General features: G+C 43.9%; 90 protein-coding genes, 4 tRNA genes, 1 rRNA gene, 1 other RNA gene and 1 other annotated feature. Of the genes, 56 read left to right on the plus strand and 40 right to left on the minus strand.

From position 1 onward, the window contains the following. The 15 genes from ATL39_RS16375 to ATL39_RS16445 form a co-directional block, all read right to left on the minus strand. A 16S ribosomal RNA gene (locus ATL39_RS16375) occupies positions 1-95 on the minus strand; the annotation flags it as partial. 336 nt (positions 96-431) lie between these two features. After that, on the minus strand, positions 432-1304 hold the full coding sequence (locus ATL39_RS16380) for a metal-dependent hydrolase (protein WP_120194462.1): 873 nt from the start codon (positions 1302-1304) through the stop codon (positions 432-434). Positions 1305-1443: 139 nt separating this feature from the next. Continuing rightward, entirely contained in the window at positions 1444-1659 is a 216-nt protein-coding gene (locus ATL39_RS16385; protein ID WP_170146972.1) for a DUF2508 family protein, read from the minus strand. A gap of 54 nt (positions 1660-1713) precedes the next feature. Beyond that, complete coding sequence (recR, locus tag ATL39_RS16390; protein ID WP_120194464.1) at positions 1714-2310, minus strand: recombination mediator RecR; 597 nt, start codon at positions 2308-2310, stop codon at positions 1714-1716. Between the two features lie 12 nt (positions 2311-2322). Next, the gene (locus ATL39_RS16395; protein ID WP_120194465.1) at positions 2323-2637 is read right to left on the minus strand and encodes a YbaB/EbfC family nucleoid-associated protein; all 315 of its coding nucleotides are present in this window, start codon (positions 2635-2637) and stop codon (positions 2323-2325) included. 22 nt (positions 2638-2659) lie between these two features. Continuing rightward, positions 2660-4378, minus strand: a complete 1719-nt coding sequence (dnaX, locus tag ATL39_RS16400) for a DNA polymerase III subunit gamma/tau (protein WP_120194466.1) — start codon at positions 4376-4378, stop codon at positions 2660-2662. A 173-nt stretch (positions 4379-4551) separates the two neighbouring features. Beyond that, positions 4552-4817: signal recognition particle sRNA large type (gene ffs, locus ATL39_RS16405), an RNA gene on the minus strand. A gap of 82 nt (positions 4818-4899) precedes the next feature. Continuing rightward, positions 4900-5067 carry a YycC family protein gene (locus tag ATL39_RS16410; RefSeq protein ID WP_120194467.1) on the minus strand — a complete coding sequence of 56 codons (168 nt, stop codon included), beginning with the start codon at positions 5065-5067 and terminating at the stop codon, positions 4900-4902. A gap of 17 nt (positions 5068-5084) precedes the next feature. Then, positions 5085-5627, minus strand: coding sequence for a tRNA adenosine(34) deaminase TadA (gene tadA, locus ATL39_RS16415; RefSeq protein WP_120194468.1), 543 nt, complete (start codon positions 5625-5627; stop codon positions 5085-5087). A gap of 119 nt (positions 5628-5746) precedes the next feature. Further along, positions 5747-5839 (minus strand) — tRNA-Ser (locus ATL39_RS16420). A 109-nt stretch (positions 5840-5948) separates the two neighbouring features. Next, on the minus strand, positions 5949-6890 hold the full coding sequence (locus ATL39_RS16425) for an ABC transporter ATP-binding protein (RefSeq protein WP_120194469.1): 942 nt from the start codon (positions 6888-6890) through the stop codon (positions 5949-5951). After that, positions 6887-7933 carry an ABC transporter ATP-binding protein gene (locus ATL39_RS16430; protein ID WP_120194470.1) on the minus strand — a complete coding sequence of 349 codons (1047 nt, stop codon included), beginning with the start codon at positions 7931-7933 and terminating at the stop codon, positions 6887-6889. Before ATL39_RS16430 ends, ATL39_RS16425 begins: the two co-directional genes overlap by 4 nt. A gap of 20 nt (positions 7934-7953) precedes the next feature. Continuing rightward, positions 7954-9108 (minus strand): oligopeptide ABC transporter permease, encoded by a 1155-nt coding sequence (gene opp3C, locus ATL39_RS16435; protein WP_120194471.1) that lies wholly within the window; start codon positions 9106-9108, stop codon positions 7954-7956. Position 9109: 1 nt separating this feature from the next. Continuing rightward, positions 9110-10039, minus strand: a complete 930-nt coding sequence (opp3b, locus tag ATL39_RS16440; protein WP_120194472.1) for an oligopeptide ABC transporter permease — start codon at positions 10037-10039, stop codon at positions 9110-9112. Positions 10040-10139: 100 nt separating this feature from the next. Then, positions 10140-11816: a peptide ABC transporter substrate-binding protein gene (locus tag ATL39_RS16445; protein ID WP_120194473.1), complete on the minus strand. Its 1677-nt coding sequence runs from the start codon at positions 11814-11816 to the stop codon at positions 10140-10142. Positions 11817-11979: 163 nt separating this feature from the next. Here ATL39_RS16445 and ATL39_RS17720 point away from each other — a divergent pair, with 163 nt between their 5' ends. Next, positions 11980-12303 carry a DUF3899 domain-containing protein gene (locus ATL39_RS17720; RefSeq protein WP_425453038.1) on the plus strand — a complete coding sequence of 108 codons (324 nt, stop codon included), beginning with the start codon at positions 11980-11982 and terminating at the stop codon, positions 12301-12303. A 52-nt stretch (positions 12304-12355) separates the two neighbouring features. On the opposite strand, the gene ATL39_RS16455 is transcribed toward ATL39_RS17720, so the two are convergent. The 13 genes from ATL39_RS16455 to dnaA form a co-directional block, all read right to left on the minus strand. Further along, positions 12356-12814, minus strand: coding sequence for an Lrp/AsnC family transcriptional regulator (locus tag ATL39_RS16455; RefSeq protein ID WP_120194475.1), 459 nt, complete (start codon positions 12812-12814; stop codon positions 12356-12358). 350 nt (positions 12815-13164) lie between these two features. Then, positions 13165-14445 (minus strand): serine--tRNA ligase, encoded by a 1281-nt coding sequence (gene serS / locus ATL39_RS16460; protein WP_120194476.1) that lies wholly within the window; start codon positions 14443-14445, stop codon positions 13165-13167. Positions 14446-14508: 63 nt separating this feature from the next. Continuing rightward, positions 14509-14726, minus strand: a binding site (T-box leader). Next, on the minus strand, positions 14722-15336 hold the full coding sequence (gene pdxT / locus ATL39_RS16465; protein WP_120194477.1) for a pyridoxal 5'-phosphate synthase glutaminase subunit PdxT: 615 nt from the start codon (positions 15334-15336) through the stop codon (positions 14722-14724). (Overlaps the previous feature by 5 nt.) 36 nt (positions 15337-15372) lie before the next feature. Continuing rightward, positions 15373-16257 carry a pyridoxal 5'-phosphate synthase lyase subunit PdxS gene (pdxS, locus tag ATL39_RS16470; RefSeq protein ID WP_120194478.1) on the minus strand — a complete coding sequence of 295 codons (885 nt, stop codon included), beginning with the start codon at positions 16255-16257 and terminating at the stop codon, positions 15373-15375. Positions 16258-16464: 207 nt separating this feature from the next. Beyond that, the gene (locus ATL39_RS16475; RefSeq protein WP_120194479.1) at positions 16465-17784 is read right to left on the minus strand and encodes a D-alanyl-D-alanine carboxypeptidase family protein; all 1320 of its coding nucleotides are present in this window, start codon (positions 17782-17784) and stop codon (positions 16465-16467) included. 158 nt (positions 17785-17942) lie between these two features. Then, entirely contained in the window at positions 17943-19400 is a 1458-nt protein-coding gene (gene guaB, locus ATL39_RS16480) for an IMP dehydrogenase (RefSeq protein ID WP_120194480.1), read from the minus strand. A gap of 247 nt (positions 19401-19647) precedes the next feature. Next, the gene (gene gyrA, locus ATL39_RS16485; protein WP_245961021.1) at positions 19648-22146 is read right to left on the minus strand and encodes a DNA gyrase subunit A; all 2499 of its coding nucleotides are present in this window, start codon (positions 22144-22146) and stop codon (positions 19648-19650) included. Between the two features lie 107 nt (positions 22147-22253). Further along, positions 22254-24167, minus strand: a complete 1914-nt coding sequence (gene gyrB / locus ATL39_RS16490; protein WP_425453037.1) for a DNA topoisomerase (ATP-hydrolyzing) subunit B — start codon at positions 24165-24167, stop codon at positions 22254-22256. A gap of 50 nt (positions 24168-24217) precedes the next feature. Beyond that, positions 24218-24481, minus strand: a complete 264-nt coding sequence (remB, locus tag ATL39_RS16495) for an extracellular matrix regulator RemB (protein ID WP_120194482.1) — start codon at positions 24479-24481, stop codon at positions 24218-24220. Between the two features lie 12 nt (positions 24482-24493). Next, positions 24494-25615: a DNA replication/repair protein RecF gene (recF, locus tag ATL39_RS16500; RefSeq protein WP_120194483.1), complete on the minus strand. Its 1122-nt coding sequence runs from the start codon at positions 25613-25615 to the stop codon at positions 24494-24496. Positions 25616-25625: 10 nt separating this feature from the next. Then, the gene (gene yaaA, locus ATL39_RS16505) at positions 25626-25850 is read right to left on the minus strand and encodes a S4 domain-containing protein YaaA (protein WP_120194484.1); all 225 of its coding nucleotides are present in this window, start codon (positions 25848-25850) and stop codon (positions 25626-25628) included. 164 nt (positions 25851-26014) lie between these two features. Then, complete coding sequence (dnaN, locus tag ATL39_RS16510) at positions 26015-27157, minus strand: DNA polymerase III subunit beta (protein ID WP_120194485.1); 1143 nt, start codon at positions 27155-27157, stop codon at positions 26015-26017. 144 nt (positions 27158-27301) lie between these two features. Next, entirely contained in the window at positions 27302-28651 is a 1350-nt protein-coding gene (gene dnaA, locus ATL39_RS16515) for a chromosomal replication initiator protein DnaA (RefSeq protein ID WP_120194548.1), read from the minus strand. A gap of 787 nt (positions 28652-29438) precedes the next feature. Here dnaA and rpmH point away from each other — a divergent pair. The 10 genes from rpmH to ATL39_RS16565 all read left to right on the plus strand — a co-directional run bounded on the left by rpmH (position 29439) and on the right by ATL39_RS16565 (position 38743). Then, positions 29439-29576 carry a 50S ribosomal protein L34 gene (gene rpmH / locus ATL39_RS16520; RefSeq protein WP_120194486.1) on the plus strand — a complete coding sequence of 46 codons (138 nt, stop codon included), beginning with the start codon at positions 29439-29441 and terminating at the stop codon, positions 29574-29576. A 185-nt stretch (positions 29577-29761) separates the two neighbouring features. Next, a complete protein-coding gene (gene rnpA / locus ATL39_RS16525) occupies positions 29762-30103 on the plus strand; it encodes a ribonuclease P protein component (protein ID WP_147419365.1) in 342 nt (113 codons plus the stop codon). A gap of 262 nt (positions 30104-30365) precedes the next feature. Next, positions 30366-31172: a YidC family membrane integrase SpoIIIJ gene (gene spoIIIJ / locus ATL39_RS16530; RefSeq protein ID WP_120194487.1), complete on the plus strand. Its 807-nt coding sequence runs from the start codon at positions 30366-30368 to the stop codon at positions 31170-31172. Further along, the gene (jag, locus tag ATL39_RS16535; protein WP_120194488.1) at positions 31169-31792 is read left to right on the plus strand and encodes an RNA-binding cell elongation regulator Jag/EloR; all 624 of its coding nucleotides are present in this window, start codon (positions 31169-31171) and stop codon (positions 31790-31792) included. Before spoIIIJ ends, jag begins: the two co-directional genes overlap by 4 nt. A gap of 237 nt (positions 31793-32029) precedes the next feature. Next, positions 32030-33406, plus strand: coding sequence for a tRNA uridine-5-carboxymethylaminomethyl(34) synthesis GTPase MnmE (mnmE, locus tag ATL39_RS16540; protein WP_120194489.1), 1377 nt, complete (start codon positions 32030-32032; stop codon positions 33404-33406). 61 nt (positions 33407-33467) lie between these two features. Then, positions 33468-35357 (plus strand): tRNA uridine-5-carboxymethylaminomethyl(34) synthesis enzyme MnmG, encoded by a 1890-nt coding sequence (gene mnmG, locus ATL39_RS16545; RefSeq protein ID WP_120194490.1) that lies wholly within the window; start codon positions 33468-33470, stop codon positions 35355-35357. Between the two features lie 78 nt (positions 35358-35435). Further along, the gene (rsmG, locus tag ATL39_RS16550) at positions 35436-36155 is read left to right on the plus strand and encodes a 16S rRNA (guanine(527)-N(7))-methyltransferase RsmG (RefSeq protein WP_120194491.1); all 720 of its coding nucleotides are present in this window, start codon (positions 35436-35438) and stop codon (positions 36153-36155) included. A 221-nt stretch (positions 36156-36376) separates the two neighbouring features. Next, positions 36377-37138, plus strand: a complete 762-nt coding sequence (locus ATL39_RS16555) for a ParA family protein (RefSeq protein ID WP_120194492.1) — start codon at positions 36377-36379, stop codon at positions 37136-37138. Next, positions 37131-37982, plus strand: a complete 852-nt coding sequence (locus ATL39_RS16560) for a ParB/RepB/Spo0J family partition protein (RefSeq protein WP_120194493.1) — start codon at positions 37131-37133, stop codon at positions 37980-37982. Before ATL39_RS16555 ends, ATL39_RS16560 begins: the two co-directional genes overlap by 8 nt. Positions 37983-38038: 56 nt before the next feature. Beyond that, on the plus strand, positions 38039-38743 hold the full coding sequence (locus tag ATL39_RS16565) for a DUF554 domain-containing protein (protein ID WP_120194494.1): 705 nt from the start codon (positions 38039-38041) through the stop codon (positions 38741-38743). A 32-nt stretch (positions 38744-38775) separates the two neighbouring features. On the opposite strand, the gene yyaC is transcribed toward ATL39_RS16565, so the two are convergent. Beyond that, positions 38776-39423 (minus strand): spore protease YyaC, encoded by a 648-nt coding sequence (gene yyaC / locus ATL39_RS16570; RefSeq protein ID WP_120194495.1) that lies wholly within the window; start codon positions 39421-39423, stop codon positions 38776-38778. A 162-nt stretch (positions 39424-39585) separates the two neighbouring features. Between yyaC and ATL39_RS16575 the strand changes: the two genes are divergently transcribed. From ATL39_RS16575 to ATL39_RS16680, 22 genes are all read left to right on the plus strand, one after another. Further along, entirely contained in the window at positions 39586-39792 is a 207-nt protein-coding gene (locus tag ATL39_RS16575) for a DUF951 domain-containing protein (protein ID WP_120194550.1), read from the plus strand. A 94-nt stretch (positions 39793-39886) separates the two neighbouring features. Then, positions 39887-40987, plus strand: a complete 1101-nt coding sequence (gene ychF, locus ATL39_RS16580) for a redox-regulated ATPase YchF (RefSeq protein ID WP_120194496.1) — start codon at positions 39887-39889, stop codon at positions 40985-40987. 136 nt (positions 40988-41123) lie between these two features. Next, positions 41124-41411 (plus strand): 30S ribosomal protein S6, encoded by a 288-nt coding sequence (rpsF, locus tag ATL39_RS16585; protein WP_120194497.1) that lies wholly within the window; start codon positions 41124-41126, stop codon positions 41409-41411. A gap of 24 nt (positions 41412-41435) precedes the next feature. Continuing rightward, positions 41436-41924 (plus strand): single-stranded DNA-binding protein, encoded by a 489-nt coding sequence (gene ssb, locus ATL39_RS16590; protein ID WP_120194498.1) that lies wholly within the window; start codon positions 41436-41438, stop codon positions 41922-41924. Between the two features lie 59 nt (positions 41925-41983). After that, positions 41984-42211 carry a 30S ribosomal protein S18 gene (rpsR, locus tag ATL39_RS16595; protein ID WP_211327008.1) on the plus strand — a complete coding sequence of 76 codons (228 nt, stop codon included), beginning with the start codon at positions 41984-41986 and terminating at the stop codon, positions 42209-42211. A 252-nt stretch (positions 42212-42463) separates the two neighbouring features. Next, the gene (locus tag ATL39_RS16600; RefSeq protein WP_147419366.1) at positions 42464-43402 is read left to right on the plus strand and encodes a YybS family protein; all 939 of its coding nucleotides are present in this window, start codon (positions 42464-42466) and stop codon (positions 43400-43402) included. An 11-nt stretch (positions 43403-43413) separates the two neighbouring features. Continuing rightward, positions 43414-45384, plus strand: coding sequence for a DHH family phosphoesterase (locus ATL39_RS16605; protein ID WP_120194501.1), 1971 nt, complete (start codon positions 43414-43416; stop codon positions 45382-45384). After that, on the plus strand, positions 45381-45824 hold the full coding sequence (gene rplI / locus ATL39_RS16610; protein WP_120194502.1) for a 50S ribosomal protein L9: 444 nt from the start codon (positions 45381-45383) through the stop codon (positions 45822-45824). Before ATL39_RS16605 ends, rplI begins: the two co-directional genes overlap by 4 nt. Positions 45825-45906: 82 nt before the next feature. Beyond that, on the plus strand, positions 45907-47271 hold the full coding sequence (gene dnaB / locus ATL39_RS16615; RefSeq protein WP_120194503.1) for a replicative DNA helicase: 1365 nt from the start codon (positions 45907-45909) through the stop codon (positions 47269-47271). 169 nt (positions 47272-47440) lie between these two features. Continuing rightward, complete coding sequence (locus ATL39_RS16620) at positions 47441-48730, plus strand: adenylosuccinate synthase (protein ID WP_120194504.1); 1290 nt, start codon at positions 47441-47443, stop codon at positions 48728-48730. A 172-nt stretch (positions 48731-48902) separates the two neighbouring features. Beyond that, positions 48903-48978 (plus strand) — tRNA-Lys (locus tag ATL39_RS16625). A gap of 24 nt (positions 48979-49002) precedes the next feature. Next, positions 49003-49077 (plus strand) — tRNA-Glu (locus ATL39_RS16630). Positions 49078-49122: 45 nt separating this feature from the next. After that, positions 49123-49198 (plus strand) — tRNA-Phe (locus ATL39_RS16635). A gap of 279 nt (positions 49199-49477) precedes the next feature. Next, entirely contained in the window at positions 49478-50185 is a 708-nt protein-coding gene (yycF, locus tag ATL39_RS16640; protein WP_120194505.1) for a response regulator YycF, read from the plus strand. Positions 50186-50187: 2 nt separating this feature from the next. Further along, entirely contained in the window at positions 50188-52011 is a 1824-nt protein-coding gene (gene walK / locus ATL39_RS16645; protein WP_120194506.1) for a cell wall metabolism sensor histidine kinase WalK, read from the plus strand. Beyond that, positions 52008-53345 (plus strand): YycH family regulatory protein, encoded by a 1338-nt coding sequence (locus tag ATL39_RS16650; protein WP_170146973.1) that lies wholly within the window; start codon positions 52008-52010, stop codon positions 53343-53345. The genes walK and ATL39_RS16650 overlap by 4 nt, the downstream gene beginning before the upstream one ends. A gap of 1 nt (position 53346) precedes the next feature. Continuing rightward, entirely contained in the window at positions 53347-54282 is a 936-nt protein-coding gene (locus tag ATL39_RS16655; RefSeq protein WP_120194508.1) for a two-component system regulatory protein YycI, read from the plus strand. An 8-nt stretch (positions 54283-54290) separates the two neighbouring features. Then, positions 54291-55085 carry an MBL fold metallo-hydrolase gene (locus ATL39_RS16660; RefSeq protein ID WP_120194509.1) on the plus strand — a complete coding sequence of 265 codons (795 nt, stop codon included), beginning with the start codon at positions 54291-54293 and terminating at the stop codon, positions 55083-55085. Positions 55086-55192: 107 nt separating this feature from the next. Beyond that, on the plus strand, positions 55193-56416 hold the full coding sequence (locus ATL39_RS16665; RefSeq protein WP_120194510.1) for a S1C family serine protease: 1224 nt from the start codon (positions 55193-55195) through the stop codon (positions 56414-56416). Between the two features lie 211 nt (positions 56417-56627). Then, entirely contained in the window at positions 56628-56783 is a 156-nt protein-coding gene (locus ATL39_RS16670; protein WP_245961019.1) for a CxxH/CxxC protein, read from the plus strand. Between the two features lie 62 nt (positions 56784-56845). Further along, the gene (rlmH, locus tag ATL39_RS16675; RefSeq protein WP_120194512.1) at positions 56846-57325 is read left to right on the plus strand and encodes a 23S rRNA (pseudouridine(1915)-N(3))-methyltransferase RlmH; all 480 of its coding nucleotides are present in this window, start codon (positions 56846-56848) and stop codon (positions 57323-57325) included. A gap of 108 nt (positions 57326-57433) precedes the next feature. Further along, complete coding sequence (locus ATL39_RS16680) at positions 57434-59083, plus strand: alpha-keto acid decarboxylase family protein (protein WP_120194513.1); 1650 nt, start codon at positions 57434-57436, stop codon at positions 59081-59083. A 58-nt stretch (positions 59084-59141) separates the two neighbouring features. Here the strand turns inward: ATL39_RS16680 and ATL39_RS16685 are convergent, their stop codons facing one another. Both ATL39_RS16685 and ATL39_RS16690 read right to left on the minus strand, forming a co-directional pair. Then, positions 59142-59450, minus strand: coding sequence for a hypothetical protein (locus ATL39_RS16685; protein ID WP_120194514.1), 309 nt, complete (start codon positions 59448-59450; stop codon positions 59142-59144). A gap of 116 nt (positions 59451-59566) precedes the next feature. Next, positions 59567-60145 (minus strand): DUF4190 domain-containing protein, encoded by a 579-nt coding sequence (locus ATL39_RS16690; RefSeq protein ID WP_120194515.1) that lies wholly within the window; start codon positions 60143-60145, stop codon positions 59567-59569. 159 nt (positions 60146-60304) lie between these two features. Here ATL39_RS16690 and ATL39_RS16695 point away from each other — a divergent pair, with 159 nt between their 5' ends. The 14 genes from ATL39_RS16695 to ATL39_RS16760 all read left to right on the plus strand — a co-directional run bounded on the left by ATL39_RS16695 (position 60305) and on the right by ATL39_RS16760 (position 70476). Further along, the gene (locus tag ATL39_RS16695) at positions 60305-60982 is read left to right on the plus strand and encodes a uracil-DNA glycosylase (RefSeq protein ID WP_120194516.1); all 678 of its coding nucleotides are present in this window, start codon (positions 60305-60307) and stop codon (positions 60980-60982) included. 18 nt (positions 60983-61000) lie between these two features. Further along, complete coding sequence (locus tag ATL39_RS16700; RefSeq protein ID WP_120194517.1) at positions 61001-61831, plus strand: aldo/keto reductase; 831 nt, start codon at positions 61001-61003, stop codon at positions 61829-61831. A 240-nt stretch (positions 61832-62071) separates the two neighbouring features. Beyond that, positions 62072-63358, plus strand: a complete 1287-nt coding sequence (locus ATL39_RS16705) for an ammonium transporter (RefSeq protein ID WP_120194518.1) — start codon at positions 62072-62074, stop codon at positions 63356-63358. Between the two features lies 1 nt (position 63359). Beyond that, positions 63360-64379, plus strand: a complete 1020-nt coding sequence (locus ATL39_RS16710) for a DUF294 nucleotidyltransferase-like domain-containing protein (RefSeq protein WP_120194519.1) — start codon at positions 63360-63362, stop codon at positions 64377-64379. Continuing rightward, a complete protein-coding gene (locus ATL39_RS16715; protein ID WP_120194520.1) occupies positions 64379-65086 on the plus strand; it encodes an exonuclease domain-containing protein in 708 nt (235 codons plus the stop codon). Before ATL39_RS16710 ends, ATL39_RS16715 begins: the two co-directional genes overlap by 1 nt. 34 nt (positions 65087-65120) lie before the next feature. Then, the gene (locus ATL39_RS16720; RefSeq protein WP_120194521.1) at positions 65121-65468 is read left to right on the plus strand and encodes a MerR family transcriptional regulator; all 348 of its coding nucleotides are present in this window, start codon (positions 65121-65123) and stop codon (positions 65466-65468) included. 74 nt (positions 65469-65542) lie between these two features. Then, positions 65543-65722 (plus strand): hypothetical protein, encoded by a 180-nt coding sequence (locus ATL39_RS16725; protein ID WP_120194522.1) that lies wholly within the window; start codon positions 65543-65545, stop codon positions 65720-65722. Between the two features lie 92 nt (positions 65723-65814). Continuing rightward, the gene (locus ATL39_RS16730; protein WP_120194523.1) at positions 65815-66204 is read left to right on the plus strand and encodes a hotdog fold thioesterase; all 390 of its coding nucleotides are present in this window, start codon (positions 65815-65817) and stop codon (positions 66202-66204) included. A 202-nt stretch (positions 66205-66406) separates the two neighbouring features. Continuing rightward, positions 66407-66724 carry a DUF5327 family protein gene (locus ATL39_RS16735; RefSeq protein ID WP_120194524.1) on the plus strand — a complete coding sequence of 106 codons (318 nt, stop codon included), beginning with the start codon at positions 66407-66409 and terminating at the stop codon, positions 66722-66724. Positions 66725-66748: 24 nt separating this feature from the next. Then, positions 66749-67120 carry a DUF423 domain-containing protein gene (locus tag ATL39_RS16740; RefSeq protein WP_120194525.1) on the plus strand — a complete coding sequence of 124 codons (372 nt, stop codon included), beginning with the start codon at positions 66749-66751 and terminating at the stop codon, positions 67118-67120. A 41-nt stretch (positions 67121-67161) separates the two neighbouring features. Next, a complete protein-coding gene (gene cysQ / locus ATL39_RS16745; protein WP_120194526.1) occupies positions 67162-67962 on the plus strand; it encodes a 3'(2'),5'-bisphosphate nucleotidase CysQ in 801 nt (266 codons plus the stop codon). Positions 67963-68125: 163 nt separating this feature from the next. Next, entirely contained in the window at positions 68126-68749 is a 624-nt protein-coding gene (locus tag ATL39_RS16750; RefSeq protein ID WP_120194527.1) for a cell wall hydrolase, read from the plus strand. A gap of 145 nt (positions 68750-68894) precedes the next feature. Further along, positions 68895-69362, plus strand: coding sequence for an RDD family protein (locus ATL39_RS16755; RefSeq protein ID WP_120194528.1), 468 nt, complete (start codon positions 68895-68897; stop codon positions 69360-69362). A gap of 166 nt (positions 69363-69528) precedes the next feature. Continuing rightward, complete coding sequence (locus tag ATL39_RS16760; RefSeq protein ID WP_120194529.1) at positions 69529-70476, plus strand: DUF6612 family protein; 948 nt, start codon at positions 69529-69531, stop codon at positions 70474-70476. Between the two features lie 144 nt (positions 70477-70620). Here ATL39_RS16760 and ATL39_RS16765 read toward each other — a convergent pair whose 3' ends face one another. Further along, a complete protein-coding gene (locus ATL39_RS16765) occupies positions 70621-71502 on the minus strand; it encodes a PepSY domain-containing protein (RefSeq protein WP_120194530.1) in 882 nt (293 codons plus the stop codon). 179 nt (positions 71503-71681) lie between these two features. Between ATL39_RS16765 and ATL39_RS16770 the strand changes: the two genes are divergently transcribed. Next, positions 71682-72332 (plus strand): class D sortase, encoded by a 651-nt coding sequence (locus tag ATL39_RS16770; protein ID WP_120194531.1) that lies wholly within the window; start codon positions 71682-71684, stop codon positions 72330-72332. A gap of 92 nt (positions 72333-72424) precedes the next feature. Here ATL39_RS16770 and ATL39_RS16775 read toward each other — a convergent pair whose 3' ends face one another. Beyond that, positions 72425-73246, minus strand: coding sequence for a DUF368 domain-containing protein (locus tag ATL39_RS16775; RefSeq protein ID WP_120194532.1), 822 nt, complete (start codon positions 73244-73246; stop codon positions 72425-72427). Positions 73247-73387: 141 nt separating this feature from the next. Beyond that, complete coding sequence (locus tag ATL39_RS16780; protein WP_120194533.1) at positions 73388-73708, minus strand: DUF3817 domain-containing protein; 321 nt, start codon at positions 73706-73708, stop codon at positions 73388-73390. 250 nt (positions 73709-73958) lie between these two features. On the opposite strand from ATL39_RS16780, the gene desA reads away from it, so the two are divergent. The 3 genes from desA (at position 73959) to ATL39_RS16795 (ending at position 76911) form a co-directional block, all read left to right on the plus strand. Beyond that, positions 73959-75005: a Delta(5) desaturase DesA gene (gene desA / locus ATL39_RS16785; RefSeq protein ID WP_120194534.1), complete on the plus strand. Its 1047-nt coding sequence runs from the start codon at positions 73959-73961 to the stop codon at positions 75003-75005. Between the two features lie 173 nt (positions 75006-75178). Further along, complete coding sequence (locus ATL39_RS16790; RefSeq protein WP_120194535.1) at positions 75179-76315, plus strand: sensor histidine kinase; 1137 nt, start codon at positions 75179-75181, stop codon at positions 76313-76315. Further along, positions 76312-76911, plus strand: a complete 600-nt coding sequence (locus tag ATL39_RS16795; RefSeq protein ID WP_120194536.1) for a response regulator transcription factor — start codon at positions 76312-76314, stop codon at positions 76909-76911. Before ATL39_RS16790 ends, ATL39_RS16795 begins: the two co-directional genes overlap by 4 nt. 56 nt (positions 76912-76967) lie before the next feature. Here the strand turns inward: ATL39_RS16795 and ATL39_RS16800 are convergent, their stop codons facing one another. The 5 genes from ATL39_RS16800 to ATL39_RS16820 form a co-directional block, all read right to left on the minus strand. After that, the gene (locus tag ATL39_RS16800; RefSeq protein ID WP_120194537.1) at positions 76968-79142 is read right to left on the minus strand and encodes an ATP-dependent Clp protease ATP-binding subunit; all 2175 of its coding nucleotides are present in this window, start codon (positions 79140-79142) and stop codon (positions 76968-76970) included. 338 nt (positions 79143-79480) lie between these two features. Further along, the gene (gene hemQ, locus ATL39_RS16805; RefSeq protein WP_120194538.1) at positions 79481-80230 is read right to left on the minus strand and encodes a hydrogen peroxide-dependent heme synthase; all 750 of its coding nucleotides are present in this window, start codon (positions 80228-80230) and stop codon (positions 79481-79483) included. A gap of 83 nt (positions 80231-80313) precedes the next feature. Then, the gene (locus ATL39_RS16810; RefSeq protein ID WP_120194539.1) at positions 80314-81054 is read right to left on the minus strand and encodes an enoyl-CoA hydratase/isomerase family protein; all 741 of its coding nucleotides are present in this window, start codon (positions 81052-81054) and stop codon (positions 80314-80316) included. A 23-nt stretch (positions 81055-81077) separates the two neighbouring features. After that, positions 81078-83003, minus strand: coding sequence for an oxidoreductase (locus tag ATL39_RS16815; protein ID WP_120194540.1), 1926 nt, complete (start codon positions 83001-83003; stop codon positions 81078-81080). Between the two features lie 62 nt (positions 83004-83065). Further along, entirely contained in the window at positions 83066-83671 is a 606-nt protein-coding gene (locus ATL39_RS16820) for a TetR/AcrR family transcriptional regulator (RefSeq protein WP_120194541.1), read from the minus strand. A 357-nt stretch (positions 83672-84028) separates the two neighbouring features. Between ATL39_RS16820 and pta the strand changes: the two genes are divergently transcribed. Further along, positions 84029-85033, plus strand: coding sequence for a phosphate acetyltransferase (pta, locus tag ATL39_RS16825; protein WP_120194542.1), 1005 nt, complete (start codon positions 84029-84031; stop codon positions 85031-85033). A gap of 117 nt (positions 85034-85150) precedes the next feature. After that, complete coding sequence (locus ATL39_RS16830; protein WP_120194543.1) at positions 85151-85519, plus strand: PilZ domain-containing protein; 369 nt, start codon at positions 85151-85153, stop codon at positions 85517-85519. 22 nt (positions 85520-85541) lie between these two features. Here the strand turns inward: ATL39_RS16830 and ATL39_RS16835 are convergent, their stop codons facing one another. Then, positions 85542-86411, minus strand: coding sequence for an SMP-30/gluconolactonase/LRE family protein (locus tag ATL39_RS16835; protein ID WP_170146974.1), 870 nt, complete (start codon positions 86409-86411; stop codon positions 85542-85544). A 283-nt stretch (positions 86412-86694) separates the two neighbouring features. On the opposite strand from ATL39_RS16835, the gene ATL39_RS16840 reads away from it, so the two are divergent. The 3 genes from ATL39_RS16840 to ATL39_RS16850 form a co-directional block, all read left to right on the plus strand. Then, a complete protein-coding gene (locus ATL39_RS16840; protein WP_120194545.1) occupies positions 86695-87882 on the plus strand; it encodes an aminotransferase-like domain-containing protein in 1188 nt (395 codons plus the stop codon). A 269-nt stretch (positions 87883-88151) separates the two neighbouring features. Then, entirely contained in the window at positions 88152-88397 is a 246-nt protein-coding gene (locus ATL39_RS16845; RefSeq protein ID WP_147419367.1) for a hypothetical protein, read from the plus strand. Between the two features lie 65 nt (positions 88398-88462). Beyond that, on the plus strand, positions 88463-88761 hold a 299-nt coding region (locus ATL39_RS16850), incomplete at its 3' end, for a helix-turn-helix domain-containing protein (protein ID WP_170146975.1).

Here is an 88761-nt window from a genome sequence, read left to right on the forward strand (position 1 = left end):
CCTCCGAAGAGGTCCGCCGGGTGCATGCGCTCGACTTGCATGTATTAGGCACGCCGCCAGCGTTCGTCCTGAGCCAAGATCAAACTCTCCATGAAAGTTGATGCTTAGTTCTTGCTGGTCTTACCTTGCGCAGCAGGCCTTGCCTGCCGCGACTTGTTGTTCGCGCGTTGTTTTCATTCCATTTTCAAAGGACACGTGTTTTTAATGTCGTCTCTTAACGACTTCATAAATTATATCATTTTCGTTCAAAAAACGCAATACATAATTGTGATAAAATAATGAACGTTTTTGAGATGTTTTCTCAGCAACGTTTTCAACTATACCATCTCTATTATAAAATAACAATAAAAAAAATGCATTACTTATAAAAAAATTTTTTCCTTCTATAGTATCCTACTTTTTAAACTAAAAGCGGACTGTTATGTCCGCCTTTATTCAACAGGTATTGATTCAAAAAGCAGTTTCTCTCCATCAAAGTAAAAACGGGGATCGTACACCCCCAGCTGTGTATCATCTTTTGTCACCACTACAAAGGGCGCCCATTCAATCAGCACTTCTGCGCGCTTGTTTTTGTTGAGAAGAGGGTCCAGATCCACTTCTTCCTGGGAATAAAGCGTATCCGTCAATGATTCCCTTCCAAACGCATTATGATTTTTAATAGTTACTATTTCATCTTTTTTACCAATAACATTAAATGAGCCCGGTACAAAACCGGCGGAAAGTTCTACCTGATCAAAATCATCTTCTACTTGGTTAATAATAAAGGTTCCTTGAAGAGCCTGTATAGAAATGTGGAGGGCGGCCAACAGCAGAACGACTTTCCATACCCGGGGAGCAGGAATGCTTTTGTATTTCCATTTAACAATAAATGCCCCGGCAAACAAACTCCAAATAACCACATCAACAATAGGAAGAAACCCGAGGGCTACTCTTGTGGAACTTAATGGTTCGAACCATCCGGTTCCCCATGCGTTTAAGCCGTCAAGCGTATTATGAATTACTACATTGATAAATGCAGCAAAGAAAATCAGCCAGTGCTTTTGTCTCCAAATTACAAAAGCTGCGGCAAAAATCACCAGTGCCCATACAGGGGCCATGAAAAAAGAATGTGTCAGTCCGCGGTGCCAAAGCAGACCCATAATCTGTCCCGTCTCGGTAAGTCCTGTGAAGACATCGGCATCCGGAGCCTGGCTGGCAGCCAGACTTGCAAAAAGCACAGAGCGTTTAACTGGTTTTTCAAGGCCTTCTTTATCCATCGCACCATAAGTTGCCATTCCAAAAAGAGCATGTGTCAGCGTATCCATTTAATACCTCTTCTCTATCAGGGGTAAAGTATGTTCTTGTACTGTACCTTTTCTTTCTATAGAAGAGCAATGTTTTTGCCCCGGTTCGGCTTAGTTTTATATTCACAAAAAAACAGCCGGGCAAAAGCAGCCGGCTGTACTATTTATTCTTTTGAAACGACTGCTGATAACGCATTTCTTTTAAAAGAAACATGTACTTTGCTTTTTTTATCTTCAAGTAAGCAATCGTTTCGGCAGAAGGATCAAGACTTTTTTCGATAATTAGTTGAAAAGATTCGAATTCATGCTTTAATTCTTCGGTTTTTGCAGCAAGGCGTTGTTGACCGGCATGATAGATTCTATCTTTTTTGAACAAAGAAACGTCCTCCCTTATTGAACAATGCTCATTGAGGGGCTCTCCGCCGCTGCTTTACAGCTCCCGGCGGCCTTCTATTGCTTTAGAAAGCGTCACTTCATCTGCATATTCCAAGTCTCCTCCAACAGGGAGCCCGTGTGCAATTCTTGTTACCCTCATACCAGAAGGCTTCACAAGCCTTGAAATATACATTGCTGTAGCTTCCCCTTCAATAGTAGGGTTTGTTGCAATAATGACTTCTTTTACTTCATCATTCTGAAGTCTTTTAATCAGCTCGGGTACTTTAATATCTTCCGGACCGATGCCATCCATTGGAGAGATTGCGCCGTGAAGGACATGATACTGGCCGCTGTACTCACGCATTTTTTCCATGGCAATAACGTCCTTGGAATCCTGCACTACGCATATAATAGATTGATCCCGCTGTTTATCTTCGCAGATCCGGCACGGGTCTGTATCGGTTATAAAATGGCAGTTGGAGCAGTAAGTTAAATCACGTTTGGCATGGACCAGAGCTTTCGCAAAATCAAGCACGTCGTCTTCTTTCATATCCAATACAAAGAAAGCTAAACGGCCTGCGGTTTTCGGCCCGATACCCGGGAGTTTCATAAAGCCTTCAATTAATTTAGAAATTGGCTGTGGATACTGCACCTTTTCCTCCTTTTAGAACATTCCAGGCATATTCATTCCTTTTGTAAACTTGCCCATGTCCTGTTCGATCATTTCATCTGCTTTTTTGAGAGCTTCGTTTGTCGCGGCAAGAACAAGATCCTGCAGCATTTCAACATCTTCAGGATCTACTACGTCCTGATCAATTTCAATATCAACTATACGCTTGTCCCCAGAAGCAGTAACTTTAATAGCTCCGCCGCCTGCTGTGGCTTCGACAGTCTTATCTTTTAATTCTTCCTGAGCCTGTGCCATCTGCTTTTGCATCTTCTGCATCTGCTTCATCATATTTCCCATGTTGTTTTTCATTATTTATTCCTCCAATAGTATATTAGTCTTTTATTTCTAAAAGGTCTTCTCCAACCAGCTTAATTGCTTCATCTACGAAAGGATCCTTTTCCGGCTCACTTTCCTTTTCTTCGGAAGCAGGCTGCTGGTTCTTATATTCCTGTTTTACTTTTTCCCACTGCTGATTCAACAGTGTCACGGTCTCCAGGGACCGGCCTGTTACTTCTTGAATAGAAGATTCTATCGCGTCCCGGAATTTAGTATCAACCATACTGCGGTGCATTTCGTTTTGAAAAGCCAGGATCAGTTTTTCTCCGTTGGTCGCTACCGGCTTGGCATCGCTTATCCATGCATGGCCCGGCACACTCGTCTGCTTTACTTTCTGCATAACAGCCGCCCACTGGCCTGTCAGCTCCTGAAGCTTTTCCCGGCTGGCACCTTGAATAGTTTCACGGACTTTGCCATCGTTGCCGAGTGCCTGGCTTCCGCCGGTTCTCGGCGCTGCTTTTCGTTTCGGAGCCTGGGAAGATGGATTTTCTTCCGTTTTTTCCGATGCTGGCGCTTCTTTTACCTTGTTTAGTTTTTGTTCAAGCTGCTCTATTTTTTTCTCCAGCCGCTCGTAGGTGTCAGAAGAAACAGAGGATACCTCCCGGCCTTGTGCAGGCTCCGTTCTGCCGGAAGAAACATAGGCCGTTTGAATAAGTGCCATTTCCAGAAAAATCTTCGGATGACTGGACCATTTCATCTGCTGAAAATGGGTGTTCAACTCATTTAGTACTTTGTATATCCAGGAAAGCTCCGCCTGGCCGGTCAACTCTTTAAATGCATCATCGACCATGACTCTGTCCAGAATTTCATCGACATTAGGTGCCGTTTTGGCAACCAGCATGTCTCTTAAATAGTATATAACGTCTTCCATGAATCGAACAGGATCTTTTCCATCCTGAATCAGCCTGTCTGCAGCTCTCACTGCAGCAGAAGTATCGCCTGCCAAAATGGAACGTATCGTTTCTGCCAGAAAACGCTGGGAAACGGCTCCCGTAATCGCCAGTACATCATCCGATGTAATCGTATCTTCGGCAAAAGAAGAAGCCTGATCCAGAAGGCTCAGCGCATCTCTCATTCCACCTTCCGCTGCCCGGGCGATAAGCTGAACGGCTTCTTCTTCCGCCGCCCATTCCTGCTGGGAAATAATATAATTCATCCGATCTGTCAGAGCTTTAGTCGTTATTCGTTTAAAATCAAAACGCTGACATCTGGATACAATCGTTAAAGGAATTTTATGTGGTTCTGTAGTAGCCAGAATAAACACCGCATGCTTCGGAGGTTCCTCCAATGTTTTCAGAAGTGCATTAAAAGCGCCGGTGGAAAGCATATGAACTTCATCTATAATATATACTTTGTATGAAATATCCCGGGGTGCGGACATGACATTCTCCCGAATATAACGAATTTCATCTACTCCATTATTGGATGCAGCGTCAATTTCAATCACATCCACTACGGATCCATCTGAAATACCGCGGCAGGCCCGGCATTCGTTGCAGGGCTCTCGAACAGGGGCATGCTCACAGTTGATCGCTTTAGCGATAATCTTGGCGGCGCTTGTTTTTCCGGTTCCCCGCGGACCGCTGAATAAGTAAGCGTGTGAAAATTTTTCTTGTTCCAGCGCATTTTGCAGCGTTTTCGTAATATGTTCCTGGCCCGCCATGTCTTTTAACTGCCTCGGCCTCCATACCCTGTACAATGCCTGATAGCCCAATCCTCTGCCTCCTTTATCGTATTTCTTCTATTTTAATTATACCGATTCTATAAATACTTTTCAAAAGATGCTATCCGTTTTTCTTCATTATAATTAATCGCTTTCTTCTATTCAAAGATGAAGAAAAAAGAACCACTCTCAACAGAGTCGTTCTTTTTATCATATGTATAAAGCCGTGCACCTTCTGTCGACAATGCTTTCATGCACGTTACCTATGCAGTTAGCTCGAACCGGGCAGCTCTGCGGCACATAGAAGAGTCCGCTTACTGCTGCTTCCTTCCGGACCTGACAGGATTCACGGGTTTCCATTGCGCAGAACCCGGTTGTCAACACCACTTACATAGGGCAGGCTGCACAAAAGCATAGCCTCGAGAAGGGATTCAGCCTCGCTATAGCGGATTGCGAGTACAGGGCACCGCTACCTCCCCACTTAGCACGGCAAATTGGATAACATATTCAGGCGCTTTATTGCGCAACTTTTAGTATATATAGTTTTTCATCGGAACGCAATAGGTTCGGCTTTATTCTTCTGTAGGATTTTCATCTGTTGTTGTCTGTTCTTTTTTTTCTAATTCGGCAATCTTTGCCATAATAATATGCGGCGGCGTATGCATAATGTGCTCTAAAGGCATATTAAGTTTTTTAGCCAGCATTTGGGCCGTCTCCGCTGAAAATTGATTAGGTGCCATGGATTATCCCCCTGTTTTTATTCATCGTGTTCGTTTACTATATCATGATGAATCGTTGAATCCAACTTCTGCTGCTCTCTTCTTTTTAAGCGCTCTGCTTTTTTCTTTTGACGCAGTTCCAGAAAAAAAGAGGACAGAGCTGCGCCGCACTCTTTTTCCATTACACCGCTTTCTACAACGGCCTGATGGTTAAAACGCGGTTCGTCCAGCAGATTCATCAGCGTCCCCGCGCATCCGGCTTTCGCATCTGCCGCTCCGTAAACCACCCGGACGATACGGGATTGAACAATTGCCCCTGCACACATAGGACAGGGTTCCAATGTAACGTATAACGTACAATTTTCCAGGCGCCAGTTCCCCAGTGTCCGGCATGCCTGTTCAATCGCCGTCATCTCGGCATGAGAGCCTGCCTGCTGTTTTGTTTCCCGCTGATTGTATCCATACCCGACAATTGACTCTTCTTTTACAATCACTGCTCCTATAGGCACTTCTCCCATAACCCGTGCTTTTTCTGCCAGCTTCAATGCTTCTTTCATCCAATACGCATCTGTGTGAGCCATTTCCGTCCCCTTTATTTCCCCTTTTCTTCTATCATACCCAATTTGCGTTTTTCGTGCATCGTCTAATAAAACACAAAAAAAGCTGCCCTTTAAAAGGACAGCTTTGTCATTTGAAATAATGGCGGAGGAGGAGGGATTCGAACCCCCGCGGGCGATGAAGCCCCTGGCGGTTTTCAAGACCGCTCCCTTCAGCCAGACTTGGGTACTCCCCCGAATGGTTAAAAACTTTTTGGCTGACAAGGAATATAATAGCATATACAAAATACCGGTGCAATAGAAAATAAAAAGAAAGAGCAATTTAATTTTGCTCTTCCTTCTATTTTACGTTAATGCCGCTCCTTGATATTCAGCTAATTCTTCTTCGTTGCACAATACCCAGTGCCCCGGTTTCACTTCCTGAAAGCTTCTGTTTTCATTACTGCCATAGGCTTCAGGATCATATTGAATTCTTTTGCGTGTTCTTTCATGATCCGGATCCGGCAGCGGAATAGCTGACAATAACGATTTGGTGTAGGGATGGAGTGGATTTTTATATAACTCTTCACTATCCGCCAGTTCCACCAGATTGCCAAAATACATGACGCCGATCCGGTCGCTTATATACTTCACCATCGATAGATCGTGGGCAATAAACAAATACGTGAGATTTTTTTCTTTTTGCAGCTTTTTGAGAAGGTTCACTACCTGTGCTTGTATCGACACGTCCAAAGCCGAAATAGGTTCATCCGCTATAATAAATTCAGGATCTACCGCTAAAGCTCTCGCAATACCCAGTCTCTGCCTCTGTCCCCCGCTGAATTCATGAGGGTATCTGCTGGCATGCTGTTTGTTCAGCCCAACTGTTTCCAGCAGCTCATATACTCTGTTCTTTCGTTCTTCTTTCGAATTAACCAGGCCGTGGACATCCAGTCCTTCTGCAACAATATCCAATACTTTCATTCTTGGATTCAGGGAAGAATAAGGATCCTGAAAAATCATCTGCATCTGCCTGTTAAAATCTTTTAGATCTTTTTTATTTTTCTTTCCTTGTACGTTTTTCCCTTTAAAGAGCACTTCGCCATCTGTAGCTTCGTATAACCTGATGATGGAACGTCCCGTGGTTGATTTACCGCAGCCGGATTCCCCTACAAGACCGAATGTTTCGCCTTTATATATTTCAAATGTCAGTCCGTCAATTGCTTTCACAATAGTTTTCCGTCCTGTTTTAAAATGCTGTTTTAAATTTTTTACTTCCACTAGTTTTTCTCGCTGGTCTTCTATCATTTTAATACACCTTTCTTCGCTTTATCAGCCTGCATTCTTTTTTGAACAGAAGGAGGCGGAGAAATGGCGGGAGCTTTCGGATCCATTAACCACGTCGCCGCATAGTGGGTATCAGATACTTTGAACATAGGAGGCTGCTCTTCATAATCTATTTTTAATGCAAATTCATTCCTGGGGGCGAACGCATCTCCTTTAGGAGGATAAAGAAGGTCCGGCGGCGTTCCCGGAATCGCAAAAAGCTCTTCTTCCGAACTGTCCAGGGTAGGCATAGAACCGAGAAGTCCCCATGTATAAGGATGTTTTGGATTATAAAAAAGTTCATCCACTGTACCAATCTCTATGATTTTACCGGCATACATTACTGCTACGCGGTCTGCAATATTAGCAACAACCCCTAAATCATGCGTAATAAAAATAATGGAAGTATTGGTTTCAGCCTGGATGTCTTTCATAATATCCAATATCTGTGCCTGAATGGTTACATCCAGAGCTGTAGTCGGTTCGTCCGCAATTAATATTTTAGGATCGCAGGCAAGAGCTATTGCAATCATTACACGCTGTCTCATACCTCCGGAAAACTGGTGGGGGTACTGCTTCATTCTGATTTCCGGCTCTGGTATTTTTACCAACTTGAGTATTTCGATCGCTTTTTCTCTCGCCTGCTGTTTATTCATATTTCTGTGTCTGATAAGGCCTTCCATTACCTGGGTGCCTACTTTCATAGTAGGGTTTAATGACGTCATAGGATCCTGGAAAATCATCGCAAGGTCTTTGCCGCGCACTTTCTGCATCTGTTTTTCGTTTTTCTTTACGATATCCTCATTTTCAAACATAATTTCTCCATTTTTAATAAAACCCTGTGGTTCTGGAAGAAGCTTCATCAATGCTTTCGTAGTGACCGACTTTCCTGAACCGGATTCTCCAACTATAGCCAGTGTTTCTCCTTTATGCAGGTCAAAGGAGATGTCACGTACCGCCTGCACTTCGCCATCATGCGTGTTAAAAGAGACACTAAGATTTTTTACTTCTAATATTTTTTCCATCTTTAATATGTTCCTTCCTTTTATCTGTCTCTCATTTTTGGATCAAAGGAATCTCTAAGGCCGTCTGCCAGCACGTTAAAAGAGATCATAATGATAGAGATTATAACGGCTGGGAAAACAAGAACATGCGGAGTCGTAGTCAGTGCTTTAAATCCATCGTTTACAAGTGTACCAAGAGAAGCCTCCGGCGCCTGCAGACCGAGTCCGATAAAGCTTAAAAAGGCCTCGAAGAATATCGCACTTGGAATCGTAAACATGGTATTAATAATGATTAACCCCATGACATTCGGAATAAGATGCTTTGCAATAATTTTTCTATCCGGCACCCCGATGGTTTTAGCCGCCATAACATATTCCTGGCCTTTCAGCTTCAGGACTTCACCGCGTATAACTCTGGCCATACCGGTCCAGCCTGTTATAGCGAGGGCAATCGCAATCGAAATAATTCCGGGCTCTAATATAATGATCATTAATATAACGACCACAAGATTGGGAATTCCCATTAAAATCTCCAGGAATCTCATCATGTAGTTATCCACTCTGCCGCCGTAATAGCCGGAAATTCCTCCATAGGCTACGCCGACCACAAGATCTATAGCCGCTGCCAGAAAAGCGATATAAAGAGAAACTTTAGTCCCTTCCCAGGCTCTTGTCCATAAATCCCGTCCTAATCTATCTGTGCCGAAGTAAAAGTACTCGTCTTCCATACCTGCAGCCGCATACCGGTCATAGTCCGCTCTTACCTGGCCGGAGCTCGGGCTTCCATCGCCTTCACTTAAGACCGTGTAAGTAACAAACTCGCTGTCGTCGCCAAACCGCACTTCGGCATTTGCCTGTGCCTGCTCTGCTGTAACATGTTCGTACACAGAGCTTTCCATTCCGTTTACATTTAACCAGGAAATGTTCTCAAGCACTGGAATTTTAGGAGTTAAATTAGATCTTTCCAGCGCCTGTTCATTCGGCCCGTAAGAGCTGAAGCTCGAACCGAAAAATCCCATTAGTATTATAAGAATCAGGGAAATAAGAGCTATCATTGCCGGTACGTTTTTAAATAGGACACGTACAGCATCCTGAAAAAATGTCCGGCTCGGCCTGCTTATCTCCTGCGCTTTTTCTTCGTCTCGTTCTACACGCTCAAACCAATCTGCTGAAGGTTCTTGTTTATGTTTTTCCATACTAACGGTCTCCTCCGGAAATTCTAATCCTTGGATCAATAATTCCATATAAAATGTCGATAATTAAAACGACCAGCACAAAGAAAAAAGCAAAAAACAATGTGGTTCCCATAATTACCGGGAAATCATTAGTCATAACAGAAGAAACAAACTGTTCTCCAATACCCGGCACCGCAAAGATCTGCTCGATAACTAATGTACCGGTAAGCAGGCCGACTGCTAATGGGCCTAAAATGGTAACTAAAGGAATAAGTGCATTTCTGATGCCGTGCTTGAATACAACGGAAGTCTGGTTCGCGCCCTTCGCACGCGCTGTTGTAATATAATCCTGCCCCATGACTTCAAGCATCTCTGTGCGCATAAATCTGGCGCATGTGGCCATAGGGAAAATCATTAAAGCAATAGTAGGCAGGATCGAATATTCAAAACCGCCCCATGTGGCCACCGGGAGCCAGCCTAGCTTTACCCCTACAAAATACTGCAGTAATCCGGCAAATATAAATGATGGAATAGAGGTACCAATGACTGCAATAAATGTAGAAATTCTATCCATAAAGCCGTTATGATAAATAGCAGAAACAATTCCCAGAAGCGTTCCTAAAATGCTTCCAACAATTAACGATTGAATACCAAGCTGAAAGGAAGGGCCTATTCTTGTTTCTAAAATACTGGCCACGCTACGGTTGTCGTACTGAAAAGAAATCCCCAGGTCTCCCTGCATTAAATTCCAAATATAGTTCAGGTATTGAATAGGAACGGGATCATTTAATCCATACTTTTCTAATATAATCTGCTGCTGTACTTCTGATAATCTTTCCTGAGCACTCAAAGGCGTTCCAGGCAGAAATTTCATTAAGAAAAAAGAAATAGTGGCAATAATAAAGAGCGTAATCGCCATATATATTATTCTTTGTAAGATATATCTTGCCAATGTTTTCCCCACCTATATGTTTATTAGATAATAACAACGGAAAAGAGAGTACAAATCCATAAAATCGGATATACTCTCTTTTCCTTGCTAAATTATTATTTTATTCAGCAGCTTCCTCATCTACATAAGCCCACTTGTATTCAAAATCGTGGCCCGCAGCGTTATAGTAAACACCCTGTAGAGCCGGGTTCCATAGATATGCTGTTGATCTCTGGTATAAAGGAGCAATCGCTGCATCTTCTTCTACAAGAATTTTTTCAGCTTCGAGGAATGCATCCCATCTTGCCTGTGGATCATCTGCTGAGTCACCGGCAGCTTCTTCGATAAGTGCATCGTACTCTTCATTGGAATAACCCATCTGGTTGTATCCGCCATCTGTAACAAACATGTTCATGAATGAGTTGGCATCAACAAAGTCAGGAGACCATCCAGATACAGAAAGCTCATAATCCATCTCGTCACTCAAACGCAGACGCTCTTTGAAAGGTACCGATTTAACGTTTAGCGTAAGTCCTTCCAGATTCTCTTCTAATTGGTTTTTGAAGTAGGCGTTAATATTTTGTGCTTTGTCTGTATCATCGCCAAGCATTTCAATTTCTACCGTGTCCGTGCCTAATTCTTCCAGTGCAGCAGCCCATGCTTCCTGTGCTGCTTCTTTATCTGTTGGCAGCAGATCACCATTTGCTTCTCTAAAGCCTTCATCAGATTCCGGGCTTGTTACAAAATTCTCAGGAACAAGGCCATTTGCAGGGAATGAACCGTCATTTAAGATCGTGTCTGCCAGACCTTCTTTATCAATCGATTGGGCAATAGCCTTTCTTACGTTTTCGTTCGCAAGCGGGCCATCGTTGGATTGGTTCATTTTAAGGAAAAAGACACTTGGCTCTTCAATCGTTCTAAACGACTGCTCTGTGCTGTACTGATCTACATACTCTGCGCTGATTGATACTCTGTCTAATTCGCCGGTTTCGAATAAGTTAACTCCGGTAGAAGTTTCTTTTACCACCTGGGCATTGATCTCGCTGAGCTGAACAGTGTCAGCATCCCAGTACGTATCGTTTTTCTCAAACTTCATGCTTTCACCGTGGCTCCACTCTGTCATTTTGAAAGGTCCGTTTGACAAAGTATTCTCTGCTTCAAGAGCAAAGTTTTCTCCCTGTTCTTCTACGAAGCTTTCATTAAGAGGAAGAAACGTCGGGAATGTAGTCAGTGATTCAAAATATGGCGTTACTTTATCGAGCGTTACTTCTAACGTATAGTCATCTACCGCTTCCACACCCAGCTCTTCAACATCCATTTCTCCTTCACTTACTTCCGTTGCGTTATCGATAACGCCGGCCATCATATAAGGGCCGTATTCTGAAGCCGTGTCAGGATCAACCGCTCTCTGCCATGCATAAACGAAGTCGTTGGCTGTAACAGGATCTCCGTTCTCCCACTCAGCGTCTTCACGTAAGTTGAACGTCCAGGTTAAGCCGTCTTCACTTGTTTCATGATCCATCGCAATACCTTCTACCGGATCGCCTTCTTCACCCGTTCTGTACAAACCTTCATATGTCTCACCGGTCCACTGCATGCCGTGCTGGTCAGTGACTAGTGATGGGTCCATCGAAGGTATTTCATCGCTGATGGAAATATCAACTACTTGATCTCCACTCGCCTGTCCTTCTTCTCCTTCCGCACTTTCTCCTCCGGATTCAGAGTTTCCAGAGCAGGCAGCTAATGAAGACCCGACAGCAACAGTTGAAAGCAGTAACCACAATTTTTTACTTTTCATTAAATAATCCCCCAGTTTTCTTATAAGTTCAGCTTTATTTATACAATGATGTATAAGGCTGTAATAAACAGATATGTTATAATGTTGATTCTGTAATTCATTTGGAAAGGAAATAATAATGGCGAATGTAAAAATAAATTCAGCATTATTTGCTGTAAATCTGATGATTATTCTGGTTTTGTTTTTCGGTCTTTTTTCGAATAAAAGCTTTCTTGATTTTATCAACGGCGGCTTTTATGTGTTTTCCGTTTACTTTATTCTTTCTTTGATCTTCTTTGTTATTAAGGGGAAATTTTTTGATGGAATCATCTATAGTTTCAGAAGATTTTCCAGCAGAGTAGCTAAAGGAAATGCCAATGAAGACTATTTACAAAAACGAGACCCCTCAGAAACGCTCAGTTCACAATTTTTAAGTATATGGTATTACCAAACTATAATATTAGCCGTCTTTATATGTTTTCTGCTTCTGTTATATTATTCGCTGTAGTGCTTATTACAGCGGATAAAACAAATTTTTCTCACCCCCCTCAATGTAGTTTCTATTCTTCTGTACGAATATAGGAAAATGAATCCTTGTACTGTTTAAGCTCTACATTCACATCGGCATTTAAAATCCCGTCAATTTTTGCAAGTTCTTTGTTAACAAAATTAACCAGGTCCTCATTGCTTTTGAAATAAGCTTGTATAATAAGATCATGCTTGCCTGAAAAAGCCCCTACAAACCTTACTTCCGGATGCTTCTGCAGACATCTGGCGATTTCCTCCTGCGCGCCAAGCCTTGTTGAAAAGCCGATAATCGCCTGTACCTCCAGCCCAACCTTATTGGGATTAGTATGAATAATAAATTCAAACACACCGGCATTCAGCATTTTATTAATACGAGCCCTGATCGTCCCTTCACTGCATTCTAAATGTCTTGCTACCTCACTGTAAGATCTTTTCCCATTCTCCTGAAGGTATCCCAGAATAGCCATATCTGTGCTATCCAGCTGGCTCATTGTGCATCACATCTTCTCACTATGATATTTTCGTTGCGTTTTTCTTTTATTCTTACGAATTAATTAATATCTGGAATGAATATTGAGATAATTCGCAAGATTTATTTATTTGATTAAGGTTATTATAAGTACTACATAGAATATTTGCAATATTGTTTTTACAATTTTATTAAATTTAAATGACAGATTATCTAACATCAATCATTACGAAAATATCATTACTTCCTGTTAAATCATACATTGATAACGCTTACATTGCAATTTTTTTATGAATTCCTCTGAAAAATTCGTAGACAAAAAAACAGGAGAGTAACTTCACTCTCCTGTTAATCTTAGAAAAAACTGGTAATTTATTTAGCTTGAATATGAGTTCTGCCGCCCATGTAATTCTGCAGGACTTTTGGAATTCGTATGGAACCGTCTTCTTCCTGATGGTTCTCCATCAGAGCAGCTACCGTTCTTCCAACTGCTAATCCGGATCCATTCAGCGTGTGCACAAATTCTGTTTTGGCTTTCGGGTCACGCTTAAATCTAATATTGGCACGGCGGGCCTGAAAATCTTCAAAGTTGCTGCAGGAAGAAATTTCTTTATAATCCTCGTAGCTCGGAAGCCACACTTCAATGTCGTATTTTTTTGCAGCCGTAAATCCCAGATCTGCTGTACACATGTTCAGCACACGGTAAGGAAGCTCCAGATCCTGAAGAACCTTTTCTGCATGGCCGGTTAACAGTTCCAGCTGGCTGTAAGAGTCTTCTGGATGGACAAAGCGTACAAGCTCTACTTTATTGAACTGGTGCTGGCGGATAAGGCCTCTTGTATCCCTCCCGGCTGATCCTGCCTCTGAACGGAAGCAGGCGCTGTAGGCAGAGTAGCCGAAAGGCAGCTTCCATCCTTCGATAATTTCATCGCGGTGCATATTAGTAACAGGCACTTCGGCAGTAGGAATCAAAAAGTAGTCTTCTTCACGGATGTTAAACGCGTCTTCTTCAAATTTCGGAAGCTGACCTGTTCCTGTCATGCTTTCCCGGTTGACCATGTAAGGAGGAATAACTTCTTCGTATTCATGTTTGTCTGAATGAAGATCCATCATATAGGAAATTAAAGCCCGTTCCAGCTTAGCTCCGGCTCCTTTATAAAAAACAAAGCGGCTGCCGGTGACTTTGGAAGCACGCTCAAAATCCAGCATGCCAAGCTCTACACCGAGATCCCAATGTGCCTTTACCGGGAAGGGAAAAGAAGGAATCTCCCCCCAGGTACGAATTTCTTCGTTGTCTTCTTCACTTTCCCCAATCGGCACGCTCTCATGAGGAATATTAGGAATAGTAAGCATCAGCTGCTGCAGATCTTCTTCTACAGCTCGGAGTTCTTCATCATACTGTTTCATATTTATAGAAACGTTTTTCGTTTCATCAATCAAATCCTGGGCATCTATATTTTCGCGCTTACGCTTTGCTACCTCCTGGGAAACCTCATTGCGTCTCTTTTTTAATTCTTCGGTTTTTTGAATAAGGTTTCTCCGGCTTTCATCGAGTTCCAGAAAACGATCGAGCTCATCGATATTTTCTCCTCTTTTTTCCAGTTTTTTCTTTACTGCGTCAAAATCTTTTCTCAGTCTTTTTACATCCAGCATATTACTGCCTCCTCTTATTTAATAATCAGGTATTTCAAACAAAAAACTCCCGTCCCTTTATAGAAAAGGGACGGGAGTTTACCCGCGTTGCCACCCAGATTGCAGCATATTCTGCTGCCTCTTTGTTCATCAGACTAACGGGGATGAGCCGGGAGAAACTACTTTACGTTCACTTCTCCACTCCGGATCGGATTCCTGAATAAACGGCGCCTGCTTCCACCACTGCACAGGCTCTCTGGCTCCCAATTGTATTCAGTACTAGTATCCATCAATGCTTTATACAGGCCTCGCCGTTTCCGGCGCCGGCCTTGTTTCTTTTGCTTCTTTTACCATTTTAACAAAAAATTGATGCAGACGGGCATCATCTGTTAATTCCGGATGAAATGAGCAGGCAAGCAGGTGATTTTGTTTAGCTGCCACAATTTCTCCCTCATACTCTGCCAGAATATCAACGGCTTCTCCAGCTTCAGAAATAAGAGGGGCACGGATAAAGACGGCTTCTACGTCATCAGCCACCTGATCAATCACCAGCGTGGTTTCAAAACTTTCCCGCTGGCGTCCGAAAGCGTTTCGTTCCACCTTCATGTCCATCAATTGCAGATGGCCTTCTTCGTCCGAGCCTTCAATTTTTTCAGCCATGAGAATTAAGCCGGCACATGTACCGAAAATAGGTTTTCCCGCCTCGGCAAAATCGCGGAGAGGCTGGAAAAAACCGTATTTGTTTACTAAGCGGCGCATGGTCGTACTTTCTCCTCCAGGAAATACAAGGCCGTCCAAGTCATCTAGCTGCTCAACCCGTTTAATAATTACGACTTCTGTATTTGGAGCTTCCAGGCTTTTCACATGTTCCCGGACAGCTCCCTGTAAAGCAAGTACACCAATTTTCACCATGTTAGCATTCCTTCTTTCAAGCTTTATAATAGCGGATTACCAGCCGCGGTCCTGCATACGGTCACCGGGAGCAAGCGTGGAAATTTCCAGGCCTTTCATTGCTTCTCCGATATCTTTAGATACGCGTCCGATTAATTCATAGTCATCATAATGAGTTGTAGCTTCTACGATCGCGCGGGCAAATTTCTCCGGCTGGTTGGATTTGAAAATACCGGATCCAACAAAAACACCATCTGCGCCCAGCTGCATCATAAGCGCTGCATCTGAAGGAGTAGCAATGCCTCCTGCAGCGAAGTTTACGACCGGAAGGCCTTTGTGTTCCTGAATCTGCAGAAGAAGCTCATATGGCGCTCCAAGGTTCTTGGCTTCTGTCATTAGTTCGTCACGGGACATACCGATAACTCGCTTCACCTGCGACTGAATCATTCTCATATGGCGCACGGCTTCTACAATGTTTCCTGTACCGGGCTCGCCTTTTGTACGAAGCATGGAAGCTCCTTCACCTACACGGCGCATAGCCTCTCCAAGATCTCTTGCTCCGCAGACAAACGGCACGGTAAATCCGCTCTTATCCAAATGATATACTTCATCTGCCGGCGTTAGTACTTCACTCTCGTCAATATAGTCTGCGCCCAGCGCTTCAAGTACACGGGCTTCAACAATATGGCCGATACGTGCTTTAGCCATAACTGGAATCGATACCGCTGCCATGACTTCTTCTACAATTGTAGGATCGGCCATGCGTGCTACGCCGCCTGCTGCACGGATATCAGAAGGAACACGTTCAAGCGCCATAACAGCAACTGCTCCCGCCTCTTCTGCTATTTTAGCCTGTTCGGCATTAATAACGTCCATAATGACGCCGCCTTTTTGCATTTCAGCCATACCTCTTTTTACTCGATCAGTTCCTCTATCTGCCATTATAATAATCCCTCCGCTGTATAATACCGCTTAGCATCTAAGCGGTTTATCTCTATTTATGACAAAGCTTCTCCTTTATTGCAGACTTTCCTTTAAAAGGCAATAGGATAACTCTGTATTGCACCACTATTCCTATTGTATCACTGCTTCGTCAAGGAATAAAGACATTCGCACGGGCTTTCTATAAAAAAGAAAATGAAGAATATTTTATAAAATATTCTTCATCCAGTCTCCGGCATTATAACGAATCGTATTAAACAAACCACCTACATTATCAAGAGCAGAAGAAAACCAGGTAGCTTCCTCAATCGTTTCGTCTGCAATAAGAGGTACACGATTTGGTACTTTCATGGAATCCAGCAGGTATTCACTGCCCACACCGTCCGCCTGAAGACGAATGGTCCCGACAACTTCTCCTTTTTCAACAGGAGCTTTCAGGTTTCCTTCTTCGTCAACTTTCCCTGAATCAAGCATCGTATCGATTTGCGGATCTTTACTGCCTTCTTCTGCATATGCTGAAATGCTGTCCCCGGCTACTACGGCTGCTTCATCACCTCGGCCTCGTGATACGGGGACGGTGCTGCTTCCCTGTAGGCTTTCTCCTTCTTCCACGTACACATTTTCCGAAATAGTATCAAAACCGTAATCATATAATCTGGCAGTTTCTGAGAAGCGGGCGTCCCTGGAGTCGGTACGCATGACTACGGAAATGTACCGGCGCCCGTCTCTTTCGACTGTTCCGGCAAAAGCATTGCCCGCCAAATTGGTAGAGCCGGTTTTTAAGCCGTCCACCCCTTCGTACTCATGCTCGAAACCGGGAAGCATCCAATTCCAGTTCTCTATAACCGCTTCATCGGCGGTGCCTTCTCCGAATACCACTTCTTCCTCAGAAGCAATATCCAGAATCTCCGGGTAATCATGCAGCAGAGAATACGCTAATATGGCGGTATCCCTGGCAGACATCATGTTTTCTTCATCAGCACCTGTACCGGATGGATGCTCGCCGGCCATCGAAGCATTGTTGAGCCCGCTGGCATTCACAAATTTATAATCGCTCATACCAAGCTCTTCTGCTTTGGCGTTCATTTCATCAACAAAGGCCCGCTCGGAGCCGGCCAGGTGTTCTGCTAAAGCAACGGTAGCCCCGTTGGCCGAATCTACAGCCATTGCTTCATACAGCTCTTCGATTGTATAAGTCTGTGATTCACGCAGAGGGACATTTGCCAGTCCCGGCCTGGTTGATAATGCAGCTACTTTGCTGCTGATTTCGACTTCATCTTTCCATGCTGCAGTCTGTTCGTCTATGGCTTGATGGACTAAATATTCAGCCATCATTTTGGACATACTTGCAGGAGGCAGACTTGTATCAATATTATCCTGATACACAATCTCTCCTGTCTCAGCATCTACTAAAATCGCAGCTTCTGCCTCTAAAGCAGGAGCTTCTGCTTCCACATCCATATGCAAGCCAGCCAGCATAATAACGGCTATACATAGAGCCAGGCTGGATTTTAATAAGCTATTCATAAATGTAACGCACCTCCGGAATATACTTCCGTTAGTTTATCACAGCCGCTTGTAAATGAATAGACAACAAACTGTAACTAAACCCCAATATTAAGTTAAATTCATATAAAAAAAACACTCAAGCAGGCTTAACTTGAGTGTTTTATCAATCAGCTGTGTTACAGGCTGTAGTTTGGTGATTCTTTTGTAATCTGCACGTCATGTGGATGACTCTCGCGCAGACCGGCATTAGTAATCCGGATAAACCGTCCATTTTCCCGGAGGTCTTCCAGAGTAGCCGTACCGCAGTAACCCATGCCGGCACGAATACCGCCAATCAGCTGATGTACGGTGTCGGCGAGAGGCCCTTTATATGGTGTTCTACCTTCAATGCCTTCCGGTACAAGCTTTTGGTTGTCTTCCTGAAAGTAGCGGTCCTTGCTTCCTTTTTCCATCGCAGCCATGGAACCCATACCGCGGTATACCTTAAATTGACGCCCCTGGAAAATTTCACGTTCTCCCGGGCTCTCTGATACACCAGCCAGAAGGCTGCCGAGCATGACCGCGTGTCCTCCTGCCGCCAGTGCTTTTACAATGTCACCGGAGTATTTAATGCCCCCGTCTGCAATGATCGGAACGTTATGCTTTTCCGCTTCCGAAGCGCAGTCAAAGATTGCTGTAATCTGCGGCACGCCGACGCCTGCAACAACCCGGGTGGTGCAGATAGAGCCGGGACCGATACCGACTTTTACAACATCGGCGCCTGCTTCAATTAAATCGCGCGTTCCACCGGCCGTGGCAACGTTTCCTGCTATTAAAATAACATCCGGATACGCACTGCGGATTTCAGCTATTTTATCCAGCACACCTTTTGAGTGGCCGTGTGCCGTATCAATAACCAGTGCATCGACACCTGCATTGACGAGTACTTCCACCCGCTTTAATACATCCGCCGTGACGCCGACAGCTGCTCCGGCCAGAAGACGGCCATGCTCGTCTTTAGCTGAATGAGGAAATTCAATGAGTTTTTCAATATCTTTAATAGTAATTAATCCTTTTAATGTGCCATCCTTCTCTACGAGAGGAAGCTTTTCAATCCGGTGTTCCTGAAGGATTTTTTCTGCTTCTTTCAGTGTAGTCCCTACTGAAGCAGTAATAAGATTTGTTTTTGTCATAACGTCTTCAATTTTAATAGAATAGTCTTCAATAAAACGAAGGTCCCGGTTTGTCAAAATACCGACGAGCTTTCTATTTTCATCTACAATCGGCACGCCGGAGATGCGGAATTTCCCCATTAGATGCTCCGCATCGAATACCTGCCGGTCTGCGGTAAGATAAAAAGGATCCGTAATAACGCCGCTTTCGGAACGCTTTACACGGTCAACCATTTCCGCCTGCTCTTCCATAGACATGTTCTTATGAATAATTCCAAGTCCGCCTTCTCTTGCAATAGCAATAGCCATTCCTGCTTCTGTTACGGTGTCCATTCCCGCACTGATGATAGGAAGGTTTAACGGAAGCTTATCTGTTAGTGACGTTTTTACGGAAACGTCCCGGGGATGGATCTCTGAACGATCCGGGATTAGAAGCACGTCATCAAACGTTAACCCCTCTTTTCCAAATTTATCTTCACGCATATGATATTCATCCTTTCCGCCTGTAAAATTTTTCCGATCACTTATGATCGATAGATGCCCGTTTCTTGATGATGACTTATGATTTCTACATATCTTATCATTTTTTTCTGCCGTGTCACGACTAATATGCATATGTTTAAACATTCCGAAAACTGGTAGGGCTTACTTTTCTAATAACAGGAAAATACCCCTTTTTCAGACGGTTTATATAAAAAGCAGCCCTTCGTAAAGGGCTGCCCGTTATTTATTATTCCTCAGGCTCTTCCGGGCCGTCATTGGTTGTCGCTTCGCTTTCGTTATCTGTTTCCGTCATTTCCATGTCATCAGAAGCAAGTACCTCTTCTGTACCATCTTCGAGCAGTGCCTCTTCTTCAGGAGAGTCCACAGGAGCAACAGTAGAAACAAGCTCCCCGTCGCCGAGACGGATTAAACGGACTCCCTGGGCATAGCGTCCCATGGTGGAAATACCTTCTACGCTCATCCGGATTAATACCCCGTGAGCCGTCATGATCATAATTTCCTGCTCTTCTCCAACGCATCTCATCGCAATAAGCGTGCCGTTTCGTTCCGTCAGGTTTGTCGCCTTCAGGCCTTTACCGCCACGGTGCTGTACCTTGAATTCACTGATTGGAGTACGCTTGCCGTACCCTTTGTCTGTAACAACCAGTACATCCCGGTCTTCGCTTGCGATGTCCATGCCGACGATTTCATCGTCACCTGTTAAGCTGATCGCTTTTACGCCGGAAGCTGTACGTCCCATTGCGCGGACATCCTGTTCAAGAAAATGAATAGCCATGCCGTGCTTTGTGCCAAGGATAATGTGATCTTCTCCTTTTGTCAGCCTTACGCCGTAAAGCTCATCGTCTTCCCTGACGTTAATGGCAAACAGGCCGCCCTTACGAATATTGGAAAAAGCAGATAAAGGAGAACGCTTGGAGATTCCTTTTTTAGTCAGAAAGAAAAGATACGTATCATCGGTAAATTCTTCCACCGGCATCACCGTGCTGATATATTCGTCCTTTTCGATCTGAAGAAGGTTAATCGCCGGGATACCTTTAGCTGTCCGGGACAGTTCTGGTATCTCATAAGCCTTCAACCGATAGGCCTTTCCTTTATTCGTGAAGAAAAGAATCGTCTGATGGGAGCCTGTGGTAAATAAATGTTCCACAAAGTCTTCGTCGTTGGTTCCCATTCCCTGAACGCCGCGTCCGCCACGTTTCTGGCTGCGGTACGTACTGCTCAGCATCCGCTTTAAATAGCCATTATGGGTAATCGTGATAACTACGTTTTGTCTTGGGATTAAATCTTCATCTTCAATCTGATTTTCGCCTGCTTCAATGCTTGTACGGCGTTTGTCGTTAAATCGTTCTTTCACATCCTGCAGTTCTTCCCGGATGATTTCGAGTACTTTTTCTTCACTGGCAAGAATAGCTTTAAGCTCATTGATGCGCTCTAAAAGCTCCTGGTATTCATTTTCAATCTTATCGCGTTCCAGGCCGGTTAAACGCTGCAGCCTCATATCAAGGATAGCCTGCGCCTGTTCATAGCTGAGTCCATACTCTTCCATGAGGCCGCTTCTGGCCGCATCGGTTGTCTGGGATCCGCGGATCAACGTAATGATAGCGTCGATGTGATCAAGCGCAATGCGGAGTCCTTCCAGAATATGAGCTCTGGCTTCTGCTTTTTTCAGTTCAAAAGCTGTACGGCGTTTAATGACTACTTTTTGATGTTCAAGGTAATGGTAAAGCATTTCTTTTAAATTCAATACTTTAGGCTGGCCGTCTACGAGAGCCAGCATATTAATACCAAAGCTCGTCTGCAGGGAGGTCTGCTTATATAAATTGTTCAAAAGAACATTTGCATTGGCGTCTCTTCTGACTTCAATGACAATCCGCATGCCATTGCGGTCTGATTCATCGCGCAGGTCCGTAATGCCTTCGATTTTTTTATCGCGGGCCAATTCAGCAATCTTTTCAATCAGGCGGGCTTTGTTGACCTGATAGGGAAGCTGATCCACAATAATCGTCTGCTTGCCATTTTTCTGCTCGATAATCTCTGCTTTGGAGCGGATAATAATAGAGCCGCGTCCGGTCTGATAAGCACGTTTAATACCGAGACGCCCCATAATGGAGGCTCCTGTTGGAAAATCAGGTCCTGGAATATATTCCATGAGTTCCGGTATCGTAATGTCCGGGTTATCCGCAACAGCAAGAACACCGTCAATGACTTCGCCGAGCTGGTGGGGTGGAATATTCGTTGCCATTCCCACTGCAATCCCGGAAGCTCCGTTTACAAGAAGGTTGGGGAATCGGGCCGGCAGTACAATCGGTTCTCTTTCGTTTCCATCATAGTTTTCCTGGAAATCAATAGTGTCCTTGTTCAGGTCACGTACCATTTCCATAGAGATTTTTGCCAGACGTGCTTCCGTATAACGCATTGCAGCCGCAGCATCGCCATCGACGGAACCAAAGTTGCCGTGTCCGCTGATCAGCATATTGCGGTAACTGAAATCCTGCGCCATCCGTACCATCGTTTCGTATACGGCAGAATCACCGTGTGGATGATACTTACCTATAACTTCTCCGACAATACGTGCGGATTTCTTAAAAGGTTTATCCGGCGTCATGCCAAGTTCGTTCATTGCATACAAAATACGCCGGTGAACCGGCTTCATTCCATCTCTAACATCCGGAAGAGCACGGCTTACGATAACGCTCATCGCGTAGTCCAGGAAAGAGGTTCTCATTTCCTGGCCGATATTTATCCCCGTTACTCTTGATTCATTCTCTGCCAATGTTGTAACCTCCTGTTTCAAGCCGTTCTAATTCCTGTTTACAGCCCCGCCGGGCACTGTTAAATGTCCAGATTTTTCACGTAGTGGGCATTTGCCTGAATGAAATCACGGCGCGGCTCCACCCGCTCTCCCATTAACATTTCAAATACTTCATCTGCTTTCATTGCATCTTCAAGTTCCACCTGAAGCAGGGAACGGCCTTCGGGATCCATCGTCGTCTCCCAAAGCTGATCCGGGTTCATCTCGCCGAGACCCTTATAGCGCTGCACACCCGGTTTTGGCTGGGCTGGAAGCTCCGAAAAGATCTGGTCTCTTTCTTTTTCATCAAAAGCATAGCGGATGGTCTTACCCTGTTTCACCTGATACAAAGGCGGCTGGGCGATATAAATGTAGCCTCTCTCAATCAAAGGTCTCATGTAGCGGTAGAAGAACGTTAGGATCAACGTCCGAATATGTGCCCCGTCCACATCCGCATCGGTCATAATAATAATGCGGTGATACCTTGCTTTTTCAATATCAAATTCTTCTCCAATGCCCGTACCGAGTGCGGTAATAATTGTACGGATTTCATTGTTTCCAAGAATTTTATCCAGTCTTGCTTTTTCTACGTTAATAATTTTCCCGCGCAGCGGCAGAATCGCCTGAAAATGACGATCGCGTCCCTGCTTGGCAGAGCCGCCGGCAGAATCACCCTCTACAATATAGATCTCACTGATGGAGGCATCTTTAGAGGAGCAGTCTGCGAGCTTGCCGGGAAGGGAACTAACTTCCAAAGCACTTTTTCTTCTTGTTAACTCACGGGCTTTTTTGGCTGCATCTCTTGCTCTTGAAGCCATAAGGCCTTTTTCTACAATTTTCCGGGCCGTGTCCGGATTTTCAGCCAGGAAGCGGGAAAAATGCTCGCTGAACAAAGAATCCGTAACCGTACGGACTTCACTGTTGCCAAGCTTTGTCTTCGTCTGGCCTTCAAACTGCGGATCTGGTATTTTTACAGAAATAATAGCTGTCAGACCTTCTCTGACATCGTCTCCGACCAGATTGGGATCACTTTCTTTAAATAGATTATTTCGTCTTGCATAATCATTTATTACTCTCGTGAGTCCTGTCTTAAAGCCGGACTCGTGCGTTCCGCCTTCATGGGTATTAATGTTATTGGCAAAGGAATAAATGTTGCTTGTATAACTATCGTTATACTGTACGGCAATTTCTATTTTCGTACCGTCTCTGTCCGCTTCGATAAAAATCGGTTCTCCATGAAGCGCTTCTTTCTGGCGGTTCAAATATTCTACAAAAGAGGCAATTCCACCTTCGTAGTGATACTCTACTTCTTTTCCGTCTTCCCGTTCGTCTTTCAGGGAAATGCGGAGTCCTTTATTTAGAAAAGCGATCTCACGAAGACGAGTGGCCAGAATCTCATAATCAAATACGGTTACTTCAGTAAAAATATCTGCATCCGGTTTGAAATGAATTTTTGTACCGGTTACTTCTGTGTCCCCGACCATCTGCAGATCTTCCTGAGGTACGCCTCTGCGGTAGGTCTGCTGATAAACGTGACCTTCGCGGTGAACTTCAATTTCCAATACTTCTGACAGAGCATTTACTACAGAAGCCCCAACGCCGTGAAGGCCGCCTGATACTTTATAGCCGCCGCCGCCGAATTTACCGCCTGCATGCAGAACAGTCATAATGACTTCTACAGCCGGACGTCCCATTTTTTCGTGGTTTCCGACTGGAATACCGCGTCCGTTATCCTGAACCGTAATGCTGTTGTCTTTTTCAATGACAATGGATATTGAGTCACAGTAACCACCCATTGCTTCATCAATGCTGTTATCGACAATTTCCCACACGAGGTGGTGAAGTCCTCTGGAACTAGTTGAACCAATGTACATGCCGGGACGTTTTCTAACTGCTTCCAGGCCCTCCAGGACCTGAATCTGGCTTTCATCATATGAATTTGGATCCATTGCCAATTACATTCACCTTCTCTTCCATTACCATATTCCAAATGTATGCGTGTCTATTATTCTTCGCTGAAATCTTCTATTTCTGAAATGACCTGTGCGCGTCGTTTTAACGTTAAAGAAGAAATAGGAGATAAGTACACTTTTTCATGCGTGACAACTACTGATTTCGTATAATCCTCTGAAATTTCTACGACCTGACTGCTGTTCCGGGCGTCCATAAAACGGGCCGTGTCTTTAGAAGAGGCATGGGAAGTCTGATCGAGAATGGCGACTACATCTTTTGACCGGATGATCATGTCACCGCCCAAATGAATAAACATATGTCTTCCTCCCTACTCTGCTGGTGTCAGCAGGCCGCTGCCTGCATGAAAAGTCGAAGCTTTTTTTAATGTTTCATGTTCAATGCCATCAATACTTGTCGTTGTGACAAACGTCTGCACTTTTCCCTGTATAGCATGAAGCAGATGGGACTGCCTGAAATGATCCAATTCTGAGAGCACATCATCAAGGAGTAAAATCGGATACTCTCCAATGTTGTCGTGAATAAGCTCAATTTCTGCGAGTTTCAGAGACAGGGCTGCTGTCCGCTGCTGGCCCTGCGAACCATAGGTCTGTGCTTCCCTGCCGTTTATTTTTATAATCAGTTCGTCACGGTGGGGACCAACAAGAGAAATACCCCGCCTTATTTCGCGGTCCGAGGCTTTTTCAAAAGCCCGGTGAAGAGAAGCAGCAATGGCTTTTTCATCCATTCCTTCCTCAACCTCTGCTGAAGAACTGTATTCAATATCAAGCTTCTCCATCTGCCGGCTGATCTGCCAGTGAATGTCCTGAGCCCAGTTACGCAGCATCTTTAAAAAAGAAAAACGCCTTCCGATAACTTTAGAGGCCGTTTGGACAAGCTGATCAGTCAGCACCTGCAGCATCATATCCTGTTCTTTTGTAGCGGATGGGAAGATGTCTTTTAGCAGCTGATTTCTTTGTTTGAGTATTTTCTGATAGATACCAAGGTCATGAAGATAGACAGAGCTTATCTGGCCTATTTCCATGTCGAGAAAGCGCCTTCTCAGATTGGGACCGCCTTTTACAAGCGACAAATCTTCGGGGGCGAACATAACAACGTTGCAGGAACCGATGTACTGGCTCAGTTTTTTCTGCTCGAGTCCGTTCACTTTTGCTTTTTTGCCTTTTTCTGACAAAATCATCTGCAGGGAGGCAGGGCCGTTCTTTTTGGTTACCTCCGCGCTGATCCTGGCAAAATCCTGATCCCACTGAATCAGCTCTTTGTCTTTGGATGTCCGGTGTGACTTAGCAAAAGCCAGCACATGAATGGCTTCCATAAAATTTGTTTTACCCTGCGCATTTTCACCAAGTATAACATTTATCTCATTTTCCACCGGGAGGGTAAGCTGATTGTAATTCCGATATTGCTTTAAAGAGATTTCGTTAATATACAATCTCTTTTCCTCAGCTCGTACTGGAAGCTATTTCAAACACTCCAGCGCCCTCAATTTCGATCACATCACCGGGATACAGCTTGCGCCCTCTCCGCTGGTCCTGCTCCTCGTTTACAAAGGCTTTATATTCCAGCAGAAAAATCTTAGCCATTCCGCCGGTATCAATAACTCCCGCTTCTTTTAAAAGCTGTCCCAGCGTTATATATTCTTTGCTTATTTCAATTGTATTTGTCATATACCGGGCCTCCTATGCCAGAAATGAAATGACATACTATATCATCTTACATTTTACTAAATTTCCCCTTATAAAGCCAATATGAAATCCACGCTTACATACTTGCTGCGGCGCTCTTTCATCAGAAAAGCCCCTGGCTTTTTCAACCCAGAGGCATGTGTGTTTTAGTACGTTCTTACCGGTGAAAATAAATGCAGCATTTGATCATGATCTGTCGGCTGGACAGTAAATGGACTCATTGCCCCGGTGAAGCGGATTTTAATTGTTTCACTGTCGATTACTTTCAGGGCATCCATAATGTTCTTGCCGTTAAAAGAAATACGGAGTTCTTCTCCCTCCATTGTATCACATGAAATCTTTTCTGTTACTTTTCCTACCTCTGCTGATACAGAGCTTACTTCTATTTCGCTGTTGTTCATTGTTTTTAGGTTGATGACGTTGTTTTTAGCTTCTCTTGAAAGAAGAAGCGCCCGCTCCAGCGAAGATAAAAGCTCTTTTGTACGGAGCACAAGTTCTGTTTTGGCATGATCGGGAATCATGTTTTTCGTAACCGGGTATTTGCCATCCAGAAGCCTGGAGAAAAAGAGCAGATTTTCAAACTTAAATAACACCTGGCTTTCTGTGACAATAATATCCACCAGCTCTGTTGAATCTTCGAGTACTTTATTCAGCTCATTCAGACTCTTTCCGGGAATGACTACGTTTGATAAAGACATAGCTCCTGTTTTAGTTTCTACTGATGCTTTACGCATTGCCAGGCGGTGGCTGTCTGTTGCAGTACAGATTAATTCAGATTCCTCGCCTTCGAGGTTTACACCTGTCAACACGGGGCGTGTTTCCTGAGTGGACACGGCAAAAACGGTTTGTCGTACCATATCTTTAAGCAGATTCTGCGGCATTTGGAAATGATTATCTTCATCAAGCTGCGGAAGTCTTGGATATTCTTCCGGATCTAGTCCATTAAGGTTAAAAACAACGCTTCCGGAACGAAGTGTTGTTGCGAATTGATCCTGAACGGCGACTTCGATTTCCTCTCCAGGCAGCTTTTTTACTATTTCAGCAAAAAAACGGGCCTGCAGCACAATACTGCCCTCTTCTTTTATCGTTACGTATTCTTTTTCTCCATCACTAGCCGGTATGAACGTTTCAATCGAAATATCAGAATCGCTTCCTGTCAGTGTCACTCCATAATTGGTCGCTTCTATCTTGATTCCTGTAAGAATTGGAATAGTTGTCCTGGAAGAGACGGCCTTGTTAACGTGCTGAACACTGTGAACGAAAGCATCCCGTTGAATAGTAAAATGCATAGGTAGACTCCTTTATTATATATTTTAATAATTTATAGTCGTAGTAGTAGGGGCTGTTAATAGTGTGGATAAGTCAAGCAACCCCAATAGTGCCGTAGTTATCCACATGTGGATGGAATGTTGATAACTAAAATGTTATCCTCATCATGCCTTTAGTTGTTCCATAAGCTCTTTCAGCTGTTTTTGAAAATCGCTGTCCGAATGAACGAGTTTTGAGATTTTTTCATGGGCGTGAATAACCGTTGTATGGTCGCGCCCTCCAAACTCCTCTCCAATTTTAGGAAGAGAAAACTCTGTCATTTCCCGGGACAGATACATTGCAATCTGCCTTGGAAAAGCAATAACCTTTGTGCGTTTTTTTGCTTTCAGTTCCTGCGGCTGCAGACTGTACTGGCTGGCCACGAGCCTTTGAATATCATCAATCGTTACTTTCTTTGGCTTGCTGTTTGGAATAATATCCTTGAGGGCTTCAGCTGCCAGATCGGCATTCATGTCCTGATTGATTAAGGAAGAATAGGCGACAACTCGTATCAAAGCGCCTTCGAGCTCCCGGATGTTTGTATCTATTTGATTGGCAATATAAAGCATAACTTCGTTTGGTATATCCAGTTTTTCAGCTTTCGCTTTCTTGCGGAGGATAGCGATTCTTGTTTCCAGATCAGGAGGTGTAATATCGGTAATTAATCCCCATTCGAACCTGGAACGCAGCCGGTCCTCAAGCGTTGGTATTTCTTTTGGCGGGCGGTCACTGGAAATAACAATTTGTTTGGACTCTTCATGAAGTGCGTTAAACGTATGGAAAAACTCTTCCTGCGTCTGTTCTTTGCCGGCTAAAAATTGAATATCATCTATTAACAGCACATCAACATTCCTGTATTTGTTTCGGAAGTTCACTGTTTTATTGTCCCGGATAGAGTTAATAAATTCATTGGTGAATTTCTCGGAAGATAAATATACAACTCTGGCATTTGGATTATGGTCGATAACATAATGTCCGATCGCGTGCATCAGGTGGGTTTTGCCAAGGCCGACTCCCCCATAAATGAAGAGCGGATTGTATGCTTTTGCCGGGGCTTCGGCTACTGCAAGGGAAGCCGCATGGGCAAAACGATTTCCCGATCCGATAACAAATGTGTCAAAAGAATACTTATCGTTAAGCATGCTTTTAGGCACATTTTCGGAACTGTCGTCTTTTTCTCTTTTAGCATTCGGTGCAGCTGGAACCGTGAAATCATCCGCATGTTCAGCTTCTGGGATGATAAATTTCACATCCAGCTCTGAACCGGTGAGATCGTTTAACGTATCTGATATTAAAGAGGAATAGCGGTTTTCCAGCCAGTCGCGGGCAAATTCATTCGGCGCAGTAACAACGATAGTATCATCATATAATTCGGAAGCCCTGGTAGCCTTCAGCCACGTTTCATAACTGGGTTTGCTGACCTTTTCCTTCATAATTTCAAGCGTTTGGTTCCATAAATCATTAATATTTTCCAGCACTCTCTAACCCTCCTTTTCTATTTCTTTATTGCTTTATTTATTACATAAGCGGATAAAAAAAACTCGGTTCACCACCGAGTCTGGTGTATCCATCTATTTTTTTAACATGCCGGTCCCATAGTACACGGTAAAACTATTCATTGCTACCGATAAAAATAAAATAGCAGTTAAACCTATGTATAAGGAAAAATATTCGTATACTTTTTAAAAAGGAACTCTTGATAACAAGTGGATAACATTTAGTATAGTACATAATCGTCTTATCCACATGAGTCTTTTTTATGTGGAAAAACTATTCAGAGGCTGTGGAAAGTTATGCACAAAGTTATCAACAGGTGTGGATAAGTATTTTATTTCACAAAGTTATCCAGAGGAAAACATAACTATCATATCAAAAATAAAAAGCGAAAACAACGGACTTTTTTATAGTTATCCACATAATCAATACCTTGTGGGAAACATTTGTCCACACTACTATATTGTGTGTATATCCTGTATATAAAATGACGAAATGGGAAAAATGATGTCCGAAAGTTATCCACACTAGTATGTAATCTCGATTCTTTGTTTTATTTTTCTGCTCTGCTACGGCATCAAAAGATTGCTATTGACAGATGCCCCCCTTTCTCTATATAATTTTACGGGAATGTGCAAGAGGTTATATTTCAGTAAAGTACCCTTTCGGCTTAATCAATCAAATTGATTCTTTGAGAATATAAAGGCTGGGATATAGAAGAATTACCGCACAGTAGAACGATAAATTACTCACCAGGAGGTGCTAAGAATGGGAAAACCAACGTTTAATCCTAATAATCGCAAGCGCAAAAAGAATCATGGCTTCCGTACAAGAATGAGTACAAAAAACGGCCGTCACATCATTAGAAACCGCCGTCGTAAAGGAAGAAAAGTACTATCTGCCTAAGGCCACTGATATTGACAGTGGTCTTTTTTTACTTTTCCTCGCAGAGCGGTCTCTGCATGCAGCGGCTTAAATAAGCTGCAGGGATGCTGTGCTGCTCTGTGAGGGCTTGTTTCTAAAGCAGCAAGACAGCTTGCTGTTAATTAAGCATATGGTCTGTTGAAGGCCCTGGCGGAGGTGCCGCTGTTTTGAAAAAAATGCACAAATTAAAAAAGAATCATGAATTCAGCATGGTGTTTGACAAAGGATCCTCTTATGCAAACCGTCAGTTCGTCCTCTACGTCCTTAAAAAGCCTGCCCAGTCTGAATACCGCGTGGGCGTAACCGTCAGTCGTAAGCTTGGCAATGCGGTTACTAGAAATAGAATGAAGCGCCTTTTAAGAGAAGTATTGAAAGAACTGGATGATTTTCTTGATCCAAAAAAAGATTATGTTATTATCGCTCGTAAGCCGGCTTTAGAAATGGAATATGAAGAATTGAAGAAAAGCTTTAAACATGTTTTGCGAAAAAGCGGCAGCCGTTCTTTCTAAAACAGCAGCCAGGCTTTTCTTTCTTTATCTTTTTATATTCGCTAAAATGGTTAAGGGCTCTTTTTTTTGAAAAAAGCGAACGCTTACTTTTATATTTCAATATTTTACCATTATAATTGTATATATTTAGCAATAAGACAAACCATACATACAAACTTTTAATTTAATGGATTTTTTTGTAAATTTAATCATTCCTTTTTCTTAAATAAGCCCGATAGTTTCACACTATATGAAGATTGTTTTTATCAAGGAGGAAGCGGTTGTGCGAAAGAAGTTAGGATTAGTAGCAATGCTGGTTGCTTTAATGACCGTCATGGCGGGTTGTTTTGACGTAAATCAGCCGATTAATGCAGACAGTGAAGGTATTTGGAATTCGTATTTTGTTTATCCATTATCATGGTTAATTATTTATATTGCAGAAACACTGGGAGAAAGCTACGGCATGTCAATTATCGTTGTAACGATTATGCTCCGTATTCTGATTCTTCCTTTAATGATCAAGCAGACAAGAAGCGCCAAAGCGATGCAGGAAGTTCAGCCTGAGCTTGTGAAGCTGAGAGAAAAATATTCTGCGAAAGACCAAAAAACACAGCAGGAACTGCAGCAGGCAACAATGAAATTGTTCCAATCAAAAGGGATCAATCCACTGGCCGGTTGTCTTCCAATCTTTATTCAAATGCCTATTCTTATTGCTTTCTATCACGCGATAATGCGTACAAGAGAGATTGGAACGCATGAATTCCTATGGTTCCAGCTTGGACAGCCCGATTATATACTTCCGATCATTGCAGGGGTTACAACATTTATCCAACAAAAGATGATGATGGTCTCAGACAACCCTCAGATGAAAATGCTTATGTACATGATGCCATTTATGATTGGCGGATTTGCCTTTTTCTTCCCATCCGCACTGGCTCTTTATTGGGTGATTGGTAACCTGTTTATGATTATTCAGACTTATTTCATTACAGGTCCGGGTGCAAGAAACAGGCGTGATGCAAAAACAGCAGATGGTGTCAGCGAAGACGGCTCGAAACAACCGAAAGCTGGAGGAGTGAAGAAGAAGTGAAAACAGTAACAGTATCCGGAAAAACAATAGAAGAAGCGAAAGCTAATGCGCTATTGGAATTGAGTATAGAGGAAGACCAGCTTGAGTATGAGCTGGTGCAGGTTCCGGTAAAAGGTTTTCTCGGTCTATTCAAAGGAAAACCTGCTATTATTGAAGCTAAAGTTAAACAGGATCCGACAAAAGAGGCAGCTGCGTTTCTTACACAGGTCTTAAAGGAAATGGGTACTAAAGCTGAAATAGAGATTACAGAAAAGAAAAAAGAAGTTCTTTTTGATATTCAAGGCGAAGACCTCGGTGTTTTGATTGGAAAGCGCGGAAAAACGCTTGATTCACTTGAATATCTGGTGAATTTAGCTGCGAACCGCTATTCAGATAAGTATTCGCATATTACACTGGATGCTGAAAATTACCGGGAAAGACGTCGGGAGGCACTTCAACAGCTGGCAGCAAGACTTGCTGATAAGGCAAGGAAAACGAAACGGAAAGTAGTTTTGGAGCCCATGAGTTCCAGAGAACGAAAAATTATTCATGCAGCGCTTCAAAATGAAAAAGATATCGAAACAGCTTCTGAGGGAAAAGAACCTCACCGCTATGTAGCTATTTTCCTTTCCAAAAAATAAAACCGCTTTTCTTTATACTCAATACGGATATTATTACGACAAGCCATTCCTGATATCGGGGATGGCTTTTTTTGTGAATAAAATAGGTGGGATGAAAAAAGAAGGAAGGTTATCCACATGTGGATAATCAATGCTTTCCGAAAACTCATTCCTATGCTATTCTATTTAGTTAGGAATACAAAACCAAATGAAATAATGTAAGCAAACTATTATTCATTCTGAGGAGCGGGAGTTAGAATGGAATTTGATACAATAGCCGCAATTTCCACTCCGGTCGGCGAAGGCGCAATTGCCATCGTACGATTGAGCGGGGAGCAGGCTTTTTCTATTGCTGATACACTGTATAAAGGAAAGAAACGGGTGCAGGAGGCAGACTCCCACACTATTCAATACGGCCATATCGTAGACCCGGAAACAGCCGAAACGGTAGAAGAGGTTATGGTGTCAGTCCTTCAGGCGCCCCGGACATTTACGAGAGAAGATATTATAGAAATAAACTGCCACGGCGGTCTGGTTTCCGTTAATCGGGTTCTTGATCTCGTACTGAGCGCGGGTGCGAGGCTTGCTGAACCGGGAGAATTTACGAAACGCGCCTTTCTTAATGGCAGAATCGATCTCTCTCAGGCAGAAGGCGTAATGGATCTGATCCGTGCTAAGACGGATAAAGCCATGCATGCAGCTGTAAAACAGGTGGAAGGCAGGTTTTCGGAACGGGTCAGGCGCCTGCGCCGGGAGCTGCTCGAAACGGTAGCCCATGTAGAAGTAAATATTGATTACCCTGAGTTTGATGCGGAATCGGTTACTCTTGATAATTTAAAAAGACACACTTCCCACGTGAGGGACGAAGTAAAGCAGCTGTTGTCTACGGCCAAGCAGGGAAAAATTCTTCGTGAAGGACTGGGAACAGCTATAATCGGCCGCCCGAATGTAGGAAAATCGTCTTTAATGAACAGCCTGATTCATGAGAATAGAGCAATTGTTACAGACATTCCAGGCACGACCCGGGATGTATTGGAAGAATACGTTAATATACGTGGTGTACCACTGCGTCTCATTGATACAGCAGGTATCCGGGATACAGAAGACATCGTAGAAAAAATAGGCGTGGAACGCTCCAGAAAGGCACTGCAGGAAGCAGAACTCATTCTGCTTGTACTCAACAGCGCAGAAGCACTTTCTGTAGAAGATGAGGCATTATTTAAGGCTATACACGGGCTGAATGCGGTGATTCTGTTAAACAAAACGGATCTGGATAAAAAGATAGATGAAGACCGGGTACGGGAGCTTGCTTCCGGCCGTCCTGTTATTGCGGCATCCTTATTGAAAGATGAAGGCATTGATGAACTGGAACAGGCGGTATCGAGTCTCTTTTTTGAAGAAGGCATTGAAGGATCGGATTTAAGCTATATTTCCAACGCGAGGCACGTCGGTCTCCTGAATCAAACGAGGCAGACGCTTGAAGATGCTTTGGAAGCAGTGGAAATGGGCGTACCTGTTGACATGATTCAAATTGATATTACGAGAGCCTGGGAAATGCTAGGTGAAATCATCGGTGAAAACGTCCATGATGGACTTATTGACCAGCTGTTTTCCCAATTCTGTTTAGGGAAATAAATCTAATATATAAAATAAATTACTTTTTTACCATATTTAACCATTATAAGGAGGCACATGAATGAATTACGAAGGCGGTACGTATGACGTTATAGTCATTGGAGCCGGGCATGCAGGAGTTGAAGCCGGTCTTGCAGCAGCTCGTTCAGGCTCAAAAACACTAATGCTCACATTAAACCTTGACGCTGTGGCGTTTATGCCATGCAATCCATCAGTAGGGGGCCCCGCAAAAGGAATTGTCGTACGTGAATTAGATGCTCTCGGCGGGGAGATGGCAAAAAATATTGATAAAACCCATATCCAAATGAAGATGCTGAACACTGGTAAAGGCCCTGCCGTTCGTGCTTTAAGGGCACAGGCGGATAAATTCATGTACCAGCATGAAATGAAAAATACGATTGAAGAGCAGGAAAACCTTACCCTGCGCCAGGGACTGGTAGAAAAATTAATCGTTGAAGACGATGTATGCAAAGGGGTAGTAACGAATACCGGAGCGGAATATACGAGCAGCACAGTCGTTATTACAACCGGCACGTACCTGCGCGGGAAAATTATTTTGGGAGAACTCGCTTATGAAAGCGGGCCGAACAACATGCAGCCTTCTGTTCAGCTTTCTCATGAATTAAAGGCTCTTGGGTTTGATCTGGTCCGTTTTAAGACAGGCACGCCTCCACGCGTGAACGGCAACAGTATCGACTACAGTAAGACAGAAATTCAACCAGGAGACGATCAGCCCCGGGCTTTCTCCTATGAAACGACTAAATTTATTACAGATCAGCTTCCCTGCTGGCTGACCTACACGGGAGAAGCGACCCACCAGATTATAAACGATAATCTATCCCGCTCTCCTATGTATTCCGGTATGATCGAAGGTACCGGCCCAAGATACTGTCCATCTATTGAAGACAAAATTGTCCGTTTTAATGATAAACCGAAACATCAGATTTTCCTGGAGCCGGAAGGCAGAAATACGACAGAAGTATATGTCCAGGGACTGTCGACCAGCTTGCCGGAAGATGTGCAGTTTAAAATACTACAATCTATTCCAGGCCTTGAAAATGTTAAGATGATGCGTCCGGGCTACGCTATTGAATACGATGCAATGGTGCCTACACAACTGTGGCCTACACTGGAAACAAAAAAGGTGGAAAACTTGTTTACTGCCGGACAAATAAACGGAACATCCGGTTATGAAGAAGCCGCAGGCCAGGGGCTGATGGCTGGTATGAACGCTTCGCTTAAAGCACAGGGGAAAGAACCTGTTATTCTGGATCGTTCAGACGCCTATATTGGCGTAATGATTGACGATCTGGTTACAAAAGGAACCAATGAACCGTATCGTTTGTTAACTTCGAGAGCAGAATACCGCCTGCTTCTCCGCCACGATAATGCCGATCTTCGGCTGACAGAGATCGGCTATCAGGCAGGTATGATCGAACAGGAACGGTATGATCGTTTCCTATCGAAAAAAGAAGCAATTGAACAGGAAAAACAACGAATGAGAAAAGCAACTATTCAGCCGGGACCGGAGCTTGAAAAGATGCTTACATCAAAAAACTCTTCTCTTATTACAGAGGCAGTAACGGCTATGCATTTATTGAAGCGCCCGGAGCTTGGATATGACGATATTTTTCCGCTTACTGGCTTTACAAGCCGTGTAACACCGGATATAGCAGAACAAGTTGAAATTCAGACGAAATATGAAGGCTACATTTCCAAACAGCTGGATCAGGTAAATAAAATGAAAAAGATGGAAATGAAGAAAATACCGGAAAATCTTGATTACAGCGTAATCAGCGGTATTGCTACAGAAGCCCGCCAAAAGCTGACAGAGGTAAAACCATTGTCTGTCGGCCAGGCTTCACGGGTATCAGGGGTCAATCCCGCAGATATTTCCATCCTTCTCGTTTATCTGGAGCAGGGAAAGCTTGCCAGAGTAGGGGAAGCTTAAAAGGAAGCTGGGCGTCCGTTCCTTACGGGCGCCTTTCCTATGGATAACAGGATGAAGAACCAGCAGAGGAGGAGAACGATGAGCAAAGAGAAATTTCCCGAGTGGGCGGCGGCAGAAGGTATTGTTCTGTCCGCACATCAGCTCAAGCAGTTTGAAAGCTATTACACACTGCTTATTGAATGGAATAAAAAAATGAATTTAACCGGTATTACAGATGAAGATGAAGTTTACGAAAAGCACTTTTTTGACTCCATTTCTGCGGTGAAAGCATTTCCCACCACAGACCGTCCGCTGAAGATAATTGATATTGGAGCGGGGGCTGGCTTTCCGAGTATCCCGCTTAAAATATGTTTTCCTCATATTGAAATGACAATTGCAGACTCGCTGAAAAAGCGGATAACGTTTCTGCAGGAGGTAGCAGGAGTGCTCGGCTTAAACGATATAAGCTTTGTACATGAGCGGGCGGAACAGCTTGCCCGGAAACCGGAACACCGGGAAAGCTATGACATTGTAGTGGCAAGAGCCGTTGCGCGGATGCCGGTTTTATCCGAACTGTGTCTGCCTTTTGCTAAGATCGGCGGTACCTTTATTGCTATGAAAGGGTCTACCGGTTTAGAAGAAAAAGAAGAAGCCGAAAAGGCCTGCAGTCTGCTCGGAGGGGTGTGGAAAGAGGAATATTCATTTACGCTGCCGGTAGAAAAAAGCCAGCGCTGCATTCTTCAGGTAATAAAAGAGAAAAAAACGCCAAAGACCTATCCCCGTAAGGCCGGAACGCCATCTAAAGAACCGATTATGTAAAGAAGAGCCGGCAGCCTGAAACATTTATCAGGCTGCTTTTTTACGTTTTTTCTGAAAAAGACGAACAAAAAGAGAACTGTTGCGAATTTTTTTTAAAAACATGATAGAATAAAAAAAGAAAGAAAATCCGCTTAAATACGGTTTTAATTAATACTACTCGGATAATTCATCCAGCTTTACATATAATAAACGAAGCAGCAGGAGAGAAAGTAGGTGTAACGATGGCCAAAGTAGTAGCCATTGCCAATCAAAAAGGCGGCGTTGGCAAAACGACAACAGCAGTAAATATCAGCGCGTGTATCGCGTATCTCGGAAAAAAAGTTCTTCTTGTTGATATGGATCCGCAGGGTAACGCTACAAGCGGTGCAGGCATCGAAAAGGGAGAAGTGGATAAATGCATTTACAACCTTCTTGTAGATGATGTAGAAATTAAAGACATTATCCGTCCCGGCAGCGTTGATAACCTGAGCGTGGTGCCTGCCACTATCCAGCTTTCCGGCGCCGAGATCGAACTTGTATCTACTATTTCCAGGGAAGTTCGTTTAAAGAACGCACTTCGGGATGTTATTAAAGACTATGACTATATTATTATCGACTGTCCGCCTTCCCTCGGGCTGCTAACAATAAATGCACTTACCGCCTCTGATTCCGTTCTCATTCCCGTTCAGTGCGAGTATTATGCGTTGGAAGGCCTGAGCCAGCTGCTTAATACCGTCAGGCTGGTACAGAAGCATTTAAATCATGAACTCGCGATTGAAGGTGTTCTTTTAACGATGCTTGATGCGCGTACAAATCTTGGACTTCAGGTAATTGAGGAAGTTAAAAAATACTTCCGGGAAAAAGTGTATAAAACAATTATTCCAAGAAACGTCCGGCTGAGCGAGGCGCCAAGCCATGGCCTTCCTATTATCAGTTATGACGCCAGGTCAAAAGGGGCCGAAGTTTACTTAGATTTAGCAAAGGAAGTGGTGGCGAGTGGCTAAAGGACTAGGTAGAGGACTAAATGCTTTTTTTCCTGAAGAGAAAACGGCTAAAACAGAATCAGTACAGGATATCGAAGTAAATCAGCTCCGTCCGAACCCGTATCAGCCCCGGCAGGTTTTCGACAAAGAAGCTCTTCAGGAGCTGAGCCAGTCGATTTCAGAACAGGGGATCGTTCAGCCTCTTATTGTTAGAAAAAGTATTAAAGGCTACGATATTGTTGCGGGAGAGAGGCGTCTTAGAGCTTCTAAAATAGCAGGGCTGCAGACTGTGCCGGCCATCGTGAAACAGCTGACAGATGAACAAATGATGGAAATTGCCCTGATTGAAAATCTGCAGCGGGAAAATCTAAATGCGCTGGAAGAAGCAAAAGCGTATGAAAAACTGATGGATCATCTTTCCTTTACACAGGATGAACTGGCGAAGCGGGTTGGTAAAAGCCGTCCGCATATTACTAATTACTTAAGGCTGCTGCAGCTTCCTAAAAACGTTCAGCAGATGGTAGAGAAAAAAGAATTAACGATGGGCCATGCCAGAGCTCTTCTCAGTATAAAAGATAATAAAACCATTGATCAGCTGGCTGGAGATATAGTGAAAAATCAGTGGAACGTACGGAAAACGGAAGAAATAATAAAGGCTATGCATGAAAAAAAGGAGGATGTTTCACGTGAAACATCAAAGCCTTCACCTTCTATTTTTATCCGTTCAACGGAAAACAGCCTTAAATCTTACTTTGGTACAAAAGTGGCAATCAAGCAGGGGAAGAAAAAAGGAAAAATTGAAATTGATTTTTTCTCGGAGGAAGATTTAAAACGAATTATCGAGCTTTTGGATAAAAATGAATAACCCCCGATCCGGGGGTTTTATTTTGTTAAGATAAAGAAGAATTAGAAGGTGAGAGTATGGTGTTATTAGGTACACTGGTAAACGGGGCCGCGATTATTATTGGATCTTTGCTGGGTCTTGTGTTTCATAACATTCCGGAAAGATACAAAACCACTATTATGCAGGCGCTGGCTTTGGCAGTTATGCTTTTAGGCATACAAATGGGGCTGCAAAGTGAACAGTTTTTAATTGTAATAGGAAGCCTTGTGATCGGCGGTTGGATTGGAGAGCGCATTCAGCTGGAAGACGTATTAAACAGAGTAGGAAAGTGGATTGAAAAGCGCAGCGGTGCAAGAGGAAACGAAGGGGCAGTGGCCAAAGCGTTTGTTACAGCCACTCTAGTATACGTGGTAGGAGCAATGGCTGTTCTTGGAGCGCTTGACAGCGGTTTAAGACTTGACCATAACGTTCTTTATACGAAGTCGATGCTTGATGGTTTTACCGCTGTTTTGTTCACGGCGACGCTTGGTTTTGGAGTTGCGTTTTCCTTTATCCCGGTGGTATTGTATCAAGGCAGTATCGCGCTTCTGGCGGGTCAGATTGATCAGTTTGTGCCGGTGGAACTAAGGGAGATGTTTATTACAGAAATGACGGGAACGGGGGGAATCATGATTATGGGGATTGGCCTGAAGCTGGCGGGCATTCTCGATATTCGGGTGGCTAATCTGCTGCCGGCTATACCGGTAGTTGCGGTTATTGTAACGGGGATGTACCTGTTATAGCTTATGTAAGCCGAACTTATCGGCTTCGAATATTATGCTTCGTGTTTAACGGTTTTTTCTGTAATTGAAAAAGAACGGTCCTGATAGGCTTTTTCAATTAATTTTTTCCCCTGAAGACGTCTGTCCGCCAATACAAAGCTCTCAGAAAGGCTTTCCGCCATCTGCATGACGACATGAAGACGGGTGTTCTGAAGAACGAAAAATTCCATCATGCCTCCAACATTTACGATTCCTGTAATATGAACACTGCCGACGGGTGGCAGATTCTTTTTCATCGCAGCTCCAGGATAAACCGGTCCATCTTCAAAATGAAGGGATCCTACGTTTTTTACCCGGCCAAGACACGCGTCTACGGCGATAATATACGGAGCGGTATGACGAATCTGAATATCAGCTAATACATCTTCTAAATTAACAGCATGCACAGGAGAAGCAAGTGTACCGTATACCTGAAAATTATCAAGCTTGTGTTTTGTAAGCAGGGTGCCGGTAAGCGGTCCTAACGAATCACCCGTGGAGCGGTCGGTACCAATGCATACAATAACAATTTCTGAAGTTTCAGGGACAGTTGATAATACATCTGTTAAAGTATTAGAAAGAATTGCTGGTGTCTGCTCGGACGCGGTGTCCAAATATAAAGAAGCAGGGGGGTGGCCCGGGCGGCTTTGTTTCCTAAACATGCTGCTCTACCTCCTTGATGAAGCATTTGGTCATAAATGACATATATATCTCTATATACCCGCTTTTTTATGCTTTAATTTAAAAAAGCAGAGCGGATGAAAAAATAAACCTTTATACCCTTTTAAATGGTAAATGAAGGAAATTTAGAATGGGGGCAGAACATGACACATGAGTCGTACCATCTGCATGACGTTGTTCAAATGAAAAAAGCTCATCCCTGCGGAGAAAACAGCTGGGAAATTATCAGGCTTGGAGCAGACATCCGAATTAAATGTCAGGGGTGCGGGCATAGTGTTATGCTTCCAAGAAGAGAGTTCCAGAAAAAATTGAAAAAAGTAACCGGAAATACAAAAGAAGAATCGAAATAACGGTTCTTCCTTGTATTTCCCGAAACGCCTTTCTATACTATAGAAAGAAAATGGCTGTAAGCAGCTTAATGATTATAATGAAGGACGTGAAAAGATGGCTTTAACAACTGGTATTGTAGGTCTTCCTAACGTAGGAAAGTCTACTCTTTTTAATGCAATCACCCAGGCTGGAGCAGAAGCAGCCAACTATCCATTCTGCACGATTGACCCGAATGTCGGCATTGTAGAGGTTCCGGATGAGCGGCTGCAGAAATTAACAGCGCTCGTAAAACCGAAAAAAACCATTCCGACTGCGTTCGAGTTTACAGATATTGCAGGTATTGTAGAAGGTGCAAGTAAAGGCGAAGGGCTTGGTAATAAATTTTTGACACACATCCGCCAGGTGGATGCTATTTCTCATGTAGTGCGTTGTTTTGATGATGGTGATGTGACACATGTTTCCGGAAGCGTCGATCCAATTCGTGATATTGAGGTTATTAACCTTGAGCTGATTTTAGCTGATATGGAATCGATCGAAAAGCGGGAAGCCAAAGTCGCAAAGCTGGCTAAGTCAAGAGATAAAGATGCGGTCGCTGAGCATGCGGTGCTTAAAAAGCTGCTTGCCATTTTTGAAGAAGAAAAGCCGGCACGTGCTCTTGATTTAACAGACGAAGAACGGAAAATGGTAAATGGATTTCAGCTGCTTACCATGAAGCCTATTTTATATGTGGCCAACGTGAGTGAAGAAGATCTGGTCAGCGGCGAAGATAACGAGATGGTAAAGAAAGTAAAGGAATTTGCTGCTGGAGAGAATTCAGAAGTAATTACGGTCTGTGCCAAAATCGAAGCAGAGATTGCCGAATTGGATCCGGAGGAAAAGCAGGAATTTCTGCAGGATCTGGGTATTGAGGAGTCCGGTCTGGATCAGCTGATCCGCGCAGCCTATGTGCTTCTCGGCCTGCAGACATACTTTACAGCCGGCGAGCAGGAAGTACGCGCCTGGACGATTACCGGAGGAACAAAAGCACCGCAGGCGGCCGGCGTGATTCATACCGACTTTGAACGGGGCTTTATCCGTGCCGAAACCGTCAGCTATGAAGATCTGACGACTACAGGTTCCATGAATGCTGCCAAAGAAGCGGGCAAGGTTCGTTTGGAAGGCAAAGAGTATATTGTAAAAGACGGCGATGTTATCCATTTCCGTTTCAATGTTTAGAAAATCACCTTCACGTATTGCTATAGAGTAGTTTCTATGCTAAAATTATACATTGTGAGTAAAATCGTTTTATTAAATTTTGCTCCTTGCTCTTTTCAAAGTAAAAGAGCCTTAGACCAAAAGGAGGTGACGCAATATGCGTAGGTACGAAGTACTTTACATTATTGCTCCAAACGTAGATGAGGATGGCGTGAAGCAGACAGTTGAACGCTATAACGAAATTCTGACGAAAAACGGAGCAGAGATCGAAAAAGTAGATCAAATGGGAAAACGCCGTCTAGCTTATGAAATCAATGATTTCACTGATGGACATTATGTCGTGATTTACACGAAGGCTAATTCCGAAGCTACTAGTGAATTCGATCGTCTTGTTAAAATAGATGATAACGTGATCCGCCATCTTATCGTTAGAAATGAAGGCTAAGATCTAAAATGGGGAGGGGCACTTATGATAAATCGTGTAGTTCTAGTTGGACGATTAACTCGTGATCCTGAATTGCGATACACCCCTAATGGTGTAGCCGTAGCAAATTTCGGCATTGCAGTAAACCGCCCGTTTACGAATCAGCAGGGAGAACGCGAAGCGGACTTTCTTAATTGCGTAACGTGGAGAAAGCAGGCCGAAAATGTAGCAAACTTCCTGAAAAAAGGAAGTCTTGCCGGTGTTGACGGACGTCTGCAGAGCCGAAGCTATGACAACCAGGACGGCAAACGCGTCTATGTTGTGGAAGTACAGGCCGAAAGCGTTCAATTTCTTGAACCTAAAAATGCAGGCGGCGGTTCTCAAAGCCAGGGAAACTATGGCGGAGGCAGCAGCGGCGGCCAGCAGGGCTACGGGCAGCAGAATCAAAATAAAGGCTCATCTAATTTAAATGATGATCCATTTTCAAATGATGGCCAGCCTATCGATATTTCAGATGATGATTTACCATTTTAATCCCCTTCTCCTGAAATAATAATGCGACACACGTAAAAAAACAAAGGAGGATGAAAAACATGGGTAAACGTAGAGGTAAGCGCCGGAAAGTGTGTTACTTCACGGTGAACAAGATCGAAAAGATCGATTATAAGGATGTAAATCTTCTTAATAAGTTCATCAGTGAGCGTGGAAAGATTCTTCCACGTCGTGTAACAGGAACTTCCGCAAGATATCAGCGTATGCTGACTAGAGCGATCAAACGCTCCCGTCACGTAGCATTGATTCCGTATGTAAGAGAACAATAAAGTACCAGAATAATAAGAGCTTTTCTCCGGGGAACTTTCAGCTGGGGAAAAGCTCTTTTATACTTTTTGAAGACTTTCTTTATGCCTGAACTGCCGCAGAGAAAAGAGGAGACACCGGCTGATATTTTCAGCTTATTCCGGCCGGCTTGCGCATTTAATATTACATAAGCTACAATGAAGCAATGCCATTCTTACCGGCAGCTTTTTGGGAGCGTGTGACCAGTTTTTATACCAACAGATGGGGTGAACGTATTGCAGCGGACGAGAAGTTTGACGGAGGGCGCGATACTGAGCGGATTATTTATTATACTAATGCTGCTTACCATATTTGTCCCTCCTCTTGTTTATATTTTATTATGGTTTATGCCACTGCCTTTTCTGATTTACACTGCACGCTATGGTCTTCGAAGCGCGCTGGTTATGTTTGTGGTTTTATTTCTGCTTTCTTTATTCATCGGCGGTCTGGCCGGAGTTCCTTTCGTCTTTATGTTTGGACTGGGCGGTATTACAGTCGGTGAAATGATACGCAGAAAAAATGAACCTTTGTTTGTTTTAACGGGGGGATCGCTCGCATACATAACAAGCCTTATGGTAATCTATGCGGTAACGATTCTTGTCTTTAACATTAACCCGGTGGAAACGCTCCAAAATGCAATGAGGGATTCCTTTAACCAGGCGGAGTCCATGCTCAATTCCATCGGCCAGGACGGTACGGAGAGCATAGAGACAATGAATGACGCCATTGTACAGATTGGCTATATGATTCCAGTCATTATGGTAGGATCTGGTGCCGGATTCGCTGTTATTACCCAGGCGGTCGCCCACTATTTTTTAAAGCGGCTGTCGATCCCGTATCAGCCCTTTCCGCCTTTTCGGGAATGGAATTTTCCAAAGTCGCTGCTTTGGTACTATCTGGCAGCGATTGTACTCACACTGATTGGAGCGGAGGAAGGAACAACGCTTTATCTGCTTATATGGAATGTTTACTGGTTCCTTGGAAGCATTATGATTATTCAAGGGTGTACAGTAGTCTTTTACTACTGTTACAAGAAATCTCTGCCAAAAGCACTTCCCATTATATTCGTTATTTCCTTAGTAATTTTACCAATTATTCCACTCTTCGCGCGAATCTTGGGTATAATTGATTTAGGCTTTCGTTTGAAAGAACGACTGGAAACTGACAAGAAGTAGGGGTTGACATTATGCCTAAGTTCTTATTAAGACGCTGGCACGGTTTACACGTTGTTGCTCTATTTATCCTTGCCTCTTTCTTTATTGGAGCACTGATGATTTACCGCTGGGAATTAGGTCTGGCCGGATTTATTCTTTTAGGGGTAATGGTTTTTTATGTCGTTCAGGCTAGAGCGTCCTTTGAACGCGATCTTGAACGCTATATCGCCACTCTTTCCCACCGTGTGGACAAAGCCGGTGAAGAGGCTGTAACAGAGCTTCCGGTTGGTATTTTGTTATATGGAAAAGAATATGAAATTGCCTGGGTGAATCCTTTTGTTCTGCAGCTTCTTCCCGGTCATTTTTTAGGAAAAGGACTGGACGAAATTTCTTCAGATCTTATCCCGGCTATTAAAAAAGGGGAAGAATCAGTAAAGATCAGCTTAAACGACAATTACTATACCGTGTATATCCGTCATGAAGACAAACTTTTGTACTTTTTTGATATGACGGAAACAGTAGAAACCAACAGATTATATGAAGAAGAACAATCAGTAGTAGGTTTGATATACCTCGATAACTATGATGAAGTGACCCAGGGTATGGATGACCAGCTGCGGAGCAGATTGAAAAGCCATGTTACCTCAGCGCTTAATCGCTGGGCTACGGAGTACGATATTCTGCTGCGGAGTATTGCTTCGGACCGCTTTATAGCATTTATGGACCAAAAGGCACTAAAAGAAGTAGAAAAGACGAAATTCGTGCTTCTTGATGAAGTGCGGGAAGTAACGGGAAAAGAAAAAGTGCCGATTACGCTAAGCATCGGCATCGGTACGAAGGAATCTTCTTTAAGAGAACTCGGCACGCTCGCCCAGTCCAGTCTGGATCTGGCATTAGGACGTGGCGGTGACCAGGTGACGATTAAAGAAAAGAACGGAAAAGTCCGCTTTTACGGGGGCAAATCCAATGCGATGGAAAAGCGGACCCGTGTCCGTGCGCGCGTGATTTCCCATGCGCTGCGTGATTTCGTGCTGGAAAGTGACCAGGTCGTTGTAATGGGGCATAAGAACCCTGATATGGATGCAATTGGAGCAGCGATAGGTGTTTTGAAAATTGCAGAAGTAAACAATACCGACGCCTATGTTGTTGTGGATCCAAACGAAATCAATCCGGATGTGCAGAAGCTGATGGAAGAAATAGAAGCTCACGAATATCTATGGTCCCACTTTATTACTCCGGAAGAAGCGATGGACGAATTGACCCGCCATACGCTGCTGGTAGTAGTGGACACGCACAAGCCTTCCCTGGTTATTGAACCGAAGCTTGTGGATGCGGTAGACCGAATTGTTATACTCGACCACCACCGCCGCGGGGAGGAAATTATAAAAGATCCTGTGCTTGTGTATATGGAACCATATGCTTCTTCCACCGCGGAGCTGGTAACAGAGCTTCTGGAGTATCAGCCGCAGAAGCTGAAAATGGATGTTCTGGAAACGACCGCGCTTTTAGCGGGAATGATTGTGGACACGAAAAGCTTTGCTATCCGTACCGGTTCCCGGACGTTTGATGCAGCTTCCTTTTTAAAGTCGCACGGAGCAGATACCACGCTTGTTCAAAAGCTGTTAAAAGAAGATATCGAACAGTATGTTAAACGCTCGCATTTAATTGAAAAAGCGACTATTTATAAGAAAGGCCTGGCAATTGCAAGAGCATCTGAAGGAGAAACGTATGATCAGATTCTTATCGCACAGGCCGCAGACACGCTGCTGACAATGAACGATGTGAAAGCCTCGTTTGTTATTTCCAAGCGGGCAGATGATAAAATCAGCATCAGCGCCCGTTCGCTGGGTGAAGTTAATGTCCAGCTTATTATGGAAACGCTGAACGGAGGCGGCCACTTAACGAATGCGGCAGCCCAGTTAAAAGAAACAACGCTTGAAGAAGCGGAAAAACAACTGAAGTCAGCTATTGATGAATATTTGCAGGGAGGTTCTTCTGAATGAAAGTAATATTAAATGAAGACGTTAAGGGAAAAGGCAAAAAAGGTGAAGTAGCCAATGTATCAGAAGGCTATGCGCGCAACTATCTTTTTCCAAATAAGCTTGCGGTAGAAGCAAATACAGGAAACATGAAAAATCTGCAGGCAAAACAGCAGAGCGATGACAAGAAATCCGAACAGGAGCTTGAAGAAGCAAAAGCATTTAAAGAAAAGATCGAAAGCAAAAAAATTGATATTAAAGCAAAATCGGGAGAAGGCGGCAAGCTGTTCGGCGCCGTTTCCTCTAAACAGATTGTGCAGCGCCTGAAAGAAATGGACTTAAAGGTCGACAAGAAAAAAATCGAGCTTGATGAGCCAATCCGGACGCTTGGCGTGACTAAAGTTCCTGTCAAGGTTCATCCAAAAGTAACTGCAACAATGAATGTTCACGTAGTGGAAGAATAAAAGCCGGCCCTCTCTCTTACAGAGGGGGCTCTTTATTAGGCTTACATAACCGCATCATAGAAAGAAAGGCAGGACAAACAGGATGAGTGATATGTATACAGATCGAATGCCTCCCCAGAACATTGAGGCCGAACAGGCCGTCCTTGGAGCTGTCTTTTTAGAAAGCGAAGCATTGATTACGTCTTCCGAACGATTGGCTCCCGAAGATTTTTACAGAGCCTCCCACCAGCGGATTTATCAGGTGATGCTGGAACTCGGGGAAAAAGGAAGCCCGGTCGATCTCGTTACCGTCACCTCCTCTCTGCAGAATTACCAGTGGCTGGAGGAAGTAGGCGGGATCTCGTATTTAACCGATCTGGCCAATTCCGTACCTACGGCTGCAAATGTGGACTTCTACAGCAAAAGCGTTCAGGAGAAATCTCTGATGAGGAGGCTGATCCGTACGGCGACCGATATCGCGACGGATGGCTACAGCAGTGAATCTGAAGTAGAAGATATTTTAAATGAAGCGGAGCGCAGCATTCTTGAAGTTGCGAACCAACGGAGTTCCAAGGCGTTTGTTTCTATAAAAGACGTATTGATTGAGACGTATGACAATATTGAAACGCTGCAGAACAGGGAAAGCGATGTAACGGGAATTTCGAGCGGTTTTATGGAGCTCGACCGGATGACGGCTGGTTTCCAGAGAAATGACCTTATTATTGTAGCAGCGCGTCCTTCTATGGGTAAAACCGCTTTTGCGCTGAACATTGCCCAGAACGTTGCCACAAAGACAGAAGAAAATGTCGCGATTTTCAGCCTGGAGATGGGCGCGAGCCAGCTTGTACAGCGGATGCTTTGTGCGGAAGGCAATATCGATGCGTCGCGCATGCGGACAGGTGCCCTCCAGGAGGAAGACTGGGAAAAGCTGACGATGGCAATGGGAAGCCTTTCCAATGCGGGTATTTACATTGATGATTCACCCGGTATCCGGGTAAGCGATATTCGTGCTAAATGCCGGAGACTCCAGCAGGAAAGAGGTCTGGGGATGATTCTGATTGACTATATGCAGCTTATTCAGGGCTCCTCTGCCCGCGGAGGCGAAAGCCGCCAGCAGGAAGTATCTGAAATTTCCCGAAGCCTGAAAAGCCTGGCCCGGGAGCTGAATGTGCCGGTAATTGCATTGTCCCAGCTGTCCCGGGGTGTGGAATCCCGTCAGGACAAGCGTCCAATGATGTCCGACTTAAGAGAATCAGGAAGTATCGAGCAGGATGCTGACATTGTATCTTTTCTTTATAGAGAGGACTACTATGATCAGGAAGGCGAAAACCAGAACATTATTGAAATTATTATAGCGAAACAGAGAAATGGCCCGGTCGGCACAGTAGAGCTGGCTTTTATTAAAGAATATAATAAATTCGTTAATTTAGACCGCCGTCACGACGAAGGAAGCGCTCCGCCTATGTAGGAGCGTTTTTTTGTGACATTATTACGAACAAAAATAACAACCTATATTTAGAATGTTCGTGTTTATTGACTTTCAACCGGCTAGTTGATACACTATGTAAGGGTTTTTTGAACACGTTTTACATACCAAATTATAAATAGATCGTTTAAATATTCTGGAGGTGGGAGTCATGTCATCCATCGTTATCGTAGGTACACAATGGGGAGATGAAGGTAAGGGTAAGATTACCGATTATTTATCAGAAAACGCCGAAGTAGTAGCCCGTTATCAAGGGGGAAACAATGCCGGGCACACAATTGTGTTCGGGGGAGATACGTATAAGCTTCATTTGATCCCGTCCGGTATTTTCTACAGCGATAAAATCTGTGTAATTGGAAACGGAATGGTTATTGATCCAAAAGCTTTGGTGGAGGAACTGAAATATCTGCATGACCGCAATGTAGATACAAGCAATCTTCGCATCAGCAACCGTGCCCACGTTATTCTTCCTTACCATATCAAACTTGATATTGTAGAAGAAGAAAGCAAAGGCAGCAACCAGATTGGTACAACAAGAAAAGGTATCGGCCCGGCTTATATGGATAAAGCAGCGCGTACGGGTATCCGAATTGCTGATCTACTTGATAAAGAAGAATTCCGCGAAAAGCTGGACCGTAATTTAAAGGAAAAAAACCGTCTGCTGGAAAAAATTTATGAAACAGAAGGATTTGAACTTGAAGATGTACTTGAAGAGTATTATGAGTACGGTCAGCTTGTATCAAAATACGTAGATGATACGTCCGTTGTTTTAAATGACGCTATCGATCAGGGACGGCGTGTTCTGTTTGAAGGCGCGCAGGGCGTTATGCTTGATATCGATCAGGGTACGTATCCGTTTGTTACCTCTTCCAATCCTATTGCAGGAGGCGTTACGATCGGCTCCGGTGTAGGCCCTTCAAAAATTCACCACGTAGTAGGTGTGTCGAAGGCATATACAACAAGAGTCGGCGATGGTCCTTTTCCAACCGAACTGCTGGATGAAACCGGTGATAAGATCAGGCAGGTAGGTAATGAATATGGTACAACAACAGGACGTCCGCGTCGTGTCGGCTGGTTTGACAGCGTTGTAGTCAGGCATGCCCGCCGTGTGAGCGGAATTACCGATCTTTCCATTAACTCCATCGATGTATTAACCGGTATCGAAACGCTGCGCATCTGTACTGCTTACAGGTACCGTGGTGAAGTAATGGAACATTTCCCAGCCAGTCTAAAAGTACTTGCAGAATGCGAGCCTGTATTTGAAGAGCTGCCGGGCTGGACAGAGGATATAACAGGAGTAAAGTCATTAGATGATCTTCCTGCCAATGCCCGCCATTATTTAGAAAGAATTTCCCAGCTTACTAATATTCCATTAAGCATTTTTTCTGTAGGTCCGGACCGTGATCAAACAAACATGATCCGCGGTGTATGGGGCGTATAATATTAATAGCAGCTGCACATTCCCTTTTGAGGTGTGCAGCTTTTTAATGCTCAAAAAGGCCCGAAAACCAGGCGTCTCCCGGCTTAAATATTTTCTTGAAGAAATAGCTTGAAAATCAATTTACGGCGTGGTACTATTAATGATGTTGCTGAGAAAAGCAATAAACATATAAGAGCCATTAGCTCAGTTGGTAGAGCATCTGACTTTTAATCAGAGGGTCGGAGGTTCGAATCCTCCATGGCTCACCATTTCTTCTGTATATGAACTGCAGCGGCCCGTTGGTCAAGTGGTTAAGACACCGCCCTTTCACGGCGGTATCACGGGTTCGAATCCCGTACGGGTCACCATTTATATAAATAGAAGCACAGTACTTACAAATCAAAAATGATTACGGCTCGATAGCTCAGTCGGTAGAGCAGTGGACTGAAAATCCACGTGTCGGCGGTTCGATTCCGTCTCGAGCCACCATTTAGTAAAAGCCCAAAGCCATGGATAGGTTATCCAGGCTTTTTTTGTATATTAAAAACATCTTTCCCTTCCACTACAGGAGCTGAATCAGGATAGGGCCTGCAGACGTATGTACCCGCTGCCGCTCCTCTTTTAGGACGAAAGCGGGCAGGCGTAGTGACTTTGCACCTGTGTTACAATAGGAGTAACCCGACTGTGCTTTTTTACAGAAAATGCTCTAAAGATATGGGTTTGAAAAATGACAGATGAAGAAAATAAGAAACGGAAGTGAGCAAATATATGGATGAAAAGGTTCTTGTCGTAGATGATGAACAGCCCATTGCAGATATACTGGAATTTAACCTGAAAAAAGAAGGGTTCCAGGTAGAGTGTGCTTATGATGGGAATGAAGCTCTTGAAAAAGTACATGCATTTAATCCGGATATTGTGCTTCTTGATATTATGCTTCCTTTTAAGGATGGTATGGAAGTGTGCCGGGAAATCCGCAAAACCTACGATATGCCGATTATTATGCTGACGGCAAAAGATTCGGAAATCGACAAAGTGCTTGGTCTGGAGCTTGGAGCGGATGATTACGTAACAAAGCCTTTCAGTAACCGGGAAGTTATTGCGCGCGTGAAAGCAAATCTCCGGCGCCAGCAGGTCGCTCCGGAAGAAGGCTCAACGAAGCAGAAAGAAATTATTATTGGAGATCTGACGGTAGATCCGGATGCGTATCAAGTGTTAAAGCGCGGAGATCCTGTAGATCTTACGCACCGGGAGTTTGAACTGGTGCATTATCTGGCTCGTCATATCGGCCAGGTGATGACAAGAGAGCATCTGCTGCAAGCAGTGTGGGGTTATGATTACTTTGGTGACGTCAGAACTGTTGACGTAACGGTAAGGCGTCTTCGCGAAAAAGTGGAGGACAATCCGAGTTATCCATTGTGGATCGTAACCAGAAGAGGAGTCGGCTATTACCTTAAATATCCGGACCAGGAGAAGTAGCGATGAAGTTTTTCAACCTTTTTAAATCCATTCATTTGAAGCTGATTGCTATTTTTATGCTGCTCATTTTTATTGCGATGCAGGTGATCGGGGTGTATTTCACCCGGGAGCTTGAAGCTCAGCTGGAGAGCAATCATTACGATATGCTGGAAGAACGGGCTGATCTGCTTGAATACAATGTTCGTCAGGAAATGACCCGGGACCGGGATGAAGAAGAAGAGCCTCTGCAAGAAGACATAGAAAGCCTGCTCCAGGAATTTTTCTCCATTGAAGGCTCGCAGGTACAGGTCATCGGCCCCAATCAGGTAGTGCTGGGTACGTCCAACTGGAACAATGACTATATTGTAGGCCAGCAGAGCACAGAAGTACGTGTGAAGCGTGCTCTGCTCGGCACGCCTGACTCTACAGAAGTAAGAAATCCAGAGGGAGACCGGCTGCGCGTTATGGCTATACCTGTTGAAGCTGAAGGAGTCGTTCAAGGAGCCATATACATTGAAGCAAATATGAATGAAATTTATGACGAAATAGATGAAATTAACCAGATTCTTTTTACAGGAACGGTTATTGCGCTTATTATTACCGCTGTTCTGGGAATCCTGCTTTCCCAGACAATTACAAGACCTATTGTAGACATGAAAAAACAGGCCAGAGTGATGGGAGAAGGCGATTTTTCCCGGCAGGTTAAAGTATACGGCAACGATGAGATCGGACAGCTTGCCCATTCATTCAACAATTTGACCCTTCGTTTAAAGGAGTCACAGTCCACAACGGAAGGCGAGCGGAAGAAATTGAGCTCGGTGCTCGCCCACATGACCGATGGTGTTATTGCCACCGACGAACTTGGGCGTATTATTCTGATGAACAACCGCGCAGAGCAGCTGCTGAATCTCGATCAAAAAGATATTATCGGTACTTCCCTGCCGGAGATCCTTCATTTATCAGAAACGATTACGCCAAGCGACTTGTATGACTACTCTGATTCGATTCTGCTCGATTTCAGCGATGATGAAACCGACTTTCTACTGGAAGCCAACTTTTCTGTTATTCGAAATGAAGACGGTCCGGTAAATGGTTTAATTACGGTACTTCATGATGTAACGGAGCAGGAAAAAATTGAGAATGAACGACGTGAGTTTGTGGCAAATGTATCCCACGAGCTGCGGACTCCGCTGACAACCTTGAAAAGTTACATGGAGGCGCTCGAAGACGGCGCGATGCAGGATGAAAAGCTGGGACCCCGCTTTCTAAAAGTGACGCAGAACGAAACAGAGCGGATGATACGCCTTGTAAACGACCTGCTTCAGCTTTCCAAAATGGACAGCGATGACTTGAGGCTGAATGCAGAAACCGTAGATTTAGGGGAAGTTATGCACCAAATTGCAGACCGCTTTGAGATGGTAAATAAAGACAAGAATATTCATTTTGACCGGCAGTTTCCTTCATATCCTATATATGTGGATATGGACCGTGACAAAATGATTCAGGTGTTTGATAATATTATCTCCAACGCTGTGAAATACTCTCCGGATGGGGGTACGATAACGTTGCAAATGGTACCAAAATCCCGGGATGTGGATATTGAAATTATTGACGAGGGATTAGGCATTCCAAAAGAAAGCCAGAACAAAATTTTCGACCGTTTTTACCGGGTCGATAAAGCAAGAGCAAGAAATCTAGGCGGAACCGGCCTCGGCCTGGCTATTGCCAAGGAGCTGGTCCATTCCCACGGCGGTTATATCGACGTACAGAGCGTATGGAAGAAAGGCACCACCATTGCTGTTACTCTTCCTTATTCTGCCTACAAAAAAGCAGGTGGCGGCGAATGATAGAACGGATAAAATCATGGTCGCTGTCCCTGCTGGTAGTAGTAAGCGTTATTCTAACCTATCAGACATGGACGTTTCAGCCTGAATACGAAGCATTCGAAGACACTACGTATGTTGAAAATGAACCTGTAGGAGAGACCCGATCGTTGTCGGAGGCAGTCTGGCCTGAGCAGATTGTGCTGCATCAGGATGAAGATATGGCCGCTATTGAAAGCAACGATGAGGCCTTCACAGAGTTTTATGAAACCCTTCAGGACTCAAGAATTGAAAATCTTGTTAATCTGACCAGTTCCGGCGAAGCCGGAAACGAAGTTAACGAAATTATTGAAAACAACGGCGGAGAAATGGCTGAGGTTATTTTCCCGACGCCTATTGCAGGGGAGCTGATTGAGGAGCTCTTTCAAATAGAAGAAGATACACCGTATTCTTCTATTGAAACGCTTGATCGAATGTATCTGGTAGATGACGGCCCCGATGCCGACAGCCTGAAAATTCTTCTTGTCTCCTATCAGGATGGTGGAAGCGTGTTTGAAGCCCAGACCAATTTCAGTCTTTCTGATTTCCGCAGCCAGTATCTAAACAACCTGAATGCTTTTCCTTCTGTGTTCGCGCTGGAGACGCCTGAGCAGTCCGGTATTGAACGAAGTATCTATCTGCCGGAAGATACATCTACGTATTCAACAGTGTCCTACACGACATCAGAGATTGCGACAGATAACTTTCTGCGCCTGCTGTTTAATGAGCCGAATTACGTAGAACAGTATCAGGAAGATAACGGCCAGCTTTCTTATACAGATGGAAGCAGAATGGTTAATATTGCATCAGACGGCGATTCATTTAATTATGTGAATCCAATTTATGGAGAAAGTGTAGAGAGTAATCAGGGCAACGTAATTACCTCTTCATTTGATTTCGTCAATTCTCAGGGCGGATGGACTGATCAATACAGGCTCTATGATATTAACAGCGCAGCCAATCAGGAAGAAGCCACCTATCGGATGATCGTCCAGGGAGTGCCTGTTTATGATACAGGGGAACCGCAGACCTCGATTACAGCCGTGAAAACCGGCGGACAGATTGCAAATTATTCGAGGCCGCTGTTTGAGCTTGACGCCAACCCTATTGATATTGAAGAAAACGTTACGCTCGAATCAGGCCGGGATATTGTAGATCAGATGCAGGGACAGTTTGATATGGAAGAGGTAGAGAATGTCCGTATCGGCTATAGTGTTAACAAGGATAATGAAGTAGTTAACTTTGATCCCTCCTGGTTTATCAAGTACGGCGGGGACTGGTATCCTTTTGATGCTGCAGTAGAGGAGGAGGAAGAATAAGATGGATTGGAGCCGAACCAAAACCATTTTTATTGTAACGTTCCTGCTGCTCAACTCTTTTCTAATTTACCAGCTGATGGAAAAAAGAGCAGGCAGCCAGCTGAATGTACGGGCAGAAGCCACTATTGAAGAGCGAATGAGTGAAATGAATATAACAGTAACAGAAGAGCTTCCTGAAGATATGGAGGAAATCAGCCATATTGTCGGTCAGGTCGTTGACATCGAAGAGGAAGTCAGCGGCATTGTAGGAGAAGAAAACGTAACCGAAAACGAAGAAAACGACTTAGTTGAAGTTTCTCTCGAAGAGCCGTATGATACACCGGAAGGTCCTTATGACAGCGAAGCAGCACGTGAAGCATTTAATGAAAGCGTCACGGATTTCGTGGAAAATAATGTCTATGAAGGGGAAGAATACGTTTATGGAGAGTGGGACAACGAAAATCGGGAAATGCATTTTTACCAGACGTTTGAAGATGACCCGATTTATACCAGTGAAGAAAATCAGCTGGTGCTGACGTTCAACGAAGATACACAAATCACCGGATACTCCCAGATTTTTCTGAATCTGCAGGAACAGGATGATAAAAAAGATATGTTTCTTCCCTATCTTGCAATTGAAAGACTGCTGAATGAAAATTTGATCACCTTTAATGACAGTGTTACGGAAGTAGAAATAGGCTATTTTAATTTCTTTTCACCGATTGGAGAGAGCCGTGTTTTCTCCCCTATGTACCAGATTACGATTAACGGCGACGAAGAATATCTGGTTAACGCGATTGACGGAGCCATACAGGAAATGACAGAAGTAGACAGTGCCAACACCGACGAAGAAGTGAATGAGTCAGAGGAAGCGGACAGCCCGGAAGAAGAGACGGAAGAAACAGAAGAGCAGGCGCCAAATCCTCAGGAAACCGCTGAAGAACAGCAATCGGAGTGAATGGTAAGATGGGATTAGCATTTAGTGTATTAGCGAGCGGATCGTCAGGAAATGCGATGTATATAGAAACCCCGAAAGTAAAGCTGCTGATTGATGCAGGTCTGAGCGGCAAAAAACTGGAGCAGCTGTTGACGAAAGCGGCATGTGATCCGTCCGAACTGGACGGCATCATTGTTACTCATGAACACAGTGATCACATCAAAGGACTGGGCGTGATGGCAAGGCGCTATAAGCTGCCTGTTTACGCTAATGAGAAAACCTGGGCTGCTATGGAGCCTTTAGTAGGGACGATTGCAGCAGACCAGAAATTTCATTTCTCCCAGAGCTCGACCAAAACGTTTTCCGATTTGGATATTCAATCCTTCCCTGTGTCCCACGATGCAGCAGACCCGATGTTTTTTGCTTTTCATCATGAGGGCAGAAAGCTGGTGTTAGCTACTGATATGGGCTACGTGAGTGATACGGTTAAAGGAGTTATTCAGAATGCGGACATGATGGTATTCGAGTCGAATCACGACATGAATATGCTCCGTATGGGGCGCTATCCATGGAGCGTTAAGCGGAGAATCCTCGGAGATTCCGGTCACGTATCCAACGAAGACGCAGCCTACGCCTTATGTGATGTTATTGGAGAACGTACGAAACGCATTTATCTGGCGCATTTGAGTAAAGATAACAACATGAAAGAATTAGCCAGAATGACAGCCGAACAGATTTTAAAAGAAAAGGGACACGGTGTCGGAGAGAGTGTGCATCTCTTCGATACAGATCCCGTAAACCCAACCTCTATCGTTACTTTATAAATATCCCCAGGTCTTTTTCATAGACGCAGGGGGTATTTTTTTCATAAAATAGACGTAAGTCTAATGAACGTGAAAATGGTTCCTGCTGAAGGAGGATGGGTATATAGATGGGATATTATAATGAAGAGGACAACAGCTACAGCAGGCGTAGAAACCGTCGGCGCGGCGGCGGCAGTTCTGCTTTTATTGGAGCGGTTTTCGGAGCGGGAGTAATGTTATTTGCCGGTCCATTTATTTATCAATCAGACTTTTATCCGGACTTTGGCACGGGAAACGGGGAAGAAGGCACCGAAACAGAGTCGCTGTTCTCCGGAGATCAGCAGAATGTAAATGTTTCCGTAAATTCCGACATAACGGAAGCGGTGAATCGGGTATCGGATTCGGTGGTCGGCGTATTTAACGTCCAGGACGGTCCGTCCGGCTTTTTTCAGGAAGGAGAGGGCGCGGATCAAGGCGTCGGCTCCGGAGTGATTTATAAAATAGAAGGAAACACGGCTTACGTCGTAACCAATCACCATGTGATAGACGGGGCATCGAGCGTAGAAATCAGCCTGGCCGATGAATCAAGAGTATCAGCAGAAGTGGTGGGATCGGACGTATTAACTGACCTGGCCGTACTGGAAATGGACGCATCGGATGTTGAAACAGCTGCTGAGCTCGGTAATTCCGATAACCTGCAGGTAGGTGAACCAGCACTTGCGATCGGAAATCCGCTTGGTGCCGATTTGTCCGGCTCCGTGACGCAGGGAATTATCAGCGCAACAGAGCGCAGTATTCCTGTGGATCTGTCAGGAGATGGCCAGCCGGACTGGGAAGCGGAAGTACTTCAGACAGATGCCGCAATCAATCCCGGCAACAGTGGAGGCGCCTTAGTTAATATTGGGGGCCAGGTCATCGGTATTAATTCAATGAAGATAGCAGAAGGGGCTGTAGAAGGAATTGGATTTGCCATTCCGACTGCTATCGCGATTCCGGTTATTGAGGATTTAGAAACGAATGGCGAAGTTGTTCGACCGCAGATTGGAATTGGCATTCGTTCTCTTGCTGAATATCCTGCAGCCGAAATACAGGACACATTGAATCTTCCTGAAGACATAGAGGCCGGCATCGTAGTGACCCAAATAGCGGGCGGTTCCCCGGCAGAGGAAGCAGAGCTTGCAGAAAATGATGTAATTACAGAAGTAGATGGAAAAGCTGTAACCAATACCCACGACCTGAGACGGTACTTGTATACGGAATCGGGCATTGGAGAAACCGTGACGCTTACGTATTATAGAGATGGGGCACGGGAAACGGCAGAAGTAACGCTGGCAGAAGAACAGCCTTTTTAAGATAAAAAGAAATAATAGACTCTCTGATGTTATAATAGTCAGGGAGTTTTTTTATTGGAAAACGACTCACATGTGGATAACTTTTTTATTCACTACAAAATTTAAATGAATAAGGTATTATTTTTATAATTGTTTTAATAAAATGGTGTGGATAAATGATTATATTAAAAAATAAAATTATGAAAATAACGATAAAAAAGAAGGTGAAATAATGATATTCTGCTGCGAAACCCATACAGATAGAGCGCTTGACGATGCCGTTGAAGAAACAGGCACCTTTCCTTTATTTAGTGTAGTTATTGGAGAAGAGTTATCCACAGTATGCAATTATTGTGGAGAAACAGCTGTGTATAAAATCGAGGAATAGCAAAACAGAGCCTGTGTATATGTGGATAGGATTGTGGATAATGTATTTAGGAAGGAAAAATAATGAATATTACTATTATTGCAGTAGGAAAATTAAAAGAGAAATATTTAAAAGAAGCCATTGCAGAATACGAAAAACGAATGAAAGCATTTGCAAAACTGCAGATTATTGAAGTGAATGATGAGAAAACCCCAGAGGCAGCCAGTGAAAAAGAAAAAACGCAAATTATCGGAAAAGAAGAAAGTAAAATAATGGATAAAATTACAAAAGATACTTATGTGATTTTGCTGGACGTAAAAGGACGCATGCTTTCCTCTGAAAAGCTGGCCTCAACTATTCAGGATCTTGGTACGTACGGAAAAAGCCATCTAACGTTCGTTATCGGCGGTTCCCTTGGAACAGGAGAAGCTTTGAAAAAAAGAGCTGATTTATCATGGTCGTTTTCTGACTTAACATTTCCCCATCAATTGATGCGGGTTATGCTTTTGGAGCAGGTTTACCGAGCTTTTCAGATCAATCAGGGCAGTCCGTACCATAAATAAATGTATAAAAATATCCCGATGTGCCGGGCCGCCATTTTCGTTTTCTATGTCTGAAATCAATCAATCTTGGGAACAGAGATAGTACTAAATGATTACAGGAGGCAGTTTATGGCAGAGTGGAAAACGATAAGCAGCTATTTATATGATTGTTTGCTGAAAGAAGGAATAACAGAAATATTCGGTGTGCCGGGCGACTATAATTTTGCCCTTCTTGATGAACTGGAGAAGTATACAGCCATTCAATTTATTGATAACCGCAACGAGCTTAATGCCGGGTATGCTGCTGACGGATATGCCCAGATCAAAGGAATGTCTGCTTTAATTACTACGTTTGGAGTGGGAGATTTAAGTGCGGCTAATGCAATGGCAGGCGCGTACAGTGAACAGGTGCCGCTCATTGAAATTGTCGGTTCTCCCGCTTCCTCCATGCAGGAAAACGGAACAAAGGCCCACCATACTTTAATGAACGGAGACTACGATGTCTTTTTGCGTATGCACCGGGAAATTACAGAACGTGCGATCAAAATCACCGCAGACAATGCAGTCAGGGAGATACCCGCGGCGATTGCGGCTGCTTTAGAGCACAGAAAACCGGTTTATATAGATATCCCTCAGGACGTGGCGTTGATGAAAATAAACACAGACAGCCCGGGAGACGAGAGCGGTACGCAGAAAAATGAAGCCAAATTGGCTGCACAAGGGGCTGAGGAAGTCAAAAAAGCTCTTCAGCAGGCGGACTCCGCTGTACTGCTGGTAGATATTTATACGATCCGCCATCATTTAAAAGAAAAAGTTCTGCAGTTAGCCGAGTATTTAAATATTCCAACTGCGCAGATGATGCAGGGAAAAAGTGGCTTTAACGAACAGCACCCTCTGTATATCGGTATGTATGGCGGAGCTTTTGGAAATCAGGAAGTCCGGGAATATGTAGAAAATGCTGATATAATTATTACCGCAGGCCTGTTGGAGTCTGATTTTAATACGGCGAAGTTTACAGCAGAGCTTCACCGAAAAAAAAGAATCGATCTGCAGCCGATGGAGCTGTTTGTTCAAGGAGAATCTGCCGGGAAAATGAAGATGGAAGTGCTTATCGATGCTCTTCTGTCAGAAAAATGTCCTGTTTTCGAGGATAAATCCTATTTTCCCTCTTTTTATGATGAGCTTCCGGAAAAGCTGGAACCGCTTCGTGCCGAAACATATTATCCGATCATTCAATCGGTTCTCCGGCCGAAAGATATTCTTGTAGTAGAAACAGGTACTCTTTCCTACGGGCTGGCTCACGTTCGGCTTCCTGAGAATTCGGTCTATATCTCCCAGGGCTCCTGGCAGAGTATCGGATATGCACTGCCGGCAGCCTTTGGAGCCCAGATGGCAGCGCCGGAAAGACGCGTGCTCTTATTTATTGGAGATGGTTCCTTTCAGCTGACTGCCCAGGGACTCAGTTCCATGGCCGAGCAGAATATTAAACCGGTTGTGTTCTTTCTCAATAATAAAGGGTATACGGTCGAGCGTTATTTGAATACGGACAATCCTCAGGCAGAGTATAATGACATTCCGGAATGGGACTATATCAAACTAGTTAAAAGCTTTTATACAAAAGCCCGCACAACTCGGGTGACAACAACAGAAGAACTAAAGCAGGCAGCAGCTCAATTAGACGAGACGGACTCGCTTCATTTTATTGAAATAGTGGTTAACGATAAAATGGATGCTCCCCTTCATCTGAAGCGTTTAAGAGAAGCGTCCCTCCAAGAATAATATAATACAAAGAGCCTTACGGGTGGTATAGTACCACGCCGGAGGCTCTTTTTTGTGTTTATACAAAAGTCTGGCTGCCAATTTTCTGAAGGTATTCAAAAAATAATGGATCTTCGGACAGTACCTCATAATCGTAAAGTAAAAAAAGAAAGGTGGTGTTGTCTAAAAACAACAGCAGCTCTTTTCGAATGGCAGCATCCAGCAGAGAGAAGGCGGCTGCCTGTTTCATTTTCAGAGTAACGGAGTGAAGGATATCTACTGCTCCAGATGGTTTCCATAAAAAATGCCAGCTTTTCTCCAAAGCGGCGCTTTGGGTTTCGGATAAAGAAAATACAGTAAATGATTCGTCCAGCAGTGTCAGTGTCATAATGATCCGTCCTTGTAAATTACTTGGAAAATATCATTTCCATATTATTACATTATATCACAATTGTATTGTGCAGAGAACAAAAAAAGAGACAGCTCAGCCGTCTCTTTTCTTCATTAATTTTGAAATTGCTCCATCTGCTGATTAATCTCGTTTTGTATTTCTGGAGGCAGGTTATCCCCAAGTAATACAGCCAGCAGGCCTAAAACAATCAAAAGACCGGAGATTACCATACCGATAGTACTGAAGATAATACCGGCAATGGCAAGACCTCTTCCTGTTTTAAACGCCCGCTTTACCGCACGAAGTCCCATAATACCAAGAATTAAACCAATAAGGCCCAATAGAAAGCCTACAGGAGGAACAAAGAAAGCCAACACAGAAAGAATACCTAATATAAGAGCTACTAATGCTTTGTTGTTCTTTCCTCCATCGCCTGCATCTCTACTGGAATGGCGGTCATTTTTCCGGTCTGACACCGACCGGTCGCGGTTATCGAGGCGTTCATCCCTGCGCCTGTGTTCATCGCGTTCATCAAAACGGTCTCTATCCCTGTCGTTCATCATTGCGGGTTCTTCATCTCTTCTTCTGTCATCGTCTTCGAACGTGTTCCGCTCGGCAGAACGATCATCTCTTGCATCCAGATTATCCTTGCTGCGGTCGGATCGAAATCGTCTGTTTTCTTTATCGTCCATATAAACTCACCTCTCCTGCTTTCCATTTATCTTTATCGGAGCATAGTTACTCATACCACTATTTCATGGTTTCTAAGCATGTATCTTTTAGGTGGAGGACGTTTTCATATCTCAGACAGCGGGTATAGATTCCAGATGCCGCACAAAGGAGAATCGTCTATGAACATATTGGAAAATGATTGGGCTCCGCTTCTCGAAGAAGAGTTTGAAAAAGAGTATTATGAAGAGCTACGGCAGTTTTTAAAGAAAGAATATACAGAGCATACGGTGTATCCGGATATGTATGATATTTATAATGCGCTTCATTATACAAGCTATGAAAATACAAAAGTTGTTATTTTGGGACAGGATCCCTATCACGGGCCGAATCAGGCTCACGGATTGAGCTTTTCGGTGCAGCCAAAAGTAAAAACTCCTCCGTCCCTCCAGAATATTTTTAAAGAACTAGAAGAAGACCTTGGGTTGGAACCACCCGGTCATGGGTATTTAAAAAAATGGGCCGACGAAGGAGTACTGCTGTTAAATACAGTGCTGACCGTGCGTAAAGCAGAGGCCAATTCCCACAAAAACAAAGGCTGGGAAACATTCACGAATGAAATTATAAAAAGAATTAACGAAAAAGAAGATCCAGTTGTTTTTCTGCTGTGGGGGAAACATGCGCAGTCAAAACAAGAACTGATTACCAATTCCCATCATATGATTATTACATCGGCACACCCCAGTCCTTTTGCCGCACATCGTGGATTTTTTGGAAGCAAGCCGTTTTCAAGAACCAACACGTTCTTAAAGAAGGCCGGCCGTCCGGAAATAGACTGGTCCATTCCAACAAACGTATAAATGAAGGAGAGATGTTATATGATAAATACAGCAACCGTTTCATTAAATAATGGAGTAAACATGCCCTGGGTCGGACTCGGCGTGTATAAAGCCGAATCTGGAGAACCTACAAAAAATGCGGTGCTTCAGGCATTGAAAGACGGATATAGAAGCATCGATACGGCTTCCTTTTATGATAATGAAGAAAGTGTAGGAGAAGCTATTCGGGAAAGCGGCGTTCCCAGAGAAGAAATTTTTCTGACAACAAAAGTGTGGAATGATGAACAGGGATTTGAACAGACAATGGAAGCTTTTGAACGCTCCCGCCAAAAACTTGGCGTAGATGTTATTGACCTGTACCTTATCCACTGGCCGGTTCCGGGAAAGTATAAAGAAACCTGGGGCGCTATGGAAAAATTATATAATGAAGGAAAAGTAAAAGCGATCGGCGTCAGCAATTTTACAGAAGAACATTTGGAGAATCTAATGAAGGAAGCAAAAATTACGCCTGCGGTAAACCAAGTGGAGTATCATCCGAAAAACGCTCAAAAAGGACTTCGTGAGTTTTGTGAAACGCATGGAATTCAAATGGAAGCATGGCGCCCGCTCGGAAGAGGGGACCTGCTGGAAGATGAAACCATCCAGCAGATTGCGGACAGGCATGGGAAAACAACAGCGCAGATTCTTATCCGCTGGTGCCTGGAGACCAAAGTTGTAACGATTCCAAAATCAATCACTCCGGAGCGGATTACTGCCAACGCCCAGGTATTCGATTTTTCCCTTACGGCTGAAGATATTCAGGCTATTGACGGGATGAACGAAGATCTTCGGTACGGTTATCACCCGGATGACTTTCCTTATGATAAATAAAAAACGATAAATAGACACTTCCTACAAAAAAACTGCCTGTTTTCAGGTAGTTTTTTTGTTATGTTTTGAAATCGCTATCACCACTGCCGCACTAAGAGCAGACTAAAAGGGCGCAGAATTATGTATTCCATTTGCATGTAAGATTATCTAACAAAAAACTGGATTCTGAAAATTTAAAATGTAAAATAACATTAACGCAAGATGTTAACTAAGTTCACATTTGAGAGGAGAGATTTTTAGATGGATCCAATGTTTTTAATGAACAATCTGTGGGTTATGATCGCATTTATTCTAGTTATTCTAATGCAGGGTGGGTTTATTCTTTTGGAGGCCGGCTCAACGCGAATGAAAAACGCCGGGCATATTGCCGGTAAGACAGTATTTACACTGGGAATAGCATCTCTAGTTTTCTGGGCTGTCGGTTACGGTTTTATTTACGGGGAAAGTCTTGGCGGCATCATTGGTTTCTCAGACTTTTTCTTCGGTGATGCTACTACAATGTTTGATGGGCTGGCTGGTTCCGTTGACTTTATCTTTCAGCTTGCTTTTGCAGCCATTGCATTAACGATTGCATTTGGCGGATTTGCAGAAAGAGCTAAATTATCAGCTTATATTGTATTTGCCTTATTGTTCTCGGCTGTTGTTTATCCGGTAGTTGCCCACTGGATCTGGGGCGGAGGCTGGATCAGCGAGCTTGGTAAACAGGATTTCGCAGGTTCTACTGTAGTTCACTTAACTGGTGCAATGGCAGCGATGGCGGCAACGATTCTACTTAAGCCGCGTATTGGTAAATTTAATAAAGATGGTTCTCCTAACGAATTAGCAGGACATAACCAGGTATTTACGGCTTTAGGTGTACTTCTTCTATGGGTAGGTTGGTTTGGATTTAACGCTGGTAGTACATTCGGTGTAGATGATGCGTTCTTTGGCTTTGTTGCATTGAATACTCAGCTTGCAGCAGCAGGCGGTGCCGTGGCGGCTCTCCTTATTGCATGGGCTGTTATCGGCAAGCCGGACGTACCGACTATGCTGAATGGAGCACTTGCAGGACTTGTAGCTATTACAGCATCCTGCGCATTCGTTGACCCGTGGGCCGCAGTTATTATTGGTATCATCGGTGGATTGATTGTATTTGGAAGCATGAAGCTGGTAGAAAAGCTTGGAATTGACGATCCGATCTTTGCTATCTCCGTTCACGGGGCAGCAGGTATCTGGGGTACACTTTCTACAGGATTCTTTGCTACACCGGCATTAGCTGAACTAAACGGAGGACGTGCAGGATTGTTCTATGGCGGCGGACTTACGCAGCTGGGTGTACAGGCTATCAGTGTTGTTGCCTGCGGACTCTTCGCTTTTGTCGCAGCTTATGTACTTCTTCTTATCACGAAAGGTATTACAGGAGGCCTAAGAGTTTCTGAAGAAGAAGAAATTATGGGTCTTGATATAAGTGAACATGGAAGCTATGGTTATCCAGAGGCACTGAAAGCAGCAGAATCAAACAATTCTGAATCAAAGACAGGAGCGTAATATGACAAAATCTTCCGTATCTCCGCAGGAGGGCAAAGGCCCTCTGTCACCTTCTTATGAGTCCTATGAAGACATTAAACAGCTCAAAGAGTCCCAGGTAAACGAGATTGCAGAAGATCCAATGAAGCTCAATGACGCACATGATGAGTGGATTAAGGAAACCATTGCTCTTGCTATACAAAAAGTAGAAAGTGAGCGGGGACCTTCTCCCGCTCACTTTGCTTTTTTTCTAATGGGAAGCGCAGGGCGTAAAGAACAGGCAACATTCAGCGATCAGGACCATGGGATTGTATTCGACGGCAGCGACGAAGAACACCAGTCCTACTTTTTAAAAGTAGGAGAAGAAATACGCGAAGGTATGGCGCACGTGGGCTATCCCCGCTGTGAAGGGAAAGTAATGGCCTCACACCCCCGCTGGTGCCACAGCATCGATGGATGGAAAGAGCAGATCGACGGGTGGATTGAGACAGATACCTGGGAAACGCTCCGTCACCTGCTGACATTTGTGGACGCCAGAACTCTTGTAGGAGAAACAGAGTTTCTGGAGGAAATCAAAAATCACGTATTTCAAAAAGCGCAGGAGAATCCCTCCTTATTAAAGCGGATGTCTGAAAATACTTCCTATCTTCATAAAGGTGTAAACGCATTTGGCAGGCTGCTACCGGAAGATAAAGGAGCCTATACAGGATCGATGCATATTAAAGATGTTGGTTTCTTTCCCTATGTACATGCGATGCGGCTGCTTGCAATTAAAGAGAGCATACAGGAAGCCGGAACGGCCAGCCGGATGGACCAGACAAGTGAAAAGTATCCATTTGTTCAAGGGAAAAAAGATCATTTTAACCATATGCTTGATCTGCGGGCTTCCTTTTCGAAAAAGCAGAAAACCTACGATGATGTGCACTATGTACCGATCGAAGAACTGGACAAAGACGAAAAGCAGCAGTTGAAAAAAGCATTAAAAGAGGGAAAGAATCTGTTTCAGCAGACTAAAAAACATATGGAGTCAGGTGACCAGTAATGGTAATGAATAATATGTTTCAGTGGGTCCGTCAGTTCTCAGGAGTAGACCAGTCCAACCCTCAGCACCAATCTTTTATGAGACACCTGCAAAAAGAGTTAAAAGCAGAACAGCCGCTTACAAAGCCAATCTCTTCCCTGCGGATCACCGTGCTTGATCTGGAAACCTCCGGATTTTACCCGGATGGGGGAGACAAAATTCTCTCTATTGGAGCCGTTAAGATTAAAAACAGCAACGTGCAGAAAGATGACACGTTTTATACCACAGTGCAGGAACCGGATGCTTTATCCGAGGAAATCGGGGAGCTGACCGGCCTGAAAAAAGAAGAACTGCAGGAGGCACCGCCGCTTGCAGATGCTCTGACAGCTTTCTATAACTTTGCGCAGACGGATCTCCTTGTCGCCCACCATGCAAGCCATGAAAGAAAATTTCTGCAGCATGCTACCTATCAGGCTATCGGTACAAGCTTCAAGCACCGCCTGCTTGATACATCCTTTTTAATGAAAATCGCCGCTCCTGAGCATGAGCTTCATACGCTTGATGATTGGTGCGGGCACTATAAAATTCCTGTAGAAAATCGCCATAATGCCCTTGGAGATGCCGTAATGACGGCCGAACTCTGGAAGCGGGCAGTAGAGGGGACGATGGAACAGGGGTTTGAAACACTTCATGATGTATACGCTCATTTAAATAGCCGGACAAGGTGATCAGGTCTTGGAAGGAGAAAAGGAGGAGAGCAGGGTGAAAGGCCATATTCCCCGTCATACCGCATGTTTCCCCATCAGCGTAGTGCAGGAATTGACTCATTTGTCCGCACGGCAAATACGATACTACGAAGAACAGGGGCTGATTTCTCCAGAGAGAAATCAGGGCAACCAACGGCTGTTTTCACTAGCAGATATTGACCGGTGCAGCGATATTAAAGAGCTTATCGACCAGGGCCTTAACATAGCCGGCATTAAAACCGTGCTGGCAGCTAAAAAAACATCAAAGGAAAAAAAGGTGAACGTCCCAAAGCGTTCCATTCCTAAAGAAAATCTTGATAAGCTTCAACCCCATTTAAAGAAATTAGGAGAACTGGAAAATTAAAAAAATGAGTCTTTCTTCTTCGTTTAATGATAGAAAACAACGGGTATTTCTATCATTACGGAGGTGTTGTAAGCATGGCTTATATTCTAATCGATGACATGCAGATTCCGGCAGTAAAGTACGAAGAGAAGGAAGCAGCCAAAGAGGCCGCAGCCGATAAGGAAGTAGTCGTTCAGGACAACAACAATAAATTCTGGGTAATAGACGAAGAAAGCTACGCAAAAATTGAAAGTTTCGGCTATACAATCGTCTAATACCTGCCAGCCCAGGCACTGCTTTTTAACATAAAAGCAGTGTCTTTTTTCTATAATGAGTTAGAAAGATTACAGAAAAAGGAGTGATATTCATGGCAGAAGATGTACAATATGAGACGTTAATGGATGCATTGGGTATTCGTATCGTTACGCTGGAAAAAGAAAAAGTGATAGCGGAAATGCCGGTAGACGGAAGAGTAAAGCAGCCGTTTGGTCTTCTTCACGGAGGCGCGTCAGTAGCTCTTGCTGAAACCTTAGCCAGTGTAGGCGCTTATCATCTGGTAGACCAGGATAAACAATACGTGGTGGGCCTCGAGATAAACGCCAATCATATTAGGAGCAAAAAAGAGGGGATCGTTACAGCAGTAGGTATTCCCCTTCACATAGGACGTTCGACAATGGTATGGGAAATCAAGCTGATGGATGAGGAAGACAAGCTCCTCTGTGTTTCCCGCTGCACTATTGCGGTAAGATCTTTTTAAAAAAGCAGGTTCTTGTATACCAATCAACAGTTTGAAAGAGCGCCGGTTTAAGTTCTCCAGACGAGCACGGCCGGCTGATTCTGCTTTATCTGTTTTGATCTATTCACGATAAGTATAAGATCACAAAGCTGCTACTTAACCATGGCTATGCAAGATGCTATACTATACAAAGCATAGAAAGCCGAAAGCAGGTGACTTACTAATGAATATCTCCATCCGGGCTTTGTTGGAAAAGATGGAAGAAGAGCTTATTATGATCTCAGATCATGCAGATAAAGAAGAAGAGGCAGAAGTGAAAGCTCACGCGCGCATATTGGAAGCATACTGCGGGGTATTGCTGGCTTCCGATACCGGAGGCGCGGGGCATGCTTCTATACAGAACCGGAAGCCAGCGCCGGAAATGCCGAAGGAGCGGCCTGTACCTGTTCAAAAAGTTAAAGAATCCGCCGGTTCAAAGCCGGAATCCACCGTCTCGCCAGAAGAACTGCCTTCTACAGACGGCAGCCTATTTGATTTTTAGGAAGAACCGCAAAGGAGAATATGTATGTGGAAACTATTTATTATACTTGGAGCGCTGAACGCGGCCATCGCTGTCGGGTTCGGCGCTTTTGGAGCGCACGGACTTGAGGGGCGTATCAGCGCAAGGCTGATAGAGGTTTATCAAACCGGTGTTCAGTACCATATCATGCACGCCCTTGGTCTTCTGGCCATCGGACTTGCAGCTGCTCACATGGGCGGCAGTGCCCTTATCGCCTGGGCAGGGTGGCTGTTATTTGCCGGGATTATTATTTTTTCCGGTAGTTTATATACGATGGCTTTTACTGGTATCGGCTGGCTTGGAGCAATTACTCCCATTGGGGGAACAGCCTTTATTGCCGGCTGGATTCTGCTTGTTATCGCCGTTATTAAAGCCTAATCAACCAAAATACGTTTTAAAAGCAGAGAGAGGATGTTTCGATGTACAAAGAGCTGGTATACTCACTAAAAGATATAGCGGTAGCCGCTGGAATCGATATTATGGATGTGTATTCGGGGGATATGGAGGTCGAGCATAAAGACGATGATTCGCCGCTTACCATAGCGGACAAACGAGCCCATCAGACGATAGCCGCCGGCCTGGAAAAACTGGATGCGGACATCCCCGTTCTAAGTGAAGAAGGAACGATTGCTTCCTACGAAGAGAGAAAGAACTGGAAAAAATTCTGGCTGGTTGATCCGCTCGACGGCACGAAGGAATTTATTAAAAAGAATGGTGAGTTCACTGTGAACATCGCGCTGATCGAAGATTCCTACCCGGTATTGGGTGTGATTTATGCACCAGCTCTCGATACGTTGTATGTAGGGTATGGAGAGAAAGGGGCGGTTAAAATAGCCCAGGCTTCCAACCGCGGCTTTGCTTCTTTTGACGAGATGTGGAGCATGGGGGAGATTATTTCCGCGCTGTCGCCGGAGGGACCGGCCGAAGTAGTAGCCAGCCGCTCTCATATGAATGAGGAAACGGAAGCTTTTATTAATGAATTAAAAGACATACACGACCCGGTGAATGTCGTTTCCGCAGGAAGTTCACTGAAGTTCTGCCTCGTTGCCGAAGGGCAGGCACACTTCTATCCGCGCTATGCACCGACAATGGAGTGGGACACAGCGGCCGGACAGGCAGTAGTTGAAGCTGCCGGCGGTTCCGTATTGGATAACAGTAAAAATCGGTTTGCCTACAATAAAGAAAATCTTAAAAATGGCTGGTTTTTAGTAAAGGCATAAAAAAGTATTTTTGAAGGCCCTTCCTGGAAGGGCCTTTTTTTGTTTCACGTGAAACGTTTGAATAAATGAGGAAAAATGTTGGGTAGGTAATAATTACTGAAAAGTGAAAATACTGAGTTGTTTTGTTCACTTTGAGGTAAAGTAATAAGGAAGGAGGGGTTCAATGATTAATAATAAATGGCTGGTTTCGAGTTTTATTGCACTTATTATGGTATTAGGTTTTTCTATCGACTCGAAGCCGGCACAGGCAAATGAACAGGTTAATCTTCAAGAGCAGACAGTCATCAGCATTCAGGACAAGCTGCGCAGCATGAATTACTTAAATTCTGTATCAACCGGACACTACGGTCCACTGACAACTGAAGCAGTAAGACAGTTTCAGGCAGACTTCGGGCTTGCGGCCGATGGAGTGGCAGGTCCTGCTACTATCGCCAGACTGGATGAAGTAACATCCATCGCCCAGGTAGTTTACGGGGAAGCTAGAGGAGAATCTTATGAAGGACAGGTAGCTGTTGCTGCTGTAATTAAAAATAGAATAGAGTCTCCTGAGTTTCCATCTTCTGCGTCAGGTGTTATTCACCAGGTGAATGCGTTTACCGCAGTACAGGACGGGCAGTATTACTTAGCTCCGGACGCCACCGCATTTCAGGCGGTAAAGGATGCATGGAACGGCTGGGATCCTTCAGCCGGCGCAAATTATTATTATAATCCGGTAGATGCTACATCTTCCTGGATTTTCACAAGAACACCAAGACTATCCATCGGCAAGCACGTATTTGCTGATTGATAATCGAGCTGTCTCTTTAAAGAGGCAGCTTTTTGTTTTACTTATTTTAAATTCACAAAAAATTGGAAAATAGAATGTGAAGAATGTTATTCTATTATAGTAGATGTAAGGTACAGGAAGTACATAAAATAAGGAGGAGATAATGATGACAGGACAGCCGGGTGGTTTTTGGAGGCGGCTTGCGGCTAACATTATTGATGGTGTTATAGTCGGGATCGCAGGACTTATTATTGGTCTTATTGTTATTTACGTTTTTGGAGTAGAGCCAGCTTCTGCTCCCGAAGAAGGGTTGAATGTTGGTGTGGATTTCGCGAATAACAGCGTCAGCCTTCTTTACAGCTTAGCCCTGCCGGTGCTTTGGTCCGGCTATACGGTTGGTAAAAAAGCGTTAGGCATCCGTATTGTGAAAAAAGACGGAAGTAACGTAGGAATTGGCACCATGCTTATGAGAGTAGTAGTGAGCGGGATTGTTTATCTGTTTACATTAGGCATAGGCGTTATCGTATCTATCTTTATGGTAGCGATCCGCAAGGACAAGCGTGCGATTCATGACTTTATCGCAGGTACACAGGTAACTACATCTCTTCCTCCTGCAAAAGAAAAAACATATTAAGAAAAATCCTCCAGTTAACTCCTGGAGGATTTTTTAACAAATTAAGGAAAAGAAGTTTTGAAATTGGAAATGTAGGGCATAAAAAAAGTACCTGCTTATTTTTTTTCAAATAAGCATGCCATCTTAGATCCTACATACAAACAACCAAATAAGGGGCGCTTAACAAATGAAAAAGAAATCAGCAGTACTTACGTTAGCAGCAGCAACCGCAGTTGCTGTTCCATCCCAGGCTTTTGCAGAAGAGACGCCGGATGCAGCATCTATTCTGGAAGAATCAAACAAGGCAATGATGGAGCTGGAGAGTTATTCGAGTGAAACAATGATGGAGCAGACGGTAACGGATCCGATGATGGAAGGCGGTTCATTTACTACGACGACTCATTCTATGGAAGATGTGATAATGAATCCTTTTTCCATGAAACAGACGGCGACTACGTCCATGGACGGCGAAGAGACGACGCTTGATTCCTACTGGACAGAAGACGGCTTCTACCAGCAGAACGTAGATGGAAGCTGGATAAAGATGGATGAGACATTTACGGGCGACATTAATGAACTTATCGCTATGTCCCAAAGCGGAGCTCAGATGGAGCAGACGGCTGTGCTTGGAGAAGATATGTCCGTGGAAGACGCTGGAGACAGTTACATCCTTACCTATGAAGGAGAGGGAGACGAGCTGATGGAATCCGCTGAAGAAATGCTGACTTCCATTATGCCTGAAGAAGATACCGGCATGATGGCTGCTGCAATTTTTGAGGATATCACGGTGAATGACCTTCAGTATGTGATGACGGTAGACAAAGAAACTCATTATATGACGGAAACCACGATGGACCTGGACATGGATTTATCTATTGAAGAAGAAAGTATGAATATTGTACAGAGTCTGGATATGACTGTATCTAATTTCAATGGAGTCGATGAAATCGTGGTACCTGAAGACGTAGTAAACAGCGCAGTGCCGATGGATGCAATGATGGAAGAGGAAATGAAAGAAGGCGGTGCGCTTCCTGATACGGCAACGAATAATCCGTTTTACGCAGCAGCTGGAGCTATTGCGGCCGCCGCAGCCGGCAGTATGCTGTTCTTCCGCCGCAGATTTGCACGCAGTTAATTACAATAAAATATAGAATACCGGCATTGCCGTTTGGTGTTGATTGTGTTTTTAATCCTGGTTACTACTATCAAAATATATCCTTTTTAGAGCATTTTAAAATCCTTCCTGATTGTTCAGGAAGGATTTTTTGATTAGCGGAAATTAATCGTCATAATCGACCTTCATAACATCGCCGGTTTCTGCATCGACATCGACATCTACTTCATTGTTATTATTGTCATAAAGCTCCATCTCATAGTGCATTCTGCCATCGTCGTCGTCGAGTTCAATTTCTTTAACGGAAGCACCGTTTCCAACTTCTTTTACAGCAATAGTTTTTGCGTCATCCATACTTACAGCCAGCCCGTTAGTAGAGGAAGCGGATTCGCGTTCATCATCGTCATCATCATTGTCATCGTCGTCTCTGTTGGAAGCAGCGCCGTCATCGGTTTTTCCGGTATTTTCAGATCCATTTACTCTTTCTTTCTCGTCTTCTTTAATAAATTCACCGGTTTCTGCGTTATATTCCAGTTCATATTCGAATTCGCTGCCTGTGATGTCAATGTCATATTTATACACGCCGTCATCGGAATCAAGATCTACATCTGTAACGGTGCCGGGATAATCCTGATTGGCCCGTTCGTTGATTTCCTCTGCGGATAGCAGATTGCTTTCTGCCTTCTGATTTGAAGAATTTAATGATTCTTTCTCATCTTCTTTAATAAATTCACCGGTTTCTGCATGATATTCTACTTCATACTTATAGTCTTCTCCGATAATATCCAAATCGTATTTCTTTACGCCGTCATCAGATTCCAGATCGATATCGACTATTTTGCCCGGATAATCCTGATTAGCGATCTCACTGATTTCTTCTACAGATAGAAGGCCGCTGTTAGTGTTATTTTGTTCCTGACTTTCCGACTGATCCTGTGACACTCCACCAACTACTTCGTCATCAGCAGAAGCTGAAAATTGATTAACTCCAACAGCAGCACCTCCAAGGCCTATTACGCACGCACTGGCAATCATAAATTTTTTCATTTTGTATGTCCTCCTTGTTTAATTTGTTACCCTTATCATAAAGGTACAAAATGAAAGAACCCTGAATGCTGTATGAGAAAATGATGAGAAATGCATAAGTATTTCATTGATTTACTCATTCTGGAAGAATGCAGTGTCTTGTCGTATAATGGAAACCATACATAAAAGAGGAGGCCGACATGGAAAAACTCTATATTTTTATTATGTGCGCGGGTCTTGCCGTGGCCGGTTACTTTGGTTATCAATGGTGGCAGGGAAGCCAGTCGGTTGAAACCATTTCAATAGAAGAAAGCGAAACAGAGGCTCCTGCTGAAGCCAATATGGCAGAGGCTGAAGAAACACAGACGGAAGATGCTGGAAGTTCTGAGCCCGCAGAGCAGGAAACGGCCCCTGTGATGAGCGATGAAGTGACAGGATACGAGCAGGGCGAGGAAATGGCCCGCCTGGAAATTCCTAAAATTGAAAATGCCTATAAAACGTTTTGGGGGGCAGATGATGCTACGTTAAAACAAGGCGTAGGCATGTACGTGAGTGAATGGACGACCACTCCCGACCAAAAGCGTCATACGGTTCTAAGCGGGCATCGAGATACGGTTTTTACGGAGCTTGGAGAGTTGGAAACCGGCGACATGCTGGCTCTGGAATACGATGGTAAGCGGTATGAATATGAAATATCAAAAACATGGATTACGGATAAAGACGACCGGACGGTGATTGTAGATAAGGATACGCCAACGCTGACACTGACGACCTGTTATCCACTCGACTACCTGGGCAACGCTCCGGATCGTTACATTATTCAGGCAGAACTCGTATCGGTTTCAGAATAAATGCTTTTATTTTTATACATGAGATAAATAAAACACCCGGTCTTCACGGATTCTCTGCTTTACAGAGTCCTGAAGAACCGGGTGTTTTTGTATTATAGTTTGCTGTTATTAATCTGCCCTAAAATGACAGCGAGGCCAAATCCAATCAAAAACATCACAACACTGGCGAAAAAGAGGCCGATGCTTCCGGGAATCCCTGGAAATACAACGAAAAGCGAGCCGATGAGAAGGCCGATCATTGTAGCGTAGGTTCCCTTCGAATGATTGCGCAGCAGAAAGTGGATAAATTTACTCATGATAAGAATACCAACTACTATACCAAGGCCTACAACAATGAGAACGAGAAGATTTAAAGAAGACACGGCGGCAATAACAGTAGGGTAAGCTCCGATAATAAGAAGAACAAACGAACCGCTCACACCGGGAAGCAGCATAGCTGAACTTGCCAGCCAGCCCGCAAAAAATAAGAATACATAGCCGCTTAAACTAATCGAAGTCATAATGTCACCGGTATCTTCCTGTAGAAGGCCCGAAGCAATCACCACAGCAGCAGCGACTGCCAAGATAGCGTAGTGTTTGCCGGTAAAGGACCGGCGATAGTCTGCTTCTCTCATTAGAAACGGGATGGTACCTAAAATTAAACCGATAAAAAGCGAAAAGGTAGGCTCCGGGTAGTCGAGGAGCAGCCACTCGATGACGTTGCTCAACGCCAGAATGGCTGTCCCCATGCCGATACCGAGAGGAATAAAAAAACCGAGCTGGCTTTTCCATTCTTTTGTCGTCAATTTATTAATACCGTCAATCAACCGTCCATAAATACCGAGTATTAAAGCCATGGTACCGCCGCTTACGCCGGGAATGACATCACTTGTTCCCATGACAAACCCGCGCAGCAGATTTTTCCATTCAATCATCATATGTACTCCTTTAATTGCATTTTCAAAAAACAATCTGTATCTGTTATATCATGTTTACAAAGAAAATACGACAACTACCTTCAAACGGTAGAAAAGCCTGCTCCGTTTCAATACGGACAGGCTTCCGGGTCTTCTCTATTACTGTCCAAAAGTAAGGGGAGTAACACCTGTTTCTTCTTCCCGTCTTAGACTTTTTTCAAAAATAAACGGTCCGAAAGGGATCACTGAAACGGCCATAGCGACTAAAGCACGCAGAAATGACCAGCGTCTCTGTACCCATACGACAAGAACAAGGGCAATATAAATAGTGAAGAGACCGCCGTGGGCTGCCCCTACGATTGTCACCGCCATATCTATCCCGGCCATGTATTTAAGAGGCATAGCCAGAAACAGGAGCGCGACAAATGATATTCCTTCAATAACTCCGGTGAGGCGTAAAGGCTTAAGCATAGAACGCATGTGTGCGAGTGCTCCTTTCCATATTATCTATCTAAAAGCATAGCACAGCACGTTCATAGAGAACAAATGAAGGTTTTATGGCAGATTAAGAAAGAAAGCGTTTTATAGTTTGGGAATTAACAGGGAAAAAATACATGACATCTGTCATATGAGCAACTGACTTTCATGTCTTACCTCTTCCAGGCTTTCTCTATATGATTAAGTTATAACCAATAAACACACACGCCTATCGAAATGGGAGAGATTATATATGAGTAAGGCAAAACAGGCTCAACTACGAAAAACCGTAGCACCGTTTGAAAAATCAGACCAGTCAAAAAGTACTAAACAACTTTTCAATACATTAATCCCTTTCTTTACTTTATGGTTTTTAGCATACCAAAGCTTATCAATTTCCATCTGGCTCAGTCTTCCACTGTCCATTATAGCGTCCGGCTTCGTCGTAAGAACCTTTATTATCTTTCATGACTGCTGCCACCAATCCTTTTTCAAAAGCAAGAAGGCCAATTCTATTTTAGGGACGATAACAGGTATAATAACGCTGTTTCCTTTTGAAAAATGGAAAAGAGAACATTCCATTCACCACGCGACCAGCAGTAATCTCGATAAGCGCGGCGTTGGCGACATCTGGGTAATGACCGTAGACGAATATAAAGAAGCATCTGCTTTTGAAAAATTCTCCTACCGTCTGTACCGCAACCCGCTTGTTATGTTCGGCCTCGGACCGTTTTACCTGTTTCTTATTACAAACCGTTTTAACCGTAAAGGTCCAAGACGTAAAGAACGCATAAACACGTATATTATTAATGCGTCCATTGTAGCTATTTACGGCGTAATGATTGCTGTCATCGGATGGCAGGCATTCCTGCTCGTACAGGGACCAATCCTGTTCGTTTCCGGTTCTCTCGGCATCTGGCTTTTCTATGTGCAGCATCAATTTGAAGATTCGTATTTCGAAGAAGAAAGCGAATGGGATTTTGTTAAAGCTGCAGTAGATGGAAGTTCTTATTACAAGCTTCCAAAGGTACTTCAGTGGGCAAGTGGAAACATCGGCTATCACCATGTACACCATCTCAGCCCGCGCGTGCCGAACTATAATCTCGAACAGGCCCATGAATCAACGCCGCCTCTTCAACAGGCTACTACGATCACGCTTGGTTCGAGTTTGAAATCTATTCGTTTCCGTCTTTATGACGAAAAGAATAAAACGTTTGTAGGCTTTCGGGAAATGAAGAAAGCTACTCTAAAAGAAAACATGATACTGGATAGGGAAAAAGCCAGCTTTCAGGAAAAGTAATAGTATAAGAAGCCATTCCTTAAAACGGGGGATGGCTTTTTTTCTATAGAAGTATGGTTGTTTCACATAGAAGAAGAGAACGATTCTGCAGAGGGGGAATAAGAGAATTGTCTGATATACTTACAGTAAGACATACAAAGAAACAAAAGACACAAACCTTTAAGGAGAGCGCCATGAATAATTGGTATCAAATTTTTCCGAAAAACACATGGCTCAGCACGTATGTATGGATTATTTTCTTTTTGCTGCCATTTTATTTTATTATCCGTTCGTCCACTGTTCCTGAAATTATTCTGGGCGTTATTTTTATACTGCTGTTTTTCGTGGCCTATCGCTTAACCTTTCTAGCTTCTGGATGGCTTGTTTACTTTTGGGTGGGAACGGCAATTACGATCAGTATTATTATGACGCTTTTTTACGGCTATGTTTATTTTTCTCTTTTCCTGGCCTTTTTCATAGGGAATGTAAAGCATAAGACAGGCTTTTATATTTTATATGGTATTCATTTATTAACAGCAGTTGCGACCATTAATATTTTGTTTTTTACGGAAAATGAACTGTTTCTCTCCCAGTTTCCGTTTATTGTTATCAGCGTTATAGGGATTATTCTGCTTCCTTTCAACACATTTAACCGCAACAAGCGGGAAAAACTGGAAAGCCAGCTTAAAGACGCCAACCAGAAAATTTCCCAGATGGTTGTGATGGAAGAACGGCAGCGGATTGCAAGAGATCTTCATGATACGCTCGGACAGAAGCTCTCGCTTGTCGGCTTGAAAAGTGACCTCGCCGGGAAGCTGATAGACGCCAATCCGGAAGCGGCTAAACGGGAAATCAATGATATCAGCCAGACCTCGCGGACCGCTTTAAAAGAAGTCCGGGAAATGGTTTCTGATATGCGCGGGACGAAGCTGAAAGACGAATTAATCCGCATTGAACAGGTTTTAAAAGCCGCAGAGGTGGAATTTACTATTAAAGACGAAACCACACTCGAAAAGACACCGCCGCTTGTGGAGAATGTGCTCAGCATGTGCTTAAAAGAAGCAGTAACCAATATAGTAAAACACAGTAAAGCAACCACGTGCCTGGTGGAACTGAATGAATCAGTGGATGAGCTGAGTATCCGCGTAAAGGACAATGGAACCGGCATCACCGGAAAAATAGATCCTACAAAGAAAAACGGCCTCCGCGGAATGGAGGAGAGGCTGGAATTTGTAAATGGCACCCTCGAGGTTTTATCCAAAGAGGGGACGGAGCTGTTTATTCGGGTGCCTACTGTCGTGAAACAAGTCAAACAGGAGGGAATGGCATGATAAAAATAGTGATTGCAGAAGATCAGGGAATGCTGTTGGGAGCCCTTGGCTCTATTTTGGACCTCGAAGAAGACATGACCGTGATCGGTAAAGCGAAAAACGGTCAGGAAGCGGTCACGCTCGTAAATCAGTTCAATCCGGATGTGTGTATTATGGACATTGAAATGCCGGTAAAAAGTGGTTTGGATGCAGCAGAAGAGTTGAAAGACCATCCCTGTAAAATAATTATATTAACTACGTTTGCCAGACCCGGTTATTTTGAAAGGGCCCGAAAGGCAGAAGTCGGCGGCTATTTGCTAAAAGACAGTCCAAGTGAAGAATTGGCCGATTCCATCCGGGTCATTATGAAAGGACGCCGCGTATACGCCCCGGAGCTGGTTGATATGGTTTTTCAAAACGATAACCCGCTGACAGATCGGGAAAAACAGGTCATTGAGCTGATCGCCGACGGTAAAAATACAAAAGAAATAGCCAGTGAGCTTTTTATTACAAATGGTACGGTCAGAAACTATATATCTATCATTTTTGATAAGCTTGGCGTTAGCAATCGCATTGAAGCAATTTCTCACTTTAAAGAAAAAGGCTGGTTTAAATAAATAGTATGTAAAAGCCGAAGGCCCTTTATGAAAGGGCCTTCGGCTTTTTTTGAATATTATTTTTGAGAAGAAACGCTGCTGTGGTTCGTTACGCTTATTTTATCATCAACCAGGCTGACGGTAATATGCTCTAATTTCTCTTCATCAAGCATGAGATCCGCAATGCCGTCTTCGACCTGCTCAGCAATTACGCGGCGGAGCGGTCTGGCACCAAAGGCTGGATCGTAGCCCAGATCAGCAAGTTTTGCTTTTGCTTCATCGGACACTTCTACCTTCATGTCTTGTTCTGCTGCTGCTTCTGTGATTTCAGAGAGCATAATGTCAACGATGGTAATTAAGTCTTCACGTTTTAATTCACCGAATTTAACGATGCTGTCAAAACGGTTAAGAAATTCCGGTTTAAAGGAAGTTTTAAGGGATTCAGTTACTTTTGGCTCGTCGTCGTCCTGACTGCCAAATCCAACGCTGACTTTTTTCAAGCCTGTTCCTGCATTGGATGTCATAATGATCACCGTATCTTTAAAACTTACGGTACGTCCCTGGCTGTCGGTCAGACGGCCATCTTCCATAATCTGTAGAAACATGTGCTGCACGTCAGGGTGCGCTTTTTCAATTTCATCTAGAAGAATAATGCTGTAAGGCTTGTGGCGCACTTTCTCCGTAAGCTGTCCGGCTTCTTCGTGGCCGACATAGCCTGGAGGGGAACCGACAAGCTTGGATACAGAATGTTTTTCCATATATTCGCTCATATCAAGCCGGATCATCGCTTCTTTATCTCCAAACATTTCTTTAGCCAGAGATTTGGATAATTCGGTTTTACCAACGCCCGTTGGTCCTACGAATAAGAAGGAACCAATAGGACGGCTTCCTCTGCGGAGACCTGCACGATTTCTGCGGATGGCCCGTGCCACTTTCTGGACAGCGTTCTCCTGGCCGATAACGTCGGCATTAAGGCGCTCAGGAAGATCTTTCATCTTCTGCTGTTCGTCTTTTTGAAGACGGCGTACAGGAATACCGGTTTTGTTTTCAATGATTTCCTGAATAACTTCCACCGTTACTTCTGCTTTGCTCTGGCTGACGGATTCGCCCGCAGCTGCTTTATCGCGCTGGCTCATTAAACGGGTTTCTTCGTCGCGGAGCTGAGCCGCTTTTTCATAGTTTTCCTGCTGGGTTGCTTTTTCTTTTTCTGCTGCTATTTGTTCCAGACGGCTTTGAATTTCAAGCTCATCATCGCTGCTGTGAAGCAGGTTAATCTTCGAACCGGCCTCATCCATCAGGTCAATAGCTTTATCTGGAAGAAAGCGGTCCTGAATATAGCGGCTGGAAAGAGAAACACATGCTTCCAGTGCTTCTTTTGTATAAGAAACCTGGTGGTATGCTTCATAATTTGGCTTTAGGCCGTCCAGGATAGCCACGGCATCGGCGCTGTTCGGTTCATTAACCATAACAGGCTGGAAACGGCGCTCCAGTGCAGCATCTTTTTCAATTTTTCTATATTCATTAAGCGTAGTAGCTCCAATAATCTGAACTTCGCCGCGGGCAAGTGCCGGCTTCATAATATTGCCTGCATCGGAAGATCCTTCGGCGGATCCTGCGCCCACAATTTGATGGATTTCATCAATAAATACAATAACATCCTGTCTGTCCTGCAGCTCTTGAAGCAGCTGTTTCATACGCTCTTCAAACTGGCCGCGGATACCGGTGTTTGCTACAAGCGAAGAAACATCAAGCAGGTAAATCTTCTTGTTTTTCAGCTTATTCGGCACATCGCCTTCCATAATTTTTAGAGCGAGGCCTTCTGCAATGGCTGTTTTACCAACACCGGGCTCTCCAATGAGAACCGGATTGTTTTTGTTGCGGCGGTTCAATGTTTCAATAACCCGCTCTACTTCTTTATGACGGCCGATGACCGGATCGATCATGCCGGCACGGGCTGCGTCTGATAGGTTTTTACCCAGATCATCAAGCAGGCCGCCGCCTTTATTGCCTCCGCCTTTACCGGCAGATGGCTGCTGCTGATTGTTGTTCATCTGCGAATTCATCATATTTTGGAAAAACTGGTCAAATGGGGACTGACCAGGCTGATTACCAAATCCGCTGGAAGGCTGTTTCATTTCCTGGCGGATTTCACGGTAGCATACATCACATAGGTTCATTTTCTGCTGGTAACCATTTATATTCATATTTAATTCAATACGGGCTTCTCGTTGTTCACAATGTTCACATCTCATAGTAGTGAACCTCCTTTTATCTTTAATAGAAAAGATAATGCATCTTAATAATTAGTAAGTGTAATAGCATTTTTTTAGAAAATCAAAGAAATTGCTTTGACTTTGACTATCTTTGATCTTATGAGTTTATTATATACTGACCTTATTTGACTTTCAAGTATTTTTAACTACTTTTTTTAAAAAATTTCTGATTTTCCTCCGGGATTGCAATATATAATAAAAAGTAATCATAAATAGTAATAGTAAGTTCGTTTGATTTGTATTTCCTTAACAATAGAAAGTTAAACATAAAAAAACAGCATCCGGTATAAATCCGAATGCTGCTTTACATGATTTTATTAAATATGAAAAAAAGATTCTGCTTTTTCCGGCTCAAGCAGGTTTCCTACATAGAAGGGACCGAACTTGCCGTAACGGGCGGACACTTCATCAAATCTCATTTCATAAATGATCTTCTTAAATTGCAGGGCTTCGTGGGCAAACAGGGTAACGCTCCATTCCCAGTCATCAAGACCGGCTGAGCCTGTAATAATCTGTTTGACCTTACCTGCATACTTTCTTCCTGTCATGCCGTGGGCACGCATTAATTCCCGGCGTTCTTTAATAGGAAGGGAATACCAGTTGTCGTCGCCTTCCCGCTTTTTATCCATTGGATAGAAGCAGATATGATTCCATTTAGGAAGCACGGGATAAATGCGGCTGCGGAGTTCCGGATTCTCCATCGGATCTCCGCCGTCTTTTGGCGGCATGTAGTTTCCCAGTTCTACGACAGACACGTAGGAATAGGAAGGAATCGTATAGTCAGCCAGCCTGGTTTTGTTAAAAGCATTTTCAATATCGTTTAAATCATTCATCGTTGGACGAAGAATCATAAAAATCAAGTCTGCTTTTTGACCGACAATCGTATAAACAGCGTGGCTTCCGCCGCCGTTGTCCTCGACCTGCTGCCAGTCTTCCAGCATATGAATAAATTCTTTCACAATGCTTTGGCGTTCTTCGCCGGATAATTTTTTCCATTCTGTCCAGTTGATCCTGCGGAGATCATGCAGACAGAACCAGCCATCGAGCGTTTGGGATGCTTCACTCATATATGGTTCACTCCTTTATCTAAAACCTGCTCACGATGTCTACTATACCATAGGTCCACAGGTCTTCAAAAGCAGGAACCAATCTACTTTTTCAGGAAACGGAGAAGGGCGTCTTTATGCTCCTGGCTCTGTCCGGCTTCTCTTTGGGCTGATACTTCCATATCGAGGACTTCTGAAAGGCTGTGTTCAAAGCCCTGTTTCATATTCTGTTTCGCCAATCCATAGGCAGCAGGAGGGATGGAGGCTAACCTCTCGGCATACTCTGCCGGATTTCCAATAGCGGTGATAAGATTGATCCGGAACGCTTCTTCGGCCGATACGGTCTGTCCGAGCATAAGCTCCATTGCTTTGCCCAGTCCGACCAGACGGGGGAGGAAGTAGGAGGCGCCTGCATCGGGTACAAGACCTATTTTTAAGAAGCTGAGCGCCAGTTTGGCCCGGCTGTCGGCAATCCGGTAGTCGCAGGCAAGCGCAATACTCAAACCCGCGCCTACTGTAACACCGTTTAAATAGGCAATTACCGGTTTGGAGATGCTGTCTATTAATACAATCAGGCGATTGTAGGTATCCTGTAAGTAATCGCCGTAATCGAAGCTTTCTGCGCTGTCAGATGAAACGCTTTTCAAGTCGGCGCCTGCGCAGAATGCATCACCGGATCCCTGCAGAATAATAACTTTGACCTCATGGTCCTGTGAAGCTTCCTGAAAGCAGTCGTAAAGCTCTTCGTGCATTTCTTTATTTAAGGCATTTTTAACCTCGGGGCGGTTCAGGGTAATCCAGGCCGTCTGATCTTTGACTTCATATAAGACTGTATGTTGTTTCACGTGAAACCCTCCTTTAGAAATAATTACAGTGCATTGGCTGTTTCTGCGCCATTTAAAATGGCGAATTTGGCATCGAGTCCGACAGCATGCTTCGCGCCGCCGATGACGTGCACCCGTTTGCCTTTTTCCATCAATTCGGAGGCAAGCATTTGATTTGGCAGCTGCCCGCTTGCCGTAATAATGGTGTCGGCTTTTGCAAGTATTTCTCTTTGTTCGTGTAAGATGAGGACACCCTCGGGCGTAATTTCTTTATAGGTCACTTCGCCGATCATTTGTATATTACTGCGGCGGAGTTCGCCCAGTGTAATCCAGCGCGTCGTTTTTCCCAGGCCTTTCGCAAACTTTCGACCCCGCTGCAGGAGCGTAATATCTGTATACCCTTTTTTATAAAGAACTAAGGCTAAGTCACAGGCAATACCGCCGCCGCCGATCATGACAATACTGCCCTGCAGCTCAGCGTTTCCTTCAAAAACATCCCGGTAGGAAAAAACGGTATGGGTTTCCATTCCCTTAATTTTCGGCTGCCGGGGAAGAATACCGGAAGCCAGAATAATATCATCAGCCTTCTGAACCAGCGGATGCTCTGCCGAAATAGAAGTACCAAGCTGAATGGATACGCCAAGTTTTTTCAGCTGGAAAGAATAATAACGAAGTGTTTCATTGAATTCGGATTTACCCGGTACGGTCCGCGCATAGAGAAGCTGGCCGCCGATTTCATCTTTTTCATCAGCAAGCGTTACGTGATGGCCTTTTAGTGCAGAAACCCGGGCAGCCTCCAAACCTGCCGGCCCGGCGCCGATAATTAATATATTTTTGGGAGCAGCTGCTTTATTAATAATAAAGGTCAGCTCCCGCCCTGCTTCAGGGTTGACCATACAGGAAGCGGATTTATTTTCGAAAACATGATCGAGACAGGCCTGATTACAGGCAATGCACGTATTAATTTCTTCCGGTCTGCCATTTATTGCTTTCGTAATAATCTCCGGATCCGCTAAAAATGGCCGTGCCATGGAAACAATGTCTGCTTTATCTTCCTGAAGAATTGCCTCGGCGTCTTCCGGGTTGTTGATACGGTTGGAAGTAATAACTGGTATAGTTACTCGTTTTTTGATAGAGGCGGCGACGGGTGTAAAATAATTTCTCGGTACTTTCATCGTAATCGTAGGGGTTCTGGATTCGTGCCAGCCAATCCCGATATTCAATGCGTCCATGCCGGCTTCTTCAAGCTTTCCGGCCCAGATGATGGTTTCCTCTTCTGTGGTGCTTCCTTCCATTAAATCAAGCCCGGACATGCGGAAAATGACCGGATAATCGGGACCGACAGCCCTGCGGACTGCTTCTGCAACCGTGAGAGGGAAACGAAGCCGGTTTTCAAAAGAGCCTCCCCATTGATCGGTTCGGTGGTTGGTCAACGGAGACATAAACTGATTAAGCAAATAGCCTTCCGACCCCATAATTTCCACAGCATCAAAGCCGGATTTTTTAGCACGCACGGCAGCATCCGAAAAAGCCTGGATCGTGCGCTGGATGTTTTCTTCAGAGAGTTCGACAGGGACGTCTGGATTAATGGACGACTGAAGAGCGGAAGCAGAGACTGGATCAAGGCCGGTGAGCGCTTTATAGGCATACCGGCCGGCATGGAAAAGCTGGACGGCAATACGTCCTCCTGCTTCGTGCACGGCTTCGGTAAGTTCTGTCCACTGCTCAATATCCTTATCCTGGTAAAGGCTCATAAAATTAGCGCCGCCGCTTCCTTCAGGAGTCACAGCTGCACCTCCTGTTACGATCAGCCCAACATGTTCCCGGGCTCGTCGTACATAAAACGCTTTCATTTTTTCCAATCCATTTTCTTCCCCTTCCAACCCAACATGCATGGATCCCATCATTACCTTAGTAGGAAGCACAAGCTGGTTGATAGATATAGGGGAGAGCAAAGCGGGATACGACATTACGCATTCTCCTTTTTTATTTATTTCGAACGGTCGTTATAAATAAGATACTGTTATTATACTCACGAAGAAGCCGGAGTGGCAACCATGGATTGGAATAATTGAATAAAGGCGTTGCGGTTGGCCTTTACTACTTCAGCAGAAAAATAGCGTTCATTAAAAGCGGCACCGGTAGCCTGGTTAATAATAAGAAGGGCAAGAGCAGAAGGAGAAGAGTGATGCAGCAGATTCTGCTGTTCCGCTTCTTCCAATATAGTTGTAAGGTATAGAACCAGGTTTCGTAGAAAACGTCCTACAACTTCATTAATTTTTTCATTATAGGGTGACTGGGCCATATAATTTAATAGAATAGTGTAAAATGGCTGATTATGATCTGGAAGAGAAGCGACCGTTCGAAGATACGCGTGAAATTTTTCAACGGGGTGATGATAGGCATCAACGGTGTTTCGCACATCCTCTTCAGAGACGGCGAATGCTTCCTTCAGAACATCAACAAGAAGATCATTCTTATTTTTAAAATAGTGATAAATCACTCCTGTACTGAGATCGGCTGTTTTTGCTACATCCTTAATCGAAAAATGGTCAAATCCATACGTCAGTATGCATGTTTTTGCGGATTGGATAATCTGCTCCCGGCGGATCATTTCCATACCTAATTTAGGACTCATCGTCTTTGCCTCTTTTCATTGATTGTTTAACGGGGAAAAATGTGAAAATAGTATAGCATGGAGAGGAAGAATTGAATACAGCGCATCTATTTTTAATAGTATATTTATATAATTTATGCAATTGTATTCACTTCTATTAATATTGTAAACGCTTTTAAGACAAGCTTTCATTTTGTTTTCTTAATTCCGAAAATTAGAACTATGATTATTTTATGCATTTTCGTTTATTTTTCGGTGGAATAAGAGTATCCTTAAGAGTAGAGAAATGAAACCTGAATGAATTCATTGCAGCGAATCGATACGCCTTTAGTTACCCTATACTTCCTGAACGGTTTAAATAATAAAGGAGGAATTTTAGTGAGCGATCTCTTCGTCGAGATTAAAGAACAAGTCAAAAAAGATCAACCTTCCATTGTATTTCCAGAGGGAGAAGATGATCGTATAATAAAAGCGGCAGCACAGCTTGCAGCAGATGGCCTGCTGAAGCCGATTATTATCGGCCTGGAAGATGAAGTGAAGGAAAAAGCAGCCAGTCTTGATGTTTCCCTGGATAAGGTGCAGATTATTGATCCTGTTCAATACGAGCATTATGAGGAATTAATAACGGCTTTTGTAGAGCGCCGTAAAGGAAAAGAAACAGAAGAAAGCGCACGTGAAAAACTGAAAAACCCAAATTATTTCGGTACGATGCTGGTTTACCTTGATTACGCTGATGGTCTTGTGAGCGGAGCCGTGCATTCCACGGGTGATACGGTTCGTCCGGCACTTCAAATTATCAAAACAAAGCCGGGGATTCAAAGAACGTCCGGCGTATTTATTATGGTAAAAGAAGACCAGAAGTTTGTATTTGCGGATTGCGCAATTAATATTTCACCAAATGCAGAAGAGCTATCAGAAATTGCGATTGCTACGGCAGAAACAGCTAAAGCTTTTGACCTGGATCCTAAAGTAGCCATGCTCAGCTTTTCCACTAAAGGATCGGCTTCTTCAATTGAAACAAGAAAAGTTTCGGAAGCTACCGTAAAGGCACAGAAGGACCGTCCAGACCTTGTTATTGATGGTGAATTCCAATTTGATGCTGCATTTGTACCGGCAGTAGGGCGTCAAAAGGCTCCTGATTCACCTTTACAGGGAGAAGCTAACGTGTTTATTTTCCCAAGCCTCGAATCCGGAAATCTCGGCTATAAAATTGCCCAGCGTTTAGGTGGATACGATGCTATCGGCCCTATTCTTCAGGGATTAAATAAGCCGGTAAATGATCTTTCGCGCGGATGCAGTACAAAAGACGTGTATAAGCTTGCTTTAATTACGGCAAAGCAGGCAATTATGGAAAAAAAAACTCAAGTAACGAACCAAAAGTAAAATAGTGCGGCAGTAACGCAGAAAAGGCATGGAACCTATAATGTTCCATGCCTTTTCTATAGCACGCTGTTCTCCTAAAGAGTATAATAAAAGCAAAAATAATCATAGGAGGCTGTTTTGTCCAACCGCAGAAGCAATGTTCGTTTTTATTTTACTGACAATCCTCTAGATGCCACAGTACATGTACATAAAATTAAACAGACGGAAGTGAAAAGCAAAGCAGGTCCTATACAAATACTTGATATTTCCGGAAACGGGCTGCAGTTTTTCTCACCGCTTCGTTTTCAAGTAACAGATGAGGTTCTGCTGTGCTTTAATTTCCGCGTAACGCAGAAATGGTTTAACGTTTACGGCCGCATAAAAAGACAGTGGCAGTCAGAAACGGAGCAAGGGTACATTTACGGGGTTGCCCTTGAATTTGAAGAATATGCCGCCAAAACCTCTTTAATCCAGACGGTTCACCAATTGAGGCTGGAGCAAGAATGAATGTCGGCCGGTTCAGCCTGCTTTATCCTTTAAAGCGATCTGCCGGGAGGCCCTTCACTCCTGGAGAATAAGAAAATACATACCCCGCTAAAGGTTCCTGTTTCTGGTCTTCTTCTGTTAATTTGTTGCGGGCTGTAGTTATATAAAGATCGGTAAGATGTTCTCCTCCAAATGTGCAGGAGGTGATTAATGATGCAGGGAGAAGCAGTTCGTCCTGTTTTTTTCCTGTATCCGGATTCCAGCAGCTGACCCGGCTGCCTTCAAAATGGGCAATCCATAAATTACCGTCCGCATCGATAGTCATGCCGTCGGGTTTGCCCTGTTCCTCCGAGAAATCAATAATAAGCTCAGGAGAACGAATAGCGCCGTCCTCCACGGAATAATCAAACTGAACAATAGATTGAGTAGGCGTGTCAATATAGTACATAGCCCGTTTATTATTATTCCAGGCAAGTCCATTGGAAGTTGTTACCGGTGACCATTTTTTCTGTACTTCCATCGAAGGATCCAGACAGTACAAAGCAGCATCCTCCGGTTCTCTAGTAAGGGAAATAGTACCTGCCCAAAATCGTCCTGCCGGGTCACACTTTCCATCATTAAAACGATTGTTAGGCTTATGTTTTTCCGGGTCGGCAACTGCTGTAAAAGATGAATGGTCAAAATCTATAAAATAAAAACCATGCTGAAGGGCTGCTATCAGCGTTCCTGTTTTGGAAGAAGGAGCGACAGCACCGGGCATTTGGTCAAGTTTAATAGATCTGGTTCGTTTTGTGTTTGGGTTATATTCATGAATAAATTGTCCGAGGATATCCACCCAGTAAAAAAGCTGCGATTGTTCATCCCACACCGGGCTTTCCCCAAGCATTGCCTGTTCACATATGACCTCTTTCATTTCTCTTGCCACCTGCATCGCCCCCATTTAAATCTTTTGCGAAGATTTATATTTGTTTACTCAATTCCCTAAATAAAAGATTCATAACCGTAGGAAGCCCAATTAAATTATGATTATATTTACAATAAAAGTTAAATATTTAATATTTAAAAATTTATGTATTATTTTGTAATTTTAAATAGGGCATCCGTGCTCTATTTCGAAGGATGTGATATAATTTACAAATCCTTTTATTCAGATTTTTCTATATATTTAACATAAAGATACAGAGGTGGAGAGAGAAATGAAGTATGGTTTTGCGAAGAGAGTCCGCCATATGCAGTCATCGGCCGTAAGAGATATATTAAAAGTAGTAAACAAAGGAGACGTTATTTCCTTTGCAGGCGGACTGCCGGATGAGAAATTGTTTCCTGTGGAAGCAGTAAGGAAGGCCTTTGATCAGGCATTGTCCTCCAATAACAAAGTGCTTCAGTACGGTGAAACAGAAGGAGTACCGGCTCTTAAAGAAATACTCGCAGAGAGAATGAGGCAGAAGCAGATTGAACGGGAGCCGGAACATATACTGGTTACCTCGGGCTCCCAGCAGGCGATTGATTTGTTTGCACGGATAATGTTTGATCCAAGAGATATTGTTTTAACGGAAAATCCCACGTATCTGGCAGCACTTCAGGTGTTCCAGTCCTATGAAGTAAATATTGTTCCCGTAGACTCAGATGACGACGGAATGCTGGAAGAGGATCTCGAAGAGAAAATTATCCGATTAAAGCCTAAATGTATTTATGTGGTTCCGACCTATTCTAATCCGGGAGGAAAAGTGTGGTCATTGGAACGCCGGAAACAGCTGATGAAACTCGCTAAAAAACATCATGTTATTGTGTTTGAAGATGACCCTTACGGCGATATTAAATTTGATGAAGCGGATACGGTGCCGCCGCTTGCTTCAATGGATAATAATGAATATGTAGTATACACAAGTACTTTTTCAAAAACAGTAGTACCTGCCATGAGGACCGGGTGGATCGCAGGACCTTATCAGATTATCCGTATGATGGCTCAGGCTAAACAGGCGACAGACCTTCATACTAATTCCTTAACCCAGCATGCCCTTGTACACTTAATGAATGAATTCGATCTGGATGAGCATATCCGTATGCTCTGTACCGAGTATAAAGAGAGGATGCTGGTAATGAAATCACTGCTCGATAAAGTGGACGGAGTCAGCTATATTGAGCCAAGAGGAGGTATGTTTTTCTGGGTGAATATGCCGGAGCAGGTAAATACAACGGCACTGCTCGCTGAAGCAGTGGAGAGTGGAGTAGCGTTTGTGCCGGGGGCTCCGTTTTACGTTAGGAAACCCGAACAAAATACACTGCGTTTAAATTTTACTAACGCAGACCCGGAAAAGATAGAAAACGGTATGAAAAAGCTGGTTGAAGTGATGAATAATTCCTACACAAGCAGCGTATATTAAATAACACTACACAAAAAAGCCGCCGAAAGGGCGGTTTTTTGTGTTATACCTTTATTGAACAGCAGACAGGAAATGTTGAGTCGAACGCAGCTTTAATGAGTTTGAACGCTTTAGAACAAAAGGATGGTTCACTGTCTTTGATTAACTTTCAGCTGTATAGTGAATTCTGCTTGAAACTTATCCTGCAAAGGGATAGAATCAAAAAAGATAAAGAGGTCCTTTCTTCAATGATAAAAAGCCGATAGGTAGAATTTAGCACTTATGCTTATATGAATAAGCAAAAAATACATATGTTTCACGTGAAACAATGGGTAAATAATGAAACGGGGTATATGATGCACAAATGGATGATTCAATTCGGCATGCTGCTGGCCATTGTTTTCGGCGGTTCTTTTTTATTTCAGCTGTTAAGAGGCGATGGACCGCAGGAGGCATTTGCTGTGTTGGGAATAACGGGAATTTTACTTCTTCTGATTGCGGGATGGATGAAGAAAAGAGAATCAACGAATGAATGAAAAAAAGAGCCCGGGGTAGTGCACCCCAAAAGTTAGAGTAAAATCTAACGTTTGGGGTGTTTTCTTTGGCTAAATATAGTGATGCGTTTAAAGAACAACTGGTTCAGGAATACCTTCGCGGTCCTAAAGGATATAAACGGTTGGCTAAAAAGTATGGGCTACCGTCCATGAGTCCGATAAAAGAATGGGTCGATGCTTATCGACTCTTGGGCCGAGAGGGATTAAAAAGAAAAACGAAAAAAAGCACCTACACTGGTTCCTTTAAATGGGATGTTTTATACTGGAGAAAACAAAGAGGAGCTTCCCTTCAGGAGACGGCGGAGGCCTTCGGCCTCCCTCGTGCTTCATTGATCGCCGCCTGGAA

It is taken from the genome of Sinobaca qinghaiensis, assembly GCF_003610495.1.
GTDB lineage: Bacteria > Bacillota > Bacilli > Bacillales > Marinococcaceae > Sinobaca > Sinobaca qinghaiensis.

Coding starts and splice junctions, on each gene's coding strand:
- ATL39_RS16380 (WP_120194462.1), bottom strand. CDS start 1,304: ATGGATACGCTGACACATGCTCTTTTTGGAATGGCAACTTATGGTGCG.
- ATL39_RS16395 (WP_120194465.1), bottom strand. CDS start 2,637: ATGAAAAACAACATGGGAAATATGATGAAGCAGATGCAGAAGATGCAA.
- ATL39_RS16410 (WP_120194467.1), bottom strand. CDS start 5,067: ATGGCACCTAATCAATTTTCAGCGGAGACGGCCCAAATGCTGGCTAAA.
- tadA (WP_120194468.1), bottom strand. CDS start 5,627: ATGGCTCACACAGATGCGTATTGGATGAAAGAAGCATTGAAGCTGGCA.
- ATL39_RS16425 (WP_120194469.1), bottom strand. CDS start 6,890: ATGATAGAAGACCAGCGAGAAAAACTAGTGGAAGTAAAAAATTTAAAA.
- ATL39_RS16430 (WP_120194470.1), bottom strand. CDS start 7,933: ATGGAAAAAATATTAGAAGTAAAAAATCTTAGTGTCTCTTTTAACACG.
- opp3C (WP_120194471.1), bottom strand. CDS start 9,108: ATGGAAAAACATAAACAAGAACCTTCAGCAGATTGGTTTGAGCGTGTA.
- ATL39_RS16445 (WP_120194473.1), bottom strand. CDS start 11,816: ATGAAAAGTAAAAAATTGTGGTTACTGCTTTCAACTGTTGCTGTCGGG.
- ATL39_RS17720 (WP_425453038.1), top strand. CDS start 11,980: ATGATTATTCTGGTTTTGTTTTTCGGTCTTTTTTCGAATAAAAGCTTT.
- ATL39_RS16455 (WP_120194475.1), bottom strand. CDS start 12,814: ATGAGCCAGCTGGATAGCACAGATATGGCTATTCTGGGATACCTTCAG.
- serS (WP_120194476.1), bottom strand. CDS start 14,445: ATGCTGGATGTAAAAAGACTGAGAAAAGATTTTGACGCAGTAAAGAAA.
- pdxT (WP_120194477.1), bottom strand. CDS start 15,336: ATGGTGAAAATTGGTGTACTTGCTTTACAGGGAGCTGTCCGGGAACAT.
- pdxS (WP_120194478.1), bottom strand. CDS start 16,257: ATGGCAGATAGAGGAACTGATCGAGTAAAAAGAGGTATGGCTGAAATG.
- ATL39_RS16475 (WP_120194479.1), bottom strand. CDS start 17,784: ATGAATAGCTTATTAAAATCCAGCCTGGCTCTATGTATAGCCGTTATT.
- guaB (WP_120194480.1), bottom strand. CDS start 19,400: ATGCGTGAAGATAAATTTGGAAAAGAGGGGTTAACGTTTGATGACGTG.
- gyrA (WP_245961021.1), bottom strand. CDS start 22,146: ATGAGAACCTCTTTCCTGGACTACGCGATGAGCGTTATCGTAAGCCGT.
- remB (WP_120194482.1), bottom strand. CDS start 24,481: ATGTTTATTCATTTGGGCGGTGACATGATCATCCGGTCAAAAGATGTA.
- yaaA (WP_120194484.1), bottom strand. CDS start 25,850: ATGACAAATACAATTGAAATAAGCAAAGAATATATAACGCTGGGACAG.
- dnaN (WP_120194485.1), bottom strand. CDS start 27,157: ATGCATTTTACTATTCAACGGGATGCTTTCGTTCACAGTGTTCAGCAC.
- rpmH (WP_120194486.1), top strand. CDS start 29,439: ATGGGAAAACCAACGTTTAATCCTAATAATCGCAAGCGCAAAAAGAAT.
- mnmE (WP_120194489.1), top strand. CDS start 32,030: ATGGAATTTGATACAATAGCCGCAATTTCCACTCCGGTCGGCGAAGGC.
- mnmG (WP_120194490.1), top strand. CDS start 33,468: ATGAATTACGAAGGCGGTACGTATGACGTTATAGTCATTGGAGCCGGG.
- rsmG (WP_120194491.1), top strand. CDS start 35,436: ATGAGCAAAGAGAAATTTCCCGAGTGGGCGGCGGCAGAAGGTATTGTT.
- ATL39_RS16555 (WP_120194492.1), top strand. CDS start 36,377: ATGGCCAAAGTAGTAGCCATTGCCAATCAAAAAGGCGGCGTTGGCAAA.
- ATL39_RS16565 (WP_120194494.1), top strand. CDS start 38,039: ATGGTGTTATTAGGTACACTGGTAAACGGGGCCGCGATTATTATTGGA.
- yyaC (WP_120194495.1), bottom strand. CDS start 39,423: ATGTTTAGGAAACAAAGCCGCCCGGGCCACCCCCCTGCTTCTTTATAT.
- ATL39_RS16575 (WP_120194550.1), top strand. CDS start 39,586: ATGACACATGAGTCGTACCATCTGCATGACGTTGTTCAAATGAAAAAA.
- ychF (WP_120194496.1), top strand. CDS start 39,887: ATGGCTTTAACAACTGGTATTGTAGGTCTTCCTAACGTAGGAAAGTCT.
- rpsF (WP_120194497.1), top strand. CDS start 41,124: ATGCGTAGGTACGAAGTACTTTACATTATTGCTCCAAACGTAGATGAG.
- ssb (WP_120194498.1), top strand. CDS start 41,436: ATGATAAATCGTGTAGTTCTAGTTGGACGATTAACTCGTGATCCTGAA.
- rpsR (WP_211327008.1), top strand. CDS start 41,984: ATGGGTAAACGTAGAGGTAAGCGCCGGAAAGTGTGTTACTTCACGGTG.
- ATL39_RS16605 (WP_120194501.1), top strand. CDS start 43,414: ATGCCTAAGTTCTTATTAAGACGCTGGCACGGTTTACACGTTGTTGCT.
- rplI (WP_120194502.1), top strand. CDS start 45,381: ATGAAAGTAATATTAAATGAAGACGTTAAGGGAAAAGGCAAAAAAGGT.
- dnaB (WP_120194503.1), top strand. CDS start 45,907: ATGAGTGATATGTATACAGATCGAATGCCTCCCCAGAACATTGAGGCC.
- ATL39_RS16620 (WP_120194504.1), top strand. CDS start 47,441: ATGTCATCCATCGTTATCGTAGGTACACAATGGGGAGATGAAGGTAAG.
- yycF (WP_120194505.1), top strand. CDS start 49,478: ATGGATGAAAAGGTTCTTGTCGTAGATGATGAACAGCCCATTGCAGAT.
- walK (WP_120194506.1), top strand. CDS start 50,188: ATGAAGTTTTTCAACCTTTTTAAATCCATTCATTTGAAGCTGATTGCT.
- ATL39_RS16650 (WP_170146973.1), top strand. CDS start 52,008: ATGATAGAACGGATAAAATCATGGTCGCTGTCCCTGCTGGTAGTAGTA.
- ATL39_RS16655 (WP_120194508.1), top strand. CDS start 53,347: ATGGATTGGAGCCGAACCAAAACCATTTTTATTGTAACGTTCCTGCTG.
- ATL39_RS16660 (WP_120194509.1), top strand. CDS start 54,291: ATGGGATTAGCATTTAGTGTATTAGCGAGCGGATCGTCAGGAAATGCG.
- ATL39_RS16665 (WP_120194510.1), top strand. CDS start 55,193: ATGGGATATTATAATGAAGAGGACAACAGCTACAGCAGGCGTAGAAAC.
- ATL39_RS16670 (WP_245961019.1), top strand. CDS start 56,628: ATGATATTCTGCTGCGAAACCCATACAGATAGAGCGCTTGACGATGCC.
- rlmH (WP_120194512.1), top strand. CDS start 56,846: ATGAATATTACTATTATTGCAGTAGGAAAATTAAAAGAGAAATATTTA.
- ATL39_RS16680 (WP_120194513.1), top strand. CDS start 57,434: ATGGCAGAGTGGAAAACGATAAGCAGCTATTTATATGATTGTTTGCTG.
- ATL39_RS16685 (WP_120194514.1), bottom strand. CDS start 59,450: ATGACACTGACACTGCTGGACGAATCATTTACTGTATTTTCTTTATCC.
- ATL39_RS16690 (WP_120194515.1), bottom strand. CDS start 60,145: ATGGACGATAAAGAAAACAGACGATTTCGATCCGACCGCAGCAAGGAT.
- ATL39_RS16695 (WP_120194516.1), top strand. CDS start 60,305: ATGAACATATTGGAAAATGATTGGGCTCCGCTTCTCGAAGAAGAGTTT.
- ATL39_RS16700 (WP_120194517.1), top strand. CDS start 61,001: ATGATAAATACAGCAACCGTTTCATTAAATAATGGAGTAAACATGCCC.
- ATL39_RS16705 (WP_120194518.1), top strand. CDS start 62,072: ATGGATCCAATGTTTTTAATGAACAATCTGTGGGTTATGATCGCATTT.
- ATL39_RS16710 (WP_120194519.1), top strand. CDS start 63,360: ATGACAAAATCTTCCGTATCTCCGCAGGAGGGCAAAGGCCCTCTGTCA.
- ATL39_RS16715 (WP_120194520.1), top strand. CDS start 64,379: ATGGTAATGAATAATATGTTTCAGTGGGTCCGTCAGTTCTCAGGAGTA.
- ATL39_RS16725 (WP_120194522.1), top strand. CDS start 65,543: ATGGCTTATATTCTAATCGATGACATGCAGATTCCGGCAGTAAAGTAC.
- ATL39_RS16730 (WP_120194523.1), top strand. CDS start 65,815: ATGGCAGAAGATGTACAATATGAGACGTTAATGGATGCATTGGGTATT.
- ATL39_RS16735 (WP_120194524.1), top strand. CDS start 66,407: ATGAATATCTCCATCCGGGCTTTGTTGGAAAAGATGGAAGAAGAGCTT.
- ATL39_RS16740 (WP_120194525.1), top strand. CDS start 66,749: ATGTGGAAACTATTTATTATACTTGGAGCGCTGAACGCGGCCATCGCT.
- cysQ (WP_120194526.1), top strand. CDS start 67,162: ATGTACAAAGAGCTGGTATACTCACTAAAAGATATAGCGGTAGCCGCT.
- ATL39_RS16750 (WP_120194527.1), top strand. CDS start 68,126: ATGATTAATAATAAATGGCTGGTTTCGAGTTTTATTGCACTTATTATG.
- ATL39_RS16755 (WP_120194528.1), top strand. CDS start 68,895: ATGACAGGACAGCCGGGTGGTTTTTGGAGGCGGCTTGCGGCTAACATT.
- ATL39_RS16760 (WP_120194529.1), top strand. CDS start 69,529: ATGAAAAAGAAATCAGCAGTACTTACGTTAGCAGCAGCAACCGCAGTT.
- ATL39_RS16765 (WP_120194530.1), bottom strand. CDS start 71,502: ATGAAAAAATTTATGATTGCCAGTGCGTGCGTAATAGGCCTTGGAGGT.
- ATL39_RS16770 (WP_120194531.1), top strand. CDS start 71,682: ATGGAAAAACTCTATATTTTTATTATGTGCGCGGGTCTTGCCGTGGCC.
- ATL39_RS16775 (WP_120194532.1), bottom strand. CDS start 73,246: ATGATTGAATGGAAAAATCTGCTGCGCGGGTTTGTCATGGGAACAAGT.
- ATL39_RS16780 (WP_120194533.1), bottom strand. CDS start 73,708: ATGCGTTCTATGCTTAAGCCTTTACGCCTCACCGGAGTTATTGAAGGA.
- desA (WP_120194534.1), top strand. CDS start 73,959: ATGAGTAAGGCAAAACAGGCTCAACTACGAAAAACCGTAGCACCGTTT.
- ATL39_RS16790 (WP_120194535.1), top strand. CDS start 75,179: ATGAATAATTGGTATCAAATTTTTCCGAAAAACACATGGCTCAGCACG.
- ATL39_RS16795 (WP_120194536.1), top strand. CDS start 76,312: ATGATAAAAATAGTGATTGCAGAAGATCAGGGAATGCTGTTGGGAGCC.
- ATL39_RS16800 (WP_120194537.1), bottom strand. CDS start 79,142: ATGAGATGTGAACATTGTGAACAACGAGAAGCCCGTATTGAATTAAAT.
- hemQ (WP_120194538.1), bottom strand. CDS start 80,230: ATGAGTGAAGCATCCCAAACGCTCGATGGCTGGTTCTGTCTGCATGAT.
- ATL39_RS16815 (WP_120194540.1), bottom strand. CDS start 83,003: ATGTCGTATCCCGCTTTGCTCTCCCCTATATCTATCAACCAGCTTGTG.
- ATL39_RS16820 (WP_120194541.1), bottom strand. CDS start 83,671: ATGAGTCCTAAATTAGGTATGGAAATGATCCGCCGGGAGCAGATTATC.
- ATL39_RS16835 (WP_170146974.1), bottom strand. CDS start 86,411: ATGAAAGAGGTCATATGTGAACAGGCAATGCTTGGGGAAAGCCCGGTG.
- ATL39_RS16840 (WP_120194545.1), top strand. CDS start 86,695: ATGAAGTATGGTTTTGCGAAGAGAGTCCGCCATATGCAGTCATCGGCC.
- ATL39_RS16845 (WP_147419367.1), top strand. CDS start 88,152: ATGAATAAGCAAAAAATACATATGTTTCACGTGAAACAATGGGTAAAT.